The organism is Streptomyces sp. NBC_01446, assembly GCF_026340095.1.
Lineage (GTDB): Bacteria > Actinomycetota > Actinomycetes > Streptomycetales > Streptomycetaceae > Streptomyces > Streptomyces aureus.
In genome coordinates this window covers 5,032,234-5,144,533 of sequence record NZ_JAPEPO010000001.1, presented here as the reverse complement: position 1 = coordinate 5,144,533, position 112,300 = coordinate 5,032,234, and the positions used below count along the sequence as shown (strand labels likewise).

At 70.2% G+C, this 112,300-nt stretch carries 108 protein-coding genes, 4 tRNA genes and 1 riboswitch (2 of these 113 running past the window's edge); of the genes, 48 read left to right on the top strand and 64 right to left on the bottom strand.

Going from position 1 to position 112,300, the window contains the following annotated elements:
* A protein-coding gene (gene glmS / locus OG456_RS23125) for a glutamine--fructose-6-phosphate transaminase (isomerizing) (protein ID WP_266563995.1) crosses the window boundary here: on the top strand, positions 1-1,480 show its 3' portion. Its footprint begins 338 nt before the window's first position; 1,480 of the gene's 1,818 nt are visible here — the last part of the coding sequence; the start codon falls outside the window, past its left edge; its stop codon occupies positions 1,478-1,480.
* A 111-nt stretch (positions 1,481-1,591) separates the two neighbouring features.
* Here glmS and OG456_RS23120 read toward each other — a convergent pair whose 3' ends face one another.
* Complete coding sequence (locus OG456_RS23120) at positions 1,592-2,161, bottom strand: GPR1/FUN34/YaaH family transporter (protein WP_266563993.1); 570 nt, start codon at positions 2,159-2,161, stop codon at positions 1,592-1,594.
* Between the two features lie 148 nt (positions 2,162-2,309).
* On the bottom strand, positions 2,310-2,834 hold the full coding sequence (locus OG456_RS23115; protein WP_227294809.1) for a universal stress protein: 525 nt from the start codon (positions 2,832-2,834) through the stop codon (positions 2,310-2,312).
* Between the two features lie 444 nt (positions 2,835-3,278).
* Between OG456_RS23115 and OG456_RS23110 the strand changes: the two genes are divergently transcribed.
* From OG456_RS23110 to OG456_RS23095, 4 genes are all read left to right on the top strand, one after another.
* The gene (locus OG456_RS23110; protein ID WP_266569394.1) at positions 3,279-3,533 is read left to right on the top strand and encodes a hypothetical protein; all 255 of its coding nucleotides are present in this window, start codon (positions 3,279-3,281) and stop codon (positions 3,531-3,533) included.
* A gap of 407 nt (positions 3,534-3,940) precedes the next feature.
* On the top strand, positions 3,941-5,149 hold the full coding sequence (locus OG456_RS23105; protein WP_266563989.1) for a helix-turn-helix domain-containing protein: 1,209 nt from the start codon (positions 3,941-3,943) through the stop codon (positions 5,147-5,149).
* 10 nt (positions 5,150-5,159) lie between these two features.
* Complete coding sequence (gene orn / locus OG456_RS23100) at positions 5,160-5,762, top strand: oligoribonuclease (RefSeq protein ID WP_100594077.1); 603 nt, start codon at positions 5,160-5,162, stop codon at positions 5,760-5,762.
* A gap of 121 nt (positions 5,763-5,883) precedes the next feature.
* Positions 5,884-5,956 (top strand) — tRNA-His (locus tag OG456_RS23095).
* Between the two features lie 101 nt (positions 5,957-6,057).
* Here the strand turns inward: OG456_RS23095 and OG456_RS23090 are convergent.
* A complete protein-coding gene (locus OG456_RS23090; protein ID WP_266563985.1) occupies positions 6,058-7,104 on the bottom strand; it encodes a LacI family DNA-binding transcriptional regulator in 1,047 nt (348 codons plus the stop codon).
* 254 nt (positions 7,105-7,358) lie between these two features.
* On the opposite strand from OG456_RS23090, the gene OG456_RS23085 reads away from it, so the two are divergent.
* From OG456_RS23085 to OG456_RS23070, 4 genes are all read left to right on the top strand, one after another.
* Positions 7,359-8,687, top strand: coding sequence for an ABC transporter substrate-binding protein (locus OG456_RS23085; protein ID WP_266563983.1), 1,329 nt, complete (start codon positions 7,359-7,361; stop codon positions 8,685-8,687).
* Complete coding sequence (locus OG456_RS23080; RefSeq protein WP_266563980.1) at positions 8,684-9,715, top strand: carbohydrate ABC transporter permease; 1,032 nt, start codon at positions 8,684-8,686, stop codon at positions 9,713-9,715. The genes OG456_RS23085 and OG456_RS23080 overlap by 4 nt, the downstream gene beginning before the upstream one ends.
* Positions 9,712-10,614 carry a carbohydrate ABC transporter permease gene (locus OG456_RS23075; RefSeq protein WP_266563975.1) on the top strand — a complete coding sequence of 301 codons (903 nt, stop codon included), beginning with the start codon at positions 9,712-9,714 and terminating at the stop codon, positions 10,612-10,614. Before OG456_RS23080 ends, OG456_RS23075 begins: the two co-directional genes overlap by 4 nt.
* A 68-nt stretch (positions 10,615-10,682) precedes the next feature.
* Positions 10,683-12,143 carry a GH1 family beta-glucosidase gene (locus OG456_RS23070; protein ID WP_266563973.1) on the top strand — a complete coding sequence of 487 codons (1,461 nt, stop codon included), beginning with the start codon at positions 10,683-10,685 and terminating at the stop codon, positions 12,141-12,143.
* A 353-nt stretch (positions 12,144-12,496) separates the two neighbouring features.
* Here OG456_RS23070 and OG456_RS23065 read toward each other — a convergent pair whose 3' ends face one another.
* The 3 genes from OG456_RS23065 to OG456_RS23055 form a co-directional block, all read right to left on the bottom strand.
* On the bottom strand, positions 12,497-13,978 hold the full coding sequence (locus OG456_RS23065) for a cellulose binding domain-containing protein (protein WP_266563971.1): 1,482 nt from the start codon (positions 13,976-13,978) through the stop codon (positions 12,497-12,499).
* A 173-nt stretch (positions 13,979-14,151) separates the two neighbouring features.
* Entirely contained in the window at positions 14,152-15,606 is a 1,455-nt protein-coding gene (locus OG456_RS23060) for a HAMP domain-containing sensor histidine kinase (RefSeq protein ID WP_266563969.1), read from the bottom strand.
* Positions 15,603-16,310 (bottom strand): response regulator transcription factor, encoded by a 708-nt coding sequence (locus OG456_RS23055; RefSeq protein ID WP_266563967.1) that lies wholly within the window; start codon positions 16,308-16,310, stop codon positions 15,603-15,605. Before OG456_RS23055 ends, OG456_RS23060 begins: the two co-directional genes overlap by 4 nt.
* Before the next feature lie 119 nt (positions 16,311-16,429).
* Between OG456_RS23055 and OG456_RS23050 the strand changes: the two genes are divergently transcribed.
* Positions 16,430-16,975: a hypothetical protein gene (locus tag OG456_RS23050; protein ID WP_266563965.1), complete on the top strand. Its 546-nt coding sequence runs from the start codon at positions 16,430-16,432 to the stop codon at positions 16,973-16,975.
* Positions 16,976-17,035: 60 nt separating this feature from the next.
* Here the strand turns inward: OG456_RS23050 and OG456_RS23045 are convergent, their stop codons facing one another.
* Positions 17,036-17,917: a spermidine synthase gene (locus OG456_RS23045; protein ID WP_266563963.1), complete on the bottom strand. Its 882-nt coding sequence runs from the start codon at positions 17,915-17,917 to the stop codon at positions 17,036-17,038.
* Between the two features lie 78 nt (positions 17,918-17,995).
* Positions 17,996-18,379: a hypothetical protein gene (locus tag OG456_RS23040; RefSeq protein WP_266569393.1), complete on the bottom strand. Its 384-nt coding sequence runs from the start codon at positions 18,377-18,379 to the stop codon at positions 17,996-17,998.
* A 342-nt stretch (positions 18,380-18,721) separates the two neighbouring features.
* Between OG456_RS23040 and OG456_RS23035 the strand changes: the two genes are divergently transcribed.
* Positions 18,722-20,119 (top strand): tetratricopeptide repeat protein, encoded by a 1,398-nt coding sequence (locus OG456_RS23035; RefSeq protein WP_266563961.1) that lies wholly within the window; start codon positions 18,722-18,724, stop codon positions 20,117-20,119.
* Between the two features lie 57 nt (positions 20,120-20,176).
* Here OG456_RS23035 and OG456_RS23030 read toward each other — a convergent pair whose 3' ends face one another.
* Complete coding sequence (locus OG456_RS23030) at positions 20,177-20,782, bottom strand: histidine phosphatase family protein (protein WP_266563959.1); 606 nt, start codon at positions 20,780-20,782, stop codon at positions 20,177-20,179.
* 224 nt (positions 20,783-21,006) lie between these two features.
* Here OG456_RS23030 and OG456_RS23025 point away from each other — a divergent pair, with 224 nt between their 5' ends.
* The 7 genes from OG456_RS23025 to OG456_RS22995 all read left to right on the top strand — a co-directional run bounded on the left by OG456_RS23025 (position 21,007) and on the right by OG456_RS22995 (position 27,479).
* Positions 21,007-21,981, top strand: a complete 975-nt coding sequence (locus tag OG456_RS23025) for a phosphatase PAP2 family protein (protein ID WP_266563957.1) — start codon at positions 21,007-21,009, stop codon at positions 21,979-21,981.
* Positions 21,932-23,083: a hypothetical protein gene (locus OG456_RS23020; protein WP_266569392.1), complete on the top strand. Its 1,152-nt coding sequence runs from the start codon at positions 21,932-21,934 to the stop codon at positions 23,081-23,083. Before OG456_RS23025 ends, OG456_RS23020 begins: the two co-directional genes overlap by 50 nt.
* Positions 23,074-24,672, top strand: a complete 1,599-nt coding sequence (locus tag OG456_RS23015; protein WP_266563955.1) for a hypothetical protein — start codon at positions 23,074-23,076, stop codon at positions 24,670-24,672. Before OG456_RS23020 ends, OG456_RS23015 begins: the two co-directional genes overlap by 10 nt.
* Complete coding sequence (locus tag OG456_RS23010) at positions 24,669-26,045, top strand: AAA domain-containing protein (RefSeq protein ID WP_266563953.1); 1,377 nt, start codon at positions 24,669-24,671, stop codon at positions 26,043-26,045. Before OG456_RS23015 ends, OG456_RS23010 begins: the two co-directional genes overlap by 4 nt.
* Positions 26,046-26,297: 252 nt before the next feature.
* Complete coding sequence (locus OG456_RS23005) at positions 26,298-26,651, top strand: hypothetical protein (protein WP_266563951.1); 354 nt, start codon at positions 26,298-26,300, stop codon at positions 26,649-26,651.
* A 137-nt stretch (positions 26,652-26,788) separates the two neighbouring features.
* The gene (locus tag OG456_RS23000; RefSeq protein ID WP_266563949.1) at positions 26,789-27,415 is read left to right on the top strand and encodes a bifunctional DNA primase/polymerase; all 627 of its coding nucleotides are present in this window, start codon (positions 26,789-26,791) and stop codon (positions 27,413-27,415) included.
* Positions 27,406-27,479 (top strand) — tRNA-Lys (locus OG456_RS22995). Before OG456_RS23000 ends, OG456_RS22995 begins: the two co-directional genes overlap by 10 nt.
* A gap of 234 nt (positions 27,480-27,713) precedes the next feature.
* On the opposite strand, the gene OG456_RS22990 is transcribed toward OG456_RS22995, so the two are convergent.
* Positions 27,714-28,904, bottom strand: a complete 1,191-nt coding sequence (locus OG456_RS22990) for a M6 family metalloprotease domain-containing protein (RefSeq protein ID WP_266563947.1) — start codon at positions 28,902-28,904, stop codon at positions 27,714-27,716.
* Between the two features lie 457 nt (positions 28,905-29,361).
* Here OG456_RS22990 and OG456_RS22985 point away from each other — a divergent pair, with 457 nt between their 5' ends.
* Positions 29,362-31,263 carry a bifunctional diguanylate cyclase/phosphodiesterase gene (locus OG456_RS22985; RefSeq protein ID WP_266569391.1) on the top strand — a complete coding sequence of 634 codons (1,902 nt, stop codon included), beginning with the start codon at positions 29,362-29,364 and terminating at the stop codon, positions 31,261-31,263.
* Positions 31,264-31,339: 76 nt separating this feature from the next.
* Here OG456_RS22985 and OG456_RS22980 read toward each other — a convergent pair whose 3' ends face one another.
* The 3 genes from OG456_RS22980 to OG456_RS22970 form a co-directional block, all read right to left on the bottom strand.
* Positions 31,340-32,431 carry an LLM class flavin-dependent oxidoreductase gene (locus OG456_RS22980; protein WP_266563945.1) on the bottom strand — a complete coding sequence of 364 codons (1,092 nt, stop codon included), beginning with the start codon at positions 32,429-32,431 and terminating at the stop codon, positions 31,340-31,342.
* 97 nt (positions 32,432-32,528) lie between these two features.
* Complete coding sequence (locus OG456_RS22975) at positions 32,529-33,260, bottom strand: decarboxylase (RefSeq protein WP_266563943.1); 732 nt, start codon at positions 33,258-33,260, stop codon at positions 32,529-32,531.
* A complete protein-coding gene (locus OG456_RS22970) occupies positions 33,257-34,075 on the bottom strand; it encodes an aspartate/glutamate racemase family protein (RefSeq protein ID WP_266563941.1) in 819 nt (272 codons plus the stop codon). Before OG456_RS22970 ends, OG456_RS22975 begins: the two co-directional genes overlap by 4 nt.
* Positions 34,076-34,413: 338 nt before the next feature.
* On the opposite strand from OG456_RS22970, the gene OG456_RS22965 reads away from it, so the two are divergent.
* Positions 34,414-35,301 (top strand): D-2-hydroxyacid dehydrogenase, encoded by an 888-nt coding sequence (locus tag OG456_RS22965; protein WP_266569390.1) that lies wholly within the window; start codon positions 34,414-34,416, stop codon positions 35,299-35,301.
* 67 nt (positions 35,302-35,368) lie between these two features.
* On the top strand, positions 35,369-36,772 hold the full coding sequence (locus tag OG456_RS22960) for an amidase (RefSeq protein WP_266563939.1): 1,404 nt from the start codon (positions 35,369-35,371) through the stop codon (positions 36,770-36,772).
* On the opposite strand, the gene OG456_RS22955 is transcribed toward OG456_RS22960, so the two are convergent.
* Positions 36,759-37,259 (bottom strand): DUF3830 family protein, encoded by a 501-nt coding sequence (locus OG456_RS22955; protein ID WP_266569389.1) that lies wholly within the window; start codon positions 37,257-37,259, stop codon positions 36,759-36,761. The two genes, OG456_RS22960 and OG456_RS22955, sit on opposite strands and share 14 nt — an antisense overlap.
* 109 nt (positions 37,260-37,368) lie before the next feature.
* Here OG456_RS22955 and ehuB point away from each other — a divergent pair, with 109 nt between their 5' ends.
* The 6 genes from ehuB to OG456_RS22925 all read left to right on the top strand — a co-directional run bounded on the left by ehuB (position 37,369) and on the right by OG456_RS22925 (position 41,590).
* A complete protein-coding gene (gene ehuB / locus OG456_RS22950) occupies positions 37,369-38,286 on the top strand; it encodes an ectoine/hydroxyectoine ABC transporter substrate-binding protein EhuB (protein WP_266563937.1) in 918 nt (305 codons plus the stop codon).
* On the top strand, positions 38,283-39,029 hold the full coding sequence (ehuC, locus tag OG456_RS22945) for an ectoine/hydroxyectoine ABC transporter permease subunit EhuC (RefSeq protein WP_266563935.1): 747 nt from the start codon (positions 38,283-38,285) through the stop codon (positions 39,027-39,029). Before ehuB ends, ehuC begins: the two co-directional genes overlap by 4 nt.
* A gap of 47 nt (positions 39,030-39,076) precedes the next feature.
* A complete protein-coding gene (ehuD, locus tag OG456_RS22940) occupies positions 39,077-39,694 on the top strand; it encodes an ectoine/hydroxyectoine ABC transporter permease subunit EhuD (protein ID WP_266569388.1) in 618 nt (205 codons plus the stop codon).
* On the top strand, positions 39,684-40,499 hold the full coding sequence (ehuA, locus tag OG456_RS22935; protein WP_266563933.1) for an ectoine/hydroxyectoine ABC transporter ATP-binding protein EhuA: 816 nt from the start codon (positions 39,684-39,686) through the stop codon (positions 40,497-40,499). The genes ehuD and ehuA overlap by 11 nt, the downstream gene beginning before the upstream one ends.
* Before the next feature lie 197 nt (positions 40,500-40,696).
* Positions 40,697-41,455 (top strand): IclR family transcriptional regulator, encoded by a 759-nt coding sequence (locus OG456_RS22930; RefSeq protein ID WP_266563931.1) that lies wholly within the window; start codon positions 40,697-40,699, stop codon positions 41,453-41,455.
* Positions 41,456-41,516: 61 nt separating this feature from the next.
* Positions 41,517-41,590 (top strand) — tRNA-Lys (locus OG456_RS22925).
* Positions 41,591-41,838: 248 nt separating this feature from the next.
* Here the strand turns inward: OG456_RS22925 and OG456_RS22920 are convergent.
* The 3 genes from OG456_RS22920 to OG456_RS22910 form a co-directional block, all read right to left on the bottom strand.
* Positions 41,839-42,498 carry a response regulator transcription factor gene (locus OG456_RS22920; RefSeq protein WP_266563929.1) on the bottom strand — a complete coding sequence of 220 codons (660 nt, stop codon included), beginning with the start codon at positions 42,496-42,498 and terminating at the stop codon, positions 41,839-41,841.
* The gene (locus OG456_RS22915) at positions 42,483-43,748 is read right to left on the bottom strand and encodes a sensor domain-containing protein (protein ID WP_266563927.1); all 1,266 of its coding nucleotides are present in this window, start codon (positions 43,746-43,748) and stop codon (positions 42,483-42,485) included. The genes OG456_RS22920 and OG456_RS22915 overlap by 16 nt, the downstream gene beginning before the upstream one ends.
* A 67-nt stretch (positions 43,749-43,815) precedes the next feature.
* Positions 43,816-44,247: a helix-turn-helix domain-containing protein gene (locus tag OG456_RS22910; protein WP_266563925.1), complete on the bottom strand. Its 432-nt coding sequence runs from the start codon at positions 44,245-44,247 to the stop codon at positions 43,816-43,818.
* Positions 44,248-44,356: 109 nt separating this feature from the next.
* On the opposite strand from OG456_RS22910, the gene OG456_RS22905 reads away from it, so the two are divergent.
* Positions 44,357-45,193 (top strand): NAD(P)H-binding protein, encoded by an 837-nt coding sequence (locus OG456_RS22905; protein ID WP_266563923.1) that lies wholly within the window; start codon positions 44,357-44,359, stop codon positions 45,191-45,193.
* A 23-nt stretch (positions 45,194-45,216) separates the two neighbouring features.
* Here OG456_RS22905 and OG456_RS22900 read toward each other — a convergent pair whose 3' ends face one another.
* The 7 genes from OG456_RS22900 to OG456_RS22870 form a co-directional block, all read right to left on the bottom strand.
* Positions 45,217-46,884 (bottom strand): long-chain-fatty-acid--CoA ligase, encoded by a 1,668-nt coding sequence (locus OG456_RS22900; RefSeq protein ID WP_266563921.1) that lies wholly within the window; start codon positions 46,882-46,884, stop codon positions 45,217-45,219.
* A 52-nt stretch (positions 46,885-46,936) separates the two neighbouring features.
* Complete coding sequence (locus OG456_RS22895) at positions 46,937-47,362, bottom strand: DUF3592 domain-containing protein (RefSeq protein WP_266563919.1); 426 nt, start codon at positions 47,360-47,362, stop codon at positions 46,937-46,939.
* A gap of 12 nt (positions 47,363-47,374) precedes the next feature.
* Positions 47,375-47,821: a DUF3592 domain-containing protein gene (locus OG456_RS22890; RefSeq protein WP_323136350.1), complete on the bottom strand. Its 447-nt coding sequence runs from the start codon at positions 47,819-47,821 to the stop codon at positions 47,375-47,377.
* Positions 47,822-47,913: 92 nt separating this feature from the next.
* Positions 47,914-48,510, bottom strand: a complete 597-nt coding sequence (locus OG456_RS22885; protein ID WP_266563917.1) for a lytic polysaccharide monooxygenase — start codon at positions 48,508-48,510, stop codon at positions 47,914-47,916.
* Between the two features lie 89 nt (positions 48,511-48,599).
* On the bottom strand, positions 48,600-49,250 hold the full coding sequence (locus OG456_RS22880; protein WP_266563915.1) for a nucleoside/nucleotide kinase family protein: 651 nt from the start codon (positions 49,248-49,250) through the stop codon (positions 48,600-48,602).
* A gap of 10 nt (positions 49,251-49,260) precedes the next feature.
* A complete protein-coding gene (locus OG456_RS22875; protein ID WP_266563884.1) occupies positions 49,261-50,502 on the bottom strand; it encodes an SPFH domain-containing protein in 1,242 nt (413 codons plus the stop codon).
* Between the two features lie 156 nt (positions 50,503-50,658).
* On the bottom strand, positions 50,659-51,984 hold the full coding sequence (locus OG456_RS22870) for a peptidoglycan-binding protein (RefSeq protein ID WP_266563882.1): 1,326 nt from the start codon (positions 51,982-51,984) through the stop codon (positions 50,659-50,661).
* 186 nt (positions 51,985-52,170) lie between these two features.
* Here OG456_RS22870 and OG456_RS22865 point away from each other — a divergent pair.
* From OG456_RS22865 to OG456_RS22850, 4 genes are all read left to right on the top strand, one after another.
* A tRNA-Lys gene (locus OG456_RS22865) sits at positions 52,171-52,244 on the top strand.
* 122 nt (positions 52,245-52,366) lie between these two features.
* The gene (locus OG456_RS22860) at positions 52,367-53,077 is read left to right on the top strand and encodes a FadR/GntR family transcriptional regulator (RefSeq protein WP_266563880.1); all 711 of its coding nucleotides are present in this window, start codon (positions 52,367-52,369) and stop codon (positions 53,075-53,077) included.
* A gap of 493 nt (positions 53,078-53,570) precedes the next feature.
* Positions 53,571-55,490: a glycosyltransferase family 2 protein gene (locus tag OG456_RS22855; protein WP_266563878.1), complete on the top strand. Its 1,920-nt coding sequence runs from the start codon at positions 53,571-53,573 to the stop codon at positions 55,488-55,490.
* Positions 55,487-57,424, top strand: a complete 1,938-nt coding sequence (locus OG456_RS22850) for a galactose oxidase-like domain-containing protein (protein WP_266563876.1) — start codon at positions 55,487-55,489, stop codon at positions 57,422-57,424. Before OG456_RS22855 ends, OG456_RS22850 begins: the two co-directional genes overlap by 4 nt.
* Positions 57,425-57,489: 65 nt before the next feature.
* On the opposite strand, the gene OG456_RS22845 is transcribed toward OG456_RS22850, so the two are convergent.
* From OG456_RS22845 to OG456_RS22790, 12 genes are all read right to left on the bottom strand, one after another.
* On the bottom strand, positions 57,490-58,527 hold the full coding sequence (locus tag OG456_RS22845; RefSeq protein ID WP_266563874.1) for a glycoside hydrolase family 6 protein: 1,038 nt from the start codon (positions 58,525-58,527) through the stop codon (positions 57,490-57,492).
* Positions 58,528-58,747: 220 nt separating this feature from the next.
* A complete protein-coding gene (locus OG456_RS22840) occupies positions 58,748-60,307 on the bottom strand; it encodes an IS1182 family transposase (protein WP_266569386.1) in 1,560 nt (519 codons plus the stop codon).
* Positions 60,308-60,595: 288 nt separating this feature from the next.
* On the bottom strand, positions 60,596-61,270 hold the full coding sequence (locus OG456_RS22835) for a class F sortase (protein ID WP_266563872.1): 675 nt from the start codon (positions 61,268-61,270) through the stop codon (positions 60,596-60,598).
* A 13-nt stretch (positions 61,271-61,283) separates the two neighbouring features.
* Positions 61,284-61,847 (bottom strand): hypothetical protein, encoded by a 564-nt coding sequence (locus OG456_RS22830; protein ID WP_266563870.1) that lies wholly within the window; start codon positions 61,845-61,847, stop codon positions 61,284-61,286.
* 99 nt (positions 61,848-61,946) lie between these two features.
* Positions 61,947-62,726, bottom strand: a complete 780-nt coding sequence (locus OG456_RS22825; protein ID WP_266563868.1) for an HAD-IIA family hydrolase — start codon at positions 62,724-62,726, stop codon at positions 61,947-61,949.
* Between the two features lie 139 nt (positions 62,727-62,865).
* The gene (locus tag OG456_RS22820; RefSeq protein WP_266563866.1) at positions 62,866-63,927 is read right to left on the bottom strand and encodes a 2-aminoethylphosphonate ABC transporter substrate-binding protein; all 1,062 of its coding nucleotides are present in this window, start codon (positions 63,925-63,927) and stop codon (positions 62,866-62,868) included.
* Between the two features lie 50 nt (positions 63,928-63,977).
* On the bottom strand, positions 63,978-64,775 hold the full coding sequence (locus tag OG456_RS22815; RefSeq protein ID WP_266563864.1) for an ABC transporter permease: 798 nt from the start codon (positions 64,773-64,775) through the stop codon (positions 63,978-63,980).
* Positions 64,762-65,634 carry a 2-aminoethylphosphonate ABC transporter permease subunit gene (locus tag OG456_RS22810; protein WP_266563862.1) on the bottom strand — a complete coding sequence of 291 codons (873 nt, stop codon included), beginning with the start codon at positions 65,632-65,634 and terminating at the stop codon, positions 64,762-64,764. The genes OG456_RS22815 and OG456_RS22810 overlap by 14 nt, the downstream gene beginning before the upstream one ends.
* Positions 65,627-66,682, bottom strand: a complete 1,056-nt coding sequence (locus OG456_RS22805; protein ID WP_266563860.1) for an ABC transporter ATP-binding protein — start codon at positions 66,680-66,682, stop codon at positions 65,627-65,629. The genes OG456_RS22810 and OG456_RS22805 overlap by 8 nt, the downstream gene beginning before the upstream one ends.
* Positions 66,683-66,868: 186 nt before the next feature.
* Entirely contained in the window at positions 66,869-67,627 is a 759-nt protein-coding gene (locus tag OG456_RS22800) for a GntR family transcriptional regulator (RefSeq protein WP_227294941.1), read from the bottom strand.
* Between the two features lie 91 nt (positions 67,628-67,718).
* Positions 67,719-68,813 (bottom strand): hypothetical protein, encoded by a 1,095-nt coding sequence (locus tag OG456_RS22795; RefSeq protein WP_266563858.1) that lies wholly within the window; start codon positions 68,811-68,813, stop codon positions 67,719-67,721.
* Positions 68,814-68,936: 123 nt separating this feature from the next.
* Positions 68,937-70,196, bottom strand: a complete 1,260-nt coding sequence (locus OG456_RS22790) for an ROK family transcriptional regulator (RefSeq protein ID WP_266563856.1) — start codon at positions 70,194-70,196, stop codon at positions 68,937-68,939.
* A gap of 67 nt (positions 70,197-70,263) precedes the next feature.
* Here OG456_RS22790 and OG456_RS22785 point away from each other — a divergent pair, with 67 nt between their 5' ends.
* Together OG456_RS22785 and OG456_RS22780 are read left to right on the top strand one after the other, a co-directional pair.
* Positions 70,264-71,370, top strand: coding sequence for a Gfo/Idh/MocA family oxidoreductase (locus OG456_RS22785; protein WP_266563854.1), 1,107 nt, complete (start codon positions 70,264-70,266; stop codon positions 71,368-71,370).
* Positions 71,367-71,831 (top strand): heme-degrading domain-containing protein, encoded by a 465-nt coding sequence (locus OG456_RS22780; protein ID WP_266563852.1) that lies wholly within the window; start codon positions 71,367-71,369, stop codon positions 71,829-71,831. Before OG456_RS22785 ends, OG456_RS22780 begins: the two co-directional genes overlap by 4 nt.
* A gap of 111 nt (positions 71,832-71,942) precedes the next feature.
* Here OG456_RS22780 and OG456_RS22775 read toward each other — a convergent pair whose 3' ends face one another.
* The 4 genes from OG456_RS22775 to OG456_RS22760 all read right to left on the bottom strand — a co-directional run bounded on the left by OG456_RS22775 (position 71,943) and on the right by OG456_RS22760 (position 75,014).
* Positions 71,943-72,800: a fumarylacetoacetate hydrolase family protein gene (locus OG456_RS22775; RefSeq protein WP_266563850.1), complete on the bottom strand. Its 858-nt coding sequence runs from the start codon at positions 72,798-72,800 to the stop codon at positions 71,943-71,945.
* Positions 72,801-72,924: 124 nt separating this feature from the next.
* Entirely contained in the window at positions 72,925-73,719 is a 795-nt protein-coding gene (locus tag OG456_RS22770; protein WP_266563848.1) for a YidC/Oxa1 family membrane protein insertase, read from the bottom strand.
* Between the two features lie 112 nt (positions 73,720-73,831).
* Positions 73,832-74,143, bottom strand: a complete 312-nt coding sequence (locus OG456_RS22765; protein ID WP_266563846.1) for a DUF6412 domain-containing protein — start codon at positions 74,141-74,143, stop codon at positions 73,832-73,834.
* A 112-nt stretch (positions 74,144-74,255) separates the two neighbouring features.
* Entirely contained in the window at positions 74,256-75,014 is a 759-nt protein-coding gene (locus tag OG456_RS22760; protein WP_266569385.1) for a class E sortase, read from the bottom strand.
* Positions 75,015-75,369: 355 nt separating this feature from the next.
* Here OG456_RS22760 and OG456_RS22755 point away from each other — a divergent pair, with 355 nt between their 5' ends.
* The 5 genes from OG456_RS22755 to OG456_RS22735 all read left to right on the top strand — a co-directional run bounded on the left by OG456_RS22755 (position 75,370) and on the right by OG456_RS22735 (position 82,214).
* Complete coding sequence (locus OG456_RS22755; protein WP_266563844.1) at positions 75,370-75,819, top strand: DUF3592 domain-containing protein; 450 nt, start codon at positions 75,370-75,372, stop codon at positions 75,817-75,819.
* 40 nt (positions 75,820-75,859) lie between these two features.
* Complete coding sequence (locus OG456_RS22750) at positions 75,860-76,906, top strand: SEC-C domain-containing protein (protein WP_266563842.1); 1,047 nt, start codon at positions 75,860-75,862, stop codon at positions 76,904-76,906.
* 214 nt (positions 76,907-77,120) lie between these two features.
* Positions 77,121-78,674, top strand: coding sequence for an ATP-binding protein (locus tag OG456_RS22745; RefSeq protein WP_266563840.1), 1,554 nt, complete (start codon positions 77,121-77,123; stop codon positions 78,672-78,674).
* A 63-nt stretch (positions 78,675-78,737) separates the two neighbouring features.
* Positions 78,738-81,713 carry a Z1 domain-containing protein gene (locus OG456_RS22740; protein ID WP_266563838.1) on the top strand — a complete coding sequence of 992 codons (2,976 nt, stop codon included), beginning with the start codon at positions 78,738-78,740 and terminating at the stop codon, positions 81,711-81,713.
* A 30-nt stretch (positions 81,714-81,743) separates the two neighbouring features.
* Entirely contained in the window at positions 81,744-82,214 is a 471-nt protein-coding gene (locus tag OG456_RS22735; RefSeq protein ID WP_266563836.1) for a very short patch repair endonuclease, read from the top strand.
* Here the strand turns inward: OG456_RS22735 and OG456_RS22730 are convergent.
* The 5 genes from OG456_RS22730 to OG456_RS22710 all read right to left on the bottom strand — a co-directional run bounded on the left by OG456_RS22730 (position 82,176) and on the right by OG456_RS22710 (position 88,258).
* Positions 82,176-83,369, bottom strand: coding sequence for a DNA cytosine methyltransferase (locus OG456_RS22730; protein WP_266563834.1), 1,194 nt, complete (start codon positions 83,367-83,369; stop codon positions 82,176-82,178). The two genes, OG456_RS22735 and OG456_RS22730, sit on opposite strands and share 39 nt — an antisense overlap.
* Before the next feature lie 155 nt (positions 83,370-83,524).
* Positions 83,525-84,292 carry a DUF3883 domain-containing protein gene (locus OG456_RS22725; protein ID WP_266563832.1) on the bottom strand — a complete coding sequence of 256 codons (768 nt, stop codon included), beginning with the start codon at positions 84,290-84,292 and terminating at the stop codon, positions 83,525-83,527.
* Positions 84,273-86,102 carry a DEAD/DEAH box helicase gene (locus tag OG456_RS22720; protein WP_266563830.1) on the bottom strand — a complete coding sequence of 610 codons (1,830 nt, stop codon included), beginning with the start codon at positions 86,100-86,102 and terminating at the stop codon, positions 84,273-84,275. Before OG456_RS22720 ends, OG456_RS22725 begins: the two co-directional genes overlap by 20 nt.
* Complete coding sequence (locus OG456_RS22715; RefSeq protein ID WP_266563828.1) at positions 86,099-87,502, bottom strand: transcriptional regulator; 1,404 nt, start codon at positions 87,500-87,502, stop codon at positions 86,099-86,101. The genes OG456_RS22720 and OG456_RS22715 overlap by 4 nt, the downstream gene beginning before the upstream one ends.
* 69 nt (positions 87,503-87,571) lie before the next feature.
* Positions 87,572-88,258, bottom strand: a complete 687-nt coding sequence (locus OG456_RS22710; RefSeq protein ID WP_266563826.1) for a hypothetical protein — start codon at positions 88,256-88,258, stop codon at positions 87,572-87,574.
* Between the two features lie 235 nt (positions 88,259-88,493).
* Here OG456_RS22710 and OG456_RS22705 point away from each other — a divergent pair, with 235 nt between their 5' ends.
* Positions 88,494-89,240 (top strand): helix-turn-helix transcriptional regulator, encoded by a 747-nt coding sequence (locus OG456_RS22705; RefSeq protein ID WP_266563824.1) that lies wholly within the window; start codon positions 88,494-88,496, stop codon positions 89,238-89,240.
* A 92-nt stretch (positions 89,241-89,332) separates the two neighbouring features.
* Here OG456_RS22705 and OG456_RS22700 read toward each other — a convergent pair whose 3' ends face one another.
* Genes OG456_RS22700 through OG456_RS22690 form a run of 3 tightly spaced genes read right to left on the bottom strand, consistent with a single transcriptional unit; the run spans position 89,333 to position 90,979 of the window.
* The gene (locus OG456_RS22700; protein WP_266563822.1) at positions 89,333-90,199 is read right to left on the bottom strand and encodes a helix-turn-helix transcriptional regulator; all 867 of its coding nucleotides are present in this window, start codon (positions 90,197-90,199) and stop codon (positions 89,333-89,335) included.
* Between the two features lie 23 nt (positions 90,200-90,222).
* On the bottom strand, positions 90,223-90,747 hold the full coding sequence (locus tag OG456_RS22695) for a DUF6879 family protein (RefSeq protein ID WP_266563820.1): 525 nt from the start codon (positions 90,745-90,747) through the stop codon (positions 90,223-90,225).
* Positions 90,719-90,979, bottom strand: coding sequence for a hypothetical protein (locus OG456_RS22690; protein ID WP_266563818.1), 261 nt, complete (start codon positions 90,977-90,979; stop codon positions 90,719-90,721). The genes OG456_RS22695 and OG456_RS22690 overlap by 29 nt, the downstream gene beginning before the upstream one ends.
* Positions 90,980-91,197: 218 nt before the next feature.
* On the opposite strand from OG456_RS22690, the gene OG456_RS22685 reads away from it, so the two are divergent.
* From OG456_RS22685 to OG456_RS22670, 4 genes are all read left to right on the top strand, one after another.
* Entirely contained in the window at positions 91,198-91,542 is a 345-nt protein-coding gene (locus tag OG456_RS22685) for a DUF6415 family natural product biosynthesis protein (RefSeq protein ID WP_266563816.1), read from the top strand.
* A gap of 386 nt (positions 91,543-91,928) precedes the next feature.
* Positions 91,929-93,017: a hypothetical protein gene (locus OG456_RS22680; protein ID WP_266563814.1), complete on the top strand. Its 1,089-nt coding sequence runs from the start codon at positions 91,929-91,931 to the stop codon at positions 93,015-93,017.
* Positions 93,017-93,487: a helix-turn-helix domain-containing protein gene (locus tag OG456_RS22675; protein WP_266563812.1), complete on the top strand. Its 471-nt coding sequence runs from the start codon at positions 93,017-93,019 to the stop codon at positions 93,485-93,487. The genes OG456_RS22680 and OG456_RS22675 overlap by 1 nt, the downstream gene beginning before the upstream one ends.
* Positions 93,376-94,158: an IS630 family transposase gene (locus OG456_RS22670; RefSeq protein ID WP_266563810.1), complete on the top strand. Its 783-nt coding sequence runs from the start codon at positions 93,376-93,378 to the stop codon at positions 94,156-94,158. Before OG456_RS22675 ends, OG456_RS22670 begins: the two co-directional genes overlap by 112 nt.
* Before the next feature lie 398 nt (positions 94,159-94,556).
* On the opposite strand, the gene OG456_RS22665 is transcribed toward OG456_RS22670, so the two are convergent.
* From OG456_RS22665 to OG456_RS22635, 7 genes are all read right to left on the bottom strand, one after another.
* Complete coding sequence (locus tag OG456_RS22665) at positions 94,557-94,982, bottom strand: nuclear transport factor 2 family protein (RefSeq protein WP_266563808.1); 426 nt, start codon at positions 94,980-94,982, stop codon at positions 94,557-94,559.
* Between the two features lie 127 nt (positions 94,983-95,109).
* The gene (locus OG456_RS22660; protein ID WP_266563806.1) at positions 95,110-95,811 is read right to left on the bottom strand and encodes a contact-dependent growth inhibition system immunity protein; all 702 of its coding nucleotides are present in this window, start codon (positions 95,809-95,811) and stop codon (positions 95,110-95,112) included.
* A 34-nt stretch (positions 95,812-95,845) separates the two neighbouring features.
* Complete coding sequence (locus tag OG456_RS22655) at positions 95,846-96,163, bottom strand: RNase A-like domain-containing protein (protein WP_266563804.1); 318 nt, start codon at positions 96,161-96,163, stop codon at positions 95,846-95,848.
* 5 nt (positions 96,164-96,168) lie between these two features.
* Positions 96,169-96,831, bottom strand: a complete 663-nt coding sequence (locus tag OG456_RS22650) for a hypothetical protein (protein ID WP_266563802.1) — start codon at positions 96,829-96,831, stop codon at positions 96,169-96,171.
* 20 nt (positions 96,832-96,851) lie between these two features.
* Positions 96,852-98,558 (bottom strand): RNase A-like domain-containing protein, encoded by a 1,707-nt coding sequence (locus tag OG456_RS22645; protein WP_266563800.1) that lies wholly within the window; start codon positions 98,556-98,558, stop codon positions 96,852-96,854.
* Positions 98,558-98,869: a WXG100 family type VII secretion target gene (locus tag OG456_RS22640; RefSeq protein WP_266563798.1), complete on the bottom strand. Its 312-nt coding sequence runs from the start codon at positions 98,867-98,869 to the stop codon at positions 98,558-98,560. The genes OG456_RS22645 and OG456_RS22640 overlap by 1 nt, the downstream gene beginning before the upstream one ends.
* 140 nt (positions 98,870-99,009) lie before the next feature.
* Positions 99,010-99,414, bottom strand: coding sequence for a WXG100 family type VII secretion target (locus tag OG456_RS22635; RefSeq protein WP_266563796.1), 405 nt, complete (start codon positions 99,412-99,414; stop codon positions 99,010-99,012).
* A 203-nt stretch (positions 99,415-99,617) separates the two neighbouring features.
* Between OG456_RS22635 and OG456_RS22630 the strand changes: the two genes are divergently transcribed.
* The gene (locus OG456_RS22630; protein WP_266563794.1) at positions 99,618-99,920 is read left to right on the top strand and encodes a hypothetical protein; all 303 of its coding nucleotides are present in this window, start codon (positions 99,618-99,620) and stop codon (positions 99,918-99,920) included.
* Positions 99,921-99,942: 22 nt separating this feature from the next.
* On the opposite strand, the gene OG456_RS22625 is transcribed toward OG456_RS22630, so the two are convergent.
* Complete coding sequence (locus OG456_RS22625; RefSeq protein WP_266563792.1) at positions 99,943-100,308, bottom strand: VOC family protein; 366 nt, start codon at positions 100,306-100,308, stop codon at positions 99,943-99,945.
* A 106-nt stretch (positions 100,309-100,414) separates the two neighbouring features.
* Entirely contained in the window at positions 100,415-101,503 is a 1,089-nt protein-coding gene (locus OG456_RS22620; RefSeq protein ID WP_266563790.1) for a GlxA family transcriptional regulator, read from the bottom strand.
* Positions 101,504-101,575: 72 nt separating this feature from the next.
* On the opposite strand from OG456_RS22620, the gene OG456_RS22615 reads away from it, so the two are divergent.
* Entirely contained in the window at positions 101,576-102,868 is a 1,293-nt protein-coding gene (locus tag OG456_RS22615) for an MFS transporter (RefSeq protein WP_266563788.1), read from the top strand.
* Here OG456_RS22615 and OG456_RS22610 read toward each other — a convergent pair.
* Complete coding sequence (locus OG456_RS22610; RefSeq protein WP_266569384.1) at positions 102,798-104,009, bottom strand: DUF445 domain-containing protein; 1,212 nt, start codon at positions 104,007-104,009, stop codon at positions 102,798-102,800. The genes OG456_RS22615 and OG456_RS22610 overlap by 71 nt on opposite strands.
* A 407-nt stretch (positions 104,010-104,416) precedes the next feature.
* Between OG456_RS22610 and OG456_RS22605 the strand changes: the two genes are divergently transcribed.
* Complete coding sequence (locus tag OG456_RS22605) at positions 104,417-105,739, top strand: SGNH/GDSL hydrolase family protein (protein WP_266563786.1); 1,323 nt, start codon at positions 104,417-104,419, stop codon at positions 105,737-105,739.
* A gap of 12 nt (positions 105,740-105,751) precedes the next feature.
* Here the strand turns inward: OG456_RS22605 and OG456_RS22600 are convergent, their stop codons facing one another.
* From OG456_RS22600 to OG456_RS22585, 4 genes are read right to left on the bottom strand one after another with little or no spacing between them, the layout of a single operon-like run.
* Positions 105,752-106,588, bottom strand: a complete 837-nt coding sequence (locus OG456_RS22600; RefSeq protein WP_266563784.1) for a DUF1707 domain-containing protein — start codon at positions 106,586-106,588, stop codon at positions 105,752-105,754.
* Between the two features lie 9 nt (positions 106,589-106,597).
* On the bottom strand, positions 106,598-107,587 hold the full coding sequence (locus tag OG456_RS22595; protein WP_266563782.1) for an ATP-binding cassette domain-containing protein: 990 nt from the start codon (positions 107,585-107,587) through the stop codon (positions 106,598-106,600).
* A gap of 6 nt (positions 107,588-107,593) precedes the next feature.
* Positions 107,594-108,358: an ABC transporter permease gene (locus OG456_RS22590; RefSeq protein WP_266569383.1), complete on the bottom strand. Its 765-nt coding sequence runs from the start codon at positions 108,356-108,358 to the stop codon at positions 107,594-107,596.
* 40 nt (positions 108,359-108,398) lie between these two features.
* Positions 108,399-109,211 (bottom strand): ABC-2 family transporter protein, encoded by an 813-nt coding sequence (locus tag OG456_RS22585; RefSeq protein ID WP_266563780.1) that lies wholly within the window; start codon positions 109,209-109,211, stop codon positions 108,399-108,401.
* A gap of 209 nt (positions 109,212-109,420) precedes the next feature.
* Here OG456_RS22585 and OG456_RS22580 point away from each other — a divergent pair, with 209 nt between their 5' ends.
* A complete protein-coding gene (locus OG456_RS22580; protein WP_266563778.1) occupies positions 109,421-111,676 on the top strand; it encodes a transglycosylase domain-containing protein in 2,256 nt (751 codons plus the stop codon).
* 12 nt (positions 111,677-111,688) lie between these two features.
* Here the strand turns inward: OG456_RS22580 and OG456_RS22575 are convergent, their stop codons facing one another.
* Both OG456_RS22575 and OG456_RS22570 read right to left on the bottom strand, forming a co-directional pair.
* Positions 111,689-112,009, bottom strand: a complete 321-nt coding sequence (locus tag OG456_RS22575) for a multidrug efflux SMR transporter (protein ID WP_227294972.1) — start codon at positions 112,007-112,009, stop codon at positions 111,689-111,691.
* Between the two features lie 31 nt (positions 112,010-112,040).
* Positions 112,041-112,113, bottom strand: a riboswitch (guanidine-III (ykkC-III) riboswitch).
* 60 nt (positions 112,114-112,173) lie between these two features.
* Positions 112,174-112,300: the end of a co-chaperone GroES gene (locus OG456_RS22570; protein WP_116512770.1), read on the bottom strand. 230 nt of this gene lie beyond the right edge of the window; the window shows 127 of its 357 coding nt (coding positions 231-357); its start codon lies off the right edge, out of view; it ends in the stop codon at positions 112,174-112,176.

The following is a 112,300-nucleotide window of genomic DNA, read 5'->3' as shown; positions in this document are numbered from 1 at the left end:
GCTGACCGCCGAGGGCGTCACCTTCCTCTCCGAGACGGACACCGAGGTCCTCACCCACCTCATCGCCCGCTCCCCCGCCGAGAAGCTCGAGGACAAGGTCCGCGAGGCGCTCCGGCTGATCGAGGGCACGTACGGCATCGCCGTCCTGCACGCCGACTTCCCCGACCGCATCGTGGTGGCCCGCAACGGCTCCCCGGTCGTCCTCGGCATCGGCGAGAAGGAGATGTTCGTCGCCTCGGACATCGCCGCCCTGGTCACCCACACCCGCCAGATCGTCACCCTCGACGACGGCGAGATGGCCACCCTCAAGGCCGACGACTTCCGCACCTACACGACGGAGGGCACGCGCACGACCGCGTCGCCGACGACCGTCGAGTGGGAGGCCGCCTCGTACGACATGGGCGGCCACGACACGTACATGCACAAGGAGATCTTCGAGCAGCCGGAAGCGGTCGACCGCGTCCTGCGCGGCCGCATCGACGAGCGCTTCTCCGCCGTGCACCTGGGCGGCCTCAACCTCGACGCCCGCGAGGCGCGCAGCGTGCGCCGCGTGAAGATCCTGGGCTGCGGCACCTCGTACCACGCGGGCCTGATCGGCGCGCAGATGATCGAGGAGCTGGCCCGCATCCCCGCGGACGCCGAGCCGGCCTCCGAGTTCCGCTACCGCAACCCGGTCGTCGACCCCGACACCCTCTACATCGCGGTCTCCCAGTCCGGCGAGACGTACGACGTCCTGGCCGCCGTGCAGGAGCTGAAGCGCAAGGGCGCCCGCGTCTTCGGCGTCGTGAACGTCGTCGGCTCGGCCATCGCCCGTGAGTCGGACGCCGGCGTGTACGTCCACGCGGGCCCCGAGGTCTGCGTCGTCTCGACCAAGTGCTTCACCAACACCACGGTCGCCTTCGCGCTCCTCGCCCTCCACCTCGGCCGCATCCGCGACCTGTCCGTCGCCGACGGCAAGCGGATCATCGAGGGCCTGCGCAAGCTCCCCGGCCAGATCACCGAGATCCTGGAGCAGGAAGAGCAGATCAAGAAGATCGCCGAGGAGTACGCCGACGCCCGCTCGATGATGTTCATCGGCCGCGTCCGTGGCTACCCCGTCGCCCGCGAGGCCTCGCTCAAGCTCAAGGAGGTCTCGTACATCCACGCCGAGGCCTATCCCGCCTCCGAGCTGAAGCACGGCCCGCTCGCCCTGATCGAGCCGGCGCTCCCCACGGTCGCGATCGTCCCGGACGACGACCTGCTGGAGAAGAACCGCGCCGCCCTCGAGGAGATCAAGGCCCGTTCCGGCCGCATCCTCGCGGTCGCGCACCAGGAGCAGGAGAAGGCCGACCGCACGATCGTCGTCCCGAAGAACGAGGACGAGCTCGACCCGATCCTCATGGGCATCCCGCTCCAGCTCCTCGCCTACCACACGGCGTTGGCCCTCGGCCGCGACATCGACAAGCCCCGCAACCTGGCGAAGTCCGTCACGGTGGAGTAGTCGGCCCCCGCAGTACGAGTACACAAGAACGGGTCCCTGTGCGCGCCACCAAGCGCACAGGGACCCGTTCCTTCGAGGGGGGCGGGGCGCCCATTCCCCTGCCCCCGGCTGTCAGCCGGTGGCCGTCACCCCCCGGCCGGCAGCACGCCCGGGCAGGGCCGTGGGCAGCCCGCCCAGCGCCGCCGTCGCCGCGTACCAGGCGAGCAGCCCGCCCACCGCGGCGAACCAGCCGCCGACCTTGGCGAGCCCGGCCGTGTCGCCGAACGCGGCCACGGCGAGCAGCAGCAGGGCCACGCACAGCGCCGCGTACGCCCCGCGCACCAGGGTCCCGGAGCCGGACGCCCCGAGGGTCAGGCTCAGCGCGAGCATCGCGAACAGGAGCATGAACAGCCCTTGCGCGTTGGCCGACATGGCGTCGCCGGCCGTGACACCCCAGGTGAACCAGAACGCGCCGAGCGCGGCGAACGCCGTACCCGTCGAGGCGTCACTGGCGCGGTAGGCGAGCAGACCGGCGACGAACAGGGCGATGCCACCGACGTACGTCGCGAGGGATACGGCATTCGCGGCCGTCACACCGTCGATCACTTCGGTATGACCGAGGCCGAAGGCCAACAGGGTGAGTCCCAGGGCGAGATGGCCGAGAGTGGAGGTCGTGCTTCCCGCGGAGACGTCTTTGTCCACGGCGGGCTCCCTTCATGCGGGTGCAGTTGTGCTGCGCGCGGTACTGGGCCCTGCGATGGTCCAGCGACCGGTATGTACCCTTCACAAAGGCACAAAGCACCTCTACGCGCGAGTAGGATTTATCCATCTCGCCTGGGGCCAAAGGGAGTTAAGGGATGACGATGACCGGGCGCCTGGCGCGCCGCGCGAGCCGTCCCGCGACCGAGCCGAAGATCCGGCCGACGATGCCGTGCGTGGAGCCGACGACGATCGCGTCGGCCTCGTACTCCCGGCCCACCTCTTCGAGCTCGTGGCAGATGTCGCCGCCGCGCTCGACCAGGATCCAGGGCACCTCGGACAGATAGTCCGCACAGGCGAGTTCGAGACCGAGCACCTCGGTGCGGTGGTCCGGCACATCCACGAAGACCGGCGGCTCGCAGCCCGCCCACACCGTGGTGGGCAGCCGGTTGGCGACGTGGACGATGATCAGGCCGGAGCCCGAGCGGTATGCCATGCCGATGGCGTAGGCGAGGGCCCGCTCACTGGAGGTCGAGCCGTCGAAGCCGACGACCACTCCGTGCTTGAAGGCGGGATCGCAGGACTGACGTGTTTCTTCCGCCGCCTGGGGCGTCGCCGTGGGATCGGCGACCTGCCGCTTGCGGTCCGCGGGTTCAGGGAATTCGTGACCGGCCATGGGTATCTCGGCGATTAGGTCCTCTGGATCCTCGGCGGATCCTCGGTGGAGGGACGACAGGGAGCGGCGGAGCTGTGTCCGGGAATCATCTTCCCAAGCCCATACCCCCAAGGGTACGGCGACACTCCTCCTCTGCCCAGAGTCGTCTGCCCGGTTAAGCGCACGCTCCGCGGCGTTCAGGGGAGCATGCCCGAGGCCGCGCCCGTATGGCAATGGTTGCTGCCTCGTACAGACGGTTTGGGTACGGTCCGGGAGCCCCCGGTTCGGCCGAGTGACCGGCCGGACCACCACGCGTTGAACGTGCGTACCCACAGCAACAGGGAGTGCGCCGTGCCCGGACCGCCCATCGTGTACCCGCCCGACGCCGCTTCAAGCGAGCGGCGGCCGCCCGAGGGCGCGAACGAGGGCCGGCGGGAGACCACGGAACCGTCCGGCACGGACACGGTGAGCGACGTCGTCCGCTGGGCGGCGTTCAGCTGCGTCCTGGTCCCGGTCGTCCTGGTGGGTTACGGGATCTCGCTGGCCGGGGCGATGGGAGCGGCGCTCGGCCTCGCCGCGGTGACCGGGGCCTGCCGGGCACTTCTGCGGCAGTCCGAGCGGTGCGCGGCGCGGCCAGCTCCGGTACGGTCCTGCGGCCACCGGGGCCGGCGCGGCGGGGCGGTGCCGGGGGCGCGCAGGGGCGGTCGCCGCACGGGGTGATGCGCGCCGGAGGGCTGACTGGTTTCCGCGCACTACCGCGTATATTTTCAGCCAACTTCGCCCGGCCGCGCATTTCTTGCCGTCACCCGCCTTCAACCCCCGTGCCACCAGGCATGAAAGGACCGTAGAAGGCGCTTGCACCCTACGGGGACCGGCCACTGAGTTGAGGCGCACTTCCCTACAACGCCCCTGAGTGCCACGCTTCGTGATCGAATGCTTCACGCCAAGTTGCCATGTCGACAATGTGCCGGATCCCCAACTGGTCACGACGGGACCACCGGACGCAGTAGATTCGATCATGACTGTCCATCGGCGGGGGACTCTGCAGGACCGAGGGGAAACGTGCTGGAGCGACAAGCCCGTCACACTACTAAGGGCGCCGCGACCACCGAGGGGGGCTTAGCGGGATGAGCCACGACTCCACTGCTGCGCCGGAGGCGGCAGCTCGGAAGCTTTCCGGGCGACGCCGCCGGGAAATAGTCGCGGTGCTGCTGTTCAGCGGCGGACCCATCTTCGAAAGTTCCATTCCGCTCTCCGTGTTCGGCATCGACCGCCAGGACGCCGGGGTTCCGCGTTACCGGCTGCTGGTGTCCGCCGGTGAGGAGGGCCCGCTGCGCACGACGGGCGGCCTCGAACTCACCGCGCCCCACGGGCTCGACGCGATCTCGCGGGCGGGCACCGTCGTCGTGCCCGCGTGGCGGTCGATCACCTCGCCGCCCCCGGAGGAGGCCCTCGACGCGCTGCGCCGCGCGCACGAGGAAGGCGCGCGCATCGTCGGCCTCTGCACCGGCGCCTTCGTCCTCGCCGCGGCCGGCCTGCTCGACGGCCGCCCGGCGACCACCCACTGGATGTACGCGCCGACGCTGGCCAAGCGCTACCCATCGGTCCACGTGGACCCGCGCGAGCTCTTCGTGGACGACGGTGACGTCCTGACGAGCGCCGGGACCGCGGCCGGTATCGACCTGTGTCTGCACATCGTGCGCACGGACCACGGCAACGAGGCGGCCGGAGCGCTCGCCCGCAGACTCGTGGTCCCGCCGCGCCGCAGCGGCGGCCAGGAGCGCTACCTCGACAGGTCTTTACCTGAGGAGATCGGTGCCGACCCGCTGGCCGAGGTCGTCGCCTGGGCGCTGGAGCACCTCCACGAGCAGTTCGACGTGGAGACCCTCGCCGCGCGCGCCTACATGAGCCGCCGCACCTTCGACCGCCGGTTCCGCTCCCTGACCGGGAGCGCTCCCCTGCAGTGGCTGATCACCCAGCGGGTGCTGCAGGCCCAGCGGCTCCTGGAGACCTCCGACTACTCGGTCGACGAGGTCGCCGGGCGCTGCGGCTTCCGGTCGCCGGTCGCCCTGCGCGGGCACTTCCGGCGCCAGCTCGGCTCGTCCCCGGCCGCGTACCGCGCGGCCTACCGGGCGCGCCGGCCGCAGCCGGAGAAGCCGGTGGAGATCGCGGCGCCGGGACCGGAGACCCCGGTCCCGGCCCAGTCACGGCGCACCGCGGCGGCCGGAACCTACCCCGGACCCACCGCCTCACTGCCGACAGATCCGGGCAAACCGAGCTCGGATGCGTATGCGGCGGGGCGCGCGAGTCTGCCCGGGCAGAGGAGTGCGCCGTAGGGTAAGGCGCATGAACGATCGCATGGTGTGGATCGACTGCGAGATGACCGGGCTCTCGCTGGCGAATGACGCGCTCATCGAGGTGGCCGCACTGGTCACCGACTCTGAGCTGAACGTACTCGGCGACGGCGTGGACATCGTGATCCGCCCGCCGGCCGAGGCCCTGGAGACCATGCCCGAGGTGGTGCGGCAGATGCACACCGCCTCGGGCCTCCTCGACGAACTCGCGGGCGGCACGACGCTCGCCGACGCCGAGGAGCAGGTCCTCGCGTACGTACGCGAGCACGTCAAGGAACCGGGCAAGGCGCCCCTGTGCGGGAACTCGGTCGGCACCGACCGCGGATTCCTGCTGCGGGACATGCCGACGCTGGAGGACTACCTCCACTACCGGATCGTCGATGTGTCCTCGGTCAAGGAACTGGCGCGCCGCTGGTACCCGAGGGCGTACTTCAACAGTCCGGACAAGAACGGCAACCACCGCGCGCTCGCCGACATCCGCGACTCCATCGTCGAGCTGCGCTACTACCGCGAGGCGGTCTTCGTCCCGCAGCCGGGACCGGACTCCGACACCGCGAAGAAGATCGCGGCCAAGCACGCGCTGCCTGCGGAATAGCGCCTCGCACCGCATTTCCGACCCCTGTGTACGGGGTCCGGAAAAGGGGTGCGCGAGCACCCCTTCGGACCCTGTACACTTTTTCTCGGCCGGTCGGAAGAACGACATACGACCGGACATGGTGGGTGTAGCTCAGTTGGTAGAGCACCTGGTTGTGGTCCAGGTGGCCGCGGGTTCAAGTCCCGTCACTCACCCTGAATGATCAAGGCCCCGGTTCGAAAGAACCGGGGCCTTGATCGTTGTGGCGCCCCGCGCCACCCAGGACGACACACACGCCTGAGGCCGACGCGCCCCCTCAGGACGAAGCGCGCTGCACCAGTTCGTTCGGAAGGACAAGCTGGCGGCCGTCGAGTGTGCGGGACGCGGCCGGGCGCCGGTCGGCGATCTCGGCGAGCAGCAGGTCGATCATGGCGCGGCCCATCTCCTCGATCGGCTGGCGAACGCTGGTCAGGGGCGGGTCCATGTGCCGGGCGATCGCCGAGTCGTCGTAGCCGACCAGGGCGACGTCGTCGGGGAGACGGCGGCCCGCCTCGCGCAGCACCTGGCGGGCGCCGGCAGCCATGACGTCCGACCCGGCGAACACCGCGTCCACCTCGGGGCAGCGCTCCAGGAGCTCGGCCATCGCGCGCCGGCCGCCCTCCTCCGTGAAGTCCCCCGGCACGATGAGCCGCTCGTCCACCTCACGGCCGGCCGCCTCGACGGCGGCGCGGTAGCCGTCGACGCGGCGCTGGGCGCCGTACACGTCGAGCCGGCCGGTGATCGTGGCGATACGGGTGCGGCCGCGGCCCAGGAGGTGCTCGACGGCCGAGTACGCGCCCGCGAAGTTGTCGGAGTCCACCGAGGGCAGCGTCTCGGCGGCGGAGCGACGGCCGCTGATGACGGCGGGGATCTCCAGCTGACTGAGCAGATCGGGGAGCGGGTCGTCGGCATGGACGGACACCAGCAGGACTCCGTCGACACGGTGCGCCGCGAGGTACTGGGCGAGGCGCTGCCGCTCCCGGTCGTTGCCCGCGAAGATCAGCAGGAGCTGCATCTCGGTCTCGGCGAGCTCGGCACCGACGCCGCGCAGCATGTCGGAGAAGTAGGGCTCCGCGAAGAAACGTGTCTCCGGTTCGGGCACGACGAGGGCGATGGCGTCGGTGCGGTTGGCGGCGAGGGCGCGGGCCGCCGTGTTCGGCACATAGCCGAGCTCGGCGACGGCGGCCTCGACCGTGGCGCGGGTCGCGTCGCTCACCCGGGGCGAGCCGTTGATCACCCGGGAGACCGTGCCCCGGCCCACGCCCGCCCGGGCCGCGACCTCCTCAAGGGTCGGACGCCTGCCGTGAGTGCCGCGAGCCGCCATGACTCCCACCTCCCCAAGTCTCACGCGGAATCTAACAGCCCGATAACCGCACCAAGTTGCCGCTGCCCGGCATCTTGACACCCCCGGGCCGAGCGACGACTCTTCAACACATCACCTATGGGAGCGCTCCCACTCTACTGGGCGTATACAGAAGCCGCACGTTCCCCGCCCGAGCCGCACGTGAAGAAACGGGCGTAGCAAGGCAGTTGGCCGGGGTTGGCACTTCAGAGCAAGTGAGTACTTTGGAGGACACAATGCGCACGACTGCCCGCACGTCCCGACGCGCGATGACCTTCGCGGTCGTCGCCGCCCTGGCCACAGGGCTGCTCGCCGGATGCGCGACCGATGACAACTCAGGATCCGACGGCGGTTCGAGCGGCGGTGCCGGCAACAAGGGCGGCACCACCCTCACGATCGGCACGTTCGGCGTCTTCGGCTACAAGCAGGCCGGGCTCTACGACGAGTACATGAAGCTGCACCCGGGCGTGACGATCAAGGAGAACGTCACCACCCGCACCGACGTCTACTGGCCGAAGACGCTCACCCGGCTGCAGGCCGGATCCGGCACGGACGACATCCAGGCGATCGAGGTCGGCAACATCACCGAGGCCGTCCAGACGCAGGCCGACAAGTTCCTCGACCTCGGCAAGGAGGTCGACAAGTCGCAGTGGCTGGACTGGAAGAACGCCCAGGCCACCACCAAGGACGGCAAGCTCATCGGGCTCGGCACGGACGTCGGCCCGATGGCGATCTGCTACCGCAAGGACCTGTTCGAGAAGGCCGGCCTGGAGACCGACCGCACCAAGCTCGCCGCGCAGTGGAAGGGCGACTGGAGCAAGTACGTCGACCTCGGCAAGCAGTACATGAAGAAGGCGCCGGGCAAGACCAAGTACGTGGACTCCGCGTCCTCCGTGTACAACGCGGCGCTCGGCGGCGAGAAGCAGCGGTACTACGACAAGGACGGCAGCGTCATCTGGGACAAGTCCACGGGGGTGAAGAAGTCCTGGAACGCCGCCATGGAGGTGGCGACCAGCAACATGTCGGCCAAGCTGAAGCAGTTCGACCAGACCTGGAACCAGGGCTTCGCCAACGGCACCTTCGCCACGGTGGCCTGCCCCGCGTGGATGCTCGGCTACATCCAGGAGAAGTCCGGTGACGCCGGCAAGGGCAAGTGGGACGTGGCGGCCGCGCCGACCGCGGCCAACTGGGGCGGCTCGTTCATCGGTGTGCCGACGGCGAGCAAGCACCAGAAGGAGGCCATCGCCCTGGCGAAGTGGCTGACCGCGCCCGCGCAGCAGGCGAAGGTGTTCGCCAAGCAGGCCAGCTTCCCGTCGACACCTTCGGCGTACGCCGGACTGAAGCCGCAGGCCGCGACGACCACGTTCTTCTCCGACGCGCCCCTGACGCAGATCTTCTCCGACTCGGCGAAGACCATCCCGGTCCAGGTCTTCGGCATCAAGGACCAGCCGATCGGCACGGCGATCACCGACACCGGCATCCTCCAGGTCGAGCAGAAGGGCAAGTCGCCCGCGCAGGGCTGGGACGCGGCCACCAAGGAAGTCAAGGACGTGCTCGACCAGTGACCAGCTCCGACGAGGCTCTCGCGCAGTCCGCGACGAGCGCCGACACCGCGCCCGGCTCCCAGGAGCCGGGCGCGGCCCGGGGCGCTCAGGGTCGCGGTACGGCGCCGACGGGCGCCGGCACCTGGCGCAGCCGGCTGTACCGCTGGGACATGAAGGCGTCCCCGTACGCGTTCATCTCCCCCTTCTTCATCATCTTCGGCGCCTTCTCACTGGTGCCGCTGCTCTACACCGCCTGGTACTCGCTGCACCATGTGCAGCTGTCGAACCTGGACGGCCAGACCTGGGCGGGCCTGGACAACTACACGAACCTCTTCCAGTCGGACTTCTTCTGGAACGCGCTGAAGAACACGTTCACCATCGGCGTGATCTCGACCGTGCCGCAGCTGATCGCGGCGATCTGGCTCGCGCACATGCTCAACTACCGGCTGCGCGGCTCCACCGTGTGGCGCGTCGTCATGCTCACCCCGTACGCCACCTCGGTGGCCGCGGCGACGCTCGTCTTCGTGCTGCTCTTCTCGCCCGACACCGGCATGATCAACTGGGCGCTCGACCTCGTCGGCATCGACCCGGTCAACTGGCGTGAATCCGACTGGGGTTCGCAAGCAGCGGTCTCCTCGATCGTGATCTGGCGGTGGACCGGATACAACGCGCTGATCTATCTGGCGGCGATGCAGGCCATCCCGGCCGACCTGTACGAGTCGGCTGCCCTGGACGGCGCGAACCGCTGGCAGCAGTTCCGGCACGTGACCATTCCGATGCTGCGTCCGACGATCCTGTTCACGGTGGTCGTCTCCACGATCGGCGCGACCCAACTCTTCGGCGAGCCCCTGTTGTTCGGCGGGGTCAGCGGCACCAAGGGCGGGTCCGAGCACCAGTACCAGACGCTCGGCCTGTACATGTACGACCAGGGCTGGATCGTCGGCAACCTCGGCAAGGCGTCCGCGATCGCCTGGTCGATGTTCCTGATCCTGCTCATCGTGGCCGCGGTCAACCTGCTGATCACCCGACGGCTGAGGAAAACCCAATGACCACCATCACCGACGCGACACCGCCTCAGGTCGCGCAGGACGCCGAACCGCCGCGTCGGCGGCGGATCCTGGGCGCGGGCAAGCAGCTGCACGCGGGTCCGGTCACGTACCTCGTGCTGATCCTGTTCGCCGTGATCTCGCTCGCCCCGCTTCTGTGGACGGCGGTCGCGGCCTCACGCACCAACACCCGCCTCGCGCAGACACCGCCCCCCTTCTGGTTCGGCGGAAACCTGTTCAAGAACCTGGAGACCGCCTGGAACCAGGCCGGCATGGGCACCGCGATGTGGAACACCATCCTCGTGGCGGCGACCATCACCGTCGGCACGGTGCTGTTCTCCACGCTCGCCGGTTTCGCCTTCGCCAAACTCCGCTTCCGGTTCTCGACCACGCTGCTGCTGATAACCATCGGCACGATGATGATTCCGCCCCAACTCGCGGTGGTCCCGCTGTACTTGTGGATGACGGACCTGGGCTGGGCGAACCATCTCCAGACGGTCATCCTGCCGACCCTGGTCAGCGCTTTCGGTACGTTCTTCATGCGCCAGTACCTGGTCCAGGCGCTGCCCACCGAACTCATAGAGGCCGCCCGGGTCGACGGGGCGAGCAGCCTGCGGGTCGTCTGGCACGTGGTCTTCCCGGCCGCGCGACCGGCGATGGCGGTGCTCGGGCTGCTGACGTTCGTGATGGCGTGGAACGACTTCCTGTGGCCGATCATCGCGCTCAACGGGGAGAACCCGACGGTCCAGGTGGCCCTCAACCAACTGGGCACCGGCTACATCCCCGACGACTCGGTGATCATGGCCGGAGCCCTGCTCGGCACGCTGCCGCTGCTGATCGCGTTCCTGCTGTTCGGCAAGCAGATCGTGGGCGGCATCATGCAGGGCGCGGTAAAGGGCTGACGTTTTTTCTGGGGGCCGCCGCAAGCGGCGGCCCCACCCCACAACTTCCTACCGATGGGAGCGCTTCCATGCCTAAGCCCATTACCCAGACACCCACAACAGATCCCACTCCCACATCCACCGCCGCCCCCACCTTCCCGCCGAGCTTCCTCTGGGGAGCGGCGACATCGGCGTACCAGATCGAGGGGGCGGTGCGGGAGGACGGCAGGACGCCGTCGATCTGGGACACGTTCAGCCATACGCCGGGCAGGACGGCGGGCGGTGACACGGGCGACATGGCGGTGGACCACTACCACCGCTACCGGGACGACGTGGCGCTCATGAAGGACCTGGACCTGGGCACGTACCGCTTCTCGGTCTCGTGGCCGAGGGTGCAGCCCACGGGCCGCGGCCCGGCGGTCCAGCGGGGCCTGGACTTCTACCGGCGTCTGACGGACGAACTCCTCGCCCAGGGCATCAAGCCGGCCCTGACGCTCTACCACTGGGATCTGCCGCAGGAACTGGAGGACGCGGGCGGCTGGCCGGCACGCGACACGGCGTACCGTTTCGCGGAGTACGCGGGCATGGTCGGCGAGGCGCTGGGCGACCGGGTGGACCTCTGGATCACGCTCAACGAGCCCTGGTGCAGTGCGTTCCTGGGCTACGGCTCGGGTGTGCACGCGCCAGGCAGGACAGAACCGGCGGCAACGCTCCGAGCGGCCCACCACCTCAACCTGGCACACGGCCTGGCAACACAGGCACTACGCCAAACACTGCCACCCCGAGCAGAGGTGGCAGTAAGCCTCAACTCCTCCACGGTCAGGCCCCTTTCACCCGACAGCCCCGCCGACAACGACGCCCGCCGGCGCATCGACAACCTGGCCAACGGCGTGTTCCACGGCCCGATGCTGCACGGGGAGTACCCGGCGGACCTGATCACGGACACCGCGGGCATCACGGACTGGTCCTTCATCCACGCCACCGACCTGGCGGCGATCCACCAGCCACTGGACGCGCTGGGCCTGAACTACTACACGCCGTCGTTGGTCTCCTCGGCCCCGTCGGCCCCCACGACCCGGTCCGACGGCCACGGCGCGAGCGACCACTCCCCCTGGCCAGGAGCGGACGACGTCGCCTTCCACCAGTCCCCGGGTGAGCGCACGGAGATGGGCTGGACCATCGACCCGACGGGCCTGCACGACCTGATCATGCGCTACACCAGGGAGGCGCCGGGCCTGCCGCTGTACATCACGGAGAACGGCGCGGCGTACGACGACAAGCCGGACCCGGAAGGCCGGGTCCACGACCCGGAGCGCATCGCGTACCTCCACGGCCACCTGTCCGCCGTACACCGCGCGATCAAGGACGGCGCGGACGTCCGCGGCTACTACCTCTGGTCGCTGATGGACAACTTCGAGTGGGCGTACGGCTACGAGAAGCGTTTCGGGGCCGTCTACGTGGACTACGCGACCCAGAAACGTACGCCGAAGTCGAGCGCGCACTGGTACGCACAAGCGTCCCGCACCAACCAACTCCCGCCGGCGAACTAGCAGCGCCCACCCGCGATCAGCCGCGTACGAGACGGGAGGGGACGCGGGGGCATGTGCGCGCATAGCCACCAGCACCGCATCCAGGCAACTGACTCGCTGACGAGCACCCGTAGAACAGCGAGCGCGTACATGCCCCGCGGCCCCGCACCCGACAACAAACCCGGCGAAACGGCGGCGCACCCAAAAAGCGAGCGCACCCAAAAAGCGAGCGCACCCAAAAAGCGAGCGCACCCAAAAAGCGAGCGCACCAGAGCGGCGGCACCCCCAGAACGAACCGGAACACAAAAGCGCGCCCCGGCCGAGTGGGGGATTCGGATCCGGCCGGGGCGCGCGGCTTCCCGTGGGGGGGAGGGCTACTTGAAGGAGGCGAAGGCCTTCTGGAAGACGTCGGCCGACTGCTCGATCGAGGAACAGGTCGGCTGGGCCGAGTTCGACGCCCCGCCCTCACACGCCTTGTCGCGCGTGGCGGACCACATCGACAGACCGCCCAGTCCCTTCTCCTTGGCGAAGGCGACCAGCTGAGTGGCGTCGTCGACCTTGAAGACCTCGGACGAGACGTCGTTGACGCCGATCATCGGGGTGATCGCGACGGCCTTCCAGGCAGCGGCGTCGGACAGCCCCAGCGCGCTCTTGATCTGCGCCTGCGTGGCAGTGGCGGCCTGCTCGGCGTACGTACCCATGTCGCCGCTGTAAGAGGCGCCGTAGTCCATGGCCATGATGTTGACGAGGTCGGTCGAAACGCCGTTGGACTTGGCGTTCTTCAGGAAGTTCACGCCGTCGGACGTGAGGCCTTCGGGCATCACCGGGAGCGTGAAGGAGACGTTCAGTTCCGGGTTGTTCTTCTGCAGGGTGGCGATGGCCTGGGCACGCTTGGTGTTGGCGGCGGTGTCCGGCAGGGCGCCACCCTCGACGTCGAAGTCGACCTTGGTGAGCTTGAACTGGCCGATGACCTTCTGGTACGCCGCCGCGAGGTCGGAGGCCGAGGAACAGGCCTGCGCCAGCTCGGTACCGGACGCGCCACCGAACGAGACCCGCACATCGCCGCCGGCGGCCCTCAAGTCGCCGATCTGGGCGGCGACTTCGTCACTGCCCAGGTCGGTCACGCCGCCCCACTTCGGGGTGCAGGAGCCGCCGGAGGTGATGAAGGCGAGGTTGAACTCCTTGACGCCGGTGGCCTTGGAGGAGGCGACCAGGTCGAACTTCGGGTAGAGCGACGTGTCGACGTACGGGGCGAAGCCGGCCGCGGCGGCGGAGCCCGAACCGGTGCCCGAGGACGAGGACGGCGACGGGCTCGCCGTCGACGTGGCGGTCTCGGTGGGCTCGGCGGTGGCCGAAGCGGAGGCGCTGGCACTCGGGGCGGGAGTCGCGGACTCCGTGGGGCGTCCGCTGGGCTCAGGCGTGCCCCCTGCGTCCACGGAGCACTTGGCGCCGTTGATGAGACACCCGGCCGGATCGGCGTCGCCGGTGACAACGAACCCGACGGTCACGGACTTCCCGGCGGCGATGCCTTCCTTGTCCCAGGAGGCGGGCGTCACGGTGACATGCGAGCCGGACACGGACGACTCGGCGTTCCACAGGGAGCCGAGCTTGGTGCCGGACGGCAGGTCGAACTCGAGCTTCCAGTCCGACTGGGCCTTGTCCGAGTCGTTCTTGACGACGTACTGGGCGGTGTAACCGCCGGACCACTCACTGGTCTTGGTGTACGCGGCGCCGACCCCCGCGGCCTGCGCCGTACCGGAGAACAGGAAGGCGCCGCCGCCCACGACGGCCGCGGCGACGAGCCCGCCTATCGCCTTGTTCCTGCCGCTGACCCTGCGCCGGTGCGTGCTGCTCATCGCGTGCCTGCCTTAGCTGTACGGGGGTGGGGGTGCGGCAGCACGCTAGCGATCCGGAACCCGGCAAATAGGGCACCAGCACCGGCGGTCGAGGTTCTTATGGAGGGCTTAAGGAAGCCATCGGAACGGATTAAAGGTAGAGACCAACCCCGAAACGATGAGGCCCCACCCGACTACACAGCGGCACCGGATCCGGCACCCGACCCGGCACCCGCACCCGCCCCGGCACCCGAGCCACCTCCTGAGCCACTGCCCGAGCCGGCGCCCCGCTTACGCCCACGCCGCACCCCGCCCCGATGCCCCCGCCGCACAGCACCACCGGGCCCCCGCCCGTCCAGCTGCACCCAGATCCGCACCTCGGTCCCCCCGAGCACGGAGGACCCGATCCGCACATCGCCCCCCGTCGACTCGGCGAGCCGACGGACGATGTCGAGCCCGAGCCCGGTGGACCCGTCGCTGCCGGACCCGCGCCCGCGGGCCATCGCGGCGTCCGGGTCCAGAATCCCGGGCCCGGCGTCGGAGACGAGCACGATCACGGCGTCCTCGCCGCCGTGCACGTCGACGGCGAAGGCGGTGCCCTCAGGCGTGTGCCGGAAGACATTCCCGAGCAGCGCGTCAAGCGCGGCGGCCAACTCCCCCCGGACCACCGGGATGCGTACAGGCCGGTCGACCCCGGCGACGCGCACCTTGCGCCCCTCGTCCTCGGCGAGCGCGGACCAGAAGTCCATGCGCTGGCGGATGACCTCGGCGGCATCGCACCCGGCCCCGGGACCCGCGGCGGCGGTCTGCGGCTTGGCGTCGCGGGCGGTACGGATGATGGTGTCGACCTCGCGCTCCAACTGCTCGACGGCGGCGCGGGTCTGCTCGGCGGCGGCGCCCTCCCCCAGCGAGACGGCGTTGAGCCGCAGAACGGTGAGGGGTGTACGCAGCCGATGCGAGAGGTCGGCGGCCAGCTCCCGCTCGTTGGCGAGAAGCTGGACGACCTGATCGGCCATGGAGTTGAACGCGACTGCGGCGAGCCGGAGTTCCGTAGGACCTTCCTCCGGCACGCGGGCCCCGAGCTTCCCCTCGCCCAGATCGTGCGCGGCGGAGACGAGGCGCTGGGCGGGCTGCACCATGCGTACGCCGAGCCGGTCGGCGACGGCCACGGACCCTATGACGAGGGCGATACCGACACCGGCCAGCACGAGCCACGCGGTGGCGACCCCGTTGGTCACCTCGGACTCCGGCACGAACACTTCGACGACGGCGATGCCGGAGCTGACGGCGATGGGCTGGAGCCACACGGACCCGCCGGGCACATCGGCGACGGTGGCCTGGCGGAGGCCGACGTGCCCGTCACCGGCGCGCGACGTGCCGACCTGGATCGCCGGGGCGCCACCGGAGGCCGGGATGTACACGGCCATGCGGCCGTCGGCACCGGCCTCGGTGGAGGCGACGGCGCGGGTCAGTTCGTCACGGTCGGTGGTGATGGAGAGGGTGGGCCCGATCGCGGCGGCGGTCCGCTCGGCGTTGGAGAAGGCACGGTCCCTGGCCATCTCCTTGATGACGAGGCCGAGAGGAACCGCGAAAGCCACCACCACCATGGCGGTGACGGCGAGGCACACCTTGACCAGGGCCCACCTCATGCCGGCCCGTCCTCCGCCCGCGGCGGCTCCAGCTTCACACCGACACCCCGCAGAGTGTGCAGATAGCGCGGCCGCGCGGCCGTTTCACCCAATTTCCTGCGCAGCCATGACAGATGGACGTCAATGGTCTGATCGTCCCCGTACGACTGCTGCCACACCTCGGCGAGCAGTTCCTTGCGGGGTACGACGACGCCGGGCCGGCCCGCGAGGAAGGTGAGCAGGTCGAACTCGCGCCGGGTGAGATCGAGCCGCGCCCCGTCCAGCTCGGCCTGGCGTCGCAGCGGGTCGATCGTGAGGCCGCCGACCTGGAGAAGGCGCGAGGGCGGCTCGGCGGCGGCGCTGGAGCGCGCGCGGCGCAGCACGGCGGCCATGCGCGCGGACAGGTGCTCGGGCGAGAACGGCTTGGTGAGGTAGTCGTCGGCGCCGTCGTTGAGGAGCCGGACGATCTCGGTCTCGTCGTCGCGGGCCGTGGCGATGATCACGGGTACGTCGGTGATGCCGCGCAGCATCTTCAATGCCTCGGATCCGTCCAGATCAGGCAGCCCGAGGTCGAGAATCACGACGTCGAAACGGAAATGGGCGACCTCGCGCAGCGCCTCCAGGGCCGTGCCGACGCTCCGTACGGTGTGGGAGGCCTCGGTCAGGTGCCGGATGAGGGCCGAGCGCACGAACTGGTCGTCCTCGACCACGAGCACACTTGCCATGGGCGGCACCGTACGCCATACGGGGGACCCCGGTCGCGCTTCCGCCCAGGTCCGGGGCAACCCCGGTCCCCCTGGGACACGGGTGGGGCGGGTGCGGCAGTATGGCCGCGATGCACCCCATGCGCAGAGGACTTGTTCACACGGCGGCCTGGCTGCTGGCCACCGGTGCGGCCGTCACGCTGTCGTGGTGGGGCGTGCACACGGTGATGGCGGGCACGGCGTACGACCCGCCGCGCGCGGTGCCGATCGCCGCGGGAGCGGTGGACGCGCGGGCGTCGTCGACGCACCGCCCGGAGTCGTCACCGCCGGCCTCGCCGTCCCGCTCCGCATCGCAGAAGCCGTCAGACTCCCCCGGCTCGGCCACCCCGTCCCCGAGCCGCACGGTGAAACCGGGCGCCTCCGCGAAGCCGCCCGCCTCACCGTCGGCGTCGCCGTCGGCGTCCGGCACGGTGAAGGGCTACGCGACGGAGGGCGGCCGTGCCGTGTTCGACCTGGGCAAGGACTCGGCGACGCTGGTGTCGGCGACGCCCGCGGCCGGCTGGTCGGTGCAGGTGTGGAAGGACTCGACGTGGATCAGGGTGGAATTCACCTCGGGCACGGACAAGGTCTCGGTGTTCTGCACGTGGCACGACCACACACCGAGCGTGGAAGTGGCGAAGTACTGACCGCTCGCACGGCCACCCGCCCCGGCCTGCCCGGAACGCCCCCTCGGTTCCGGCCCCCCGTCACCGGAATACGGACGGCGGAGGAGCAGGCGAAGCGACGGCATGCGCGTCGCTGACGGCACCGGCGCCCCCGGTGAAGTCCGAGAGGGCCTTGCCGTGTTCGACGCGGGCGGGATGCGGATCGCCGGCCGCGCGCCGGGTCAGCTCGGCTACGGGCAGGACCCGGTCGGAGGCGGCGAGCACCGCGTTGCCGAAGCGCTTGCCTCGCAGGACGGCCGGGTCGGCGACGAGGGCGAGCTCGGGGAAGACGGCCGCGGCGGTGGCGATCTGGCCGCGCAGATGCGCGAGGGGCGGCCCGTCCGCGAGGTTGGCGACGTAGCACCCGCCGGGCTTGACCACCCGGCGTACCTCGGTGAGGAACTCGGTGCTGGTGAGGTGCGCGGGCGTACGCGCTCCGCTGAACACGTCGGCTATCAGGAGGTCGGCCCAGCCGTCGGGGAGTTTCGCGAGGCCCTCGCGGGCGTCGCCGGCGCGGACGCGGATCCGGGCGCCGGGGTCCAACGGCAGTTCGCGGCGCACCAGTTGGACGAGCGCCTCGTCACGTTCGATCACTTGCTGGGTGGAACGGGGGCGGGTCACGGCGATGTAGCGGGCGAGGGTGAAGGCGCCGCCTCCCAGGTGCACGGCGTGCACGGGGCGGCCCTTGTCCACGGCGAGGTCGATGACGTGGCCGATCCTGCGCTGGTACTCGAATTCGAGGTGCCCGGGATCGTCGAGGTCGATGTGCGACTGCGGGGCACCGTCCACGAGCAGCGTCCAGGCGCGCGGCCGGTCCCGGTCGGGTATCAGCTCGGCGAGCCCGCCGTCGACGGCCTCGACGACGGCCTCCCGGCCGCCGCGGCCCGCTCCGGCCTGCTTGTTCTTTGCCCTTGACCTTGCCATCCGTCCATTATCGACGGGCGGCGACGAGTCGGCCCAGCGGCCGCGAGGCCAGGGACCGCAAGGACCCGGCGGCCGGCCTCAGCGGCAGTTGTCCGCGGCTTCGATCATGCGGGCCGCCTCACCGAGCGCCGCCCGCAGGACCGCCGGGTCGGTGACGAGCTCGGCCTCGCCCGGCGGGAGCAGCCAGCCGCCGCCCTCGACGGGGGCCGGCCGCACGGGGCCCGCACCGGGGCCGCGCTCCGGCGAGGACGACGCGGGGGTGTGGGTGCAGGCGCTGCCGGGGACGTCCCAGGCGTCGGCGGTGCCGGGCGGCACGAGGAAGCCGAGGGTGTCGCACTCCCCGTCGTGCAGGACCGGACCGACGGCCTCGGTGGCGCCGCGGCGCAGGATGTCCACGGCTTCGAGGCCCTGCCGGGCCGGAACGGTCACCACGTCGCAGGACGCGCTGTCACGGGGTGGCACGCTGTGGTCCTGGGTCGGCCGGTGCCGCGCCGTCGAAAGTGATGCCTCCAACACGTCAGCCCCTCCTCGCTCTCGCGTACGGGTTGCACGACCGGAACGCGACCGCTCCGGCCCCGCAAGGTTCAACGCCCGTAGGCGTCAACAGCTACGGCGGCACGCCGCCGCAAAGGATGGCACTTCATGGCGGATGCGGGGTGAGATATCCGGTTTGTAGCTAAACACTGTGTGTCGGAGTCGTTACAGCAGGTACCTTCGTGCCCCGTCGGAACAGGGGTTGCACCAGGGCTCACAGAGACCCAACTCCCCGGTGATCCGGCACGGTTCGCACGAGAGGGCCCGGTCATGACGCCGTCATCGGTGGCATCGTCAGCGCAGTCCCCGCGGCCGAATCTCGCCTTCAGGCGGCTGCGTGGGCAGCGCTCTCCGGGCGAGTTCGCGGCCGCGGTGCGACGCGCCGCCCGGGAGATCGGCGAGCGGGTCAGCTGCGACGCGCGCTACATCGGGCGGGTGGAGGCCGGCGAGATCCGCTGCCCCAACTACGCGTACGAGCGGGTGTTCCTGCACATGTTCCCCGGCCGCTCGCTCACGGATCTGGGGTTCGCGCCCCGTTCCGCCGTACGCGGCCGGGCGGCACGCCCGGCGGAGCCCGTACCCCTCGCGCACACCGAGTTCGAGTTCCCGCACCACGACGAGGAGAGCGACGTGCGGCGTCGCGCATTCATGACCGGAGGGACGGCCACCGTGGCCATCGCCTCCCTGGCGCCCTTCGGCATCGCGGCCGACGGCACGGCAGTCCATGCGGCGAAGTCGACCGCCTCGGGCCACGGCGGGCGCGCGGCGCCCGAGGCCGGTGTCGGCGCGGTCGAGGAGGCCATCCGGCGGATCCGGCTGCTCGACGACCGGCACGGCGCCGACGGGCTCTACAAGAGGGCCGCGGCCCCGCTGCGTACGGCGTTCGCGCTGCTCGACGCGGGGACGGCGGCGCCCGGCACGGCCGAGCGCCTCCAGGCCGGGGCGGGTGAACTGGCCATCTCCGTAGGCTGGTTGGCGCACGACTCAGGCCGCTTCGACGACGCGCGCTCGCACTACGCGGAGGCGCTGGCCACCGCGCGCGTGGCGGGCGACCCGGCGCTGGAGGCGCACGCGTTCTGCAACACGGCGTTCCTGGCGCGGGACGCGGGGCGGCCGAGGGAGGCGGTGCGGGCGGCGCAGGCGGCCACGCGCGTCGCGGCCCAGCTGGCGTCGCCACGACTGCTGTCGCTGCTCGCGCTGCGCGAGGCGGGCGGCTGGGCGGGGCTCGGTGACCGTACGGGGTGCGAGCGGGCGCTGGCCCGGGCGCAGGCCCTCTTCGCGCGCGGGCGGACGGACGACGACCCGGAGTGGATGACGTTCTACGGCGAGGCCGAGCTGGAGGGCCTGGAGGCGCAGTGCTACTCGGCGCTCGGCGACTGGACGCGCGCCGCCCGGCACGCGCGCCGCGCCGCGGCCCTCCAGGACCCGCACTTCACCCGGAACATCGCCCTGTACACGGCGGAGCTGGCCGACGACCTGGCGCGCGCGGGCCAGCCCGACGAGGCCGCGTCCGCGGGGATGCGGGTCCTGCATCTGCTGACCGAGGTCCAGTCGTCGCGCATCCAGTCGATGCTGGCGACCACCGCGCGCGTGCTTCTTCCGCACCGCAGGGCGTCGGGCGTCTCGGCGTTCCTGGAGCAGCACGCGTCGGCGCCCCGCACGGTGTGAGCGCCTCCGGCGCCTCCAGGACCCCGCGAGCCCGGCACCCGATCCGGACGAAAGGCCCTAGCCCTCGTGGCCCGCGAGGTGGCCGATGTCGTTCCACGACTCGATCGCCGGTTCGCCGTAGGCCCAGCCGAGGACTGACAGGGACGTCGGGTTGAGACGGATGCGGGCCGCGAAGTCCAGCGGGAGGCCCAGCCAGCGGGCGCCGATGGAGCGCAGCATGTGGCCGTGCGCGAAGACCAGGGCGTCGCGGTTCTCGGATCCGGCCCAGGCGACGACCTCGTCGGCGCGGGCGGTCATCTGCTCCAGCGTCTCGCCCTCGGGGACGCCGTCGCGCCAGATGAACCAGCCGGGGCGCCGCTCCTGGATCTGGGCGGGGGTCAGCCCCTCGTACGCGCCGTAGTCCCACTCCATGAGCGCGTCCCACTCCGTGGCGCGGTCGCCGAAGCCGGCGAGTTCGCAGGTCTCGCGCGCGCGGGAGAGGGGGCTGGTGCGGACCTCGGCGCCGGGGAGTCCGTCGAGGGGCGCCCGGTGCAGGCGTTCGCCGAGGAGCTTCGCGCCGCGCCGTCCCTCTTCGAGGAGGGGGATGTCGGTCCTGCCGGTGTGCCGCCCGGACAGTGACCATTCCGTCTGTCCATGCCGGGCCAACAGGATGCGCGGTGCCATGGGTGACCTTTCCGAGGGCGGGTGAAAAGGGCTGCCATGTACCGATAAGTCAGGCCAGGCACGCCCGCTCGTTCCATCATCGCTCACCCAGGATTCAGGCAACCCACCGGGCGATCGTTGCGTCTTCGTGGGTCGGAGGCGCCCCTTCCAGGCGGACACATACACCGTAAAGTGGTCCACGTGGCCACGGGCCGCCGTACAGGGAGTTAAGGGGGAGCGGCCTGATGTCGCAGACCGAGGCACCGTCCACTGCGGCGACAGGCGACCGGCTGCGCTGGTGGACCGAACTGCCGCTGATCGTGCTGGTGTACGCCGCCTATTCGGCGGGCCGGCTCATGGTGCGCGGGGACGAGGCGGGCGCCGTCGACCACGGCCTCGCGATACTCCGGGCCGAGAAGGCACTCCATCTCAACCTCGAACACCCGCTGAACCGTCTCTTCACCGCCGAGGCCTGGATCGGTGTCCCCGCCGACTTCTGGTACGCCTCACTGCACTACCTCGTCACTCCGGGCATCCTGATCTGGCTCTTCCGCAGCCGCGCCGTCCACTTCCGCGCCGCCCGGACCTGGCTGATGACCTCCACCCTGATCGGCCTGATCGGCTTCACCCTCGTACCGACCTGCCCGCCGCGCCTGCTGTCCCCCGGCCACGGCTTCGTCGACACCATGGCCCAGTACAGCTCGTGGGGCTGGTGGGGCGGCGAGGCGAGCGCGCCGCGCGGGCTCGGCGGCATGACCAACCAGTACGCGGCGATGCCCAGCCTGCACGTCGGCTGGGCGATGTGGTGCGGGGTCATGCTGTGGCGCCACGGCCGTACGCCGCTGGTCAGGGCGGCCGGCATCGCCTACCCGCTGATCACCACCTTCGTGGTGATGGGCACCGCGAACCACTACTTCCTCGACGCGCTCGCCGGGGTCGCCGTGATGGGCCTCGGATTCCTGGTGAGCCGGCGCGTGGTGCGGGCCGCGGACCTCGTACGGGCCCGGGTGCGCAGCGCGCCCGCGGCCGGTTCCGCACGGCCCGGCCGCACCTCTCCCGCCCCGGCCTCCACGGCTGCGTCCTCGATTGTCAGTGGGGAGTGCCAGACTTCGGCGGGTGAGCGAATTCCCCGACAGCGCAAGGTCAGTGCAGGACCGGGCGGCGGCCCGGGTGCCCGCTCCTCCGACGCGGGGGACGGCGCTGCGGCAGCAGCTCGCTGAGCTGCGTGGCAGTGACATACCGCCACGGGCGCTCGACGCGCGGGCGCTGGCCGCGCTCGCGGCGAACCCCGGGTGCCGGCGGCGCGCGCTGCTCGACGGGGCGGGTGTCGACAAGGCGCGGCTCGCGGACGCGCTCGGGGCGCCGTCCGGATTCGGCCAGTCGCAGTTCGCGTTCATGCGGGGGAACGCGTTCGAGGCGAAGGTCAAGGCCGATGGGGGCGCTGAGCTGCTCCGGCTCGTGCACGAGCGCATGGGCGGCGGCCCGGAGCCGGTGCCGGGCGAGGCCCGTACGCCGGATCTGACGGCGGTCGGTCCCGAGGGCCGCACGGCCCGTACGGCGCTCGCGCTGCGCGAGGCGACGGCGGAGGCGGCCGCCTCCGGCGCCTGGACGTTCCTGGAGCACCCGATGCTCGCCCTGGACGTCGCGGGCACCCCGGCCTTCCTCGAACCGGACGCGGTGGTCGTGCACCCCGACGGGACGTGGACGGTCGTCGAGATCAAGTCCTTCCCGATGATCGACGGCAGCGCGGACGCGGCGAAGGTCGGCGCGGCGGCCCGCCAGGCCGCGGTGTACGCGCTGGCCCTCGAGCGGGTCGCCGGGCACCTGGACCCGGCGCCCGAGGTCAGGCACCGGATCCTGCTCGTCTGCCCCAAGGACTTCAGCAACCTTCCGGCGGCGTCCGCCGTCGACGTACGCAAGCAGCTGTCGGTGACGCGGCGGCAGCTGGAGCGGCTCACCCGCATCGAGGACATCGCGGACGCGCTGCCCGAGGGCACCTGCTTCGACGTCACGCTGCCCGCGGACGAGCTGACGGAGGCGGTCGAGTCGGTGCCGGCGACGTACGCGCCGGAGTGCCTGGCCGCGTGCGAGCTGGCGTTCCACTGCCGCGACCGGGCCCGCGAGGAGGGCGCGGTCACCTCGCTCGGCCGCGGCCTCCGGGCCGAACTGGGCGGTCTGACCACGGTCGACGAGGTCCTCTCGGCCGCCCATGGCCACTCCGGCGACCCGCTGGACCCGGCGGTCGCCGCCCTGCGCCGGGCGGCCCGGCTGCGGGCCGAGGCGCTCGGCGCGCGTGGAGAGGCGGCGCCGGCATGCCGCTGATCAACGATCTGGCCCGTCTGGAGGCCGTGCAGAGCGGACGGGCCCAGCCGGTCGCGACCGTGCGGCACCGCCATCTGTCGCAGCGCCCCCTAGTCCTCGTCCCGCTCATCACGGCCGGTGAGGCGGGCGCCCCGCTCGGCGCGCTCGTCGGCACGGAGCGCACCTCGCCCCGGCTCCTCGTGGTACCCCAGCCACGCGACCGGGACCTGCGCTTCGCCTTCCTCGCCGAGCTGGCAGGGATCGTCCTGCCGTACGTCGACGGGTTCGCGGCCGACGTCGAGGCCGCCGAGCGCGCCGAGACCGACCCCACGACCGGCAAGCGGGTCAAGGTGGAGGTCGAGCTGTGCGCGGACGCGCCGCAGCTGATCCTGCCGAGCCGCTCCGGCATCGAGTTCGTACGGCTTCTGGGGCGCTCGATGCGGTTCCGCCGCACCGCCGAGCAGGAGCCCGAGGCGCCCTATCCCGCGCCGCCCCACGTCCCGCTCCTGGGCCGCTGGCTGACGCACTTCGGGGAGCGGGCCAGGGTTCCCGGTTCCGCACTGCTGCTCGCCATGACGGACCTGCTGTCCCGGCACTGGGCGACGGGCCAGTCCACCCTGGAGGACCAGCACCTGGGCGCGCTGCTCGCCTGGATCGAGGCCCCGGAGGGCACGTCGGGTGCCGAGGCCGCGCTCCGCGCCGAGCTGGCCCGGGACAAGGACGGCCAGCTCGTCTGCCCGCCCGCGGGCCCGTCCACCGACCCCGCGTTCGACAACAAGCTGCTGGCGCCCGCGATCGAGCGCTACGACAAGGCCCGCACCCTGCTGGCCGCCGCCGAGGACGGCATCGAGGCGGACGCGAGGCTGGCCGCGCTGACGGCGGCCGAGCGCGAGATCCACGCGCTCGTCGAGAGCCGGACCCGGCCCACCTGGGACGCGGTGTGGCGCGGCCTGGACGCGCTGTGCACGCTCCCCGAGGGGCCGCGCGCAGCGGAGCGCTGGACGCGCGACCGCTGGTCGTTCACCAGCCATCGGGACCGCGTGGCCGCGGGCGAGCCGCCGCAGCCGCGCCGCGACGACGCGGTGACGGCGGCCAACAAGCTGGCGACACGCGAGCGCGAGCAGGCCAGGCTGGACGCGCAGGAGGCGCTCGACGACCCGCTGGTCATGGCGGGCCGCAGGCTCACCGGGGAGGCGTTCGCGGGCGAGGTGACCGAGTCGGTGCCGGCGTACAACGAGAAGAACCGGCCGCGCCCCCTGATCACCGTCCGCACCGACGACGTGCCGCATCTCGGCGAGCGCACGAAGGTGTACCGCTCGCTCGACGGCAAGCCGCAGGCCGCGGAGTTCGTGTCGTACGACGCCGGGGGCGGCGTCGTCCTGCGCGTCCTGGACAAGATGGGCCGCGGCAAGGAGCCGGAGCCGGGATCCGTCCCGGAGAAGGGTGACCAGGTGTGCTTCACGCTCTTCGAGCACGAGCAGCGGGGCGGCCCGAAGCTGCCGGACCCGGAGGAGACGCCGTGGACACACGGCGGCCCGCCGCACAGGGACGGCTCGGGTGCGCCGGTGCCTGAGGCGCCGGACGCCGTGACCACGGAGGATCTGCTGTGACGGCCGCACCGCACCAGCCCGGCCGCTCCGGCGCGCGCGGCGACACCCCGTTCGACCCGGGGGCGGCGGCCGGCCGCGCCACCGACGCGATCCTCCACGACACCCTGCACGGCACGGCCCGCGGCACCGTCGTGGACTCCCCGCCCGGCGCCGGGAAGTCGACACTCGTGGTGCGGGCCGCGCTCGAACTGGCCGAGGCGGGACGCCCGTTGATGGTCATCGCCCAGACGAACGCGCAGGTCGACGACCTCGTCCTGCGCCTCGCCGAGAAGAACCCCGAGCTGCCCGTCGGGCGCCTGCACAGCAGCGACCCCGACCCGTACGACAAGGCACTCGACGACCTGGTCAACGTGCGCAAGTCGACCAAGGCCGGTGACCTCGCGCCGCTGCCGGTCGTCATCTCGACGGCGGCGAAGTGGGCGCACGTCAAGGACATCGACCCCTGGCAGCACGCCATCGTCGACGAGGCGTACCAGATGCGTTCGGACGCGCTGCTCGCCGTGGCGGGCCTGTTCGAGCGGGCGCTGTTCGTGGGCGATCCGGGCCAGCTGGACCCGTTCGCGATCGTCGGGGCCGAACAGTGGGCGGGCCTGTCGTACGACCCTTCGGCGTCCGCCGTGACGACGCTCCTGGCGCACAACCCCGAGCTGCCGCAGCACCGGCTCCCGGTCTCCTGGCGCCTCCCGGCGTCCGCCGCGCCGCTGGTCTCCGGCGCCTTCTACCCGTACACGCCGTTCCGCAGCGGTACGGACCACGGCGACCGCAGCCTGGGGTTCACGGTGACCTCCGACGGCTCGGGCCCGGACCGGGTGATCGACGAGGCGGCGGAGTCGGGCTGGGGCCTGCTCGAACTCCCGGCCGGGCACACCCCCCGCACGGACCCCGAGGCGGTACGGGCCCTGGCCCAGGTGGTGCGGCGCCTGCTCGACCGCGGTGGCGTCACGCTCTCGGAGCGCGGCCCCGACCCGTCCCCCCTCACGGCGGACCGCATCGCAGTCGGCACGGCGCATCGCGACCAGGCGGCGGCGGTGCGCTCGGCACTCGCGGAGCTCGGCGTCACGGACGTCACCGTGGACACGGCGAACCGGCTGCAGGGCCGCGAGTTCGACGTCACGGTCGTCCTGCACCCGCTCTCGGGCCGCCCCGACGCGACGGCGTTCCACCTGGAGACCGGACGCCTGTGCGTCCTGGCGTCCCGCCACCGCCACGCGTGCATCGTGGTCTGCCGCGCGGGGGTCCCCGACCTACTGGACGACCACCCGTCGACGGAACCGGTCCAACTGGGCGTGACGGTGAAATTCCCAGACGGCTGGGAGGCGAACCACGCGGTACTGGCCCGCCTCACGGAACACCGGGTGACGTGGACGCCTTGAGCGGACCGGACGCCCCTAGTCAGCCTGCGCGCCTGCTCGACGGCCACTCCGGACCGCACGCCGCCGGGAGGCGGCCGAGGAACACAGCCCAGACGGCTGGGAGGCGAACCACGCGGTACTGGCCCGCCTCACGGAACACCGGGTGACATGGACGCCTTGAACTGAAGGAAGGGGCGCTCTTGCGGGCCTGCGGAGAATAGAAGGTGGCCCCGGCGGCGACGGGGGGCTGCACACCGTACGAGGAGGAACATCATGGCCGAGCCCGAGCGGGCCCGTACCGAGAGGCGGATGCGTCCGGCCCCGCTGCTCTTCGAGCCGGCCGAGGCCGCCGCGGATCCGGAGCACTTCTTCGACCTGGAGGCGATCGAGGACCCGCGTGCGCTGCTCGCCCGCGCCACGGAGCTGACGCACGCGTTCCGTGCCGCGACCGACCGGTCCATGGAGTTCCAGGCCATGGCGGCGGCTCAGCTCGCCGACCCGCGCCGCTTCGACCGCCTGACGGCCGCGGCGATCGCCGAGCAGGCGCAGTGGACCGAGGACTACGCGAAGAAGATGGTCGAGTTCGGCCGCGACCTGATGCGCGGGTCGGCCGAGAACCGGCCGTAGCAACGGCGCAGCACCCACGCCGGTAAAGATCATCTGGCATATGCCCGGGGGGTAAGATACTCCACCCCGCCCCCTCCTGTCCCGATTTCCGGCAACCCTGGGAAGTCGCGCGCTCACGGCCGGTAGATGTAGATGTCATGAGCGCCACACACCCCCAGAACAGCACCGGCCCGCTGACCCGGTACGACCGATTCGACATAGCGGGCGCCACCCGGGAGGGCGCCGCGTGGCTCGCGTCGGCAGGAACGCATCCACGCAGCACGCTCGCGTTCTGGGAGTCACGGCCCGGCGCCCCCGTGGTGCTGCCCTGCGGCACCGCCTTCGACGTGGTGAACGCGCCGTCGATGTTCGGGCGCCGGATGTTAGACGCGCTGTGGGAGGACGGCCCCGGCTCGGGCCCGGTCGCCGCGCACCGCGGCCGCATGCTCCTGTTCACGGCACCCGGCACCGCCCACCGGCTGCCCTCGCTCCTGGGGTGGGAGGAGTGGGGCCCCGCCGTGCCACCTCTCCTGTGCCATGGAAGCGGTGACGCCGTGACCGTCCCACCGCCGGCCGGGGGCACCGACCACGCCGGGGAACCGCGCGCCGACTCACGCTGGGTGGTCGCCCCCGACACCCGCCACCCGTGGCTGCCGGGGCCCGAGGTAATGCTCTGGGCCTGCGTCCGGGCGGCCCGCGCGAGCGCCAAACCTGCGGTGCGGATATCGATTTTTCCTGGCTCGGATCAGGATGCTAAGGTCTACGACGTCAGCAGGCGCCGCTAGCTCAGTTGGTTAGAGCAGCTGACTCTTAATCAGCGGGTCCGGGGTTCGAGTCCCTGGCGGCGCACAGACACAGTGAAGGCCCTCCACGCGAGTGGGGGGCCTTCGCTATGGGCAGGCCCACCCCGACGCAGCGAAGGCGGCTGGGGGACCGGGGGTCGTCCCCCGCAAAGACACAGCATCAGCGGGTCCGGGGTTCGAGTCCCTGGCGGTTGCACAGACAAACAAAGGCCCTCCACGCGAGTGGCGGCTTGCGTATGCCGGTGCGGCGGTACGCCGCAACGGCCACCGCGACAGTCGTTCAGCCCGTCTCGACCTTGACCGTCCAAGCCCCCGACCGCGTGCGCCCCTCGACTTTCACCCGTACGTTCTCGCCCGGCACCGTGAAACTCTCACCCACCCGTACCGGTGCGTCCGCGAGCGGCGGATAGACCGAGTCGCCGTAGCACGCGTCCGTGTCGGGGTGCGCGTCGAGCACCTGGACCGGGCCGCTGCCGGAGGGGGTCTCGTTGCGCACGCGGTAGACGAGGACGCCCTCGGAGCACGTCGCCCCGTCGTTGCCGTCGGCACCGCGCGCCTCCAGAGCGATCGCGCTGTCCGCCCCGGTGCGTACGACGGCGAGCTTCGTCCCGTCGCCCACGCCGAAGGGCGCACCGTTGGTTCCGGGCGCCGCGCCCGCCCGCGCGGGTGCGGACGTCAGGGGTTCGAGGGTGAGCCGTCGGCTGCCCGTCACGCACACCACCTGCCGCCGGGCCAGCCACCCCAGCTTCCACTTGTGCCAGCCGAAGAAGTCGGGGGCGAGCCCGAACTGACTGCCCATGACGTCCCAGTCACCGACATACGTGTCCCAGTCGCCCTTGCCGTCGGTCGGCCGGTGGTAGAGGTCCGGCAGGTCGAAGACGTGGCCCGTCTCGTGGGCCAGGACGTTGCGGTCGGGCGGATGCTGCTCGAAGACCGTGACGACGCGCTTGATGTCCGTACCGTCGGCGCGCATCGGCTGGTCGAAGTTGACGACCTTCGTGGCGTCCGAGTCGACGCCCGGGGCATCGGGGTCGGCGACGAAGTAGACGATGTCGAACTTGCTGAAGTCGGTGTGCGGGTCGGCCGTGGCGAGGGCGTCGCGCAGATAGGCACCGCGGTGCGCGGCGTCCCAGTCGCGCTCTATGGCGTACGAGGTCGAGGCGTGCGGCATGCGGAGCCAGCGGCGCTGCGGGTGCGGGACCAGATGGAACCTCCCGTAGGAGGCCCGCTTGTAGAAGTCGCTGGTGGCGGGGAAGTAGTCGGCCGTGAGTTCCTCGGGGGTGGTCGTCGGCCGGGAGTCGGGGAAGGAGAGGAAGACCATCACCGCGTTGAGGGTCCGGACCGGGCGCGGGTAGGCCTTGTTCCAGGTGTCGAGGCCCTCCGAGTGGTGGGCGGCCGTGCGCTCCAGCGCGCAGGGACCCGCATACGGGGCGGCGATCGCGGGGCCCGCGACCAGGGACGTTGCGGCCATGGCGGTGAGCGCGGTGAGGGCCGCACCGACAGAGCGCAGGCGGGGCCTCTCCACTCCACCGGGTGGCAGCGGACGCGGCAAGTCGACCTCCGGATGGGGAAAGCGGGACACCCAACCCAGAGTGTGGGGATTTATATGACTTCGCCCTGTTTATCTGGCCCGGTCGGGTGAGGGGGCGACACCCCGGGCGGTCACAGAACGTCACACATGATCGCGGGAGGCCAGAAGCAGTGCGAGGGACGAGCAGAAACGATCTGCCGGCTACCCCTGGATGCCGCCGAACCGGCGGATCGGGCGGGCAAGGCTGGATCGCGCCTCGGGGCTGCCTCTATGATCGGCACACTTTCCTGCGCGGGCCCGGCTGCGAAGGCCGTTCGCCATCCAGACTGTGATGACCCGGGAGCAACCCTCCCGGACCCCCGGAACGACTGCACTGCGGGAGCGAGCGGTGAGCGGAATGTCCGAAGGGCCGATGACCGCGGCCGACGCGGCACCCGACTCCACCCTCCGCGCCGTCACGGAGAGTTCCGCAGCGGTGGCGGCGCCCCCGTACGCCCCCGCCCCCGACGCCGAGCGCCTCGTGGGCCCGGACGTCCGGGCCCACGAGGCGCTCGGCGTCGAACCCCCGCTCCCGCCGGCGTCCCCGCCCGCGCCCTACCTCTCGGCCTTCCTCGCCGCACCCCTCGCCCTGGCCGTCGTGGACCGCCGGGGCCAGGTGGTCACCGCGAACGCCGCGCTCGCCGTGATGCTCGGCGTGGAGGAACCCGGCCGGCTGACCGGGCTCACGGCGGCGGAGCTGGTGGACCTGGCGTCCGACTCCCGCACCTGGCAGACGTACCAGGAGGTGCTGCGCGGGCGGCAGGCGCGGCTGACGTGCACCCGCAGGATCAAGCACCCCGACGGGCACTCCGTGTGGGTGCAGGTCACCGTCTCGCCGGTGCCGGGCGGCCGTACGGTGCTGCTCTCCCTCACGGACATCAGCGCCCGCCGTGAACTCCAGGCGCGGCTGCGGCACTTGCAGATGCACGACCCGGTGACCCGGCTGCCGAACCGCACGCTGTTCTTCGAGCGGCTCTCCGCCGCGCTGGAGTCGGGCGCGTACGACGGGGCGGGCAGCGGCCGGATCGGGCTGTGCTACCTCGACCTCGACGGCTTCAAGGCGGTCAACGACACGCTCGGGCACGGCATCGGGGACCGGCTGCTCGCCGCCGTCGCCGAGCGCCTGACGCGCTGTGCCGACCGGATCGGCTACGGCCCGGGGGCTGCGGCGCCGCTGGTCGCGCGGCTCGGCGGCGACGAGTTCGCGCTGCTCGTGGAGGACTCGGCCGGTACGGAACAGCTTGCGGGGCTCGCCGAATCGGTGCTCCGCGCGGTCCAGGAACCGTTCGACCTGTCGGGGCAGCGGCTCGCCGTGTCGGCCTCGATCGGGGTCGTGGAGCGGCATATGGAGGGCACGACGGCGACGGGTCTGATGCAGGCCGCGGACACCACGCTGTACTGGGCGAAGGCCGACGGCAAGGCGCGCTGGACCCTCTTCGACCCGGAGCGCAACGCGCACCGGATGACCCGCCAGGCCCTGTCGTCGGGCCTGCGTCCCGCGGTGGAGCGCGGCGAGTTCGTCCTCGAGTACCAGCCGCTGGTGAATCTGGGCGACGGAGCGCTGCGCGGCGTCGAGGCGCTCGTGCGCTGGGATCACCCCCAGTTCGGAATGCTCACGCCGAATCGGTTCATCGGACTGGCCGAGGAGGACGGATCGATCGTGCAGCTCGGCCGGTGGATCCTGCGCACGGCGTGCCGGCAGGCGCGCAGCTGGCAGCTGGAGCACCCCGAGGCGCCGCCGGTCTACGTGAGCGTGAACGTGGCGGTGCGTCAGGTGTGGGACTCGGACCTGGTGGCGGATGTCGCCGAGGTCCTCGCGGAGACCGGACTCGCCCCGGAACTCCTCCAGTTGGAACTGACGGAGTCGGCGGTGATGGGCTCGGCGGGCCGCCCTCTCCAGGCCCTGCAGTCGCTCAGCGACATGGGTGTGCACATCGCCATCGACGACTTCGGCACCGGTTACTCGAACCTCGCGTATCTGAGCAGGCTCCCGGTGTCGGTCCTGAAGCTGGACGGCTCGTTCGTGCGCGGATTCCAGTACGACGACGGGGGCGAGCACGCCACCCCGGCGGACGCCGTCATCGTCGAGGCCATGGTGCAGCTCGCGCACCGGCTCGGCCTCACGGTCACCGCGGAGTGCGTGGAGACGGCGGCGCAGGCGGCGCGCCTGCGTCAGATCGGCTGCGACACGGGCCAGGGCTGGCTGTACTCACGCCCGGTGGCGCCGGATCGTATCTCCGCGCTGCTGACGGCTTCCTGACGGCTTCCCGGCGGTTTGTGAAAGACCGGGGGGTGCCGCCTCCCCCGAGCGAGGCGGCACCCCCGGGTCGGCCGGGTCAGCCGAGCGGCAGCCCGTACGCGTCGGCGACGAGTTCGTAACTGCGCAGGCGGATCTCGGCGGTGTGGGCGTTGGCGGTGAGCATCAGCTCGTCGGCGCCGGTGCGCTTCTGGAGGTCGTCGAGGCCCGCGCGGACCTCGTCGGCGGTGCCGTGGATGACGTTCGCGTTCCAGCTGTCGACGAACTCCCGCTCCATCGGGCTGAACGCGTAGGTCTCCGCCTCCTCGGGGGTCGGGACGAGGCCGGGGCGGCCGGTGCGCAGGCGGACCATGTTGAGGGCGGCCGCGAGGACCTGGCGGCGGGCCTCCCTCTCCTCGTCCGCGGCGAGCGCGGAGACGCCGATGAGGGCGTACGGGGAGGACAGGACCGCGGACGGCTTGAAGGACTCGCGGTAGAGGTCGAGGGCCGGGACCGTGTTCTGCGCGGAGAAGTGGTGCGCGAACGCGAAGGGCAGGCCGAGGACACCGGCGAGGCGGGCGCTGAAGCCGGAGGAGCCGAGGAGCCAGATCGGCGGGCGGTGCGGGGACTGCACACCGCCGGGGGACGTGGCCTGCACCGGGCCCGGGACCGCGTGGATGCGGGCGTATGGGTGGCCGTCCGGGAAGTCGTCGTCGAGGAACCGGGTCAGCTCGGCGAGCTGCTGGGGGAAGTCGTCGGCGCCCTCGTTGAGCCGGTCGGTGCGGCGCAGGGCGGCGGCCGTCGCGCCGTCGGTGCCGGGGGCGCGGCCGAGGCCGAGGTCGATACGGCCCGGGGCCATCGCCTCCAGGGTGCCGAACTGCTCGGCGATGACCAGGGGCGCGTGGTTGGGCAGCATGACGCCGCCCGAGCCGAGGCGGATGCGCTCGGTGTGGGCGGCGAGATGCGCCAGGATCACGGCCGGGGACGAGGACGCCACGCCCGGCATGGAGTGGTGTTCGGCGACCCAGTAGCGGTTGAAGCCGCGGTTCTCGGCGAGCTTGGCGATCTTGACGCTGGTCCGCAGGGCGTCGGTCGCGGTGCGGCCGGCGCCCACGGTCACCAGATCGAGGACCGAGAGGGGCACGGGGGCGGTGCCCTGGGCGGTTGCCCGGATCTCGTCGTTACCGGCCACGGAGTCCTCCTGTAAGTACGGTGCTGTCTGCGCCCGGACTTAACGGAGGATGGCTCCGGTTTATTCCGGACGCCTTGTTCCGAAGGCCTGACGAAGATCACACCTGCACCAGCGGCTCCTTCGTGAAGAGCGCGCCGAGCGCCGGTGCGTTCACGCGCCGCCCCGCGAGCCGCAGCGCCTCCCACACGGTGACCTGGTTGGCTGTCAGGACCGGCTTGCCCAGCTCCTGCTCCAGGTCACGGATGTAGGCCGCCGTGTGCAGGGCCGTGTCCGGCAGGAGCAGCGCCTGCGCGTCCGCGTGATCGCCCGCCTCCGCCATCGCCCTGACCTCCGGCCACCCCCAGGTGCCGACCTCGGCCGCCGTGATGATGCCGCTGCCGCGCACCGAGACGACCTCGATCCCCGCCGCCTTCAGGAACGTGCGGAAGTGCTCCGCCACGTCCTCCGGATACGTCGCCGCGATCGCGACGCTGCGCGCGCCGACCTCGCCCACGGCGTGGGCGAACGCGAACGACGTACTGGAGGCGGGCAGGCCCGCGGTTCTGGCCAGGTCCCGCACCTGTTCGTGCGCGCCCTCCCAGCCCCGGACGAAGCTGCCGCTGGTGCACGCCCAGACGACCGCCTCGGCGCCGGCCAGGCGCAGCTCCTCGACACCGGCGGCGAGCCGCTGCGGGGAGCCCATCTCGATCAGCGCGTCGACGCGGTGCGCGTCCTCACCGATGTCGGTGTGGACGAGCGACAGCCTCACATCGCTGTCGATCAGCATCTCGATACGCGGATAGTCGTCCTCGGCCGAGTGTCCCGGGTAGAGAAATCCGACTGCGGTCATGCCCACCCTTCCTGTTCTTCCGGCAGCTCATGGGCCGGTTCCTGCGGCATCTGCGGCAGCTCGGGGGCCGGCCAGTGGCGCGCCGACTCGTCGAGCAGCGCCTGATACGGCCCCACGGCACGGGTACCCAGCCTGCGCAGCGCTGCCCACACCGTGACCTGATTGGCTGAGATCACCGGGATCCGCAGCTCGGCCTCCAGCTGCGGGATGACGTCGTACGTCGGCAGGTTCGTGCAGCTGATGAACAGCGCGTCGGCGTCCAGGCGGGCCGCGCCCCTGGCCATGTCGGCCACGTCCCGGTACGGAACCTTCCAGATGTGCCGGGTCAGGCCGAGGAAGGCGCGGCCCGTGACGGTGATGCCGGCCTCGGCCAGATACTCCTCCAGCGACTCGGTCACCGACCGCGTGTACGGCGTGACCAGGGCGATACGGCGGGCGCCCAGCTCGGCGAGCGCTTCGAGGAGCGCGCCCGACGTGGTGACGGAGGGGCGTTCGCCCGACCGGAACATGGCCTCGCACATGGCGCGTTCGCCGGCGATGCCGCCGACGAAGCTGCCCGACGTACAGGCGTACGCGAGGACCTCGGGTTCGGCGGCGCTCAGCGCGCGCACCGCCTCGCCGAGGGTCTCGTGCTCACTGACCAGACGCGCCAGGTCGAGGCTGACCTCGACGGGCACGTACGGCGTACGGGTGAGGTGCAGTGACACCTCGTCCGGAACCCAGCGCCACAGTTCGCGGTCGAGGGCGAAGTCGAAGGGTGCGACGACACCGACACCGCGTTGCGGGTGTGGTCCGCCGAGGAAGGAGACGTCCATGAGCAGGCCCCAAGTCTCTTGAGACGTACGAGACGATGCAGCGGAGAGCCGGCCGGCGGGCCGGGACGTCGGGACAGGGCTGGGCAACGGAAAAGTGCCTCTGTTGACGAAGGTAGGTTCGGGTGCCAGCGTGGTCAATCCGCACTTTTTCCTACCAATGAAGCGGACCATCGTTGCGAAACGGTTTCTGCCGATGACCGGCACCATGTCCAACTCGACGACCAGCCGGAATCCCGGCCCGATGCCCATGACTGCCCGGCCCGACGACCGGAGCGAATGTGTCTGAAGTGACCCTGCTGGTGCTCGACGACGACCCCCCGCCGCGCCTGGGCCGGCTCATGGGACGGGCGCGCGTCGTGCACGCCGACGCGTCGACGCTCGCCGCTCAACTCCCCTCGGCCGACGTGCTGCTGGTGTGGGACTTCCTGTCCGACGCGGTGCGCCGCGCCTGGCCGGGCGAGGGTCCGCGCCCGCGCTGGGTGCACACCGCGAGCGCGGGCGTCGACCGGCTGATGTGCCCGGAACTCGCCGCGTCGGACACGGTCGTGACGAACGCGCGCGGCGTCTTCGACCAGCCGATCGCCGAGTACGTCGGCGCGCTCGTCCTCGCCATGGCCAAGGACCTGCCGCGCACGCTCGCTCTCCAGGACGAGCGCGAATGGCGCCACCGCGAGACGCAGCGCGTCGCGGGTACCCGGGCGTGCGTGGTGGGTTCCGGGCCGATCGGCCGGGCGATCGTCGCGACGCTGAAGGCGCTCGGGATCACGACGGCGCTCGTCGGGCGCACCGCGCGGTCCGGCGTGCACGGGCCGGCCGACCTCGGGCGGCTGATCGCCCGCGCGGACTGGGTGGTGTGCGCGGCGCCGCTGACCGACGACACGCGCGGCATGTTCGACGCGCGGCTCTTCGGGATGATGCAGCCGTCCGCCCGCTTCATCAACGTGGGCCGAGGGCAGCTCGTCGTCGAGGACGATCTCGCCGACGCGCTGGCCAAGCGGTGGATCGCGGGCGCCGCGCTCGACGTGTTCGAGCACGAGCCGCTGCCGCCGGACAGCGCCCTGTGGACCGCGCCCGGCCTGATCGTCTCCCCGCACATGAGCGGCGACACGGTCGGCTGGCGGGACGAACTGTCGCGCCAGTTCGTGGAGTTCTACGAGAAATGGGAGTCCGGGGAGCCGCTTCCGAACGTGGTCGACAAGAAACGTGGGTATGTCCCCGGACACTGACCGATCTGAATGATCTGGCTGATCCAGATCCCGGATCGGCACTCCCGGACCGACCTGAGGAGAGCGGATGACCGAGCTCACCGAGCTGACCGCGGAAGCGCTCGTCGACGGCTATCGCAAGGGCGATTTCAGCCCCGTCGATGCCACGCGGGCCGTCCTGCGCCGCATCGAGGAGGTGGATCCCGCGGTCAACGCCTTCGTGCGGCTCGACGCGGAGACCGCCCTCGCGCAGGCGGAGGCGAGCGCGGAGCGCTGGCGCAGAGGTGAGCCGCAGGGCCTGGTGGACGGGGTCCCGGTGTCGGTGAAGGACATCCTGCTGATGCGCGGCGGGCCGACGCTGCGCGGCTCGCGCACGGTGCGGGCCGACGGCGCGTGGGAGGAGGACGCGCCGTCCGTGGCGCGGCTGCGCGAGCACGGCGCGGTGTTCGTGGGCCGCACGACGACGCCGGAGTTCGGCTGGAAGGGCGTCACGGACTCGCCGCTGTCGGGCGTGACCCGCAATCCGTACGACCTCTCACGCACCTCGGGCGGATCGAGCGGCGGCAGCGCGGCGGCGGTGGCGCTCGGGGCGGGGCCGCTGTCCCTGGGCACCGACGGCGGCGGCTCGGTGCGGATCCCGGCGGCGTTCTGCGGGATCTTCGGCCTGAAGCCGACCTACGGGCGGGTGCCGCTCTATCCCGCGTCCGCGTTCGGGACGCTCGCGCATGTGGGGCCGATGACGCGGGACGCGGCCGACGCGGCACTGATGATGGACGTGATCACCGGCGCGGACTGGCGTGACTGGACGCAGCTCGGCCCGGTGGAGGGCGGTTTCCGCGAGGGGCTGCGGGGCGGGGTGCGGGGGCTGCGCGTCGCGTTCTCGCCGTCGTTCGGTGGACAGGTCGCGGTGCGGCCGGCGGTCGCGGCGGCGGTCCGCAAGGCGGTGGAGGGGCTCGCGGGGCTAGGGGCGTACGTCGAGGAGGCCGATCCGGACGTCACGGACCCGGTCGAGGCGTTCCACACGCTGTGGTTCAGCGGGGCGGCGCGGGTGACGCAGAATCTGTCGCCCGCACAGCGCGCGCTGCTCGATCCGGGCCTGCGCGAGATCTGTGCGCAGGGGTCCGGGGTCAGCGCGCTCACGTATCTCGCGGCGGTCGACGCGCGGGCCGCACTCGGGCGGCGGATGGGCCGGTTCCACTCGTCGTACGACCTGCTGGTGACGCCGACGCTGCCGCTGACCGCGTTCGAGGCGGGCGCCGAGGTGCCCAAGGGGTCGGGGCTGCGGCGCTGGACGGGGTGGACTCCGTTCACGTACCCGTTCAACCTGACGCAGCAGCCGGCGGCGACCGTCCCGGTGGGGGTGGACGCGGACGGGCTGCCGGTGGGCCTTCAGATCGTCGGCGCGCGGCACGCGGACGCGCTGGTCCTGCGTGCCGCGCGCACCTTGTACGAGGCGGGGATCGCCGGAATTCCGGCGCCTACGCCCGCCTGAACGCGAGCGTCTCGCCCAGCGCGCCGCCGCGCCACAGGTCCTGGCAGGCCTCGGCCATCCGGTCGAGGCCTTCCACGACCTGGCCCCAGACGATGCCGGGGACCCAGCCGACATCGCCGTTGATCAGCAGGTTGTTGCGCTCGTAGAAGAGGGCGAGGTCGACGACGGCCGCGCCGGGCTCGAGCTCGGCACCGGATTCGTAGCCGTATGCCTGGGTCCCCAGTTCCGTGCCGGAAAAGGAGAAATAGCAGAGGTCCCCCGGAATGGGGGTGATGGTCGGATTCTCCAGAGGTGGCTCCCGGTCCGCGAATGCCGGGAAAAGGGCGTAGATCTCGTTGCGCGCGTATTTCGCGTGGTAGACGTCGGAGCTCAGTGGAAGCGCGTCCCACACCGCCGCACAGGTCAGCGGAGCGCGGTCGTCGAGCAGCTTTGCCGTGCACTGAACTCCCCGCTTGGCGAGGGAGACTTCGATGTATCGGTCGGCCATGCCCTCCATGTTCAGCCCCATGCTCCCCCCTGGGTCAAGGGCGCCCCGCTCGCATCAGGGGCTTGAATTGATACGCATAGGTCGTGTCGAGTCGGGTAGCCGCGCGCCCATGGCTCCACCTATTTGGAATGTCACAGAAGGAACACGAAGCCTAGAAAGCAACAGAAGGGGCATACGCCGACGATCCCTGCTCATCGGCGCCACCACTGTCGGAGCGGCCGGCGCCCTCGGGGCCGCGGGTTGCAGCCGCGTACCGAACGGCGACACCCTTGCCCGGCTCCAGGGGCAGGGCACGGTACGTCTCGGGATCGCGGGCGAGGTGCCGTACGGCTACATCGACGACAGCGGCAAGTTCACGGGTGAGGCCGTCGAACTCGCCAAGGTCATCTTCAAACGGCTCGGTGTCGGCCATGTCCAGCCCGTCGCCACCGACTTCAGCTCCCTGATACCCGGCCTGCAGACCCAGCAGTTCGACGTGGTGTCGGCCGGGATGTACATCAACAAGGAGCGCTGCCAGCAGGTCATCTTCTCGGACCCCGAGTACCAGATGCTGGACTCCTTCATCGTCCGCAAGGGCAACCCGAAGAACCTGCACGACTACGCGGACTGCGTGAAGGCGAAGGCGAAGTTCGGCACGGGCACCGGCTACGCGGAGATCGCCTACGCGGTCGAGGCGGGCTACAAGGAAAGCGACATCGTCATCCTCCAGGACCAGGTCGCCGGCCTGAACGCCGTGGAGGCGGGACGCATCGACGTGTTCGCCGGCACCGCCCTCACCACGCGTGAGGTGACGAAGAAGAGCCGCAGGGCCGAGCACACCGAGCCGTTCGCTCCCCTGGTCGGAGGCAAGAAGCACGTCGACGGCGGCGGATTCACGTTCCGCTCGAACGACACCAAGATGCGCGACGCCTTCAACAAGGAGATCCACAAGATGAAGGCGAGCGGCGAACTCTTCCGCATCCTGCGGCCGTTCGGCTTCACCCAGGCCGAGATGACGAAGCTGACCGCAGAGGAGCTGTGCAAATGACAGCGGGACTGTGGGAACACTGGGTCCTTCCGGGCATCTGGATCACGATCCAGCTGACCGTGTACAGCGCGGCCCTCGCGACCGTCGTCGCCTTCGGCGTGGGCATGGCCCGCACCCACCGGCTGAAGACCGTGCGTTTCCTCGCCGGCTTCTACACCGAGGTCTTCCGCGGCACGTCGGCGCTGATCCTGATGTTCTGGATCTTCTTCGTGCTGCCGCAGCTCGCCGGCTGGTCGCTGGTCCCGATGTGGGCCGCGGTCCTGGCGCTCGGCCTGTCCTACGGCGCGTACGGCGCCGAGGTGGTGCGCGGCGCGCTCAACGCCGTGGCGCCCGCCCAGCGCGAAGCGGGGGTCGCGCTGAGCTTCACCCCCTGGCAGCGCATGCGGCTGATCCTGCTGCCGCAGGCCGTACCGGAGATGATCCCGCCGTTCTCGAACCTGCTGGTCGAGCTCCTCAAGGGCACCGCCCTGGTCTCGCTGCTCGGCATCGGTGACGTCTCGTTCGCCGCGTACCTGGTGCGCCTCGCCACCCAGGAGAGCGCCCAGATCTACGCGATCACCCTGGTCATCTACTTCGTGATCGCCTTCCTGCTCACGCGCGGGATGCGCGCGCTCGAGCGCAAGACCAAGGCCGGCATAGGCCGGCGCCCCGACCCGGGAACCGGCATCATGCGCAAGCTCAGCATCCGTCGGACGACGGAGACCGCTCCCGTTCCCACCAGCGCGGGAGGTGGCGGCGCGTGATCACCACCGCATCCAGCACCTGGGACTGGTCGGCCGTCGCCGACTTCATGCCGCACTTCTGGGACGGCGTGCTCGTCACACTCCAGGCCCTCGTCCTCGGCTCGCTGATCTCCTTCAGCCTCGGCCTGGTCTGGGCCATCGCCTTCCGCGCCCCGACGCGCTTCGTGCGCTGGCCGGTGGGCATCGTCACCGAGTTCATCCGCAACACCCCGCTGCTCGTGCAGCTCTTCTTCCTGTACTTCGTGCTGCCGGAGTGGGGCATCCAGTTCTCCGCTCTGACCACCGGCATCGTCGCCATCGGCCTGCACTACTCGACGTACACCGCGCAGGTCTACCGCGCGGGCATCGAGGCCGTGCCCGCCGGCCAGTGGGAGGCGGCACGGGCGCTGAGCCTGCCGTACCGCAGGACGTGGACGGCGGTGATCCTGCCGCAGGCGATCCGCCGCGTGATCCCGGCGCTCGGCAACTACGTGATCGCGATGCTGAAGGACACCCCGCTGCTCGCCGGGATCGGCGTGCTCGAACTGCTTCAGCGGTCCCGCCTGGAAGCGGCCCAGACCTTCCAGTACACGGAGGCCCTGACCGTCGTGGGTGTCGCCTTCATCGTCATCGCCTACCCCTCCTCCCTCCTCCTCCGAGCCCTGGAGCGACGTCTTGTCCGCTGACGCGAACCTCCCCAAAGACCAGCCGAACCCCAAGGTGGACGGCAGCGAGCTGATCCGCTTCGACAAGGTCGTCAAGCGCTTCGGCGGCAACACCGTCCTCGACGAGCTCGACTTCTCCGTCGACTCGGGTAAGCACGTCACGCTGATCGGTCCGTCGGGCTCCGGCAAGACGACGATCCTCCGGCTCCTGATGACCCTGATCAAGCCCGACGAGGGCACGATCAAGGTCAACGGCGACTACCTCACGCACGAGGAGAGGGCCGGCAAGCTCGTCCCGGCCGGCGAGAAGCACATCCGCGAGGTCCGCAAGAACATCGGGATGGTCTTCCAGCAGTTCAACCTCTTCCCGAACATGAAGGTCCTGCGCAACATCATGGAGGCGCCGGTCACCGTGCTCGGCCTCTCCAAGGACGAGGCGGAGCAGCGCGCCCGCGAGCTGCTCGACATGGTCGGTCTCGGCGACCGCTGCGACGCGTACCCGACGCAGCTCTCCGGCGGCCAGCAGCAGCGCGTCGCCATCGCCCGCGCCCTCGCGATGCGGCCGCAGGTGCTGCTCCTCGACGAGGTCACCTCCGCGCTCGACCCGGAGCTCGTCGCCGGCGTCCTGGACGTGCTGCGCGACATCGCGCACACCACGGACATCACGATGCTCTGCGTGACCCACGAGATGAATTTCGCCCGCGACATCTCGGACCAGGTCCTGATGTTCGACGCGGGCCGGGTCATCGAGTCCGGGTCGCCGGAGAAGATCTTCAGCGATCCGGAGCACGAGCGGACGCGGGAATTTCTCAGCGCAGTTCTGTGACCACGATCGGTGAGGGCCGGTAAGTATCGAGGCCCCGAACCTGGGGCATGACTTTGGCATATGCCAGGGTGGCGCGTTCCTGCTGACAGGCCCGGAGCGCGCCACCAAAGTCGCCAACAGGCGCCCCACAAAGGCCCCTTGACGGCTATCGTGGAGCGAGGCCAGCTGTCCGGAACCGGTCCTTGCAGGGGGATGCCGTGGCGCTGAAACACGAGTCGATCGCGCAGCACCACTCGGTGCAGCACGCCCTTCGTGTGCTCGAAACCGTCGCACGACGCGGCGTCGGCGTCACCGGCACCGAGCTCGGCAACGAGACAGGGCTGCCCGCCGACCGACTCGCCCCACTGCTGCGCATGCTGCGCCGCGAGGGGTACGTGGAGCAGACCTCCGACGGCGCGTACGTCACGGGCGAGACGCTGACCGGCCTCGGCTCGGCGCAGGGCCGCGAGGACGCGCTCACCACGAGCCTCCAGCGCACCCTCGACCGGCTGCGCGAGACGGTGGGCGCGGCGGTCTATCTCAGCCGGTACGTGGACGGCGAGATCCGCATCACCCAGTTCGCCCAGGGCCCCACGACCCCCGCGGTCAACGAGTGGGTGGACTTCCGCTCCGCGGCGCACGCCAGCGCGATCGGCAAGAGCCTCCTCGGCCAGCTCGACCTCAACGGGCGGCGCGACCACCTCTCCCGCCACAAGATGGCCCGCCTCACCTCGCGCACGATCACGAACGAGCGCGTCCTGCTCTCCAAGCTCGACGCCCAGCCCGCGACGGTGCCGGTCCTCGACCTCCAGGAGTACGCGGTGGGCACGGTATGCGCCGCCGTCCCGATCACGGCAGGCTCCTCGGTCGGCTGCCTCGCCCTCTCGCTCCCCCTGGAGCACGCCCACCGCCTGCACCACGCGGCGGACACGCTCAACCGCGGTGCGGCTCCGTTGCTGCTCTCCCTGGCGATCTAGGACCCACGCCAGGGGTGTGCGAAGCACCCCTCAGGACCAGGTATTATTTTCGAGTCAGCAGGCGCCGCTAGCTCAGTTGGTTAGAGCAGCTGACTCTTAATCAGCGGGTCCGGGGTTCGAGTCCCTGGCGGCGCACAGACACGGCGAAGGCCCTCCACGCGAGTGGGGGGCCTTCGCTTATTGGCGGGCGGCCCGCCCCGACGCAGCGAAGGCGGCTGGGGGGCCGGGGGTCGTCCCCCGGAAAGACACAGCATCAGCGGGTCCGGGGTTCGAGTCCCTGGCGGCGCACAGACACGGTGAAGGCCCTCCACGAGAGTGGGGGGCCTTCGCTATGGGCAGGCCCTCGCGGAGGCCGGAGCCTTTCGCTTGCGGTCGCTCGCGCATCAAGCCCGCAGGTAGGCCAGCACCGCCAGCACCCTTCGATGGGTGTCCGCGTCGTCGGCCGGGGGCAGGTCCAGTTTTCCCAGGATGTTGCCGATGTGCTTGCCGACCGCGGCCTCGCTCACCACCAGGTCCCGGGCGATCGCGCCGTTCGACCTGCCCTCGGCGACCAGGGCGAGCACCTCGCGCTCGCGCGGGGTGAGGCGCTCCAGGGGGTCGCGGCGGCGGCGCAGCAGCTGGCGTACCACTTCGGGGTCGACGACCGTGCCGCCGGAGGCAACCCGTTCCACCGCCTCGACGAACTGCTCGACCTGCCCGACGCGGTCCTTGAGCAGATAGCCGACGCCGGTGCCGTCGCCCGTGTCGAGGAGCTCGGCCGCGTACGAGCGCTGCACGTACTGGCTGAGGACCAGGACCGGCAGGCCGGGGCGATCGGCGCGCAGGGCGAGCGCGGCGCGCAGGCCCTCGTCCTGGAAGCCGGGCGGCATCCGTACGTCGGTGAGGACGAGGTCCGGCGTGTGCTCGGCGACGGCGGCACGTAGCGCGTCCGCGTCACCGACCGCGGCGACCACCGCGTGCCCGAACCGGGCGAGCAGGCCCACGAGGCCCTCGCGCAGCAGCACCGCGTCCTCGGCGAGGACCACTCTCAGAGCGCTGGACACGGAATCTCCAGGGACAGTGCGGTCGGCCCGCCGGCCGGGCTGATGATCGTCAGTGTGCCATCGAGGACGGCGAGCCGGTCGGCGAGTCCGGTGAGCCCGCTGCCGCGCGCGGGGTCGGCGCCCCCGCCCCCGTCGTCGCGTACGTCGATGACGAGGCGGCCCCGCTCATGGCGTGCGGTGAGCCGGGCGCGGGTGGCGCCGCTGTGCTTGGCGGTGTTGGCGAGGGCCTCGCACACCGCGAAGTAGGCGGCGGACTCGACGGGCCCGGGCAGCCGGGGCAGGTCGATACGGGTATCGACGGGGACGGCCGAGCGGTCGGCGGCGTCGTCGAGAGCGGCCGCGAGCCCGTAGTCGGCGAGGACCTGGGGGTGGATTCCGTGGATCAACTCCCTCAGCTCCACGAGGACTTGGCCGGCCTCGTCGTGCGCGGCGGCGATGCGTTCGGCGAGCGGTCCCGTCGCGGGGGCGTCGAGGCGGGCGAGTCCGAGGCTCATCGTGAGGGCGACCAGGCGCTGTTGGGCACCGTCGTGCAGGTCGCGCTCGATGCGGCGCCGCTCGGCCTCGAACGCGGCGACCAGGCGCGCCCGCGACCTGGTGACCTCCGCGAGCCGCGCCTCCTCCTCCGTCTCGCGGGGCGCGAGCAGCAGCCGGGCGAGCGCGCCCCGGGCCGCGGCGTAGGCGCCGAGCGGATAGAGGAGCACCGCGAGCAGGGCGAGCCCGGCGACGGTGCACAGGGCGGCCTGCCCGTACGAGTCGATGAGCCAGAGCTTCACGACCCGGGTGTCGTGCCCGGCGCTCGCGAGCTGGAGCGGCGCCGCCGCCACCACCCCGGCCAGGCCGACCGTGCAGGCCAGGACCAGCAGGTCGAGCGGCCACAGGACGAGCGCGAGGAGTGCGGCGTAAGCGAGTTCGCGCCAGGTGGCCTGCTCACCGAGGCGCAGCCGCAGCCAGGCCGTGGCGCCGGGGTCGGCCGGTGTGCGGTGCGGGCTGGGCGCCGCCTGCCCGGTCACGGGCCGCAGCCGCCGTCGCTCCAGCGCCCCGACCGGGACCCCGGCGAGTGCGAGCAGGGCGAGCAGCGGCAGCCCCACGAGGACGAGGGAGAGCACGGCGCCCGCGACGCCGAGCGTCACGAAGGTGACCAGGAGCGGCGCCCCCACGAGCACCCCTCCCGCCAGATACCCGGCGGCGCGCCACGGGGCGCTGCCGCGCAGGTAGGAGGGGTCACGCAGGGAGGCGGCGAGGGAGGTCATCGGGCGGGGCCGGCGGCTGGAGACCGCCCGGCAGCCGGGGACGACCCCGCAGCATGGGACGGCCCCGTCACCGGAGTCGACCCCTGACCGGAGAAGGCCCCGTGACCGGAGAAGGCCCCGTCGACTCCCCCGCGTCGAACCTCTGCCGGGCCTCCTCGACCAGGGGAAGGTGCCCGGACGACCACTCGGCGAGTGTCGCGAACAGCGGTGCGAGGCTGCGACCCAGGTCGCTGATCTCGTACTCGACCCGGGGCGGCACCTCCGGGTAGTACGTGCGCACGACGAGTCCGTCGCGCTCCATCTGCCGCAGGCGCTGTGTGAGCACCTTCGGGGTGATGGTGCCGATGGCGCGCTGGAGCTGCACGAAGCGCTGGGTGCCGTACTCGTTGAGCGCCCACAGGATCGGCGTGGTCCAGCGGCTGAAGACGATGTCGAGGACCGGCGAGATCGGGCAGGCCTGCTCGGGCCCGCCCCCCTGCCACCGCGTACTGCCGCTCATACAGCCCTCCCGGGAAGTCACTTTCCTCTAGGTACCTACTTTACTCAGGATGCTAGCTTTCGAGAACCGGGCGGGGCCTCAAGGTCCCCGCAGGACAAGGGAGTTGAAGATGATCGTTGTCACGGGTGCCACCGGGAACGTCGGCCGTCCGCTCGTCACCGCCCTGAACGCCGCGGGCGAGCAGGTCACCGCCGTATCGCGCCGCCCCGCGCCCGACCTGCCCGTACGCCACGTCCAGGCGGACGTCGGCGACGCGGAGAGTCTGCGGCCCGCGCTGGAGGGGGCCGACGCGCTGTTCCTGCTGATCGGCGCGGAGCTGCATCAGGCCGGGGAGCCGCCGGCCGCCGTGCTCGACGCGGCGAAGGCGGCCGGCGTGCGCCGGGTGGTACTGCTCTCCTCCCAGGGGGCGGTGACGCGGCCCGACGCCGTCTCGCACGTCAGGCTGCACGCGTTCGAGGAGGCCGTACGCCAGTCGGGCCTGGACTGGACGCTGCTGCGTCCCGGCGGCTTCGCCTCGAACGCCTTCGCCTGGGCCGACTCCGTACGCGCCCACCGCACCGTCGCCGCCCCGTTCGCCGATGTGGCGCTGCCGGTGATCGACCCGGCGGACATCGCCGCGGCGGCAGCCGTCGTGCTGCGCGAGGACGGTCACGCGGGCCTGGCCTACGAGCTGACGGGACCGGCCACGGTCGCGCCGCGCGAACAGGCCGCGGCACTCGGCGAGGCGATCGGCGCCGAGGTGCGGTTCACCGAACTGAGCCGCGCGGAGGCCCGCGCCTTCATGACGCGGTTCATGCCGGAACCGGTCGTGGACGGCACGCTCGACATCCTCGGTTCGCCGCACCCCGCCGAGCAGCGGGTGAGCCCGGACGTGCGGACCCTGCTCGGCCGCGAGCCCGGCACGTTCGCCCAGTGGGCGGCCCGCAACGCGGCGGCCTTCGCCTGACCGGCACCACGGGCACGTCCGGCTCACCGGTCCAGCAGTTCCGACCGCCCTTGTGCCGCGTACTCCTCCGTGAGCGCCACGACGTCGGCATCGGTGAGGCGCCGGTAGCCGCTCTCCCCCGGTGGCCGCCACCACACGGGGTCGGCGCACCGGAACCCCTCGCGGCGCAGCCCCACCCGGTGCACCTTGTTCGTCGCGGTGACGGGCATCCGCTCCACGACCCGGACGAAGCGCGGCGCCATCTTCGTCCCCAAGTCGGCCTGGGACATCAGGAACTCGGCGAAGGCGAGCGGGTCGAAGGGGCCGGCCGGGTCCGTCACGCGCAGGGCGAGCGTCGCCATCACCTGGTCGCCGGCCACCGGGTCCGGCACTCCGTACACGGCGACGGCGGCGGCGCGTTCGTACCGGGCGAGGATGTTCTCGATCATCGCGGGCGCCAGGTTCTCGCTGTCGACCCGCAGCCGGTCGTCGGTGCGGCCCGCGAAGTACAGGAACCCCTCGCGATCGCGGTAGAAGAGGTCCCCCGTCCAGTACCAGCCGTCCCGCACCCGCTGTCCGTACGCGTCCTCGTTGCGCCAGTACCCCTCGAAGGGCGTACGCCCCCGGTTGACCAACTCCCCTATCGCGGAAGCCCCGTTGAGGAGCCGCCCGTCCGCGTCGAAGTCCGCGGGCGGGCACTCCCGCCGGGTGGCCGCGTCGACGACGGCCAGGTCGTCCCCGGGCGTCGCCCGGCCTATCGCCCCGGCCGGCGTCCCCGCCGAGCGCTGGATGGCGGCGCCGCCCTCGGAGGACCCGTATCCCTCGACGAGCCGCACCCCGAACCGCTCGGCGAACCGCGCCGCGTCCACCGCCCCCGCCTCCGTGCCGAAGCCGACCCGCAGCGGGTTGTCCCGGTCGTCAGGCCGCTCGTCGGTGGCCAGGATGTACTGCACGGCCCGCCCTACATACGTGAAGTACGTGGCTCCGTACGTCCGTACGTCGTCCAGGAAGCGCGACGCCGAGAACCGGCGTCGCAACGCCACGCCCGCGCCCGCCGCGACGGCCGGCGCCCAGTCGGCGATCACCGCGTTGCCGTGGAAGAGCGGCATGCAGATGTAGTGGACGTCGTCGCGGCGCACCCCGAACTGGCCGACGAGGGACTGCCCGGCGGCCGCCAGGCGCCCCTGTGTGCAGATCGCGGCCTTGGGCGCACCCGTGGAGCCGGAGGTGAAGTACAGCAGCATGCGGGTGTCGGGGGTGGCGCGGACCGGATCGGGCTTGGCTCCCTCGTACGGCGCGAGCAGTTCGGCGTACGCGTCGGAGTCCGTCACCAGGATGCGTACGCCCGGGAGTCGGAGACCGTCGAGCAACGGCAGATGGGCGCGTTCGGTGACGAGGACGCGGCAGTCGGTGTGCAGGATGTCGCGGGCGAGTTCGGGGCCGCGCCGGGTGGGGTTGACGCCGGCGACGGCGGCGCCCGCGAGGGCCGCGGCGCTCAGCCAGAGCGGGAACTCCGGGGTGTTGTCGAGGAGTACGCCGAGGTGCGGATCGGCTCCCCGGGGCAGCAGGTCGGCGAGGAGCGCGGCCCGGGCGGCGGCGCCCGCGGCCACCTCGTGATGGCTGAGGACCTGGCCCTCGCACCACAGTCCGGGGCGGTGGTCGCCCCATCGCTCCTGTACGAGTTCCGCGACGGTACGCCTCATGGGACCCATGACCGCGCACCATAATTGACGTACCGTCAGAAGTGGAGACCCAGGCGGCGGATCAGCCGTACTGGACCATGACGTTGATGAGTATGCCGATGGTCACGACGATGACGCCGAGGCCGAAGATCACGCCGAAGGCGTCCTTGCCGGGACTCGGCTCCGACGCGGTGGCCTTGTCGGGCCACTGGACCGTGTAGTGGACGACCGCCTCGTCACCGACGGCCCGGCTCGGCGGACCCCCGGACTCCTTGAACCGGATCGCTCGCCGGTCGGCGGTGGTGAAGTCGTACTCGTGCCACTGGATCCGGCGGGCGATGTTGTTGACCACCTGGACCGTCACATAGGCCCGGACGACCCGTGCCTGCGCGGTCAGCCCGCTCCGCCAGGCGGCCTGCCGCTCGTTGCTTCTGCGGACGATCGCGTACCCGGCCCAGATCAGGACGAGGATCAGGACCGGGAAGAGTATGTGGAAGACGGCATCCATGGGGGCCTCGGGTCAGAAGGGCATCTCGGCGGCGGCGACAACGAAGAATACGCAGAAGGCGACGACGAGACCGAGGAAGCCCAGGAGGAACACCATGCCCGCTGCGGCCCGCACCGGGGCCGGGGCGTGCGCCGTGGCACGGTCGGGGCGGTCGGCGGTGTAGTACACCGTCACGACATCGCCCTGCACGGTGGTCGCGGGCCCGTTGGTCTCCTCGAACCTGACGGGGCGTCCGTCACCGGCCGTGAACTCGTAGACGTGGTGCTGTGTGGTGCTCCGGTGGCCGTCGCTGTCACGCCTCGTCGAGGTGAACGCGCGCAGACAGCGGGCCTCTGCGGTCAGACCGCTCGCCCAGGCCCTTCTGACCTGCATCGAGCGGCGGGTCAGCGTCACCGCCATGAAGAGCGCCACCGACGCGATGAGCACGGGCACGATCAAGAACAACACCTGCATGGCCATCCCCCGATACCACGTTCCGTGCACGCCGCCCCGGTCGGAACGGCGTGCACGGAACGTACCCGCGCGAAGGCCCCGTGAGCCTCAAGCCATGCTCAGAACTGAACGTCCGAGCACGCGTAGAACGCGTTCGCCGTGTCCGCGATCGTCCACACAGCGAGGATCACGTGGTGGCCGCTCTTGCCGGAGGGCAGGGTGCCGGTGTGCGAGAGGGTGGCCGGGGGCTGGCCGCTGAACGGCACGGTGAGGAACGGCGCGGTGTCCAGGTCGGCCCTGGTCAGCGGCTTGCTGTCGTCCCAGCCGTTCTTGGTGATGTAGTAGCGGAAGTCCGTGGTGGAGTGCCGCGCGGTGAACTGCCAGCGGAAGGTCTGGCTCGCACCCGCGGTGACCTTGGTCGTCGGCCAGGCGGGGCCGTCGGGGGCCTTGGCGCCGTTGAGCGCGCCGAACTCTCCGTGGTTCGCGGAACAGATCGTGCCGTCGGCGGGGCCGGCCGCCGGGAAGCCCTTGGGGCCCTCGACGCTCTGCGGCTCCCACTGGATGTTGCCGCATCCGGTGACGGTGCCGTCGGCGCAGAGCTTCTGCCTGCTGATGGGGAGGTCGGTGTAGCCGTGGCTGCTCGCGCCGCCCGACGAGAGCACGAAGGCCCCCGCCGTGGTGAGGCCGAGCAGGGCCGCGTAGATCCTTTTTCGCATGCTGCCGCTCCTGGAGAACGTGGGGGAGTTCCGGTGAGCCGTGCGCACAGCGCTACATCAGGTCTAGACCAAGGCCCAGATTATTGCCGTCAGTTGACCGTGTCCATACCAAAAGACATGTCCATGCCCGTCGTGGAGAGGATCCGGTCGCATCTCCCCCGGGAGGCCTCGACCAGCTCGCCGTTGGGCGCGTCATTCCCGGCCACCCACGCGTGAGCCCCCGCCGCGTCCCGTCCGCCCGCCAACTGCCGCTCCACGAGCCGGACTTGACGCACCTCCACCGGAGCCTCGACATACCAGCACCGCGCCATCAGCTCCCGCGCCTCGCGCCAGCCCGGCAGGTCGCACGCCAGATAGTTCCCCTCGGTCACGACGAGCCGGGCCGCGGGCGGCACCAGATGCCGGGCGGCGACGGGCTCGTGCAACGTGCGGTCGTAATCGGGTGCGTAGATGTCCGCGGCGGTGTCGTCGAGGACCCGGCGCAGCAGCGCCACGTACCCCCGCACGTCGAAGCTCGGCTCGGAGCCCTTGCGCGCGGTCAGCCCGAGGCGCTCCAACTGGGCGTTGGCCAGATGGAATCCGTCGAGCGGCAGATACGCGGCCTGCTCGCCGATCCGCTCGACCAGGGCCCGCGCGAGCGTGGACTTCCCGGCGCCGGGCGGGCCCGCGATCCCCAGCAGGACACGCGGGCCCGACGCGGTGAGCTCCCAGGCTTCGGCCGTCAGTCTCGAGATCCCCATGGCGGGGACTCTACGACGCGTCGCCGCCCCGGCCGGTGTAGAACGCCACCGTCAGATCCTTGACCAGCGCCTTGCGCTCGTAGTCGTCCAGCTCGACCAGGCCGCGCGTCGTCAGCCGCGTCATCGTGTCCTCGACCGAGTCGACCACCGACGTCAGGACGCTGTCCCGGTGCTGCGCGTCGAGGGCCGCGATCCGGCGTCGCTGCATCGCGGCGGCGACCTCCGGCGCGTACTCGATCCTCGTCGGCTGCGCCGAGAACACCTCGATGCCGACGGGCGCCGCGTCGGCGGCGAGCTGCTTTGTGAGCGCGTCGCCGACGGCCTCCGCGTCGCGCAGGGTCGGGGCGTCCTGGTGGAAGGCGTCGGCGGGCAGCTGGGAGAGCACCCGAGCCATCGCCGCCTCCACGCACCGGCGCAGATACTCCTGGTGGTCCTCCACGGCGAGCGCGGCGCGCGCGGTGTCCTTGATGCGCCACACGACGAGGATGACGACGCGCAGGGCGACCCCGTTCGCGTCGACCGCCGGCATCGCCTCACTGCGCCAGTGCCGCAGGCGTACGTCGGTACGGCGGCGCAGGAACAGGGGGTTCACCCACATCAGGCCGGTGCGGCGGACGGTTCCGCGGTAGCGGCCGAAGAGCGTGAGCACCCACGCCTTGCCGGTCCGGCCACGCGCGAGACCGCCGAGCCCGAACAGGGCGAGCGCGCCCGAACCCGCGACGGCCGCCCACTGGACGGGCCCGAGCTGCGCCCCCGCCGGGACGGGCAGCGCCGTGATGTGCGGCAGCACCCCGCCCCGCCACAGCGACGCGACGCCGCCCACCGCGCCCGCGAGACCGCCGAGCACACCGACCGCGCCGGGCAGCGTGCGCCCGGGGCGCTCGACGAGGTCCGGGTCGACGACCGGCGCCGGGCGCGAGAGCGGTCGCGGCGGCAACCGGCGCGGGACGTGCGGCTGCTCGCCGCCGCTCCGCCGGCGCCCGACGACGGCCGGCCGCAGCCGCACCGAGACGGGGGCGGGCCCGTCCCGGGACAGCAGATGGACCGGGATCTCCGTGGTGGCCCCGCCGCGGATCAGCCGGGCGCCCCACCCGCCGGACGTCTCGGTTCCCGGCTCGGCGAAGCCCGCGGCGCGGACGCCCACGGACACCCCGTGACCGTCACGCGCACCGCCACGAACGTCACGCGCACCGCCACCGTCGGCCTCCGTGGGCAGCTCGGGCCCCTCCGGCCACTCCGTCGTCGTACTCATCCTTGCCTCCGTACTGGATCCGTACATACGCGATGACCTCCGGCCCGGCAGAGCCGGAGGGGTCGGGGTGTGCGGCGAGGCGAGTCGCCGCACACCCCCGCGGCCGCGTGCGGCCGGCGGGACCTCACGCCCCGCCGGCGGCCGGCCGGTGGGCGTTCACGAGAAGAGCCGTCGCCAGGTCTCGGGCCCCGGGTAACCGTCGGCCGCGCCGCCGCGCCAGCCCTGGGACCGCTGGAACGCCTCGACGCCCCGCCGGTCGGCCTCGCCCCAGCGGGAGCCCGGGCCCTTCGTGTAGTTCTTGCCGAAGCCCTTCTTCACCAGCTGCTTGCCGAGCTGGGCGACGTACGCGTTGCTCGCGCCCGGCCGGAACATTCCGCGCCCGGGATAGGGCGGCACCTTGGAAGCGGCGGAGCCGGGGCCGGACGCGGCGCCGGCGATGGGCGGAATGTCCTTGCCCTTGCCGCCGATCAGATAGGCCCAGGTCGTGGGCCCGGGCAGGCCGTCGGCACTCGTGCCCGTCCAGCCCTGCGCGCGCTGGAACGCCTGCGTGGCGAGCCGGTCGGCCTCACCCCAGCGCGGCCCGGGTCCGGTCTTGTAGAACCGCGCCCCGCCCCGGTCCACGAGCAGCTTCCCGAGCCGCGTGACGTTCGCGTTGTCCGCCCCGGTACCGAACGACTTGGCCCCCGGGAACTGCGTCGACGCCGAACCGCCGACCGCCGCCTTCTCCTCCTGCTTCAGCCCCTTGTAGCGATAGGGCACATAGTGGGACGAGTTGCTCCAGTAGGCATAGGGAGTGGACTGCTTGCGGGCTCTGGGCGGCGTCTGCTCGTACGCGACGTAGTAGGTGTGCGTGTAGTCGGTCCAGCCGCCGAAGAGGACGACGTGCGAGCCCTTCTGAGGGTTCGACGGATTGTGGAAGAGCAGCATGTCGCCGGGTTGGAGCTGCTCGCGCGTGATGCGTGTCCCGTACTTGTTGAGACTCCCGGTCCATTCGTTGCTGCCGAGGTTCCACGCCATGGAGACGAAGCCGGAGCAGTCCTGCCGGTACCCGTCGCTCCAGAACTTCACCATGCTGTACGGCACCTTGGCGGCGAGCCAGAGCTTGGCCCGTTTGACGATCGCCGCGCGGGTCGTGGCCGGCAGTCCGGTCACGTGCTTCGGGGGCGCGGCCGGGCTGCCCGCCGGCCCGTGCAGCGGGCCCGACCCGCCCTGCGGGGTCGGCGGCTCGTCCGAGGAAGGCAGCCCCGGCCTGGCCGGCCCGTGGTCGGACGCGACGGCGGGGACCGTGTGCGCGCCACCGATGACCGTGCCGGCCGCGGCCGCGAGGACGAGGGCGCGCCGGGCGCCGTGGGCGGCGGGGTGGCCGCCGAGACTGATCGTCAGCGACGACGGGGAGCTCCGGGCGGCACCCCGCCACTGAAGACACCCCGGGCAGTCGCAGTCGCTCGCAGGATCGAACTCCTCGAACACCGGAGCCTTCATGCGATTCCCCTCACACTCCAGAATGAAATGTCCAACAATCTGCACAAACGGAAGCCTCTCAACTCTCTGGCGATATCGCATGTTGACGGTCCGAATGATGCATTTACCGGATAAATAGGGTGATACGGACAGGCGTGGTGGTCCGGAGCACCCCAGGGATTCGGGTAGAGTTCTCCAGGTCAGCAGGCGCCGCTAGCTCAGTTGGTTAGAGCAGCTGACTCTTAATCAGCGGGTCCGGGGTTCGAGTCCCTGGCGGCGCACAGACAGGCGAAGGCCCTCCACGAGAGTGGGGGGCCTTCGCTATGGGCAGGCGCCCGAGCGATGGGCCCCTTTCTGCTGCTCGGGGGGCTACGGCTGCCGCTCCTGCCGATAACGTGGGCCCATGGCGCGCGACCTCCAGGAGCGGATCAAAAAGCTCATCATCGACCGGCGGCTTCCGTCCGGTGCCTCCCTGCCCACCGAGCCCGAGTTGATGGAGCTCCTCGGCGTCAGCCGGAACTCCGTGCGCGAGGCGCTCAAGGCCCTCCAGGCGATGGGCATCGTGGAGATCCGGCACGGCTTCGGCACCTACGTCGGACCGATGTCCATGGCCCCCATGATCGAGGGGCTCACCTTCCGCACCGTCGCCGGGCACTACCGCGGCGAGGACAGCCTGCTCCAGCTCCTCGAACTGCGCGAGGCCGTCGAGACCGGCCTCATCGCGCGCCTCGCCGGCCGCGTCCCCGAGGCCGACCTGGCCGAACTGGACGCCCTCGTCGACCGCATGGACGCAGAGGCGGCCACCGACGGCGCCGTGAGCCCGGGCACCGACCGCGCCTTCCACGCGACGCTCTACCGCGGCCTCGGAAACCCGCTGCTCGGCGAGGTCATGGAGGCGTTCTGGGACGCTTTCCACCGGGTGCGCACCGACCTCGTCGCCATCCCGCACGACCCGAAGGTCACCGGACTCCAGCACCGCGAGATCGTCGACGCGGTGCGCTCCGGCGACCCGCTGCGCGCGGAGCGCGCCATAAGGGAGCACTTCGGCGACATCCGCACCCGGCTGAGCACCCCGGCGAGCAACCCGACGGGCACCCCGACGGGCACCCCATGAGCAACGCCTGAGCACCTGGCGAGCACCCGACGGCAGCCGGCGGGCAACGCCTGAGCACCCCGGCGCGCGCCCGATGGGCAACGCCTGCACCCCCGGCGCGCGCCCCGTGCACGGCGCCTGAGCGCCCCATCCGCCCCAACAGACGTGCCAAATCGCACGTATGACCGGTAAACAGCTTGTTTCGCTTCGTATCGCCCTTGCGATCACGATGAGGTGCGTAGAACCCTGTCCGGGAGCCATTGGCTCCGATGAGGCAGGCAGCACACGGCAGTTGGGCCGGCACCAGGCCGACGCCGGTTGCGCTCGACTCAGGGGTGGGGGCCCCGTTCATGAAGCGATGCCGAGGGGGGCATCATGCAACCGGAAGGCCGTCGTCTCAGTCTTAGACGGGGGACCGTGGCCTGCCACTGACACGTCCGGCGAGGTCAAGGGGGACCGAACCGGACGGATGACCGACGACCACGCAGTGACTTGCGTGCGGGGGGAATGACTCATGACGTCGACGCCGACAGGCGCCGGGCAGAACTTCGATCCGTCCCAGACCACCCAGCTACGCGTGCCACCGCATCGGACCGGCGGCTACCGGCGCATCAAGAAGGCCCTGCCGCGCTACGACTACGAGCACTACAGCCGACTCGCGGGGCCGCTGACCCAGCCCGAACCCGGCAAGCCGTACAAGGTGCGGTACCGCTCGCTGCTCTCGCAGGAGCCGCACCGGCTGCGGGCCGCGCTGATGCTGGGCGCCGCGCCGCTCCTCTCTCTCGTACTGCTCTTCTGGCTGCTCCAGCCCGAGCACTGGACGGAGCGGGACTACCCGGCGTACGACTTCCTGCCCGCGCTCGACGTCGTGATGCTGGTGTCGATCGGCCTGATCGAGTTCTTCCGCTGCATGAATGTGCTGTCGAACGCGCACGCCACGCTCGTCGCCCGCGACCCGATCCCGGTGGTGCCCGAGACCGGCACGAGAGTCGCGTTCCTGACCTCGTTCGTGCCCGGCAAGGAGCCGATCGAGATGGTGACGAAGACCCTGGAGGCGGCCGTGAAGCTGCGCCACCGGGGGCTGTTGCACATCTGGCTCCTCGACGAGGGCGACGACCCCGAGGTGAAGGCGGTCTGCGAGCGCCTCGGTGTGCACCACTTCTCCCGCAAGGGCGTCGCGAGGTGGAACCAGGCCAAGGGCCCGCACCGCGCCAAGACCAAGCACGGCAACTACAACGCCTGGCTGGACGCGCACGGCGACGACTACGACTACTTCGCCTCCGTCGACACCGACCATGTGCCGCTGCCCAACTACCTGGAGCGGATGCTCGGCTTCTTCCGCGACGAGAACGTCGGCTTCGTCATCGGCCCGCAGGTCTACGGCAACTACGACTCCTTCGTCACGAAGGCCGCCGAGTCCCAGCAGTTCCTCTTCCACGCGCTGATCCAGCGCGCGGGCAACGCCTACGGCGCCCCGATGTTCGTCGGCACCTCCAACGCCGTACGCATCAGGACCCTCAAGCAGATCGGCGGTCTCTACGACTCGATCACCGAGGACATGGCGACGGGCTTCGAGATCCACCGCGCCAAGAACCCAGCCACGGGCCAGAAGTGGAAGTCGGTCTACACGCCCGACGTGCTCGCCGTAGGTGAGGGCCCGAACGCCTGGACCGACTTCTTCACGCAGCAGCTGCGCTGGTCCCGGGGCACGTACGAGACGATCCTCAAGCAGTTCTGGAAGGCGCCGTTCTCGCTGCCGCCGGGCCGCTTCTTCAACTACACGATGATGGTCATCTTCTACCCGATGTCCGCCATGAACTGGATTCTGGCGGCGCTCAGTTGCGCCCTGTTCCTCGGCCTCGGCGCGTCCGGCGTGAACATCGACCCGACCATCTGGCTGATGCTGTACGGCAACGCCTCCGCGCTGCAGATCGGCCTCTACATCTGGAACCGCCGCCACAACGTGTCGCCGCACGAGCCCGAGGGCTCCGGCGGTATCGCGGGCATGGTGATGTCGGCACTGTCCGCGCCAATCTACGCACGCTCCCTGATGGACGCCGTGCTGCGGCGCAAGAGCAAGTTCGTGGTGACCCCCAAGGGCGAGTCGGCCAGCCCCGACACGCTGTTCGGCACGTTCCGCATCCACCTGTTCTTCATCCTGGTCTTCGCGGCGTCCATGACCGCGTCCTTCGTGTACGGGCACGCACACCCGGCGATGCTCACCTGGGCCTCGTTCGCGCTGCTCATCACGGCCTCGCCGATCTTCGCCTGGCGGTGGACTTTGCGGCAGGACAGGAAGAAGCCGAAGCCGCCGGCCGCTCCCCCGGACCAAGGGGAGCACCTGGCCGCGCCGGCGCACGCCGCGCAGGAGAAGCCGAGTTGGGCCGCGCCCGACCAGACCATGCAGATCGCCCTTGGGGGACGTAAGAAATGAAAGACGGTGCCAGCCGCCGCCGTGCCCGACGCATAGCCATCGGCTCGGTGGTGGTGCTCGCGCTTGCCGGGATGAACGGGCCGTGGCTCTACCGGTTCGGTTCGGCGAAGTACCACGAGTACAAGATCAACAGACCTGAGTACAAGGCCGAGAACGGCAAGTGGGACATCGTCGAGTTCCCCAAGGAGTACCGGCAGAACACGATTCACGCCGCCCTGCTGCACACGGGCAAGATCCTGCTCGTGGCCGGGTCCGGGAACAACCAGGACAACTTCGACGCGAAGAAGTTCGACACCCGGCTGTGGGACCCGGTGAAGGGGACGATCAAGAAGATCCCCACGCCCACCGACCTGTTCTGCACGGGCCACACACAGCTGGCCAACGGCAATCTGCTCATAGCCGGCGGCACCAAGAGCTACGAGAAGCTCAAGGGCGACGTCACCAAGGCCGGCGGCCTGATGATCGTCCACAACGAGGACCCGGACGAGCCGAAGACGATCCCCAAGGGGTCCAGGTTCACCGGCAAGGAGAACGGCAAGACCTTCGTCACCAGCGAGAACATCACCATCGAGCGGGCGAAGAAGGTCTTCGACCCCGAGACGGGCAAGTTCCTGCGCAACGACCCGGGCATCCGCCGGGTCTACGTCGAGGCGCAGAAGAGCGGCACGAAGTACGAGACGGGCACGCAGGACAACTACCGTGTGCAGGGCCTCAAGGGCGCCGACGCGCGCAACGTCTACGGCATCGCGCAGAAGCTCGCCCTGGACAAGAAGGACTTCCAGGGGATCAGGGACAGCTACGAGTTCGACCCGGTCGCCGAGAAGTACATCAAGGTCGACCCGATGAACGAGGCACGCTGGTACCCGACGCTGACCACACTGTCGGACGGCAAGGTCCTCTCGGTCTCCGGGCTCGACGACATCGGCCAGCTCGTCCCGGGCAAGAACGAGACGTACGACCCGAAGACCAAGAAGTGGACGTACACCAAGGGGATCCGCCAGTTCCCGACGTACCCGGCCCTCTTCCAGATGGAGGACGGGAAGATCTTCTACTCGGGTGCCAACGCGGGTTACGGGCCCGACAACGTCGGCCGCACGCCCGGCATCTGGGACCTCGCGACCAACAAGTTCCAGAAGATTCCCGGGCTGAGCGACCCGAAGCTGATGGAGACCGCCGGCACGGTGGAGCTGCCGCCCGCGCAGGACCAGCGCTACATGGTGGTCGGCGGCGGCGGGGTCGGCGAGTCCAAGGAGTCGAGCCGCAAGACGCGGATCGTCGACCTCAAGGCGAAGGACCCGAAGTTCGTCGACGGTCCGGAGCTGGAGAAGGGCACGCGCTACCCGCAGTCCTCCACGCTCCCCGACGACACGGTCCTGGTGTCCGGCGGCTCCGAGGACTACCGCGGCCGCGGCGACTCGAACATCCACCAGGCACGGCTGTACGACGTGAAGACCAACACGTTCCAGCGCGTCGCCGACCCGCTCGTCGGCCGCAACTACCACTCGGGCTCGATCCTGCTGCCCGACGGCCGCGTGATGTTCTTCGGCTCGGACTCGCTCTACGCCGACAAGGCGAACACCAAGCCCGGTGTCTTCGAGCAGCGCATCGAGATCTACACGCCGCCGTACCTGTACCAGGACTCGCGGCCCACGCTCGGCGGCGGCACGAAGACCGTCGCGCGCGGCGGCACGGCGACGTACACGTCGGACCACGCGGCGGCGATCCGGACGGCCCGGCTGATCAGGCCGAGCGCGTCCACACACGTCACGGACGTCGACCAGACGTCGATCGCCCTCGACCTGAAGAAGTCGAAGGACAGCGTCACGGTGACCATCCCGAACAACCGCAGCCTGGTCGAGTCGGGCTGGTACATGCTGTTCGTGACGGACGATCAGGGAACGCCGAGCAAGGCGCAGTGGGTTCACGTGCCGTAGGGGCACGTACGTAAGGGGGTGGGGGCCCGAGCCCCCACCCCCTTAAGGCTTTCCGGCCGCTGCCCCTACTTGGTGGCCTTGGCGAGACCGAGGGCGTACTCCGGCCACCAGGCCCCCGCCTTCGGGCCCCCCTTGCAGTCGCCGTCCGACTCGCCGGGCCGCTTGACCCACAGGTACGCCTTGACGAGGGGGTCGCCCGTCCTGGTGCCGGGCTCCTCACCCAGCGCCCTCCCGGGAGGATTGCACCAGCGCTGGGCCGGGTCGCCGCCCGTGTAGGGCCCCTTCCCATTGCGGCTGGTGTCGATGACGAACGGCTTGTTGCCGACCTTCGCCGAGAGCTCCTTGCCGTACTTCACGGAGTCCGCGGTGGTGTAGAAGTTCGACACGTTGACCGAGAAGCCGTCGGCCTGGTCGATGCCGGACCACTGGAGCGGCTGGAAGATCTGGTCGGGCTTGCCCCAGCCGGCGTTGCCCGCGTCGAGGTAGACCGTGGTGTTCTTCAGCGACTTGAGCTTGGCGACGGCACCCTTGAGGAGGTCGTAGCGCTCCTCGTGGAACTCCTCCGGCGTGCAGTTGTCCACCATGTGCTGCACGGCGTCCGGCTCCAGGATCACCGTCGCGTGCCGGTCGCCGATGCCCTTGGCGACGCTGTCGATGAACGCCCGGTACTGGTTCCCGTCGGCCGCGCCGCCCTTGGAGAACTGGCCGCAGTCGCGGTGCGGGATGTTGTAGAGCACGAGCAGGGCGTCCCGGTCGGCCTGGTCGGCGGCCTCGGTGTAGCCCCGTGCCTGGTCCTCCGCGTTCTCCGGGAGGATCCACTCGCCGCTCGGCTGCTCGGCTATCTTCCGGATCTGCTCGGCGTCGTCCTTCTTGCCGGCCTTCTCGTGGGCGGCGACCTGCTTGGCGGCGCTGCCGTCCGGGTTGACCCAGAACGGGTCGGACCCCTTCGGCTGCTGCTTCACGGGTGACGATGAGCCGTTCTTGTCCTTGCCGTCCCCGGAGGAACATCCGGACACCAGCAGCGCCGCCCCCACGGCCGCCGCTCCCGCCCTCACCCCCCAGGCGCCGACACCGCGTACGCGGCCTGCGTCCTTTCGGTACATCCACTCCCCCTTGGGTGCCCTGTACGACTCTCAATCCTGGCATACGGGCCGCCGCGACCACGAGGGCGGACAGGGTTCGTCAAATACCTGTTACAGCGCCCCCGTTCGGTGTTCACCAGGGGTGCGAGCACATCCGGACTTGGCGTCAAACAGCCTCTAGAAGGCCGATGAAGATCTTGGTGAGGGGCTGTCCGGCCGTCAGGCCGGACAGCCCCTGCGGTCATGTACCGGCCGGTGCGAGGTGCCAGATCCCACTGGTGTGGGTGAGTCCGAGGTTGATCAGCCGGCGGAGGTTGAGGGCGGCGGCTCGGGTGTGGAGCCAGGTGTTGTTGTTGATGGTGCCGCGGTAGCGCAGGCGCCTGTTGCCGTGGTGGACGAGCCAGGCGACGGCGCGTTCGACTGGTGGCCGCCAGCGGCGGTAGTCGGCCTGCCAGCCGGGGTCGGTGGCGGCCTGGCGGCGCGCGGCGGTCTGGTGGTCGTGGTGAGGCCGGATGGTCAGGATGCGTCCGGCCCTGGCTTTGGTGCACCGCTCGCGTAGGTGGCATCCGGTGCATAAGTTCCCGAAAGAGGCTTTGCGTTGGTGGTGCTGCCCGCCGGGGTCGGACAGGGCCACGGTGTGTCCGGCCGGGCAGGTCACGATGGCGGTTTTGGTGTTGATGGCGAAGTCGTCGAGGGTGAAGCCGCCGGGGACGGCGGGCCTCAGCGGGGCGGGTTTGAGGAACAGCCGGTGCCCGGCCTCGTGGAGGGTCTGGCGGGCGTCGCCGGTGGAGTAGGCGGTGTCGCCGAAGACGTCCAGCGGGTTGTCCTCGTCGGCGAGCAGGTCCAGGCCGACGGCGGCCTCGTGGTGTTCGGCTCCCGAGCCGGGCCGCAGGGCGACAGCGGTGTATAAGCCGGTCTCGGGCTCGATGGCCAGGTGGGCCTTGAAGCCGTCCTGCTGGTGGCTGCGGGTCTTGTGGACGTGCCGGGCTTCGGGATCAACGGTGGAGACCACCCGTCCGGGGGCGGTGCCCCGGGTGATGCGCCAGCGGCCGTCGCGGCCGTCGGAGTCCTCGGCGGGCTCGACGTCCTGGCCGGCGACCAGGGCCAAAATGCCCACCGCGTTGGCTGCCCTTTCGCCGAGTTGCTGTTCGGGCAGGTGGCCCAGCAGCCGCAGGGCATCCGTGACCAGCGCGTCGACCAGCCTGGCGCGGGCCTGCTCGTCGTTCCAGGCGATGCGGGGTTTGCCCGGGTCGGTGTAGTCGTGCGCGGTGCACTGCGTGGCGGCGACCGTGTCGGCGCCGGGGACCTCGCGGATCACCGCGCGGACGGCGGCGATGATCTGGGTGACGGTGTCCTGGGTGGCCACCGCGTCGTCCAGCACGGTGGAGTCCAGCGCCCTGCGGTGCTTCCCCTTGAGTACGCCGGTGGCCTTCACGACTTCGCGCACGGCGTCGAAAATACGGTTCGGGCGCGCGGAACGGGCCAGCCGGCGGCGGAAGTAGGCCAGCAGTGACGGGTCGAAGGCCGTGTCGTGAAGGCCCAGCCCGCATCCGGCCTTCCACCGCAGGTCGCACCGCAGTTCCTGGACTGTCTCGAAGTCCGACAGCCCGTGCAGGGCCTGCAAGGTGATCGCGGCGGCCAGGACCTGCGGCGGCATGCTCGGCCGTCCGTTCGCCGACGGGTACATGTCTGCGAACATCGCCGCCGGGAACAGCTCGCCCCGGTGCTCGGCCAGGAACGCGAACACACTCCCGGCCGGGATCAGTTCCCGGCAGGTCTCCCACACGTCCGGCCCGACCATCTCGCCGACCCACTCACCCATCGCCACAAGACGAGTCTGGCCCTGCCGCTGACGCGGCAGGGCCAGAACCCAAGATCTTCATGAGCCTTCTAGGCCGCGTCGCCCATCCGCTCTAGAGTCGTCGTGAGCGGACGGAGCCCCGGCCTGCACCACCTCTCCGGGAGGGCAGGTCTCTCCTGACCTCCCGCGCCGACGCCGGGTTACTCCCGCAGCCCGAGCGCGCGCGGTCGAGGACCAGCCCGGCCGGCGTCTCCCCGGGGGGAGCGGGCCGCCGGCCGGGCCAGGTTGTCAGCGCGCGGGCGCGTCGGGCACGCCGGTGAGGTACGCGGACACGACGACGTTGGCGGTGTAGGTGTGCGACGCCCGGTCGAAGGAGCCGCCGCATGTGATCAGCCGCAGCTCGGCCCGGCCGGACTGCCGCTGGCCGTACGCCTTCTGCGCGTCGAACCGGTCGCGGCTGAAGACCTGCACGTCGTCGACGGTGAACTCGGCGACGGAGCCGTCGTCCCGTGCGACCCGCACCTTGTCGCCCGGCTTGGCCGAGCTGAGGCGGTAGAACACGGCGGGCCTGGTGTCCGTGTCTACGTGCCCGACGAGCAGGGCCGTGCCGCGCTCGCCCGGCTTCACGCCGCCGCCGTACCAGCCGACGACGCCTGCCTGCGAGAACGGCGGCGGGTCGATCGCGCCGCTCCCGTCGAGGCCGCGGGCCTTCACCGGCGCCTCGATCTTCAGTGCGGAGACATCGATGCGCTGCGGCTCCGCGCCGGCCATCGGCTTGTGCGCGGGCGGCAGTTCGATGCCCAGCGGCCGTCCGACGGCGGCCGCGTCGCCGGTCGTGGGCGCGGACAGGCCGTGGATATCGGTGACTTCGCGGCCCCACAGCCACAGGCCGAGCAGTAGTACGGCCCAGGCCACTCCGGTCACGAGCCGCCCGTTGCCGTGCGGTCGTTCGCCGTCAGCCATGATCGGCCCCCGCTCAGTCGGAGCGGCGCCGGCGGACGCTGCGCAGGGCCACGGCGACGGCCGCGACCGCCGCGAGCACCAGGCCGAGCACCGTGTGCCGGGTGCCGGGGCCCTCCTCGCGCAGACCGTCGACGATCTCGGTGGTGTGGGCCGCGGTCAGCTGTGCGGTACCGCCACCGCCCGCGTGCACGGGCGCGGTGGGTACCGGCGTGGGCCGGCCCGGCTGGAGGACCTGGACGCTGCCCTTGACCTTGCCGCTGATGCCGTCGCAGGTCACCTTGATCTCGTAGATCCCGGGCGTCGCGGACGAGCGGATGCGGGCCTGGCTGGTCAGCGTGGGCTGGTCCGCGGACGGGACGAGATCGCCGGGCGTCTCGAAGGCGTCCGAGTAGGCCTTGCCCTTGGATTCCTTGCAACCGGAGACCCTGAGGTCTACCTGGGTCCCGGTGGCGGGGGCGAAGGGGGTGACGGTGATGGAACCGGTGGATCCGTCGGATTCCCCGCCTTCCGCGTGGGCGGCGGCGACAGGCAGTGTCACCAGAACGGCGGCCGACCCTATGGCACGGAGAGCGAACATCTCTCTACGCATTGTGAACCTCCTGTATTGGAAGGGTCACGCGCGCAGGCCCGATCCGCATCCCGGGGGCGCCGGAAAAGGCCGCCCCCGGGAGCGGGATCAGACGAGTTCGACCAGGTCAGCGATGGAATTGACGACCTCGGAAGGCCGGAAGGGATAGCGGTCGACGTCGGCCCTGCCGGTCAGACCCGTCAGGACGAGGAAGGTCTTCATCCCGGCTTCGAGGCCCGCGAGGACGTCGGTGTCCATGCGGTCGCCGATCATGGCGCTGGACTCCGAGTGCGCCCCGATCGCGTTCAGGCCGGTGCGCATCATCAGCGGGTTCGGCTTGCCCGCGAAGTAGGGCTGCTTGCCGGTCGCCTTGGTGATCAGCGCGGCGACGGCGCCCGTGGCGGGCAGCGGACCCTCGGTGGAGGGGCCGGTCTCGTCCGGGTTGGTGCAGATGAAGCGGGCGCCGTTGTCGATCAGGCGGACGGCCTTCGTCATGGCCTCGAACGAGTAGGTGCGCGTCTCGCCGAGAACCACGTAATCGGGGTCGTGGTCGGTGAGGACGTACCCGATGTCGTGCAGCGCCGTCGTCAGGCCGGCCTCGCCGATGACGTACGCCGTGCCGCCGGGGCGCTGGTCGTCGAGGAACTTGGCGGTGGCCAGGGCCGACGTCCAGATGTTCTCGACCGGCACCTCCAGGCCCATGCGGGTCAGCCGGGCCTGGAGGTCGCGGGCGGTGTAGATCGAGTTGTTCGTCAGCACCAGGAAGGGCTTGCCCGACTCGCGGAGCCTCTTGACGAAGGCATCGGCGCCGGGGATCGGCACGCCCTCGTGGATGAGCACACCGTCCATGTCGGTGAGCCACGATTCGATGGGCTTGCGCTCTGCCATGTGCCGGTCTCCTGCCATACAAGAAAACGCTGGGGTCAAGAAATAGCTGGGGCGCCGGGACCACTCTGTGCCGACGCCCCCAGCCTAATCAGCACCGGCTGATCTCGACCCCGCCGAGCCCGCGGAAGCGGTCCGCAGGTCAGCTGCCGGTCGCCGACTTCCAGTCCGCCACGTACGTCTGGAGGTCCTTGTCGATGTCGTTCCAGTCGGGCTCGAAGATCTCGACGCCGTCCATCACCTTGGCGAGGGCGATGGCGTTCTCGTCGGTCGCCTTGACGTCCTTGCGCGCGGAGAAGCCGCCGCCGATGGAGCTGACCTGCTGCTGCGCCTTGGTGGACAGCATGAAGTCGAGGAGCTTCTTGCCGTTCTCGCTGTGCGGGGCGTTCTTCACGAGGCCGCCGGCGTAGGGCAGGGCGAACGAGGTCGGCCTGCCGCCGGCCTTCTTCGGGAACCAGATGCCGAGGTTCGGCATGGTCTTGGACTGCGCGAAGCTCATCTGCACATCGCCGTTGGCGACGAGGAGTTCGCCCTTGTCGACCTTGGGGGCGAGCTTGCCGGTGGAGGCGGACGGGCCGACGTTGTTGGCCTGGAGCTTCTTCAGGTAGTCCATGGCGGGTTCCTTGCCGCCGAAGTCGTGCATGGCCTTGACGACGACGGCGGTGCCGTCGCCGGCGACGCCGGGCGTGGAGTACTGGAGCTTGTTCTTGTACTTGCCGTCGAGGAGCTCGTCCCACGTGGTGGGCGCCGTCTTCAGGTCCTTCTTGTTGTAGGCGAAGCCGAAGTAGTTGTTGACGACGGAGGTCCAGGTGCCGTCGGCGGCCTTGTCGGCCCCGTCGACCTGGTCGGCGCCCTGGGGCGTGTACTTCTGCAGAAGGCCCTTGCCGTCGGCCTGCTGGATGAACGGCGGGAGCGTCACGATGACGTCGGCCTGGGTGTTCGACTTCTCGCGGGCGGCGCGCTGCACCATCTCGCCGGAGCCGCCCTCGACGTACTCGACCTTGATGCCGGTCTTCTTCGTGAAGTCCTTGAAGACCTGGTCGTACCAGCCGTCGCCGTTCTCGCCCTTGAGGCCGTCCGCGCTGTACACGGTGACGGTCTTCTCGTCGGAGGCGGCGGAGTTGCCGCCGCAGGCGGAGAGGGTGGCGGCGAGGGCGATGCTTCCGGTGACGGCGGCGATCGGCTTGAGCGTGTTTCTGCGCATGGCGAGGTGAACTCCTTGCAGAGGGTCAGGACATGAGGGCGGTACGAGGCCTAGCGGTAAGAGGCTTTGGTGCGGATCCGCGAGACGAGCAGCAGGACGAGCAGCGTCGTCGTCATGAGGATCACGGAGAGCGCCGATCCGGTGAACAGGGAGCCGCGGTCGGTGATCGCGTAGATCTGCACGGGCAGGGGCATCCAGTCCGGCGGGTAGAGCATCATCGTGGCGCTCAGCTCGCCCATGGACAGGGCGAAGCAGAGTCCCGCGGCCGCGTTCAGCGACGGCAGCAGGAGGGGCAGCTTCACCTTCCACAGGACGTACGAGGGGCGGGCGCCGAGCGACGCGGCGGCCTGTTCGTACGCGGGGTCGAGTCGTACGATCGCGGCCGAAACCGACTGATAGGCGAACGCCGTGACAAGAATCGTGTGCGCCAGGATGACGATCCAGCGGGTGCCGTTGAGCACCATCGGCGGCTTGGAGAACGCGACGAGCACGGCGAGGCCGACCACGACGGACGGCACGGCGACCGGCAGCATGAACAGGGCGTCGAGCACCCTGCGGCCGCTCTTCTTGAGCGCGGCGGCCGCGAGCGCGGCCCACGTGCCGATCAGGAGGGCGAGGAGGCTGGCGCTGACGGCGGTGACCAGGCTGGTGGTGAGCGCCTGGAGGGACGCGCCGCTGGTGGCGGCCTGGTAGTGACCGCCGGTGAATCCGGTCGGAAGGGCGCTCGACCAGCTCGTGGCGAACGACGCGGCGACGATGACGAGCAGCGGCAGCGCGAACAGGGGCAGGAAGAGGGCGAAGAAGAGGACCCAGGTGGCCCACTTGCCCTTACGGCTATGCACCAGCACGGCGGCTCACCACCCGGTAGAGGCCGTAGAGGCCCACGGAGATCAGGACGTTGACGACGGCGACCACGCACGCACCCGGGTAGTCGGACTCGAGGATCGCCTTGCTGTACACGAGCATCGGGAGCGTGGTGACGCCCTTGGCGCCGGTGAAGAGCACGATCCCGAACTCGTTGAGGCACATGACGAGGACGAGGCTGCCGCCGGCGGCGAGCGCGGGCAGCGCCTCGGGCAGGATGACCTGCCGGATGATGCGGGCGGGCTTCGCGCCCAGGGAGGACGCCACCTCCAGCTGCGCGGTCTCGATCTGCGAGAACGCGGCGAGCAGCGGCCGCATCACGAACGGCGTGAAGTACGTGATCTCGGCGAGGAGCACGCCCCACGGGGTGGTGAGGAACTGGAAGGGCCCGGAGGCGGCACCCGTGACGTCCGTCCACAGTCCGTTGGCCATGCCCACGGATCCGTAGACGAAGAGCAGCGCGAGGGTGATCAGGAAGGACGGGAAGGAGAGGAACACGTCGATGAACTTGGCGACGGCCTTCCCGCCGGGGAACGGGACGAACGCGATGACGAGCGCGAGCGCGAACCCGAGCACGAGGCATCCGACGGTCGCCCCCAGCGCCAGCCACACCGTCGTCCCGAGCGCCTCCCGGAACGCGGACGAGGCGAAGACGTCGGCGTACGGCTTGAGCGAGGTGCCGCCGGTGTCGGGCTGCACGGACTGCTGCACGACGAGTGCGAGCGGGTAGAGGAACACGAGGGCGAGTACGGCTACGGGCGGCAGCGCCCACACCCACTTCGGCATCCCCTTGCGGGGGTTCGCCGCCTTGTTGACCGGCGCGCTCAGCGTGGCGCTAGCCATCCTTGCTCACCCCGGCCGACAGCAGCACCGCGTCCTCGGGTGCGAAGTGCACGGTGACCTCGTCGCCGAGCGCGGGCGGGGTGCGCAGTTCGCGCAGGTCGGCCTTGAGCCGGTGCCCGTCCACGTCGACGTACAGGCGGTGGGTGGAGCCGCGCCACTGGACCTCGGACACGGAGCCGGTGAGGGCGTTGGGCCCGTCGCCGAGTCCGACGAGGTGCGGGCGCACGCACAGCGTGGCGGACACCCCGGAGGCGACGTCGCCCGTGGGCACCTTCAGCTGGGCGCCGGCGAAGGACACCGACCCCGAACCCACTTGTACGGGAAGGAGGTTGGCGTTGCCCACGAAGGAGGCGGTGAACTCGGTGCGGGGCCTGCGGTACAGCTCCTGCGGGGTCCCGCAGTCCTGGAGCCGCGCCTTGTCCATGACCGCGATCCGGTCGGCGAGGGTGAGTGCCTCGACCTGGTCGTGGGTGACGTAGAGGATCGACACGTCGGGCAGTTCGCGGTGCAGGCGGGCCAGTTCGGCCAGCATGCCGGAGCGCAGCTGCGCGTCGAGCGCGGAGAGCGGCTCGTCGAGCAGGAGCACCCCGGGCCGGATGGCGAGGGCCCTCGCGATGGCCACGCGCTGCTGCTGTCCGCCGGACAGCTCGCGCGGGTAGCGCTTCGCGTAGGAGGCCATACCGGTCATTTCCAGGGCCTCGGTGACCCGGGCGGGGATCTCGGCCTTCGCGACCTTCTGCGCCTTCAGACCGAAGGCGACGTTGTCCTCCACGCGCAGGTGCGGGAACAGGGCGTACTGCTGGACGACCATGCCGATGCCGCGCCGGTGGGGCGGCAGGTCCGTGACGTCGCGGTCGCCGATCAGGACGCGGCCCGACGCGGGCCGCACGAATCCGGCGACGGCGCGCAGGGCCGTCGTCTTGCCGGAGCCGGACGGGCCGAGCAGCGCCATGACCTCGCCGGGCTCGACCGTCAGGTCGAGGGAGTGGAGGACGGTGTTCGCACCGTAGGCGACGGAGACCTTGTCGAAGCGGATGCCGCTGGCCATCAGCTCTCAGCTCCCGGGCGCACGGCGGGTATGGGGTCGGTCTTCTCTCTCACGGCGGCCACGCTCCTCGGGGCGGATGACCCGTATAGGTCCGGACGGCAACGGGACGGTGAACGGCCACCCAAGGTTGGCCTAGACCCGTTACGTTTCCGTTACCGAAGTGGGTCAACTGCCGCCCCCGGGCGGTCAGTTGCCCAAACGCGTGGTGAACGAGAACCGGTCCCCCCGGTAAAGCGTCCGCACCCTTTCCGTGGGCCGGCCGCTCGTGTCGGACGACACCCGGTGGATGAGAAGCATCGGCAGGGCGGGCGGCGTGCCGATCAGGAGGGCCTCGCGCGGGGTGGCCAGCACGGTCTCGATGCGCTCGTCGGCGGACCCGAACTCGATGCCGAGCCGCTCGTGCACATACGTGTAGAAGGACGAGTCCGGGTCGAAGTCGACGTCGAGGCGTGGCATCCGCGCCACGGCGACATAGGTGCTCTCCAGGCCGACGCGCTCGTCGTCGGCGAGCAGTACACGCTCCATGTGCCACACCGGCTCGCCCCGCTCGACCTCGATCTCGCCGGCGAGGGCGGGCGGACACGGGAACCGGTCGAGGCCGATGAGCGTACGTCCCGGGCGGCGGCCCTGGCGGCGCACGCCCTCGGTGTAACTGGCCATCGACAGCGGCTGCTCCAGCTTGGGCCCGGCCACGACCGTCGCCCTGCCCTGCCGGCGCAGGCGCCCTTCGAGGAGCAATTCGCGCAGCGCCTGGCGCACGGTCTCGCGCGCCACCTCGAAGCGCAGGGCCAGGTCCCGTTCGGTGGGCAGCGGCTCGCCCTCGCCCAGCTCGTCGAGGAGCGCGGAGACATGGGCCTTGACCGCGTAGTACTTCGGGATGCGGCCGTGCTCGGGAATGCCGGCGCGTACGGGTGCGCCAGGTGCCTGGTCGTTCGGGTAATCCACCCAGGGATGTTCGCAGACATTTGTTAACGGGGTGTCGGGGGCGGTCCCGGAGTGCGGTGCGCGCGGCGGGCGGCGTGGCCGGAATCCGCCCTCACCGGCGGTCGGTGCGCAGCCGCCTGGAGCCCGCCACGAGGGCCGCGCCGCCGACGAGCAGGGCGCCGGACGTGAGACCGAGTCCGCGCAGGGAGCGCGGTCCGGTCCGCGCGAGTTCGCTGGGCGTGAGGGGGAGATCGCCGCGGTCGCCCTCAGTGCCTGGTTCGGTGCCGGTGCCGGTGCCGGTGCCTGAGTCGGTGCCGGCGCCTGTACCTGTGTCTGTACCTGTGTCTGTACCTGTGTCCGCGCCGGTGCCGGTGCCTGTACTGGCAGTGGCAGTGGCAGTGGCAGCGGGGGTACGGGCGGGGGTGGGATCGGGGGCGGTAGTGGTGGGGCTGGGGGCGGTGGTGGTGGGGCCGGGCCCGTCGGTGGGCCGGCGGTTCGCGGTGCCGCTGTCGCGGCCCGGCTCCAGCAGGCCGTCGTCCCCTGCGCCGGGTTCGTCGCGCTGCTTGCCGGGGGGCCGCCCGGACTGCTCGCCAGGGGGCCGTCCGGACTGCTCGACGCCCCCGTCCTTCTCCTCGTCGGTCAGCGTGAACCGGTAGTCGCCCGACTGCCCCACCCAGTCGCCGTCGTCGCCACGGCGCTGCACGACGGCCGCGTTGGCGACGACGCTGTTCGGCCGGGCGTCGGAGGTGAAGGTGAGCCGGGCCCGGACGGTGACGGTCTTGCCCGGGCCCACCCGGAAGCCGGGGAAGCCGTCGTCGAAGACGCCGATGTTCTCGTCCCGGTCGGTGCGTTCGAAGCGGACGGGGTGGTGGCGCCTTCCGTCGGAGAACTCCAGCTGGATCTGCCGGGTCTCCAGCGTCCGCTTCTTGTCGATGAGTACGAGGACGGGGTGGATGTCGGCGCACTCGGCGTCGGTCTTGTTCGTCAGGTCGAGGGACCAGGTCCGGAAGCCGCCGCCGGGGTGGTAGGTCGTGGGGCCCCCGTGGATCCGGGTGCTGATCGGGAAGTCGGCGGGGTGCTGGGTGGCGCAGGTGGGCTCGCGCGGGTCGGACCCGGACCCGACCGGGTCGGCCGCTTGGGCGGGGCTGCCGGTCACCACGGAGGTCAGGGCCACGGCAGTGACGGCGAGCGGGATACGCGGTCGCATGGGGAGCCTTTGCTGATCGCGGGTCGGGAAGGGTACAGCCGCCGCGACCATGTCACGCGCGCCGCGCCCCGTACCGGCCGAGCAGAGCCCCGTACGGCCCGATGCACGAGCGATTCCGCTCGATCAGCTCAGATTTCCGTCATTCCGGTTGGCCGGGAAGTGACCGTGCGCCCGGCCGAACAGGGGTGCGAGGACCAGCTGGGCTGCGCCCTCGACCACCGCACGCTCCGCCCCTGGCGCGCTCAGGACCGGGACCTCCGCCGTGCCGCCGCGCCGCGCCCGTTCTCCGAGGACCGCCCGCACCCCTTCGACGAAGCGCTCCTCGGCGGCCGCGACCGTGCGCCCGCCGAGCAGGACGAGGTCGATGTCGAGGAGACCGACCATGTTGGCCGCGCCCTCGCCGAGCACGCGCGCCGCCTCGTCGAAGGAACCGGCGGCGACCGCCGCGAGGCACAGCGCCTCGATGCAGCCACGGTTGCCGCAGCCGCAGGGCGGGCCGTCCAGCTGGATCACCTGGTGGCCGAATTCGCCCGCTCCCGTGCGCGGCCCGCGATAGGGCGCGCCGCCCAGGACGAGTCCGGCGCCGAGTCCCGTACCGAGGTGGAGGTACGCGAACGAGTCGCCGCACCCGGCGAGTGTGAGGCCGAGCGCGGCCGCGTTGGTGTCCTTGTCCACGACCACGGGGAGCCCGAGCCGCGCCGCGAGCGCGTCCCGCAGCGGGAACCCGTCCCACTCGGGGAACCCGGTGACGCGGTGCAGCACCCCGGAGGAGTGGTCGAGGGGACCGGGAAGGGCGACGCCCACGCCCAGGACGCGGGGGGTGGGGGGTTCCGGGTGTACGGGGTCCTGCGCGTCGAGGTGGCCCGGGTCTCCGGCATCCGCGTCCCCGCCACCCGCTCCCCCTCCCGCTCCTGCTCCCCCTCCCTCTTCTGCTCCCCCTTCTGCTCCCGCATCCGCTCCCGCTCCGGCGAGCAGGGCCTCCACCTCGCTCGCCGCCGTCTCCACCACCGCGTCGCCGCCCGCGCCGAAGGCCAGCGGGGAGCGGCGTTCGGCGACGACCGTGCCCGCGAGGTCGACCAGGACCGCCGTCAGTTCGTCGCGGTCCAGGTGCAGCCCGACCGCGTACCCCGCGTCCGGCACGAGGCGCAGGACGGTGCGCGGCTTGCCGCCCGTCGAGGCGCGCCGGCCGGTGTCCGTGACCAGGCCCTGCTCCCTGAGCCGCGCCGTGATCTTGCTGACGCCCTGCGGGGTGAGCCCGGTGCGCTCGGCCAGTTCGAGCCTGCTGATGCCCCCGTCACCCGCCGTACGCAGCAGATCGAGTACGAGTGCGGCGTTATGGCCTCGCAGCACCGCCAGATTGACCCCGGAGTAAGCCCTGTTCACTCCCCCATTGTCCCCTCCGCTTGCACTTTGGCAACACCGTTGCTTAAGTGGATGCATGACTGAAGGCATGACATCAGGTACGGCTGGGACCACCGGCTCCCCCCTCCGCGTCGGTCTCGTCGGCTACGGCCTGGCGGGCTCCGTCTTCCACGCCCCGCTGATCGCCGCGACCGACGGCCTCGTGCTCGACACGGTCGTCACCTCGAACCCGGAGCGCCAGGCGCAGGCCCGCGCCTCCTTCGGCGACGGCATCCGCTGCGCGGCCACCCCCGACGAGCTGTGGGCGCGGGCCGACGAGCTCGACCTGATCGTCATCGCCTCCCCGAACAAGACGCACGTACCGATCGCGACGGCCGCCCTCAAGGCGGGCCTCCCGGTCGTCGTCGACAAGCCGATCGCCGGCACCGCGGCCGAGGCGCGCGAGCTGGCGGCGCTTGCCGAGGAGCGCGGCCTGCTGCTCTCGGTCTTCCAGAACCGCCGCTGGGACAACGACTTCCTCACGCTGCAGAGCCTGATCGCGGGGGGCGAGCTCGGCAGCCTCGGCGATGTATGGCGCTTCGAGTCACGCTTCGAGCGCTGGCGGCCGCAGCCCAAGGGCGGCTGGCGCGAGTCCGGCGACCCGGAAGAGATCGGAGGTCTCCTCTACGATCTCGGCAGCCACGTCGTCGACCAGGCCCTCGTCCTGTTCGGCCCCGCCGTCTCGGTCTACGCGGAGTCCGACGTGCGGCGTGCGGGCGCGGCGGCCGACGACGACACGTTCATCGCGATCACGCACGCGAACGGCGTCCGCTCCCACCTGTACGTCTCGGCGACCGCGGCCCAGCTCGGCCCGCGCTTCCGCGTTCTCGGCTCGCAGGCGGGCTATGTGAAGTACGGCCTCGACCCGCAGGAGGCGGTGCTGCGCGAGGGCACGATCCCGGCGGCCGGCGAGCCCTGGGGTGTGGAGCCCGAGTCGATGTGGGGCCGGATCGGTTCCGGCGAGTCCCCGCTGACCGGCGGCGGACGCCCCGTCGAGACGCTCCCCGGCGCCTACCCCGCGTACTACGCGGCCGTCGCCGCCGCCCTGCGCGGCACCGGCGAGAACCCGGTCACCGCCGAGCAGGCCGCGGCCGCGCTCGACGTCCTGGAGGCGGCCCGCCGCTCGGCCCGCGACGGTGTGACGGTGGCCCTGTGAGCGCGCCGACGGCCGAGGAGATCGAGGAGCAGGAGCGCCGCCTGGTCCTGCCGAAGTTCGGTTACGAGGACGCCTGGGAGCTGGGCTCGCTGCTCGTCGAGCTGGCCAGGGAGCGCAAGGCGCCGGTGGCGATCGACATCACGCGCGGCGGCCAGCAGCTCTTCCACGCGGCGCTCCCCGGCTCGACCCCGGACAACGACGCCTGGATCGCCCGCAAGCGCCGCGTCGTGGAGCGTTACGCCTGCTCGTCGCTGCTGGTCGGAACCCGTTTCCGGGCGAAGGGCACGACGTTCGAGGACTCGTCCAGGCTCGACCCGGACACGTACGCGGCGCACGGCGGTGCGTTCCCGCTGGCCGTCGAGGGCGCGGGAGTCATCGGAGCGGTGGTGGTCTCCGGCCTCCCCCAGCTGGAGGACCACGCACTGGTGGTCAAGGCCCTGGACCTCTTCGTCGCAGGCTAGAGGGGCGCCCCCGAAAGGGGCGCGGGGAACTGCGCGACCAGCCACAACGGACCGGCAGCCGACAGACCGGCCAACGACTCCCGCAGTTCCCCACCTGACCCAGCGGAGCGCTTACGCGTCCTTGAGTTCCTGGCGCTGGCGCCCCAGACCCTCGATCTCCAGCTCCACCACGTCCCCGGCCCGCAGATACGGCTTCGGCTCGGGCTGCCCCATCGCCACACCCGCCGGCGTCCCCGTGTTGATCACGTCGCCCGGGTACAGGGTCATGAACTGGCTGACGTACCGGACCACCTCGGCGACCGGGAAGATCTGATCGGCCGTGGAGCCGTTCTGCTTCAGCTCGCCGTTCACCCACAGTTTCAGGCCGAGCGCCTGCGGGTCCGCGACCTCGTCCGCCGTCACGAGCCAGGGGCCCAGCGGGTTGAACGTCTCGCAGTTCTTGCCCTTGTCCCAGGTGCCGCCGCGCTCGATCTGGAACTCGCGCTCGGACACGTCGTGCGCCACCGCGTATCCGGCGACGTGGGCCAGGGCCTCCTCGTGCGACTCCAGGTAGCGCGCCGTGCGCCCGATGACGATCGCCAGCTCGACCTCCCAGTCCGTCTTCACGGACGTGCGCGGTACGAGCACCGTGTCGTCGGGGCCGACGACCGTGTCCGCCGCCTTGAAGAAGACGACGGGCTCCGACGGCGGCTCGGCGCCGGTCTCGGCGGCGTGGTCGTGGTAGTTCAGTCCGATGCACACGACCTTGCCGATCCGCGCGACCGGCGGGCCGACCCGCAGGCCGTCCGCGTCGAGCACGGGCAGCTCACCGGACTCGGCGGCGGCCCGTACACGCCCCAGCGCCGCGTCGTCGGCGAGCAGCTCCCCGTCGATGTCGGGGACGACTCCGCCCAGGTCACGCAGGACACCTTCGGCATCGAGCAGGGCCGGACGCTCCGCCCCGGCGGTACCGACTCGCAGCAGCTTCATGGTTGAGACTCCTTGATCGAGGAGGGACCTCGCGACGGGTGCAGCCATCGGAGGACTGGTCGATCGTCCAAGGTCCTCGTCCAGTCCGCAATACCTCGTTCACGGACTGGACTCCCCCAAGCTCTTAAAGAGCAGGGGGGACCCCCACCGCGGCAGTAGCAAGCGCCGCGGCGGAGGGCATGTCGCGGTAGAGGACGGCCCGCTCGACGGCGCTCCACGTCGTGCTCGTCACCACGTACAGGGCGGCGGCGAGCGGCACGAAGCCCACCGTGAACACCGTCATGAACGACATCAGCGGCATGATCTTCGTCATCGAGGCCATCGCGCCCGCGCCCGGCGCCTGCGGCCCGTCCGCGGCGGCCGGCAGCATCGGCTGGGCGGCCATCTGACGCTTCGTGCGGGCGTAGTTGAAGCTCGCCACCGTCGCGACGATCGCGAACAGGACGAGATAGACGACGCCCTGCGCGCCGAAGAGGCCGCCGTCCGCGAGCGCGTCCTTGAAGCGCCCGCCCAGCGGCGCGGCGCCGAGGGTGTGGCCGAGCAGGGCGTTGGGCTCGCCGCCGATGCTGCCGTTCGAGAACAGGTGGTAGAGCAGGAAGAAGGCGGGGAGCTGGAAGAGGCTCGGCAGGCAGCCGGACAGCGGCGAGACCTTCTCCTCCTTGTGCAGCTCCATGATCGCCTTCTGGAGCTTCTCCGGGCTCTTCTTGTGCTTCTTGCGCAGCTCGGCGATGCGCGGCTGGAGCTTGGCCCGCTGGCGCTGCCCGCGTGCCGAGGCCCGGGACAGAGGGTGGACGAGAAGGCGTACGAACGCGGTGAACAGGACGATCGCCGCAGCGGTCGCCGAGGCGTGGAAGAGCGGGTCGAGCAGGTCGGCGATGTGCTCGACCAGGCTGGCGAAGACAGACATGAACGTCGACATGGGTGAGCCCTCCGGGGGTCCCGTCGTGCCGGAATCGGAAGACCGCCGGGAAGGGCGGCCGATCGGCGTGACGGCCCGTACGTGGGGGGACTGCGGGTGGAGAGCAGGTCCCCTACGCGGCCGTCAGGAGGAGACGGCCGGGTGCTCGGGGGCGGCTGCGCCCGCGGGCGTCCGGATCGCGCTGCGGCAGGAACGCGGTGCGCTGCTCACGGTCGCGCATCGCGGTGCGGATCCGGGTGCGGGGCACGGCGGGGGCGCTGCGCGCGGCGAGCAGGGAGCAGACGGCGAGTGCGGAGCCCGCGGCGGCGGTCGCGGCGAACGCGACGGCGGCCGTGAGGCTGCCGGTGTCGACGAGAACGGTCTCGACGAGGAGGAACAGGAGCAGGGCGGCGGGCCGCAGGGCCGTGCCCCAGGTGCGCGTCATGTCCGGCGTCCCTCCTTCCCGTTGCTCGGTCCGTGCCCACGTGTTGTGGCGTTCTGCCCGTTATACAGGATGCGCCCCGGTCGGATGAAGGGGCGCCTTCTCGGCCACCCGCTCACCGGGGCCGCATCGACCGCAGCTTCCCCCACACCGCGAGCCGGTACCTGGACGTGTACTCGGGTGTGCAGGTGGTGAGCGTGATGTAGTACCCCGGCTCGCTGTACCCGGCACCCCGCACGACCTCGCTGCGCGGCACACCCGCGATGACGCCGCCGTCGCGCGCGGAGGTCTGCGCGAGGGTCTTGTCGACGACGTACGTGTACACGGCGCCGCGGGTACGGACCTGGACCTCGTCGCCCTTGCGCAGCCGGTTGATGTACCGGAAGGGCTCCCCGTGGGTGTTGCGGTGCCCGGCGAGCGCGAAGTTCCCGGCGCGGCCGGGCTGGGCGGTGGCGGGGTAGTGGCCGACGTAGCCCTTGTTGAGGACGTTCTGCTTCCCGACGCCCTCGGCGACGGGGACGGTGAGGCCGAGGCGGGGGATGGTGAGGACGGCGTAGGCCTGGTCCCAGCGGGGCGTTTCCCGGGGGGCGGAGGCGGCCGGTGCCCGGCGCGGAGAGCCGCCACCGGCTGCCTCGCCGCCCGACGAGCCGGCCGGGGTGCCGTCACCGGACTGATCCGAGGCGCCGCCCTGTCCCGCGTCGCCCTGCCCGTCCGAGGGGGTGGCCGCCCACTCGTGCTCCAGCGCCCGCACCTTGCGCTCGGCACCGGCTCTGGCCTCACGGTTCGTCCACCACAGCTGATGGACGACGAGGAGGAGAAGGACGACCCCGAGGGTGACGGTGACCTCGGCGCCGGTCCACAGGGTGCGGTGCAGGGCCGAAGGGCGCCGCCCCGCGTGCGTACGGCGTCCCGCGCGCCGGGCCGAGGGGCGGCGACCGAACGCGCTGCGTCCAGCGCGCGGACCCTGCCGCACGACGACCGGCCGACGTTCCCGTTCCCGCTGCCACTCCCGCTTCCGCTCGCGCACGGCCGCAAGATAGGCCCTGCCTCCGTAACTCACCAGGGAAGTGACCGGCCGACTACCTGCGGGGGCCGGCCGACTGTCCGAGGGGCCCGTCGACTGTCCGAGGGGCCGGTCGACTGTCCGAGGGACTGGCCGCCCCCCTCACCCGGCCGCTCCCCCACCCTCCACCGCCCAACCCGCGCGCCCGCCCTTAAGCTCGCGCCCCATGGGTCCTCTCTGGCTGCTGGCGCTGATCCCCTTCATCTCAGGCCTCGTCCTGGCCACCTCGCAGGTGCTGCAACTCGTCACCGAGACGCTCCGGCGCAGCACCGGCACGGTGGTCGACGCGACGGTGACGGGCCATGTCGCGTCGAACGAGGCGTCGTACGCGGTGCTGCACCCGATGGTCAGCTGGACGGCGGCCGACGGCACGGCGCACGAACAGGCGCTGCCCGACGAGGTGGGCCCCCACGCGCTCCCGGAAGGTCGCCGCGTACGCATACGCGTCGACCCTGCCCACCCCGTGCTGGCGGCCCTGGACACCGACGGCCGCTATCGCTCGTGCGTGGCCTGGCTGTGGGCGGGGATGGTTCTGTGGGCGGGCACGCTGACCGTGGTGGTCTGGCGCATGGCGTACGTATTGAACGAAGGCAACGGCTGCGCGAGCCTGTGGTGACCTGGCGCCGGTGACGGTGGTCGGCAGTACGGTGTCACCCATGCGCCCCGACACGCCTGCTACGCCCGCCGAGCCTGTAGACCCTGTCAACCACATCGCCGAAGCCGAGCGCCTGGAGCGCATCGCCGGCCTGTACCCGGAGGACGCGGAGCAGCTGCTCCTCCAGGCCGCGGCGCACTACGAACTGGCGGACGCCCGCCAACGCGCGGCCTCGCTGTACGACGGCCTCCTCGCCGGACCTCCGGCCGAGCTGGAGCAGCCGCACCTGGTGAAGGCCCTGATGGCCGCGAACCTGTGGGAGTACGGCCACGAGGCCGAGGCCCGCGCGATCATCACGGGCATCCGGACCGCGGCCCCGAGGGACCCGGCCGCGTACGTGATCGTGGCGGAGGCCCTGGAGTCGCACGACGAACTCGAAGCGGCGCAGGAGTCCTTCACGGAGGCCCTGACGCTGCTCCTGCCGGAGGCGGAGCGCACGAACCCGCCGTACGAGACGCACCCGCTGCTCCTGGGCCGCCACCGCGTACGCCGCCTGATCGGCCTGGCGCACGACGAGTGGGACGCACTCGCGGACCGTGTCAACAAGGCCGAGGTGACCCTAGACGAACTCCACGACCCGAACCGGACGTGGGTGCTCGGCTCGGACAACCCGGCGGAGCTGAGGGCCGAAATCCTGCGCCTGCGCGCGGAGTTGGGCTCGTACCGTCAGGCCCTGTCCCGCCCGTTCCCGGTGGCGGTCCTGCACTGGACGGAGTCGGAACTCTCGGAACTGGTAGCGGCCTACCCGTCCCTGTCCGCCGAATACCCCTCCCACGAGGAGCACTTGGCGACCATAGAGTCCTCCCTCCGCGAACTCGCGGCATCGGGCACCCCGAACCTGGGCATCGTCACGGGCACGGTCCCGTCGTACGAGGCGTTCGCGGCGTCGGAGTCCTCATCCCCCACAGACGCGTCGCTGCTACCGCAGTACGCCACGACACTGGCGGCCCGAGGCCGAGCGGTGCCGTGGCCGCCGGAGCGGGGCGCGGAGTGCTGGTGCGGGTCGGGGTCGGCGTACGGGGAGTGTCATGGGGCGACGCAGAGCTGACCTGACCCCGGGCTGAGGGGTGTTGGGCGGGGTCCGGGCGTTCGCGCCGACGGGTGGAAAGGCGGGGAACTGGACCTCCGCCGGGGGGATTCCGCCAGTCTTGGACCCTCGCCACACTATGTCCGACCTTTGCAGTACCGTCACACTTACCGATCCAGCTGTCGGGCCGCTCCGTCCCCCCACGCAGGCCCCGACCTGTGTGCACGAGGTGGACATGCCCTACGAATCCGGTGCTGCGTGGCAGTACGACGTACCCACGACGGGCAGCACGCACCTGCCGCCGGACTCCGGTTACGGCAAGGCCCTGTCCAATCAGGGTTACGGCTTCGAGGTCGCCGTCGCCGACCTGATCGACAACTCGATCGACGCCGGAGCCGACAAGGTCGTCGTGCATTTCCTGCGCGACGCGGACCGCATCCTGACCCTCCTGATCATCGACAACGGCCGGGGCATGGACGACGCCGGACTCGACGCCGCCATGACCGTCGGCCGCCGCCGCGACTACGGCGACGGCGCGCTCGGCATGTACGGGACGGGCCTGAAGGCGGCGTCCCTGTCCAATGCGTCGGCGCTGACCGTGATCAGCCGCACCAAGCGCAGCCGGGCCGCGGGCCGCCGGCTGACCGCCGAAGGCGTCGAGGACTCGTTCCGCTGCGACACCGTCGACCAGCGGTACGCGCAGGACATGGTCGACCGCTACGACGGCGTCATCGAGTGGCAGGGCACGGTCGTGCGCTGGGACGGGGTGCACGCGTTCGAGACGGTCGCGCGCGGGCACAGCGAGGCGTTCCTGTCGAAGGCCATATCGCGTCTGGAGACCCATCTCGGCCTGTATCTCCACCGCTTCCTGCAGCGTGGTCTGCAGTTGGACATCGCCGTCTGGGACGTGACCGGCGCCGGTGCGGGGTTCGGCGAGGAGGTCGACCACATCGCCGTCGAGCCGCTGGATCCGTTCGGCTACAAGGTCCCGGGCAGCAAGGGCTATCCGCGTACGTTCACGGCTCCGGTCGAAGGCGTCGGCGACCTCGCACTCACCGCCCATGTGTGGCCGGCCAAGTCAAAGCAGGCCGGATTCCGCCAGATCGGTTCCCTGGCCGAGCGGCAGGGTTTCTACTTCTACCGCAACGACCGACTCGTCCAGGCCGGCGGCTGGAACAACCTGCGCAGCGCCGAGACCCATCTCGTCCTGGCCCGCGTGGCAGTGGATCTGCCGCTGGCGGCGAACAACGTCTTCAGTCTCGACGTGAAGAAGGAACGCGTCACGGTCACCCCGGCCTTCACCTCAGCAATAGACAAGGCGGTGGACGCACAGGGGGGCACCTTCCAGCAGTTCCTCGCCGCGGCCGAGACCGCGTACCGCGACGGATCGAAGCGTTCCGAGATCGTCCGCAAGGCCGTGACTCCGCCCGGCAAGGGGCTCGACCCGATGATCAAGCGGGTCATCAAGGAGGAACTCCAGGAGAAGCCGGGCGAGAACCCCATCGAGTTCAAATGGGCCCCCCTCCCCGACGACCGCTTCTTCGACCTGGACCGCGAGAACAACGTCGTACTCCTCAACAAGGCATTCCGCGAGGACTTCAACGACGGCCGCCCCGGCGGCTCGAACGACGCCCCGGTCACCAAGACCCTCCTGTACCTACTCGTGGAGGACTGCTTCGGACTCGGTCGCTGGGAGAAGACACGGCAGGACAGGGTGGACTACTGGAACACGATCCTGCTGGCTTCGGTCCGCTCCCAGCGTGAACGGCGTATGTGGTCCGCCAGCTGACCTGCCGCCACCGCCAGACGCATACCCCACTCCGCCTCACTTCGCCAAGGAAGCCGAGCCACCATGACGACGGACGACGCTCTGCTTGAGATCCACATGAATGCCCTTGCCGGGATGGGCAGCGCGCCTCGGCACTTCGGCAGGATGGCAGCATTCATCGCCGATGACGGGCATCCCGACGAGGACCTCTCTGAGGAAACGTTCCGTGCCCGGATACTCAAGGGCGACAACGAACTTGTCGCCCTCTGGAACCGCCATCTGAACAACTGGGACTTCGCCCAGGAGGCCGCATGGGCCGACGGCGCCAGTCCGCGCACCCGGGCACGGCGCGACGCCACATACGACAAGCTCGCCCTCGGAACCGATCTGAGGAAGGTTCTCGACACGGTGGTGCCGCTGTCCGAGGTACCGGCGCCGACGATCGTCACCAAGGAATTCAACGACTGGTATACCTCAGAGCGCGCTGCCGCCCGCTCCTTCTACTGGCGTGCGTACGAGGAGAAGCTCCGGTCCAAGGGGTGGTCCGCCCCCTCGATCGCCAGCCTGGACGAAGCGAGCCGTGCCGTCGTCGAGCGGCTGACCGACCCCGAACAGATAGCGGCGCGCCAGGCGAAGGGGCTGGTCGTCGGCTACGTACAGTCCGGCAAGACCGCCAACTTCACGGGCGTGACGGCGAAGGCGATCGACGCCGGCTACCGCCTGGTCATCGTCCTCGGCGGCACGCTCAACATGCTGCGGGCCCAGACCCAGCGCCGCATCGACATGGAGCTCATCGGCCAGGAGAACATCCTGCGCGGGGCCGACCTGGACGACCTCGACTCGCTCGTCGGCGTCGACTACGTAGGCGACGACGACCCGGACTGGCCGAAGTTCGTCTCGCACGGCGGCCGTCCGTCCCTGCGCGGCGCGTTCGACATCGAGCGCCTCACCACCCGCGACAACGACTACAAGTCCCTCGCGACGGGCATCCGAGCCCTTGAGTACGAGAAGCGCGACCACACCCGTCCACTGCACGACCCCGCCAACCTGCACCACGCGGCGGCCCGCGTCATGGTCGTGAAGAAGAACAAAGCCGTGCTCAGCAAGCTGGTGAAGGATCTCAAGCAGATCAAGTCGCTGCTCGGCGAGCTGCCGACCCTGATCATCGACGACGAGTCCGACCAGGCGTCCCTCAACACATCGAACCCGAAGAAGTGGGCGGCTGGCAGCAAGGAGCGCACGGCGATCAACGACCAGATCTCCCAGCTGCTCGGGCTGCTGCCTCGTGCGCAGTACGTTGGCTATACGGCGACCCCGTTCGCGAACGTCTTCGTGGACCCGTCTGACGCCCACGACATCTTCCCGACCGACTTCCTCATCTCGCTTCCCCGGCCGGCCGGCTACATGGGCGTCCAGGACTTCCATGACCTTGACAGCCCGGTCCCCGAGGCCGAACGCGACATCACCAACTCTCAGGAGAAGGCACACGTTCGCGGCGTCTACACGGACACCTACGACGACGACCGCCTGCAGGAAGCGCTGGACGCGTTCCTCCTGACCGGTGCTCTCAAGCTGTACCGCGCGGAGCACGGGGTGACGGACGCTGACTTCCGCCACCACACGATGCTCGTCCACGAGTCGCTGAAGACGGACGACCACGCGGAGCTGGCGCTGCGCATCAACACCATGTGGCACGAGTCCGGCTACTCCTCCTCCGCGGGCCACGAGCGCCTGGCCGCCCTGTACGAGAAGGACTTCGCCCCGGTGTCAGCGGCGCAGGCGCCTGACCTGCCGACGCCGACAACTTACGGCGAGCTGCGCGGATACGTCAGCGACGCCCGGCAGCGGATCACCTCTGGCGGCCGTCCGGTCATCGTCGTCAACGGTGACTCCGACGCCTACTTCGCCGCGCTCGACCTCGACTTCCACGGTCCGGTGCCGGTCTGGAAGATCCTGGTCGGGGGCACCAAGCTCTCCCGAGGCTTCACGGTCGAGGGCCTCACCGTGACGTACTACCGCCGTACGACGCATCAGGCTGACACGCTGATGCAGATGGGCCGCTGGTTCGGCTTCAGGCACGGCTACCGGGATCTGGTCCGGCTGTACATCGGCCGTGAGGAGGCCTACGGCCGGAAGCAGACCGCCGACCTCTACGAGCGGTTCGAGGCGATCTGCCGGGACGAGGAACTGTTCCGCAAGCAGCTCGCCAAGTACTCCGGCCTGGTCGACGGTCGGCCGCGCCTTACGCCGGCGCAAGTGCCGCCCCTGGTGGCGCAGCATCTGCGGACGCTGCCGCCGTCGGCGAAGAACAAGATGTTCAACGCGGAGCTAGTCGCGGTGAGGTCCCCGGGTGACTGGATCGAACCGCTCGCCTACCCGACAGACCGGGAAAAGCTCCGGCACAGCAACGAGGCTTGGCGCCCCGTGCTCGGCGCGCTGGACAACGACCCCTCCGTGTTCGTGCACCTCGGCGGTGACCGGGGCAGCTTCACCCGCTATGCCGCTAAAACCGCTGTCATCAGTCACAGCCAGCTACTCAAGACGCTGGACAGCGTGACCTGGGGACGTCCTGAACTGGTGGCCCCGCACCTTGAGTACCTGCGGGACCCGGGAGAGCTGGGCTGCGCCACGGATGACTGGGTCGTGATCGCGCCGCAGATGTCCGACGGAGACAGCGCCGCGGGAAGCATTCTCGGCTCTGTGCCGCTCACGCTCGTCAAGCGTGGGCGCAACGAGCACGGCGTCTTCAACCGTCTCTCCGGTGTGGCCCACCGCCAGTCCGCGGAGCGCATCGCTGGCGCCCGCGCCCTCAGCGACGATGACCCCTTCGCCACCCAGCTGCACCAGCCCCGGCGCGGCGCAGTGCTGCTCTACGCGGTCGGGAACCAAGCCGACAACTCACTGGACGGCCTGGTGGCCGGCGGGGCCATCGCTCCGGACAAGGTGATCATCGCGGCGGCCATCATCCCCGCCACCGATCCCGCGGCCAAGCCGGTCCCGTACCTCACGTTCCGTACGATCGACTCAAAGAAGGACTCTCCGGTCATCGACGTCAGCTGAGCAGCTCCGCTCGCGGGAGGCGCAGAGCCAGTGCAGCCAGACCAGCCTGGTTGGGAGGCCCCTGAAGGATCCTGGGCCTCCTCGGCCGCGCGCCGCAGGAACATGCAGGCGATCCGCAGCCGCGACACGAAACCAGAACGCCTGCTCCGGCGTCTCCTGCACGCCCAGGGGCTGCGGTACCGGGTGGCCGCACGCCCGCTGCCCGGGCTGCGCCGGACGGCCGACATCGTCTTTCGGCCGGTCCGGGTGGCCGTGTTCGTGGACGGCTGTTACTGGCATGGCTGCCCGGAGCACTACGTCGCGCCGAAAACTAACCCCGGCTACTGGTCCGGCAAAGTCGCCACAAATATGGCGCGAGACCGCGACACCACTCAGCGTCTGGAGGAAGCGGGCTGGCTGGTGCTGCGGTTCTGGGAGCACCAGTCGGCGGACGAGTGCGCGGCCGTTGTCTCGCAAGCCGTCCTAGCTCGCCGGCAAGCTCTCCTGGACCGCCGTAAGTGAGGGGTCTTCCTCCGGCTCGAATTCGGGGTCCGGGTCTTCTCGCAGCTCTCCCGTTCGCTGGAGAGCTTCCGCGATAGCGCGCCCGACGGCCTCGGCAACCAGAGGCGGGAATGCGTTCCCCACCTGCCTGTACTGGGCCGTCTTCTTGCCCTCGAAGCGCCAGTCCTTGGGGAATCCCTGGATGATCGCCGCCTGCTCGACCGTCAGCATGGGGCCGCGTTCCTGCGCCAGGCTCCCCAGATCGCGGTTCCGGTCAATGATCTTGTCCTCATCATTGGCCACGCCCATGCCGTTCACCCCGAGGGCGTTCCACGCCTTCTTGGCCCGGGTCGGTCCGAGATCGGCACCGCCGTGCTTCTTCGAGCCGCCCACGAGAGTCGGCGCGACGGTGCCAAGGCTCGCTTTGTCCCACCACTGCTTGAACAGCGGTGAGTCCTTCCCGCCAAGACGCCGGGCCATGGATTCCTCGAGCGCCTGCGCCACTGTCGTGATCTTCTTCCGGGGAACCGGCCAGTCGAAGCCCCTGTACTGGTCCTTCCGGATAGCCACCAGGATCGCCCTCGGACGGAGCTGCGGAACACCGAAGTCCTGGGCTTCCAGGACATTCCAGCCGCAGATCACGTAGCCGGATTTACGCAGCCGGTTCTTGATGTGGTTGCGGTAGTAGCGGAATTTCGGCTCCGGCTCGACCAGGCCACGTACGTTCTCAATCATCACCGCGCGCGGCCGGAGCTGATCAACAAGATCGAGCATCTTCGGGAAGAGGTCACGCTCATCATCACGCCCGAGCTGCTTTCCGGCGGCCGAGAATGGGGGGCAGGGCACTCCGCCAGCAAGGAGGTCGAGTTCTTCCGGCTTAAGGAAATCGCCTTCCTCCTCATGCGCCCCAGAGTTTCCTTTCTTCCCCTTCCTAGAGGGGCTCGGAACCTCTTCGAGTGGCTTGAAGGTATTCACATCGCGGTTGATGATGAGGCAGTGTTCCCGCTCCCACTTCCACGCGGGGTTCTCCCGGACGTTCAGAGCGAGCGTCGCGGCAGCGTGCTGATCAATCTCCACGAGCGCCAAGTGCCGGAACTTCGCCGCGTGGAGTCCGACCGCCTGGCCGCCGGCACCGGCGCAGATCTCAATTGAGGTCAGCCTGTCGGCGGTGCTCATTCTCGGCTTCTCCTGGTGTGCGGCGTTGGCAGACATGCAAGTGTCGCATCCCGGCCAGGCAAGAGTCGCAGGACCGGACAACTTCCCCTCGCAGCAGCTCCGTCACACCCACGAGAACGCTAAGCCGCCCGTTCCGACGACTCATGCTGGCCGCATCAGCTCAGCAGAGCAAGATCCCTCGATCTTCCCCAGACACGAAGGCCAGCCGCTTCCTGCCCGTGGTGGGCGAGCATCCTCTCGGATCCAGCCATGATCCCCGCAGCCATCATCTGCGACGGCACGCGGAAGCGTGCCGACTCCCACCGGACGTCTCCGGTGGTATCGGCCGGTGCCGCGGCCCTGAGCCATGCCCTGTCGACGGTCACAACCTGCCGCGCCTGTCCGTCAGCCCCCACCAGCACCGCGACGAGGATCCACAGAGGGTCCATCCGCATGGTCTCGTACTCATTGCGCGAGAGGTACACGGTCAACTGCCGTGCGTCAGTCGTAGCCTTGCACTCGATATGCAGCCGACGGCCCGCCACGGTCGCGGCGATGTCGTACCCATAGGAGTCGGATTCGACCGCGGCGTGGAAGACATCCTGCGCGCCGGACTCTCTCAGCAATTCCAGTAGTGCCCGTTCACCGGATTCGCCCGTGGCCTTTCTGGCCTCAAGGTCTCTCTTGGCCAGCACCCGTGTTACCGCTGCTTCCGCCTCGCTCAGGTCCTTCGCCCGCACACCCACCGCGACCGTCCCCTGCGGTGTCACCAGCCCGAGGCTGCGGAGCCAGGCAAGCCCCTGGTCGTACTGGCTGGGTGTGAGGTCCGAGTAGGACGGGCTGTGGCTGAATACCACCCGCAATCGCCGGACCTCGGAGTCCTGCAGACTGGCCAGCCAGCGGTACGCCGCCTTGCGGGTGCTCTCAGTTACGGACTGCATCATCGAAGTAATCCATCAGCGCTCGTACGTCTCCCATATCCATACCCGCGGCGATCGAGGGCTCCTCCTGCAGATCCGCGAGCTGCTGGACCGAGGGGTCGTCGAGGATCTTCCCCATGAACTCCAGCTTCTGCTCGAGACGCAGCGCCACTACCTCGTCGATGGTCTTCTCGGCTGCCAGCACGGTCACCCTGGTCTCCGTGTCCGGAGCGAGCCCGAGGCGGTGGATACGGTCCAGACTCTGCAGGAAGCGTCCCGCCATGAAGTCGCGGTCGACGTACACGGCGTCGTGGCATTCGTGGTGCAGGCTGATCCCCTCGCCGAGGGTGGCCGGGTTGGAGAGCAGCACCATGCAGTCGGGGTCAGTGCGGAAGCGCCGGATCTGCTCCTCACGGTCCGGAGTGCCCCCGTGGACCACCGCCGGCTCGTACGCCGTGAACAGCCGCTCCATGGTCGTCAGGCTCCGCACGAACGTCGTCCAGACTAGGGTCTTGCGGCCGGCCGCGGCGTTCTCAGAGACGATTTTCAGCGCCTCCTTGTACTTCGGGGAGATCTCGTACGCGGGCAGGTCCCGCATCAACGTGAACAGCGAATCGCCGGTCGGCACCTCCAGCGGAGGAACCCGGTAGGCCAGCGGCGCGTAACGGCTTTCTCCTTCCCCGAGCAGGGCGGGACTCGTCGCGGCCATGAGCAGGCGCAGCATCGCCTTGCCGAGAGCGTCGAAATCGTCCCGTTCCGCTGACGCCCGGGCGGAGTACCGGCCGACCAGGGCATCGTAGATCTCGCGATGGAGCGACCCGTCCGGAAGCGGCACATACCGGATCCGCGTCTCGAACGGCGGCAGGCCCAACTCGTGCTTGGTGGTTCTGGTGAACATCGGCCGGAGCACCTGGCTCGCGTAGGCAAGGTCTCCTCCGTCGACCGCCCTGGTCACGATCCTGCGGCCCTGGCCGGGCCAGACGAAGGAGAGGAGGTTCTCGAGGTCCCTCGCTCCGTTGGGCGCCGGCGTTCCAGTGAGAATCAGACGACGCCGGCTCAGCGGCCCGAGCGCCATGCACGCGCTCCCGTAGATCCCTCGAGTGCCGAGCTTCATCCGGTGCGCTTCGTCGAGGATCACCATGGACGGGGCGGCACGCAGCCACGAAGCGAGAGCGTTGAGGGACTTGTCGAGGCGCTCGTAGTTCACGATGAGGATTTCCGCGGACGGGTCCGGTGTACTCCCCATCACCCGGGTGACGGGCGCTTCCTTGAAGCACTCGTCTGCCTCGAACAGCCATGACTCGTAAGCCGACTTGGGACTCACGACGAGCAAGCGTCGGACGTCTCCCCGCTCCTTCATCGCGGCATACACCGCGAGGCCGACGCGTGTCTTGCCCGCCCCGGGGACACTGAAATTCGCCCCGTGCTGCATGGACAGCAAGTGCGCGATGTCGCGCTGCTGAAAGCTGGTGAGATCGGCCTTCCAACCGACACCCAGCAGGCCCTCAACATCGTCGGCGTCAACGTGCCGCACGGACTCGCCCTGAAGCTGGCGCTCCGCGAAGTCCGAGTCGTCCATGACGCTCTCGACGAGCGCCAGGAGTTCCTGATCCCAGTCGACCCCGTCGTCGGGCCAGTCAGCCAGTGCCTCGACGCCGGCCAGGAAGTCGTCCAGACCGACCTCGGCCGTGAGCAGGCTGCGCTGGCCCCCCACCGAAAAGCGGGTGGCCAGCGACGCGAGATCCCGCTGGAACCGCTGCGCGGCGCGGAGCACCACCTTGGTTCGGGTGGTGTCGAAGCCGATGGTGAGCGAACGTTCCTCCGCCACGGTCACGCCTGCTCCTTGCTCACCGCGTCGAGCAGCCACGCCACGCCGTCGCCAGGGTCCCCGATGCTGCGGTTGACCTCACGGGCAAGCTTCCCCAGGGTCGCCTTGAGCCTCAGCACCGAGTCGTCGAGGGTCTCCTCGTCCAGGCTGTTCGACGCACGGGCAAGGCCGATGTCGATGATGCACTGCTCGATGTCCTGGCAGGCATCGTTGATACGGTCGGACGCGGCCAGGCTCCGCTTGCGCACGCGGGAATCCTTACCGGCCGGCTCGAGAGCCTCATCGAACGCTTCCCGAACCTGCTTCACCTTCTTCGAGGCCTCGGAGGCCGCCTCGGTACCAGAGCGCTCAAGGGCTGTCGCCTGAAGGATCTGGTCAGTAAGGGCCTTCGCCTCCGCGTATGGGGCCGCCACGGGTTTCACAACACGCTTCATGCCCGGAATGCGCCGCTCTTCCGACTCAGATACGTCCGGCCGGAGAGCTGGCGCAAGACGCGGCTCCAGGTACCGCCTCCAGAACTCCGAATCGATGAGCCGGACATCCGTCTTCGAGAATTTCAAAGCAATCGCAGCAATGCGGTACTCCATCATCAGGTCCGCACGGTCACGGTTCTTCTTCGAATCCTTCGTCCACGCCCGGTAGAGCTCGTGCAGCTTCTCCTTCGCATCCTCGAAGTAGAGCAGCTGCAGTTGCGCCCCGTCTGCACGAGATCGGATCCGAAGTTCCTCAAGCCTGGCCAGGATCCACAAGTCGGCCTCGACTGTCGGAACTCGCTTGTGGAAGGCCTTGGCAATGTCGGAAATCTGGCGCCCCGAGTCCATCTGCTCCTGCATGGCGATGAGCTCGTTGATGTACGAGTAGTCGCGCCGCTTGTCCTGCCGAAGCTGCAGCGAGAGCTCAACCGCGTTGATGTCCGCCCACGTGCAGGAGTCGGGCAGGACACCGACCCGGATGTTGGGCACGCCCAGCTTTCTGAGGGCGGCAGCGCGGGTGTTGCCGTTAACGAGGATGCCATCCCTCGTAATGAGGCCCGGCTCGTTCTGCCCGAACTCCTGCAGGTTGGCCTTCAGTTCGGCAAACGCCGGATCGAACTTGGAGGGGTCATCGGGCTTGGCCTGCAGGAGATACATGAGGTATTCCTGGCTCTCAGGGCTCCAGGGTTCCTCATCCAGTCGGCTGTCCGCTTCCGGCTTGTAGCTCCGCTGAGCCCGGATCCGGTGCGTAGCGGGATTGAGATAGAGCGAGTGCACTGGCATGTCGATGACCTCGACTACCTTCGGCTTGGTCCGCCACTCGACAGTGAGGGTCTCGCGAGGGCCATCGCCGGCCGTGGCTTCCTTGAGGCGCCGTTCCACGGTTCCGCGGTTCTCAGCAGCAAGCGGCGGGTTACCGAATTCGTTGTTCACGTTCTCCTCCTGAGAGTTCAGCTACATACCGGGGGTGGGGCCGGCCGACCCCACCCCGACAAGCGGGAACTAGTTGTCGGACGCCGTGAGCGCCTCACGGAACCGCTCGCGAGACTCCGCGGGAAGCGTGCGGTACACCGCCCAGAGCCGCTCCACCTTGCTGAACTCTCTCTGATCCCTCTCGATCCACCCTGCGAGCACGTCGCGCTCGAAGCTACCAAGCCCCGAGATGTCCCCCTCGATCTGCCCGAAGTCCACCTTCTTCGAGCGGCCGCCGACGCGACAGCGGTTGCACTCGGCCACCAGCTCGACCTTCTCGGCGCCGTCGGTCTGCACCACGGGCCGGCGGGCGATGTCGATCTGCGCGGTGTCGAACCCGTCCCCGTAGTCCCCGCCCGCCGCGATTCCGCACGAGCGGCACATGTTGCCGTCCGTGAGCAGGACCTCGCGGCGGCGCGTCTCCGTCATCGTGGAGCCCGACCGACCGCTGCCCTTGCCGGGCTCCCACACCGGCTCGCCGGCCGCCACGAAGCGCTGCTCGTGCTGGCCGAGGCTCGGGTCCTGGCGGTGCGTGTCGATCTGCCAGCCATGCGAACGCAGGTCACGTACACGGCGGTCCGCCTGGCTCACACCAGGGAAGGCCTTGGCCACGTCCGCCTTCGTGAACGTGCTGCCTTCGCCGATCACCGTGATCAGCCAGAGCGCCGCGCGCTTCATCGTTCCAAGCTCCGGATCGTCCCACGCCGGAACAGCCATACCGTGCCCCCTTGGATCGGTTTGGTCAGAAGACGCGCTGGAGGAAGTGAGGTTGAGGCCCGCTCCGGCGGTCCCCTCAACCATGGCGTGGCCACCCAAGGCAATTCCAGTCCCACAAGACTTTCACTGGCTCTCGTAAGTCACACCAGCCGCACGGCACTTTCCTGAAGCCCCAAACGTCTCTCACAATCGGAGACTTACGCTGCTCAGACGTGCCTTCCGAGGAGAGGTTGCTGTGGCTAAGAGAACGCAGGGCTGGAAGGAGCTCCCGCCCGAGTACTCCGACGAAAAGCGCGCGTTCGCTGACGCCCTGCGACGGGTCAAGGACTGCACCGACCTCACCCAGGAGCGGGTGGCCAAGGAATGCGGAGTAGCCACAAGCACACTGAATGGCTACCTGAACGGCAGGAACCAGCCAAGGCCTGAAGTGCTCCGCAAGTTCTACGCCGCCATACGGCAGGACACTGACCTCGCCGGTGTCAGAATCCCGCACTCCCTGGATGAGCTCCTCCTGATGCTTTCCGGCCAGCCAGACTGGCCGGGAAGCATCGCCGCCAAGCCGGCCGTCCGGATCACTCAGCGGCGCCACACCGCCGCGTTCGCCCGGCAGCGCCAGCTGCGGGCGCGCAAACGTGTCCGGGTGCCGGTCCCCCTGCCGGAGGGGGACCGGCACCCGCAGATGAACGAAGATGCGGGCTGGACGGAGCTGGAGACCCTGATGAGCCGCCTGCTGCGGCGTCAGACACAGGACGCGTTCTTCATGATCTGGCAGTCGGCGATGTCCCTCCCCGCAGGTGAGATCCCACGCGTCGTCGCATCGTGCCGCTCAGCCGGACTGTCCGAAGCCGCGGACGCCGTGATCACCAACGCCGCGCGCCGGGACGTTGGCGCCGTGCTCCGGATAGTCGCGAGCTTCCACGCGGCACAGCAGTACGAGGATGCGACTCTGCTGCTCAACTCCGCGATCTCACCTGGCTCGTGAGTCCCTGCGGCTCTCTGCCATCAGGGCAGAGCAGCACCTTCGAAGTCCATGCCGGCAAGCAAAACTGCCCGGCCTGAGCTGTTGTCGCACCCTCACGTCTGGTCTTGGTCAAGCGCGTCGATGGCACGCGTGATGAGCGCACGCGCGTCGGCCCCGTACACGGCCATGCTCCGCAGTTGTTCAAACGCCTGCAGGTACAAGGCGATCTCCGCCGGCTCCGTGATGTTGACCTCTGCGGAGGTGAGCTCGACGGAGACAAGCCGGTCGTCGTACACATGGAACGTCTCAATGGGCCAGTGACAACGGTTCGATGTGTCCGCCGGTATGACGCCGAGCGACACCTGTGGCAGTGCTCCCGCCGTGAGTAGGTAGCCGAGCTGGGCGGCCATTGCCTGCTCGTCGCCGATCTGGGCTCGCAGGACGGCCTCCTCGACGAGCAGGAGGAACCGGTGCCCCGGCTCCAGGATGATGCGCGACCGCTCGACGCGCGCCGCGGCGGCGGCCGGCCCGTCGTTCACCGGCACCTGCCGGAAATCGGCGATGCTCGTCAGCAACGCGGCCGCGTACCCCTCGGTCTGCAGCAGCCCGGGAACGAGCGTCGACGAGTACACGCGGAACAGACGGGTGGCCCGGAAAAAGTCGACGACGCTGTCCTGCAGGTGCCTCATGCCCGACCGGACCTGCAGCCGCCACTCCCGGTACATGGCCTCCGCGTCGAGGGACTGCGCGATGAGGCCGGCCGCCTGCTCTGGCATTCCACATGCCTCGCACCAGGCCCGTATATCCCGGGCGGACGGTGCCGTCTTCGCGTTCTCGATGCGGGACGTCTTGGAATGGTGCCACCCGCCGGCGGAGGCCAGCCCCTGCACAGTGAGTCCCGCGCCCAGACGCATGTCGCGCAGTTTCAGCGCGACCGCTTCTCGGGCGGCCTGCGCGGACGACGACGGGGACTTGGGCATGAAGCCGGCCTACCTGGGGTTGTTCAGCGGATCTCGTACTCATCGTGCGGGACACCGCGCTCCCACACCGCCTCGAAGGCGTCCGCGCACAGCTTCGCTGCCGCAGGGCTGTCTGTCATCTCCTCGCCGGTCCACGTGCCGTCGCCAGCGAAGTGGTTCCAGTGCACCCACTCGTCATCGAACAGCCAGAAGTCGTTCCCGGGCAGCGCAAGATCGGAGGCGTGCCGTCGCGGCAGCCAGCGGACCAGCTCGCCTGCGGCGACGTTCGTGAACGTGCCGTCGTACAGGAACCGGGTGTACTCGCTGACCGGTTCGGACACGATCCGGGCCCGGCGGATCACGGCGCCGCGCCGCACGTTCTCCTGGATGAGGTCGAGCCACGGCCTCCACCACGACGGCCGGTCCTCCGGGTCGTGCCGGAAGCCCGCACGCCAGTCGGCGAACGGCCCCTCTTCGTAGTCGACGGCGTAGCTGTCCCGCATCTCCAGATGAACCGCCGTCCGGCACCGGGCCATCAGTTCATCGAACGTCGGAACGCTCAAGGGCATCGCACGCCTCCCTCACCATGCCGATCATGCGGGCGGGAATCCGGATAACGGCCTCGCCCTCCGGGATTCCCTGGGCGTGCCCCGGCACCTCGAACGCCGCGCACTCCGCCTCCAGTTCGGGGCTTGGCTCCCAGCCCTGAAAAACGAGCTCCTGCTTGCTCTCGTCCACCCACACCGTCGGACTCTGCTTGTCCCCGGTGTTGGGGTCGATCCCGATGAACCGTAGCGCCACGGCGAACTCCCCATGTCAATGGTGCAGTCGTGTGCACCACCGTCACCCCGTGGGAGGCATCCGTCAAGACCGCGATGTCGCCAAAAGTCCTGCACACAAGCTATGTCTGCACAGAGATGCACAACGCTGGTCCGCATGCACAGCGGGCCCCTAACGTCGAAGCACGCGGCACCGACCACCGCCTCCACCCGGGGGCGGGCAAGCCCAGCGGAGGCGCCATGCCCAGCGTTCAGACCCCCACCAGCGTCGAGCCCCGCTCCCTGTCCCAGCTACTCGACGAGGCGTTCAACTCACCCCGCGTTCGGCCTGAACCGGCACGCCGCTGCCAACTCGACTTCGCTCTCCGCGTCGAACTGCACCGGCTCCTGCCTCTCGTCCAGGGGCAGGCCGACCGCATCGACCGCGGCACCCGCGCCTGGTACAGCCGGGACAAGGCACTCGGAGACGCCCGCGATGCGCTCTCCACCGGACTCAGCCCGAGCTCGCTCGCGGCCTGCATCAAGCTCACCGCTCTCGCACGCATCGTCCGCACCCTCGACGAGTACGCCGGCGGCGAGCAGTGAGCGACGCGGGCGGCACCCGCTACTGCGGCCGCTGCGATACGCCGATCCACCCCCGGGAGCCGTTCGACGCGGTGGAGATCTTCAGCTCGTCCGGGCCAGGACGGACAACCGAGCGGCACCTTGAGTGCCCGGTTCCGGCACCGGACCCGCCGCACCATTCAGCCTCCCCGCCGTCGTGAGCGGCAGAAGTGAACTCGCCGATATCCAGGGTTGATTGGATGTGAACACGTACCCATTTGCCGTAGCGTGACCGACGCCGCGAACTTCACGGAACGCGTCACGTTCATCACTCTGCGTGCGATACGGTCACCGAAACAGCAAACGGCCCCCGCAGCGGCTGCAACCGCCGGCGAGGGCCTCAACCACCAGTGGAAGAGCACTCCACCGTGATCTATCGCCACAGTATCGCGCCCACCCGCGCCTTCACCCAGCTCTCCAACGAGCTCATCCGGCACCCCCGGCTCTCCTCCGACGCCGTCCGGCTCCTGACCTGGCAGCTCTCCCTCCCCGACGGCTCCCGCGAACCCCTCTCCCGTACGGCCGAACGCGCCCGCATCGGCGGATGCGCCTTCACCCGCGCCAAACGCGAACTCAAGGCCGAGGGCTTCGTGCACGAGCGGCGAATGCAGGGGCCAAATGGACGCTGGATCACTCAACAGCTCGTGTCCAGCGTCCCGTTGAGGCCTGAGCAAGCGGTCAAGCTGATGGCTCGGGAGGCCCTGCCCGTCGCCGCTGCCGCCGCATCTCCGCAGGTCGCGCCGACACCCCCGGAACCGGCCGTCGGTCGGCCGACCACCCCGTCAGCCGACGGTCATCCCAACGGCGATGACAACACAGGGGACAACACCCCCAGCCTTCCGGCCCCGCCCGAGGAACCGGCGGCCACCGAGGCCGGCACCCTCGTCGCCGCCTACCGCACCCTCGACCCCGCCCTGCTCCACATCCCCCGCGCCATGACCGCCGAACTCACGACCCTCACCGCCCGCTGGCTCGCCGCAGGCCACACTCCAGAGGACATCCGCGTCCACATCCTGCGCAGCCTGCCCACCAACGGCACCCCCGTACGCCACCCGGGCGGCCTCCTCCGCTACCTGCTCTCCGACGTGCCACCCGCCCGGACGCCGGAAGCCCGACCCGCCGAGCGCCCCGGAGGCCAGACCCCCGACCGTTCACGCCTCTCCGGACGCCTCGCCGCCCTCCGCGAATGCGAAGGCCCACACCACACCCAGGCCCATCTTTTCCGCCCCGTAGCCGACGAGAACCAATGCTCCTTCTGCCAGGAGGCGGCCGGCCAACGAGCGGTCCGCCCAGAGGCGTCGGTGGCCTCCAGCGCAGACGCGGCGCCGCGCGGGCAAGAAGTGAGAAGCCAACCGATGGACCTAGTAGCGTGTCGTTGCTTAGTTCTGGGTTGTTTGGTTGGGATGGTGGGGTCCGGCAGATGTTGCTTCCCTTCTGCCGGACGGGAGTTGGGGTGATGGGTTCGCAGAAGAAGAGGCCGGTGGTGCTGACCGCGGCTGATCGTGAAGAGCTGGTTCGGGTAACCACGACGGGTATCCATCCAGCCTCGGTGATCAGAAGGGCGCGGGTGCTGCTCGCGCTCGACACCTCTGCAGGCGCGATCGGCTCGCAGGACGCGGTCGCGGCCCGGGCCGGAGTCTCGGGCGAGACACTGCGGCTGGTGGCCAAGCGGTTCGCCGAGACCGGTGGCGATGTTCACGCCACGATCGCCCGGAAGAAGCGCGAGCTGCCGCCGGTACCCTCGCCGGTGACCGGTGAGGTCGAAGCCCGGCTGATCGCGATGGCATGCTCACAGCCACCCCAGGGCTATACCCGGTGGTCCCTGCGGCTGCTGGAGAAGCATGTCGCGCTGGTCGAGGACATCCCGAACCTGGATCACTCCACCATCGGGCGGGTCTTAAAAAAACGAAACTGCGTCCTCATCTGAAGAAGTGCTGGACCATCCCACCGAAGGCAAACGCGCAGTTCGCGGCCCGGATGGAAGACGTACTGGCCATCTATGCCCGGCCCTATGACCCAGCACGTCCGGTCGTGTGCATGGACGAGAAGCCCTACCAGCTCCTCGACCATGCCCGCGCCCCGCTCCCGGCCCGCCCTGGCCACGACACCTGCCAGGACAGCGAGTACATCCGCTGCGGCACGTGCTCAATCTTCGTGTGGGTCGAACCCCTGCGCGGGTGGCGTCGAGTTCAGGCACTGTCCCAGCGGACCCGGATCGACTGGGCCGGCCAGATCAAACAGCTGCTGAGCGTGGATTACCCCGACGCCGAGGCCGTGGTGCTGGTGATGGACAACCTCAACACCCACACCATCGCCTCACTGTACGAGGCCTTCGAACCAGAAGAGGCCTTCGCGCTGGCCCAACGCCTCGAGATCCACCACACGCCCAAACACGGGTCATGGCTCAACATCGCCGAGATCGAACTCTCCGCGCTGACCCGCCAATGCCTCGACCGCCGGATCAACGACCTCGACATCCTCAACACCGAACTCACAGCCTGGCAGAACGCCACCAACACCGACCAACGCCAAGTGAACTGGCAGTTCACCACCCACGACGCACGCACCAAACTACGTCACCTTTATCCCAAAAATTAGCTACGACGGTCTACTAGTACTCGACCCGCCCCATGGTGTGGCCGTCGGGTTGGTATGACGCTGGCAGAGGCAGTTGCCGCAGCACCACAGGAGTGGGGCGAGGCCGACGTGCTGCACCGTTCCGAGAGCAGCGCGCTGGCCGAGTGGACGCTGGATCATGTCACCGTCCAAGCACTGGCCGAGGACGGAGCAACCGAGACCGCGATCGAGCTGTGGTGGCCCGGTCAGGGCCGCTCTCCAGCACACGCGTGCTTCTCGACGGGGACGAAGTGTTCACCACTCCCGCCCAGGAGCTCTTCGCACGTGCCACAGCCCGCAGTTGGCAAGTCGACACGTCAGCGCCCGAGTAGCCGGTGATCCCCGGTATGTCCCTCGGCTTCACCCGACAGACTTATCCGTCAAGGCTGGTCGTACCAAGTGAACGAGGCGATGCGCCAGCCATCCGGCGTGCGGACGAACTGGATGGACTTCGTGCCGCCGCCCTCGAACGGTTCGCCGTTCATGACGCCTGACTTGCGGTACTCGCCGAAGCGCGCTGCGATGTCGCCCGCGATCTCGGTCCGTTCCGAGGTCTCCCACTCGGAGAACTCGACCAGCCGGCCGTCCGACAGGAGCTTGCGGCGCGGGTCGATGAACTCGTCCACCGTGTAGGCCGTGGTCGCCGGGCCGGTGCTCACGATCACGGCACCCGGGATCGTGAGACGGCGGATCCGGTCGACGTCCGCCTCGCCGCCGCCCCTGTTGTCGAACGCGCCGAAGAATTCCGCCGTGATCGCGTCTATCTCGGTCTTGGCGGCCAGGGCGGTGTCAGTGGTGTTGGGCATGGGCGGGAACGTAGCACCCCAGCCTTCGGCCGCGAATCGTCTTTTTGGGCGGCTTTCAATTCCCTTGCACCGAGCAGGCCTTGGGGTGCTTGTACCCGTGTCCCGTGACCGACTGTTTGCTGGCCCCCTACTCCCCGCCCGGCGCCCGCCCCTCCCCGTAATCCGCCACGAACCCGCCCCCGCCCACCTGCTCCGCCACCCGCGCCAGCCACCCTGACGGGCCGTACGGCGTTGGAGGGTCGATCTCCATGCCCAGTTCCGCCAGCGCCACGGCGTAGTCGGATTCGTCCAGGGGCAGGGCGAGCAACTCGTGGAGTTCTCCCGCGAGGCGTGCCACCAGCTGTGCGTCCGTCGTGGCGATGTAGTCCGTGACCGCCGCGTCGTGGTCTGCGAACTCGTCCGGCATGTCCTGGGAGAACCAGCCGCCGAGGAACTGCGCCACCTCCGGGAAGCGGGCGCGCCACTCCCAGTGGGTCAAGGGGGATGAAGGGGGCGGGACTTCGCCTTCTTCGATGCTCTGTTTGATGTGGTCGGCGAGGATGGCCAGCCAGCCCTGGATGTCGCCCTCGGGCAGGCCGACGTCCGGGACCGAGTAGAACTCGCCCAGGCGCAGGCGCACTCGGCCCGGAGGGTTACGGGAGTACTCGCGCAGCTGCGTCTCGGCGGCCGCCAGCGCCCACGGGCGCGTGTGCCAGGTGTGGCGCAGGTAGGCGGTGAGGGCGGCGCTCGGCTTGTCCTCGGTGTCGTCGGCGGTCTGGCCGGCGTAGGCGCGCATCACCTGGTCCAACTCGCCGTAACGTCGGTCGTGTTCGAGCGGTTTCATGGGCACGGCTGCGGCGTCCTCTACGGGGTGATACGGGTGGCTACAGGTAGACCGGGAACGTGGCGTGCACGGCGAAGCCGTGCGGGCTCGCGTCGTCCCGCTTGAGGATGACGCGCGCGGCCCGTACGTCGACGGGGTCGCGGCCCGCCAGCATCATCGCCTGGAGCAGGACCCGGCCGACCGGGTCCGGGCGGGACGGCCACGCGGCCTCGATGGCGAGGCGGGAGCGGGTCGACTGCGCGAGCCAGCGGTGGATGAGCTGTTCGTTGGCCGTGACCACTTGCTGGGTGGCCCATTGGGCGGTCTCGCGGTCGGGGTACGTGGAAGAGCGGTTTCGACTCGGCACTTTACCTTCCATGCGTCTCAGTGTTCATGCCGCATATGGTCATTGATCAACAAAAGGAGTTCCCTGACTGACGCAATGGAAGCCCACGGAATATGCTCCGAAATGTTGACGCGAAAATATTCTTGCTCCGGGAAGAGGACCAAAGCCGTTTGCGCCTCGGCCGCCAAGGGAGCCAGGAATTCAGGGCAGTAGGGATGCTCTGAATCAATGGCCGCCCGGACCGAGTCCTCGAACGACAAATACTCGCCGTCGTAGATCCAGTTTGCACCGAAGCCGCCTAGCCGAGGAAATAGGATGCGAGCCTCCCATGCAGCCATAGGGAGTTCCGTATAATCCGCAACCGGATCTTGGGCCAGAATCCTGATGATTCCTGCCAGTGTGCGCAAATACTCGCCTCCACCCACTCCATCGGCGACCCGCAGCATCCTCTGCTGAAATTCGGCAGGCACAAAAGGCGCGGAGTCGCCGTCCACGATATCTCCCAGAAACTCCAGGAGTGCGGCGACGCTGGAAATCGGGCAGGCCCAATGAGCGGCATTCGAATTCTCCACAATCCGAATGAAGCGCCGCAGATCGTCGTCCAGCGGACTGGCGTCGGAAGATTCCTGACATCTCGCCGCGAGATCGAGGAGCCTCTCCACCGGGCCGCTGTTGAACAGCGCACCTGTGTACGACTTCACCTTGCTCGACTCCTCGTTGACTAGGGTGCTGCTGGGTAGGACGTTATGACGACGAACGGCGGATCGATCCCGGATTTGTATTTTAGCGCCACTTCCACGGACTTTACGTCTCCGGCCGTGGCGTTCAGTCCGTGCGCGTCATAGTCGGCCCGGGTGACTGATTTCCCTGTCGCCTCATTGAAGGTGAGAGTGAGCGGAGGGTCGATCTTAGAATTGTCGGGATTCCGGTTCGGGTTATTCCTGGCCCGTCGCTCAACTCCTGCGATCCATTTTTCCACTCGCGCCGCATTGTCGGCGTCGTCGAGTGTCGCCTGAGTGAAGCGTTGGGCGGATGGCATGTCTTTGAACGTGGAGGCGGACGGGGGATCGCTCTGATCACGCAAGCGCTGGCTCAGCTGATCGGTAGTGAGGCCAATATGCCTGTCCACCGGGTGGCTTCCGTGGATTCCTTCCTGGTTCGCCAGGTCGATGGCGTAGAAGTGGTTCTTCTCGTCCGCGTCCTTGGTGTACTTGTGCTCCTGCTTGAAGTCGTTCAGCGAGCGCGCGCCGAAGGATTCCGCGCGGGCCTCCTCCGCCGCATACGTCGGAGCACTTCGGTGCGCCTCGTCCAACGCGTCCATCAGTGCGTTGAGTTGAGGCACGAGGGCGTTCACGCGGCGGTTGTACTCCTCCACGACGCGGTTGAGCGCGGCCGTGTCGATGTTGAGGGTGATCTCGACGCTCAGCTCGGCGCCGCCCTTGGCGAGGCCCTTGAGGAAACGGCCTACGCCCTTCGCGCCCTCCTTGAGGTCCTTGAGGTCGACGCCGTCACTGAGGTCGATGTCGCCGACGGCCTTCTTGACCGCGTCGAAGTAGATGTCCCAGACCTCGCCGTTCACGTACACCGCCGCCTCGGCGAACTCGCGCAGCAAGTCGCTGATCTTCATCGCGGTGTCGAAGAGGACTGTCATGACCGGGTGGCTCGGCTTCTGGTTGGACGCCTTGTCGTGCGCCCACTCGTAGCCCTCGGTCCTCTGGCCCCACGCCGTAGTGCCCCACAGCGAGCTGCAGAACTGGCGCATGGCGTCGTGCCATTCGCTGTTGCTCTGCTGTGTGATGCCGTACATCTGACGGGTCAGGCTGTCCTCGGCCCAGGACAGCGCCATCGTCATGTCCGCCCAGGACTGCGACAGCGAGTTGAGGTAGTGCTGTTGCGGATACGGGTAGACCTCGGCGACCTTGCCCCAGCGGAAGGCGTGTTCGAGCAGCGGGCGGATGAGGTGCCAGACGACGTCCGGGATGCACTCCAGGAGCGAGCGGATGAAGTCGTCTCCGCCGTCGTCGTCGCCCCACTTCAGGTCGGGGACCGATCCGTAGTCCGGGGCCGTGTCGATGACGACGGGCGGGGGCTGCGTCCGGGGCTTGGTCTTGCCCGAGGCGTCGTTGGCGGCCTCCGCCTTGGAGTAGTTGTTCGCTGTGGTGGCGAAGCCGACCGCGGCTCCCCCGATGCTGACGACGGACCTGGCCCACACCTCCAGGTAGCGGTTGCCGGCCTTGAGGTAGGAGGCGGCGAAGGCCTGCGGGGCGGTGCCGTAGCCGCCCGCGTCGGGGTACTCCTTCAGCTCCTTGATCAGGTTCTTGGCGGCCTTGTCGAACGGCGTCTGCTCGCCCGCGAACCCGCCCGCGACCTGGTGCAGGGTGGAGGGCTTGACATCGATGGTGCCGCTGCTCGGCGCCGGCGTCCCCATCAGGCCGCGCCCCAGCCGCGCAGGACCGCCCGGTGCGCCGCCGCGTAGTTGATGTGGCCCGTCGTCACGATCTCGTGCAGCCACTTCTGGGCCGCCTGGAGATCCTGCGCCGAGTGGTCCCACTCGTCGAGCTTGTCGACGAACATCTCCCGGGCCTCGCCCTGCCAGGACAGGACGACGGGCTCTACGCGCTCGTACAGGTCGTCGATCCGGCCGTTGAGCTGTTTGAGGATGTCCTCGAGCTCCACCGCGAGATGGTGGAGGGTGGTGAAGGTGATCGATATGTGGTCGTCGGCGTCGCTGGGCGGCACGGATCCCCCTTGTCGCTGTGCGCGTCTGCGGCTACGAGTCATGGTTGCGGCTGCATCCGCGTACGGGCCTGTGGTCTACGGCTGCGTGCGGATGCGGCGGCGGTTGGTGAACGTGCGGATGACCGGGTGGAACGGCCGGATCAGAAGCTGTCCAGGCCGCTGCGCGGCCGTGACGGCGGCGCGGCCGGCTCGACGTTCGGCGTGGACAGCTTGTCCGCCTCGCCCGCCACGTCGACGTGGACCTGGATCCGGCGGAACTGGTCGAGCTTGTCCAGTTCGAGCTGGGTGAAGCCGTCGCGGCTCATGCGGACCGCCTGCTCCAGGACCTTCATCACCTCGCGGATCCGTACGGCGTCCTCGGCCGCCGCCCGGTGAAAGCCCCGGTACGCCGTCGACGCCGGGCCGCTCCAGCCCGCCTCGATGCTGTCGACGATCGTGTCCATGCGCTTCACCTGCGTGTCCAGGTGGTCCTGCATGTCGTCCAGGTCGTCCGCGAGCTTGGTCAGCTTCTCGGGCGGAACCCGTAGATCTTTTGGATCGCCCATCACGCCGCTCCCCCGGTCACATGTGGCGCTCAACCCCCGTTGATCGCACAGGAATTCTAGTGCACCGGGGGCCATTTACGACGGCGCTCCGGATCCCCGTACGCGGGGATCCGAACCTGCCCGCAGGTGCCGCAATCCCGCGCGTTAGCCTCGAATCGGTCCCGGTCCACCCGGGCCGCACATGACGGAGAAGTGAGGCAGTGATGGCGAAGGTACCGGCGGCGGCAGTGGCCGCGAGCGGGATTGTCGGCGGGTACGCCGTGGCGCGGTTCACCAAGAAGCGGCAGCTCGGCGGTGTCGTACTGGCCGCAGCCGGCGTCGCGGCCGGGGCTCAGTGGCGGCAGGCCGCCGGGGGCCGGGTCGCCGCCGTACTCGGTGGTGCCTACGTCGCCGCGTTCGCCGGGTCGCACCCGCTCGCCAAGAAGCTCGGTGCCTGGCCCGCCGTGTTCACGGTCGCCGGGGGCGTCGCCGCCGCGTCGTACGTCCTGGCCGACCGGCGCGCCTAGACCCTGATCCGGACAAAAGGCCCTAGCTCGGCCGCCGGTGCCCCAGTACGTTCACCACTCGCCCTTCCGGGTCCCGTACGAAGAAGCGGCGCACGCCCCACTCCTCGTCGCGGAGGTCGTGGACGATCTCGGCGCCCGATGCGCGTACCTGCGCGTACACCGCGTCCACGTCCTCGACCTCCACGCTGAGGTCCGGGACGACGGGCGCGGTCGCCTCGTGGGTGAGGAAGCTGACCTGGGCGGTCGGGTTGGAGGGGGACGCGAGTGTCATCACCCAGCCTTGGTTCATGACCTCCTCGAAGCCGAGCAGGCCGTAGAAGTCGCGGTTCTCGGCCATCGACTCCGGCGACTTCGTCGTGAGGTCCGGGACGATCCTGCGGATGGTCATCGGGGGCTCCCGTGCGGTGGGGTCAGGTCGGGGCGGTACGCGGACTACCGGTCATCCTTGCGGAACGTGCGCCCGACCGCTGTCGCGATGAGCAGCGCACGCATGCTCATGTCCGTACCCGCTCGCCTGCCCGCCCGTTCCCCCTGAACGTCAACCTGTACGCCCCCGGCGACACCCCGAGCCCCGCCTGGAAGTGCTGCCTGAGCGAGGCGCCCGTGCCGAAGCCCGCCTCCGTCGCGATGCGGTCGACGGTGTGGTCGGTCTGTTCCAGGAGTTCGCGCGCGCGGTCCACCCGGCGCTGGGTCAGCCACTGGATGGGGGTGAGGCCGGTCTCCTCCCGGAAGCGGCGGCTGTACGTGCGCACGGACATGGCGTCGTGCGCGGCCAGCTCGGCGAGGGTGAGGGGCTCGGCGAGGCGGGTGAGGGCCCAGGCGCGTGACGCGGACGTGGACGTCAACCCCTCTGATTCCACGGGGCGTTGGATGTACTGTGCCTGGCCGCCCTCCCGGTGCGGCGGCACCACCGTGCGGCGCGCCACCTCCGCGGCGACGGCCGCGCCGTGGTCGCGGCGGATCATGTGGAGGCACAGGTCGATGCCCGCCGCCTCGCCCGCGGACGTGAGGATCCGGCCCTCGTCGACGTACAGGACGCCGGGGTCCACCGTCACGGACGGGAACGTACGCGCGAAGAGATCGGCCGACATCCAGTGCGTCGTCGCGCGCCGGCCGTCCAGGAGTCCCGCCGCGGCGAGCACGAACGAGCCCGTGCAGATGGAGGCGATGCGGCGGGGGACCCGCGCGGGGCGGCGCCCGGGCGCCCCCTCCGCCCCACGCACCTCCTCCGCCGTACGCGGGGCCGCCGCCGTGCGCAGGGCCTCCGCCAGCTCCTCGGGCAGGCCGCCCGGCCGCAGGCCCTCGTCCGTCTCGTGCGACGCCGGTACGAGGACCGTGTCCGCGGCGGCCACCGCCTCAAGGCCGTGCTCCGCGTAGATCGGGAAGTCCGCGTCCGTGCGGATCCTGCCGGGGCGCGGGGCGCAGGTGCGGACGTCGTAGAGCGGCTCGCCCGCCGCGGACCTCGCCGTGCCGAACAGCTGGTGGACCAGGCCGAGTTCCATGGGCAGGACGCCGTCACGCACGAGGACGGCGACGGTCCGGCGGCCGCTGTGCGCCGGCGTCGCGGGCCTTACGGGAGTCATGGCCAGATTCTTTCACCTCGTGGCCATCTGGCCAGTCGTGGCGGCGGGTGCCTCCGTCACAGGGTGGAAGTCATGAAGAACTCCAGCCCCCGGCCGCACCCCCACAAACCCGGCTCGCCCTGGACCGTGGCCGCCGGAGCCGCGCTCGCCATCGTCACGGCCGGTGCGTTCAGCACGCTCGCCGGTCTGCTCGTCGGGCCTCTGCACGAGGATCTCGGCTGGTCACGGGCGTCCGTCGGGCTCGGCTCGCTCGTGAACATGGTCGTGTACGGGGCGAGTGCCCCCTTCACCGCGGCGCTCATGGACCGGCTCGGGATGCGGCGCGTCGCCGTCGGCGCCCTGTGTCTCGTCGCGGCCGGGGCCGGGCTCGCCACGACCATGACCGCACCCTGGCAGTTCGTCCTGTACTGGGGCGCGCTGGTGGGCCTGGGGACGGGGGCGACCGCCACGACGTTCGCCGCGACCGTCACCGAGCGGTGGTTCGTCGCGCGGCGCGGGCTCGTCACCGGGCTGCTCACGGCGGCGAGCGTGGTGGGGCAGTTCGTGTTCCTGCCCGTGCTGTCGTGGGTGATCGACACGTACTCGTGGCGGGCGGCCGCCGCGGCTCTCGCGCTCGCCGCGGCCGGCGCGCTGCCCGTGGTGTGGGCCGCGGTGCGCGATCCGCGCAAAGGGCCGGCCCTGAGGGAGGACGCCGCGCGGCGCGCCCTGCGCACGCTCGCCCGCGCCGCCCGCACCGGCCCGTTCTGGCTGCTCGCCGGGACGTTCGCGGTCTGCGGCGCCTCGACGAACGGGGTGATGTGGACGCACTTCGCGCCCGCCGCCCACGACCACGGGATGCCGGTGACCGTCGCCGCGTCGCTGCTCTCCCTCATCGGGATCTTCAATGTCGCGGGGACGGTGGCGTCCGGATGGCTGACGGACCGCGCCGATCCGCGCCGCCTGCTCGCCGTGTACTACGCCCTGCGCGGCCTCACCCTCCTCGCGCTGCCGCTGCTCCTGACGTCGGCCGTGGACGCGCCGCTCGTCGCGTTCACCGTCGTCTTCGGGCTGCTCGACGTGGCGACCGTGCCGCCGACGATCGCGCTGTGCCGCGCCCACTACGGGGCGGACGCGCCGGTCGTGTTCGGCTGGGTGAGCGCCGCGCACCAGGTCGGGGCCGGGGCCGTGGCGTTCGCGGGCGGGATGGCGCGGGACACCTTCGGCTCGTACGACCCGGTGTGGGTGGGCGCGGGCGCGCTGTGCGCGGGGGCGGCCCTCCTCGCGCTGACCCTGCGGAGGCCGCGGGGGCGGCGCGTCACGCCCCCAGCGCCCGCGACACCGCGTAGATCGCGAGCCCTGCCAGCGAGCCCACCACCGTGCCGTTGATCCGGATGAACTGCAGGTCACGGCCGATGTGCGCCTCGATCTTCTTCGAGGTGTGCTCGGCGTCCCAGCCCGCCACGGTGTCCGTGATCAGCGAGGTGATCTCCTTGCGGTACGTCGTCACGACGTACGTGGCCGCGCCCTCGACCCAGCCGTCGACCTTGGCCTGGAGGCGGTGGTCGGTCGCCATCCGGCGGCCGAGGGAGAGCAGCGAGGCCCGTACGCGCAGCCGCAGCTCGCTGCGCTCGTCCTCCGCCGCCGCGACGATCATGGCGCGGACCGCGGACCAGGTGGAGGCGATCAGGTCCTGGACCTCGGGACGGGCGATGATCTCGGACTTCAGGCGCTCGACGCGCGCCCGCGTGTCCGTGTCGGACTGGAGGTCGGAGGCGAAGTCGCCGAGGAAGCGGTCGAGTGCGCCGCGGGCCGGGTGCCCGGGCATGTCGCGCATCTCGGTGACGAAGCGCAGGAGCTCCTTGTAGACGCGGTCGCCGATCTTCCTGTCGACGAACCGTGGGGTCCAGCCGGGGGCGCCGCCCTGCACCGCGTCCATGACGGAGTCCCCGTGCCGCACCAGCCAGTCGTGGGCCCGTGCGCAGATGAGGTCCACAGCCCGCTTGTGGCCGCCGTCGGCGACGACCTTCTCCAGCAACTTGCCGATGCCGGGCGCGACCTCCTGGGCGTCGGCGCGGCGTGTGATGGCCTCGCCGACGACCGCCTGGACGTCCGAGTCGCGCAGCACGGTGAGGGCTCCGCGCAGGGCGGTGGCGAGCTCGGCCGTCACCCGGTCGGCGTGCTCCGGTTCGGCCAGCCAGGTGCCGAGCCGGCCGCCGATGCCGACGGCGCGCAGCCGCTGCCGTACGACGTCGGAGGAGAGGAAGTTCTCCCCGACGAACTCGCCGAGCGAGACGCCCAGCTGGTCCTTCTTGGTCGGGATGATCGCCGTGTGCGGGATGGGCAGGCCGAGGGGGCGGCGGAAGAGCGCGGTGACCGCGAACCAGTCGGCGAGGGCGCCGACCATGCCCGCTTCGGCGGCGGCTGCGACGTAGCCCGCCCAGGCTCCCGCGCCGGAGTTCTGCCCCCACTGGGCGAGTACGTAGATGACGGCGACGAGCAGGAGCAGGCCGGTGGCGGTGGTCTTCATCCGCCGTACGCCGCGCTGCTTCTCCACGTCGGCGGGGCTGAAGGAGCCGGGGCCCGCGCCGAACGGGGCCGGCCGCGTCGCGAATGAGGAGCCGCGCGCACGGGCATGCTCACCCATGCCCGCTTCGTCCGTTTCCTCCGTACCGCGCGCGGCCGCCGCGCGCTTCGCGTCCTCCACTTCGTCCACTCACCTCACTCCGCCCGTCACAAGTCCGCTCACCCGGCAGTCCTCCGTGTCATCCCTCTCACACATTGTCCCTACCTGACCGACTCCCGGAACGGACGACAAGTTCCCGGCGTCTCAAAAGGCGGAGGGGGGCAGTGTCGGCTTCCTCCCGGCCCATGACGCATCATGGGATCATCACACCGGAGCCTCGGGGCTCCCGCTCCCCGAGGAGACACCCCCGCATGACCAAGCGCCACGGTTATGCCCTGCTGGCCGCGCTCGCGGCCCTGGTCGTCGTGATTTCGGCCGCCATATACCTGGGCGTCTCCGGTGCCTACGACGGCTCGAACAGCACGGTCAGCGCCGGCCCCCGGCACCCGCAGAACTCGGCCGCCCCCGCCTCCACCGGCACCTGGTCCGGCAGTTGGTCGGCCTCCCCCGCGGGCGGCGAGCCCGGCACCGAGACCGACGGCCTCGCGGGCCGCTCCGTGCGCAACGTCGTGCACACCAGCATCGGCGGCACCAGCGCCCGCATCACGTTCTCCAACCTCTACGGGCAGCAGCCGCTCAGCATCACGCACGCCTCGGTCGCCGTCGCCGCCGCGCCCAACAGCCCGGTCGCCGCGGCCGGCACGCTGCGCCGCCTCACCTTCGCCGGCAACACCTCGGTCGTCATCCCGGCCGGCTCCCAGGCCATGAGCGACGCCGTGCGGCTGCGCGTCCCGCACGACGCGGACATGCTCGTCACGAGCTACTCGCCCACCCCGTCGGGTCCGGTCACCTTCCACCCGCAGGCCCGCCAGATGTCGTACGTCGCCCAGGGCGACCGCACGGAGGACGCGACCGGCGCCGCGTACACGGAGCAGACCCCGTACTGGCGCTACGTCACCGCGCTCGACGTGCTCAGCAACGAATCGGACGGCACCGTCGTCGTGATAGGCGACTCCCTGACCGACGGCGTCACCTCGACGGTGGGCGCCAACCACCGCTGGACCGACGTCCTCGCGGCCCGACTGCGCGACGAGAACGGCGCGGCGCGCTACGGCGTCGTCAACCAGGGCATCAGCGGCAACCGCATCCTGTCCGACGGCCTCGGCCGCCCCGCGAACAACCCGAGCGGCCTCTCGCGCTTCGACCGGGACGTCCTCGACCGGTCCGGCGTCAAGGCCGTCGTGATCGCGCTCGGCATCAACGACATCCTCCGCAACCCGCACCAGAACGACCCCGACAAGATCGTCGAGGGTCTGCGGGAGCTGACCCGGCAGGCGCACACCCGCGGCCTGCGCGTGGTCGGCGCGACCCTCATGCCGTTCCAGGGCCACCGCGGCTACGAGCCCCGCCTCGACGGCGTGCGCCAGTCCGTGAACGCGCAGATCCGCTCCGGCAAGGTCTTCGACGAGTTCGTCGACTTCGACAAGGCACTGCGCGACCCGTACAACCCCCGCAAGCTGCTGCCCGGTTACGACTCCGGTGACCACCTGCACCCGAGCGACTCCGGCTTCCGCAGGATGGCGGACACGTTCAACCTGACGACGCTTAAGGGGTCGACGCCGGCCGAGCTGTAGCGCGCCCCGGCGCTACGGCTCACGCCTCTCGCGGCGCTCCTCCGCCCGCTCCCACTGGCGCTCGCGCCGCTCCTCGTGGCGCTCGTGCCGCAGATGATGGCGTTCGGCGTGCCGCTCGTGCCGGCCCTCCAGCGCCCCACGGTGCGCCGTCCTGCGGTCCAGCTTGTCCTGGCGGCGCTCCTCCTTGAGGCGAAGGCGCTCCTCACGCGACACCCTGCGGTCCACGCCGACACCGCCCATCAGGGCGAACCCCCGCACGACGACCCGCGGCGAGCCCGGTGTGCCCTCGCCCGACGCCCGGTCGTCGACGCCACCCATGAAGCCGAAGCCCTTGACGGCGACGTCCAGCTCCGGCGGCACCTTGATCTGGATCCCGCCCATGATCGCGAAGCAGTTGATGACCACGTCACGGGACGCGAACCGCGCCTCCCGCAGATCGATCTCGCCGCCGCCGAACATCGCGAACGCGGTGAACCTCTCACCCACCGTCCAGCGCCCCTTGCGGCCGAACCCGCCGAAGAGCGCGAGCGCCCACGTGGACGTGGCCTCCCCGCCGATCCGCGCCCGCCAGTCGACCGCGCCCTCGGGCTGCGGCTCCTTCACGAAGCTCACCGAGGTCCCCGGCGCCGCCGCGCCCGCCCCCGGCAGATCACGCGTGATCGGCGCCAACTCACCGTACGTACGCGCCGCATACACGGCCTCGAGCCGCTCGTCGAACTCCTCCATGTCCAGGCGTCCCTCGGCGAGGGCGTCCCGCAGTGCCTCCGCGACCCGGTCCCGGTCGGCGTCGGAGGCCCGCAGCTCGGGCAGGTCGTTCGGCTCGGGGCGCTCAGGGCGTTCGTCCGTCATGGGGTCAGCCTACGAGGGTGCGGTCGTTCCTCCCAGGGATGGTTCCTCCCTGGCGTACATCCGGGCGATCACCGACTCGATGTCCGGCTCCCGCACCGACAGATCCGCCAGCGGATACTCGGCCGCGATCTGCGCGACCAGCGGCGCCGCCGACTGCGCGGCCGGGAACGCCAGCCACTGGCGCGGCCCGTCCACCTTCACCACACGGGCGAACTGCACGTCCAGAGGCGGCAGTTCACGCTCCAGGTCGACGACGAGGGTCCGCTCGCTCTCCCCCACCTGGTGCAGGCCGTCGAGCTGACCGTCGTACATGAGACGTCCGTGGTCGATGACCATGACGCGCTTGCACAGCTGCTCGATGTCGGTCAGGTCGTGCGTGGTCAGCAGCACCGTCGTACCGCGTTCCTCGTTCAACTCCCGCAGGAATCCCCGCACCTTGACCTTGGAGACAACATCGAGCCCGATGGTCGGCTCGTCGAGGTAGAGCACCTCGGGGTCGTGCAGGAGGGCCGCCGCGATGTCGCCGCGCATGCGCTGCCCGAGGGAGAGCTGCCGCACCGGCGTGTCCAACAGACGGCCCAGTTCGAGCAGTTCGACGCACCGGTCGAGGTTCTCCCGGTAACGCGCGTCCGGGATGCGGTACATGCGGTGCATCAGCCGGTACGAGTCGATCAGCGGCAGGTCCCACCACAGCGTCGTACGCTGCCCGAACACCACGCCGATCCGCCGCGCGAGCCGCGTCCGCTCCCGGGACGGCTCGATGCCCGCGACCCGCAGCCGGCCCGCGCTCGGCGTGAGGATGCCGGTCAGCATCTTGATCGTGGTGGACTTGCCCGCGCCGTTCGGCCCGATGTAGCCGACCATCTCGCCGCGCGGCACGCCGAAGGTCAGCGAGTCGACGGCCCGCACCTGATGGCGCTCGCGCCGCAGCAGTCCCGTCTTCCTGCGCACGTCGAAGACCTTCTCCACGCCGTCGACCTCGATGAAGTCCTCAGCCATACGCCCTCAGCTCCCGGTACTGCGATACGAACGGACACCCGCGCGCCAGGCCAGACCCGCGAGCGCACAGCTCCCGGCGGCCACCAGCGGCGGCGTGAAGGCGAGCCACCAGGGCAGGCCGACGGGGTAGGGGCGGCCGAGCACGTACAGCGCGGGCAGCCAGTTGACGAAGGCCAGCGGCACGACGAACGTCACGCCGATCACGAAGTCCCTGGCGAACACCGTCGGCGGGTACTGGAGCAGCGTCAGCCCGCCGAACGTGAACGCGCTCTGCGCCTCCGCCGCGTCCTGCGCCCAGAACTGGAACGCCGCCCCGGCCACGTACACCGCGCCGAAGATCGCCGCGCCGCTCAGCAGCATCACCGGCAGCAGAAGCAGCTTGGCGAGCGTCCAGTCGAGGTCCAGGCGGGTCAGTGACCAGCCGAGGACCAGGGCGCCCTGGAGGAAACGGCCGAGGCGACGCAGGCCGAAGCGGTCCGCCGCCACCTGTACGAGCACCGGGGCGGGGCGCACCAGGAACGCGTCGAGGGAGCCGTCGCGCACCCGCAGCCCGAGATCGTCGACGCTGCCGAGCAGGAGAGCGGTGATCCCGAAGGAGACGGAAGCGGTCCCGTACAGGAACGCGGTCTCCGCGAAGCTGTAGCCGCCGATCGAGGTCGCCTGCGAGAACATCATCCAGATCACGACGAAATCGAGTGCCGTGACAAGGAAGTTGGTGAGGACCGCGGCCGCGAACGACGTGCGGTAGACCAGGGTGGAGCGGATCCACATCGCGGCGATCAGGCCGTAGACCCGTACGCTCCCGCCGACGTCAGCCACCTTGGAGCACCACCTTGCGCGTAGCGGAGGACTGGAGGAGGCGGCCCGCGGCGAGCAGGACGACCGCCCAACCGGCCTGGAAGGCGTACGCCATGAGGACCTCGGCCGCGCCGGAGCGGGCGCCGAGGAGGATGTCCGCCGGCATCTGGAGGAGCGACGCCCACGGCAGCACCCGCGCGATGTCGCCGAGCGCGCCGGGCATCGCGTTCAACGGCAGCAACAGCCCCGTGAAGAACATCCCCACCAGACCGCCGAACTGCAGGACACCCGACCCGTCGAGCAGCCAGAACGCGCTCAGCGCCAGCACATAGCGGATCGCGAAACTCACCACCACCGCCAGCACCACCGCCACCAGGAACTCCAGCCACACCACCGGATCGCCCGGCAGCGCGAGCGGAAACGCGAGCGCGCCCACCGTCAGCGGCACCAGACCCCGGCTGAACAACTGGAACACGGCACGCCCCAAGTCGCCGGCCAGATACCACAGTTGGAGATCCACAGGCCGGTACAGATCCACAGCGATGTCGCCGTTACGGATCCGCGCCACCATGTCGACGGCGAACCCCGTGTTGAACATCGACAGGGCCTGCGCGAGCGCCTGCCCGATCCACACATACGTCAGCGCCTGCGCCTGGTCGTACCCGCCGAGCCCCGGCCGCTCGTCCCACAGCGCCAGGTACGTGTACGCCACGATGAACCCGAAGACCGTGTTCGTGAACACGCCCGCCGCGGTGGCCGAACGGTACGTCGCGTAGCGCCGGAACCCTCCGGCCGCGACGGCCGCGTAGAGACGGCAGGACCCCACGAACACTCCCTCGCGCTCCCGTCTTCCGTTCCGGACCAAAGCGCAGGAGCCTAGCGGGAGCAGGGTGTACCGTGCCACGCATTTTCGGCTCCCTCGGCGCGTGCCACGCCCCGGCCGCACCACCCATCGATGCCAGAGTGTCCGGCAGGAAGTAAAGAGCCGTACGAGGCGTACGTGACGTACGGAGGGAAACAGGAGTTCCACAGGGCATGAGCGACGAGCCGCAGCAGCCGAAGGCCGCAGAGTCCGGGAAAGCCGGGAAGGCCGGGAAGCCGGCACAACGCAAACGCCCCCGGCGCACGGGCTGGCGCCGCCTCATCCCCACCTGGCGCACGGTCCTCGGCACGATCCTCTGCTTCCTGCTCCTGTGCATCGGCCTGTTCGCCCTCGGCTACTACCTCGTCAAGATCCCGCCCGCCAACGCCACCGCCACCGCGCAGAGCAACGTCTACCTGTACGCCGACGGCAGCCAGCTCGCCCGCGACGGCGAGATCAACCGCGAGAACGTCTCCCTCTCCCAGATCCCCAGGAACGTCCAGCACACCGTCCTGGCCGCGGAGGACCGCGAGTTCTACAGCGAATCCGCCATCGACCCCAAGGCGATGGTCCGCGCAGCCTGGAACACCGTCACCGGCAAGGGCAAGCAGTCCGGCTCGACGATCACCCAGCAGTACGTGAAGAACTACTACCTGGGCCAGGAACAGACCATCACCCGCAAGGTGAAGGAGTTCTTCATCTCGATCAAGCTGGACCGCGAGGAGAGCAAGGACCACATCCTCGAGGGCTACCTCAACACCAGCTACTTCGGCCGCAACGCCTACGGCATCCAGGCCGCCGCCCAGGCCTACTACGGCGTCGACGTCGAGGACCTCACCACCGCGCAGGGCGCCTACCTCGCGGCCCTCCTCAACGCCCCCAGCTCGTACGACGTCATCGCCCACCCCGAGAACAAGGCGCAGGCCGTCGCCCGCTGGAACTACGTCCTCGACGGCATGGTCAAGGAGAAGTGGCTCAGCGAAGCCGACCGCAAGAAGATGACGTTCCCCATGCCCGACGACGCCAACGGCCCCGCCGGGATGTCCGGCCAGCGCGGCTACCTCGTCCAGGCCGTCAAGGACTACCTCACCGACAACGACGTCATCGACGAGGACACCCTGGCCGTCGGCGGCTACCGCATCACCACCACGCTCCAGAAGAAGAAACAGGACGCCTTCGTCAAAGCCGTCGACGACCAACTGATGTCCAAAGTCGACAAGGAGAACCGCGCGGCCGATCGCAACGTCCGCGCCGGCGGCGCCGCCATCGACCCCGCGACCGGCAAGGTCCTCGCGATGTACGGCGGCATCGACTACACGAAGCAGTACGTCAACAACGCCACGCGCCGCGACTATCAAGTCGGCTCCACGTTCAAGCCGTTCGTCTTCACCTCGGCCGTGGAGAACGCCTCCACCACCCAGGACGGCCGCACCATCACCCCGAACACCGTCTACGACGGCACCAACGCCCGCCCCGTACAAGGCTGGAGCGGCGGCTACTACGCCCCGGAGAACGAGGACAAGACCGACTACGGCCCCATCACCGTCCGCACCGCGACCGACAAGTCCGTCAACGCGGTCTACGCGCAGATGGCCGTCGACGTCGGCTCCGACAAGGTCAAGCAGACCGCCATCGCCCTCGGCCTCCCCAAGAACACCCCCGACCTGACCGAGTCCCCCTCGATCGCGCTCGGCCCGGCCACGGCCAGCGTCCTCGACATGACCGAGGCGTACGCCACCCTCGCCAACCACGGCAGGCGCGCCACGTACACCCTCGTCGCCGAGGTCACCAAGGACGGCGCGAACATCGATCTGCCCGAGCAGACCACCAAGCGCGCCGTCACCCGCGAGTCCGCCGACACGACCACGTCCATCCTGCAGAGCGTCGTCGAGGGCGGCACCGGCACCGCCGCCCTCGCCGCCGACCGGCCCGCCGCCGGCAAGACCGGCACCGCCGAGGAGGACACGGCAGCCTGGTTCGCGGGCTACACCCCCGACCTCGCCACCGTCGTCGCCGTCATGGGCCAGAACCCCGACACCGGCGCCCACACCCCGCTGTACGGGGCGCTGGGCCTGTCGCGCATCAACGGCGGCGGCTTCCCGGCCCAGATCTGGGCCCAGTTCACCAAGGCCGCGCTCACGGGCAGCCCCGCCAAGGACTTCGACCTGGACCTGGAGTCCGGCGCCGACCAGCCCGAGATCCCCACGGCCGCACCCGACGAACCGTCCACCGAACCGCCCACCGGCGAGCCCTCCAGCGAGCCCCCGTCCGAACCGGCGTCGTCCGGCCCCCCGACCGGACCGTCCACACCGGCGGAGCCCACCCCCGCGACTCCGTCGGAGGAACCGAACCCACCGTCAGGACCGGTGAACGAACTGTTCGGCGACTCGGACTCCACCAGCGACTCAGAATCCGACCCCGGGCAGTGACCGGGCCGGCGTCTAGTGGCCCGACGTCGCCTTCAGCCCCACGATCGCCACGATCAGCAGCACGATGAAGAAGATCCGCGCCGCCGTCGCCGGCTCCCCGAGCGCCAGCATGCCGACGACGGCCGCACCGGCCGCACCGATGCCCACCCATACGCCGTAGGCCGTACCGATCGGCAGGGTCTTGGCGGCATAGGAGAGCATCACCATGCTGGCGACGATGCCCGCGCCGGTGAAAACGCTAGGCCACAGCCGGGTGAACCCGTCCGTGAACTTCATGCCGATCGACCAGCCGACCTCGAGAAATCCGGCGATCACGATAAGAACCCAGGCCATGACAGGCACCTCCGTCAGTTGGATCAACAGGGGTGCGTCGTCTTTGCGATACCCGGTACGGCGCGTCTCGTCGGGGTCCCCCAAAGGTAGCAAAGAAGGCACAAAAGGGCTGGTGACAACGGTCACCAACCCTTGAGCGACGCAATGAGTACGAGCCGTGCGACCTACAGGTACAGGCCCGTCGAATCCTGGGAACCCTCGAACCGGTCCGCGGCCACCGCGTGCAGATCGCGCTCACGCATCAGCACGTACGCGACACCCCGCACCTCCACCTCGGCCAGGTCCTCCGGG

Bases quoted from the DNA above. Each gene is read 5' to 3' on its own strand.
- OG456_RS23115 (WP_227294809.1), bottom strand. From the start codon at position 2,834: ATGGCCGGTCACGAATTCCCTGAACCCGCGGACCGCAAGCGGCAGGTC.
- OG456_RS23105 (WP_266563989.1), top strand. From the start codon at position 3,941: ATGAGCCACGACTCCACTGCTGCGCCGGAGGCGGCAGCTCGGAAGCTT.
- orn (WP_100594077.1), top strand. From the start codon at position 5,160: ATGAACGATCGCATGGTGTGGATCGACTGCGAGATGACCGGGCTCTCG.
- OG456_RS23090 (WP_266563985.1), bottom strand. From the start codon at position 7,104: ATGGCGGCTCGCGGCACTCACGGCAGGCGTCCGACCCTTGAGGAGGTC.
- OG456_RS23085 (WP_266563983.1), top strand. From the start codon at position 7,359: ATGCGCACGACTGCCCGCACGTCCCGACGCGCGATGACCTTCGCGGTC.
- OG456_RS23075 (WP_266563975.1), top strand. From the start codon at position 9,712: ATGACCACCATCACCGACGCGACACCGCCTCAGGTCGCGCAGGACGCC.
- OG456_RS23070 (WP_266563973.1), top strand. From the start codon at position 10,683: ATGCCTAAGCCCATTACCCAGACACCCACAACAGATCCCACTCCCACA.
- OG456_RS23065 (WP_266563971.1), bottom strand. From the start codon at position 13,978: ATGAGCAGCACGCACCGGCGCAGGGTCAGCGGCAGGAACAAGGCGATA.
- OG456_RS23060 (WP_266563969.1), bottom strand. From the start codon at position 15,606: ATGAGGTGGGCCCTGGTCAAGGTGTGCCTCGCCGTCACCGCCATGGTG.
- OG456_RS23055 (WP_266563967.1), bottom strand. From the start codon at position 16,310: ATGGCAAGTGTGCTCGTGGTCGAGGACGACCAGTTCGTGCGCTCGGCC.
- OG456_RS23050 (WP_266563965.1), top strand. From the start codon at position 16,430: ATGCGCAGAGGACTTGTTCACACGGCGGCCTGGCTGCTGGCCACCGGT.
- OG456_RS23045 (WP_266563963.1), bottom strand. From the start codon at position 17,917: ATGGCAAGGTCAAGGGCAAAGAACAAGCAGGCCGGAGCGGGCCGCGGC.
- OG456_RS23035 (WP_266563961.1), top strand. From the start codon at position 18,722: ATGACGCCGTCATCGGTGGCATCGTCAGCGCAGTCCCCGCGGCCGAAT.
- OG456_RS23030 (WP_266563959.1), bottom strand. From the start codon at position 20,782: ATGGCACCGCGCATCCTGTTGGCCCGGCATGGACAGACGGAATGGTCA.
- OG456_RS23025 (WP_266563957.1), top strand. From the start codon at position 21,007: ATGTCGCAGACCGAGGCACCGTCCACTGCGGCGACAGGCGACCGGCTG.
- OG456_RS23015 (WP_266563955.1), top strand. From the start codon at position 23,074: ATGCCGCTGATCAACGATCTGGCCCGTCTGGAGGCCGTGCAGAGCGGA.
- OG456_RS23005 (WP_266563951.1), top strand. From the start codon at position 26,298: ATGGCCGAGCCCGAGCGGGCCCGTACCGAGAGGCGGATGCGTCCGGCC.
- OG456_RS23000 (WP_266563949.1), top strand. From the start codon at position 26,789: ATGAGCGCCACACACCCCCAGAACAGCACCGGCCCGCTGACCCGGTAC.
- OG456_RS22990 (WP_266563947.1), bottom strand. From the start codon at position 28,904: ATGGCCGCAACGTCCCTGGTCGCGGGCCCCGCGATCGCCGCCCCGTAT.
- OG456_RS22985 (WP_266569391.1), top strand. From the start codon at position 29,362: ATGTCCGAAGGGCCGATGACCGCGGCCGACGCGGCACCCGACTCCACC.
- OG456_RS22975 (WP_266563943.1), bottom strand. From the start codon at position 33,260: ATGACCGCAGTCGGATTTCTCTACCCGGGACACTCGGCCGAGGACGAC.
- OG456_RS22970 (WP_266563941.1), bottom strand. From the start codon at position 34,075: ATGGACGTCTCCTTCCTCGGCGGACCACACCCGCAACGCGGTGTCGGT.
- OG456_RS22965 (WP_266569390.1), top strand. From the start codon at position 34,414: ATGGGACGGGCGCGCGTCGTGCACGCCGACGCGTCGACGCTCGCCGCT.
- OG456_RS22960 (WP_266563939.1), top strand. From the start codon at position 35,369: ATGACCGAGCTCACCGAGCTGACCGCGGAAGCGCTCGTCGACGGCTAT.
- OG456_RS22955 (WP_266569389.1), bottom strand. From the start codon at position 37,259: ATGGCCGACCGATACATCGAAGTCTCCCTCGCCAAGCGGGGAGTTCAG.
- ehuB (WP_266563937.1), top strand. From the start codon at position 37,369: ATGGCTCCACCTATTTGGAATGTCACAGAAGGAACACGAAGCCTAGAA.
- ehuC (WP_266563935.1), top strand. From the start codon at position 38,283: ATGACAGCGGGACTGTGGGAACACTGGGTCCTTCCGGGCATCTGGATC.
- ehuD (WP_266569388.1), top strand. From the start codon at position 39,077: ATGCCGCACTTCTGGGACGGCGTGCTCGTCACACTCCAGGCCCTCGTC.
- OG456_RS22915 (WP_266563927.1), bottom strand. From the start codon at position 43,748: ATGACCTCCCTCGCCGCCTCCCTGCGTGACCCCTCCTACCTGCGCGGC.
- OG456_RS22910 (WP_266563925.1), bottom strand. From the start codon at position 44,247: ATGAGCGGCAGTACGCGGTGGCAGGGGGGCGGGCCCGAGCAGGCCTGC.
- OG456_RS22905 (WP_266563923.1), top strand. From the start codon at position 44,357: ATGATCGTTGTCACGGGTGCCACCGGGAACGTCGGCCGTCCGCTCGTC.
- OG456_RS22900 (WP_266563921.1), bottom strand. From the start codon at position 46,884: ATGGGTCCCATGAGGCGTACCGTCGCGGAACTCGTACAGGAGCGATGG.
- OG456_RS22895 (WP_266563919.1), bottom strand. From the start codon at position 47,362: ATGGATGCCGTCTTCCACATACTCTTCCCGGTCCTGATCCTCGTCCTG.
- OG456_RS22890 (WP_323136350.1), bottom strand. From the start codon at position 47,821: ATGGCCATGCAGGTGTTGTTCTTGATCGTGCCCGTGCTCATCGCGTCG.
- OG456_RS22885 (WP_266563917.1), bottom strand. From the start codon at position 48,510: ATGCGAAAAAGGATCTACGCGGCCCTGCTCGGCCTCACCACGGCGGGG.
- OG456_RS22880 (WP_266563915.1), bottom strand. From the start codon at position 49,250: ATGGGGATCTCGAGACTGACGGCCGAAGCCTGGGAGCTCACCGCGTCG.
- OG456_RS22875 (WP_266563884.1), bottom strand. From the start codon at position 50,502: ATGAGTACGACGACGGAGTGGCCGGAGGGGCCCGAGCTGCCCACGGAG.
- OG456_RS22870 (WP_266563882.1), bottom strand. From the start codon at position 51,984: ATGAAGGCTCCGGTGTTCGAGGAGTTCGATCCTGCGAGCGACTGCGAC.
- OG456_RS22860 (WP_266563880.1), top strand. From the start codon at position 52,367: ATGGCGCGCGACCTCCAGGAGCGGATCAAAAAGCTCATCATCGACCGG.
- OG456_RS22855 (WP_266563878.1), top strand. From the start codon at position 53,571: ATGACGTCGACGCCGACAGGCGCCGGGCAGAACTTCGATCCGTCCCAG.
- OG456_RS22850 (WP_266563876.1), top strand. From the start codon at position 55,487: ATGAAAGACGGTGCCAGCCGCCGCCGTGCCCGACGCATAGCCATCGGC.
- OG456_RS22845 (WP_266563874.1), bottom strand. From the start codon at position 58,527: ATGTACCGAAAGGACGCAGGCCGCGTACGCGGTGTCGGCGCCTGGGGG.
- OG456_RS22840 (WP_266569386.1), bottom strand. From the start codon at position 60,307: ATGGTCGGGCCGGACGTGTGGGAGACCTGCCGGGAACTGATCCCGGCC.
- OG456_RS22835 (WP_266563872.1), bottom strand. From the start codon at position 61,270: ATGGCTGACGGCGAACGACCGCACGGCAACGGGCGGCTCGTGACCGGA.
- OG456_RS22830 (WP_266563870.1), bottom strand. From the start codon at position 61,847: ATGTTCGCTCTCCGTGCCATAGGGTCGGCCGCCGTTCTGGTGACACTG.
- OG456_RS22825 (WP_266563868.1), bottom strand. From the start codon at position 62,726: ATGGCAGAGCGCAAGCCCATCGAATCGTGGCTCACCGACATGGACGGT.
- OG456_RS22820 (WP_266563866.1), bottom strand. From the start codon at position 63,927: ATGCGCAGAAACACGCTCAAGCCGATCGCCGCCGTCACCGGAAGCATC.
- OG456_RS22810 (WP_266563862.1), bottom strand. From the start codon at position 65,634: ATGGCTAGCGCCACGCTGAGCGCGCCGGTCAACAAGGCGGCGAACCCC.
- OG456_RS22805 (WP_266563860.1), bottom strand. From the start codon at position 66,682: ATGGCCAGCGGCATCCGCTTCGACAAGGTCTCCGTCGCCTACGGTGCG.
- OG456_RS22795 (WP_266563858.1), bottom strand. From the start codon at position 68,813: ATGCGACCGCGTATCCCGCTCGCCGTCACTGCCGTGGCCCTGACCTCC.
- OG456_RS22785 (WP_266563854.1), top strand. From the start codon at position 70,264: ATGACATCAGGTACGGCTGGGACCACCGGCTCCCCCCTCCGCGTCGGT.
- OG456_RS22775 (WP_266563850.1), bottom strand. From the start codon at position 72,800: ATGAAGCTGCTGCGAGTCGGTACCGCCGGGGCGGAGCGTCCGGCCCTG.
- OG456_RS22770 (WP_266563848.1), bottom strand. From the start codon at position 73,719: ATGTCGACGTTCATGTCTGTCTTCGCCAGCCTGGTCGAGCACATCGCC.
- OG456_RS22765 (WP_266563846.1), bottom strand. From the start codon at position 74,143: ATGACGCGCACCTGGGGCACGGCCCTGCGGCCCGCCGCCCTGCTCCTG.
- OG456_RS22755 (WP_266563844.1), top strand. From the start codon at position 75,370: ATGGGTCCTCTCTGGCTGCTGGCGCTGATCCCCTTCATCTCAGGCCTC.
- OG456_RS22750 (WP_266563842.1), top strand. From the start codon at position 75,860: ATGCGCCCCGACACGCCTGCTACGCCCGCCGAGCCTGTAGACCCTGTC.
- OG456_RS22745 (WP_266563840.1), top strand. From the start codon at position 77,121: ATGCCCTACGAATCCGGTGCTGCGTGGCAGTACGACGTACCCACGACG.
- OG456_RS22740 (WP_266563838.1), top strand. From the start codon at position 78,738: ATGACGACGGACGACGCTCTGCTTGAGATCCACATGAATGCCCTTGCC.
- OG456_RS22730 (WP_266563834.1), bottom strand. From the start codon at position 83,369: ATGAGCACCGCCGACAGGCTGACCTCAATTGAGATCTGCGCCGGTGCC.
- OG456_RS22725 (WP_266563832.1), bottom strand. From the start codon at position 84,292: ATGATGCAGTCCGTAACTGAGAGCACCCGCAAGGCGGCGTACCGCTGG.
- OG456_RS22710 (WP_266563826.1), bottom strand. From the start codon at position 88,258: ATGGCTGTTCCGGCGTGGGACGATCCGGAGCTTGGAACGATGAAGCGC.
- OG456_RS22700 (WP_266563822.1), bottom strand. From the start codon at position 90,199: ATGCCCAAGTCCCCGTCGTCGTCCGCGCAGGCCGCCCGAGAAGCGGTC.
- OG456_RS22695 (WP_266563820.1), bottom strand. From the start codon at position 90,747: ATGCCCTTGAGCGTTCCGACGTTCGATGAACTGATGGCCCGGTGCCGG.
- OG456_RS22685 (WP_266563816.1), top strand. From the start codon at position 91,198: ATGCCCAGCGTTCAGACCCCCACCAGCGTCGAGCCCCGCTCCCTGTCC.
- OG456_RS22675 (WP_266563812.1), top strand. From the start codon at position 93,017: ATGGGTTCGCAGAAGAAGAGGCCGGTGGTGCTGACCGCGGCTGATCGT.
- OG456_RS22665 (WP_266563808.1), bottom strand. From the start codon at position 94,982: ATGCCCAACACCACTGACACCGCCCTGGCCGCCAAGACCGAGATAGAC.
- OG456_RS22655 (WP_266563804.1), bottom strand. From the start codon at position 96,163: ATGGAAGGTAAAGTGCCGAGTCGAAACCGCTCTTCCACGTACCCCGAC.
- OG456_RS22645 (WP_266563800.1), bottom strand. From the start codon at position 98,558: ATGGGGACGCCGGCGCCGAGCAGCGGCACCATCGATGTCAAGCCCTCC.
- OG456_RS22635 (WP_266563796.1), bottom strand. From the start codon at position 99,414: ATGGGCGATCCAAAAGATCTACGGGTTCCGCCCGAGAAGCTGACCAAG.
- OG456_RS22630 (WP_266563794.1), top strand. From the start codon at position 99,618: ATGGCGAAGGTACCGGCGGCGGCAGTGGCCGCGAGCGGGATTGTCGGC.
- OG456_RS22625 (WP_266563792.1), bottom strand. From the start codon at position 100,308: ATGACCATCCGCAGGATCGTCCCGGACCTCACGACGAAGTCGCCGGAG.
- OG456_RS22620 (WP_266563790.1), bottom strand. From the start codon at position 101,503: ATGACTCCCGTAAGGCCCGCGACGCCGGCGCACAGCGGCCGCCGGACC.
- OG456_RS22615 (WP_266563788.1), top strand. From the start codon at position 101,576: ATGAAGAACTCCAGCCCCCGGCCGCACCCCCACAAACCCGGCTCGCCC.
- OG456_RS22610 (WP_266569384.1), bottom strand. From the start codon at position 104,009: ATGAAGACCACCGCCACCGGCCTGCTCCTGCTCGTCGCCGTCATCTAC.
- OG456_RS22605 (WP_266563786.1), top strand. From the start codon at position 104,417: ATGACCAAGCGCCACGGTTATGCCCTGCTGGCCGCGCTCGCGGCCCTG.
- OG456_RS22600 (WP_266563784.1), bottom strand. From the start codon at position 106,588: ATGACGGACGAACGCCCTGAGCGCCCCGAGCCGAACGACCTGCCCGAG.
- OG456_RS22595 (WP_266563782.1), bottom strand. From the start codon at position 107,587: ATGGCTGAGGACTTCATCGAGGTCGACGGCGTGGAGAAGGTCTTCGAC.
- OG456_RS22590 (WP_266569383.1), bottom strand. From the start codon at position 108,358: ATGTGGATCCGCTCCACCCTGGTCTACCGCACGTCGTTCGCGGCCGCG.
- OG456_RS22580 (WP_266563778.1), top strand. From the start codon at position 109,421: ATGAGCGACGAGCCGCAGCAGCCGAAGGCCGCAGAGTCCGGGAAAGCC.
- OG456_RS22575 (WP_227294972.1), bottom strand. From the start codon at position 112,009: ATGGCCTGGGTTCTTATCGTGATCGCCGGATTTCTCGAGGTCGGCTGG.